Genomic DNA, 115,343 nt, shown 5'->3' with positions numbered 1-115,343 from the left:
ACCATTCCCGGTTCTAATAATCAATACTATAAGATTCGGTTTGATACATCGCAATATTATCCCATTGATGAGGATAACAAATGGGTATTATTAGGCCGGGCACAGTTAGGTTATGGTAATGGTTTTGGTGGAAAAGAATTACCATTTTATGAAAACTTTTATGCTGGAGGTGCTGGTACGGTACGTGGTTTTCGTTCTAATAATATCGGCCCTAAAGCAATTTATCTTGAAAAAGATAAAACAACTGGGGAAATCAACCCAAAATCGGGTAGTCCCTCAACGGATGCAGTTGGCGGCAATGCAATGGCAACAGCGTCCTTGGAGTTAATTACGCCAACCCCGTTTATTGATGAAAAGTATGCTAATTCGATCAGAACTTCTTTCTTTATTGATGCGGGTACTGTTTGGGATTCGAATTGGAGTAACACCCCCGCAAGCTGGAGAGCAGGAATGCCTGACTATGGTAAGGCATCCAATATTCGAGTTTCGACAGGGATTGCATTACAATGGATGTCACCACTTGGTCCGCTGGTCTTTTCTTATGCCAAGCCAATAAAAGATTATGAAGGTGACAAATCTGAAGAGTTTCAGTTTAATATTGGTAGGACGTGGTAAAACGTCAATTCAATTCATCGATTCGCTTGTGGTCAGATCATAAGAGATAAGGAGTTTAGTGTGAAAAAATTGTTGTGTGCAGCAGGTTTAGGTTTGATTTTATCTGTATCTGCCAGTGCTTATGCAGAGAAAGTTGCCGTTATTAACGTCGGTGAAGTTTTTCAGAACATAGCAACCAGTAAAGCGGTAACTAAGCAACTTGAAAAAGAGTTCAAAGGACGCGCTAATGAGTTGCAAAATATGGAAAAAGATTTACAGGCTCGGGCAGAAAAATTGCAAAAAAGCGCCGCTAAGCCTAATGAAAAAGATCTTCAAGCGTTTGAGGCTAAGCGGAAAGATTTTCTTCAAAAAGCACAGCAATTTGAACAAGATAACCAACGTCGTCAGCAAGAAGAGCGCAATAAAATATTGCAAACGATAAAGACCGCAACTAAAGCGGTTGCAGAAAAAGAGCGTTACGACGTGGTTGTTGACGTAAATGCGGTTCTCTATCCGGAAAACAGTTCTAGCCTGAAAAATATTACCGATCTGGTTATTAAGAAGGTTAAATAATAGATGGTTTCTATTCGATTAGCTGATTTAGCCCAGCAATTGGACGCGCAGCTACATGGTGATGGTAATATTACCATTACCGCTATTGCGCCTATGCATTTAGCGAAGGAAGGGCAAATTACTTTTTTATCGGATAGCCGTTACCTAACGCAATTGGCAAAATGCAAAGCTGCTGCTGTGGTATTAAAGCAAGAGGATCTAGCCGAGAGTAAAATAGCCGCATTAGTGGTTAAAGATCCTTATCTTGCCTATGCTCGATTAGCTCAAATTTTGGATACCACGCCAAAACCTGCACAAAATATCCATCCTTCAGCGGTTATTGCGGAAGATGTTAAGCTCGGCGAAGATGTTGCCATTGGCGCTAATGCCGTTATTGAGTCAGGGGCGACATTAGGTAATCAGGTTATTATTGGCGCAGGTTGCTTTATTGGTAAAAATGTCAAGATCAGTCAGTCTACGCGTTTATGGGCAAATGTTTCTGTCTATCATAGTGTCGAGATAGGTGAACAGTGTCTTATCCAATCTGGAACAGTTATTGGTTCAGATGGTTTTGGCTATGCAAATGAAAAAGGCCAATGGATAAAAATACCTCAATTAGGTACAGTTATTATTGGAAATAATGTTGAAATTGGTGCTTGTACCACCATTGACCGCGGTGCACTAGAGAATACAATAATTGGTAATGGGGTTATCATTGATAACCAATGTCAGATTGCTCACAATGTGATTATCGGTGATCATAGTGCTATTGCTGGTGGTGTTATTATGGCCGGTAGCCTGAAAATAGGCCAATATTGTATGATTGGTGGTGCCAGCGTGATTAATGGACATATGGAAATTTGTGATAAAGTTACTATAACCGGAATGGGAATGGTAATGCGTCCAATTAGTGAGCCGGGAATTTACTCTTCTGGCATCCCATTACAGCCAAATAAGGTTTGGCGAAAAACAGCCGCTTTAGTCATGAATATTAATGAAATGGCCAAGCGTATGAAGGCACTAGAACGTAAGGTATTTAGTAAAGATAACTAAATACTGCTGTGTAGATTTGTTAATTGCGGCCTGCAGATTACCTTATTGAGGGTTAAAGCAGGCCGCATTATTAATATATAATTTTTTAAATTTAAACAAGAAGAGTCTTTTCTATGAGTGATAAACATACTCTGGATATAGAAGAAATTTTAGGTTTGTTACCCCATCGCTATCCTTTTTTGTTAGTTGATCGTGTATTGGATTTTGAAGAAGGTAAATTTTTACGAGCAGTAAAAAATGTCTCTTTCAATGAACCTTTCTTTCAAGGTCATTTTCCGGGTAAACCAATATTTCCGGGGGTATTAATTCTTGAGGCAATGGCTCAGGCGGCTGGTATTTTAGCTTTCAAGAGTGTGGGAAAATTAGAGCCTGGCGAACTTTATTATTTTGCTGGTATTGACGAAGCAAGATTTAAACATCCGGTGCAACCTGGTGATCAGATGATTTTTGAGGTAACGTTTGTTAAAACTAAGCGTGGTTTGACGCGTTTTAAAGGTATTGCAAAAGTGGATGAAAAAGTTGTTTGTGAAGCGACAATGATGTGTGCTCGCAGCCAAGAAGCATAAAAATGAGGGCTGATATGATTAATAAAACAGCGATTATTCATCCCTCTTCTATTATTAAAGAGGGCGCGATTATCGGTGCAAATGTCCACATAGGCCCGTTTTGCTATATTGGTTCTCAGGTTGAAATTGGTGCAGATACCACACTGAAATCTCATGTGGTTGTCAATGGCAATACCAAAATTGGTTGTAATAACCAGATATTTCAGTTTGTCACGATAGGTGAAATTAATCAGGATCTAAAATACCAAGGAGAACCAACTCGAGTTGAGATTGGTGATCGCAATCGTATTAGGGAGAGTTGTACCATTCACCGTGGAACCCTACAAGGCGGAGGTTTAACCAAAATAGGTCATGATAATCTATTGATGGTAAATACCCATATAGCCCATGATTGTTTGCTAGGCAATTATTGTATAATTGCTAATAACGGTACGCTTGGTGGACATGTTAAACTAGATGATTATGCCATCATTGGTGGTATGAGTGCGGTGCATCAATTTTGCCAAATTGGTGCTCATGTTATGGTTGGTGGCTGCTCTGGTGTTGCCCAAGATGTTCCGCCTTATGTCATTGCGCAAGGTAATCATGCGACTCCTTATGGTGTGAATATTGAAGGTTTAAAACGTCGAGGCTTTGATAAAGAATCACTACATGCGATTAGGAATGCGTATAAAATCCTTTACCGATGTGGTAAAACGCTAGATGAGGCCAGACAAGAATTGGTCGTTCTAGGTGAAAAAAATCAACAGGTAAAAATACTGAGTGATTTTTTAGAAAATTCAGCGCAATCTAACCGCGGGATTATTCGTTAACAAGCAACCTGAATAGGAGAAATCTTTGGCGAATAGTCATCAAGTTGCAATTCAACAACGACCTTTGACTATTGGTCTCGTTGCAGGAGAAACATCAGGCGACATACTTGGTGCAGGTCTTATTCGTGCGCTAAAACAGCAAGTCCCTAATGCGCGTTTTGTTGGTGTCGCAGGCCCATTAATGCAAGCTGAGGGCTGTGAAGCCTGGTATGAAATGGAAGAGCTTGCTGTGATGGGGATTGTTGAAGTTTTGGGTCGACTAGCGCGATTATTAAAAATTCGAGCTGACCTAACTAAACGTTTCGCTAAATTGCGACCAGATGTATTTGTTGGCATAGATGCGCCTGACTTTAATATTACCCTTGAGCGAAAATTAAAGCAAACGGGGGTCAAAACCATTCATTACGTCAGTCCTTCTGTTTGGGCGTGGAGACAAGATCGTGTTTTCAAGATAGGGGAGGCGACCGACCTGGTGCTTGCTTTGTTACCCTTCGAAAAAAGGTTTTATGACCGTTACAACATTCCCTGCCGTTTTATCGGCCATACGATGGCTGATATCATACCGCTACAGCCTGATAAACAGGCTGCCAGAGCACAACTAAATATAGCCCATGATGCTAAGTGTTTGGCCATTTTGCCGGGTAGCCGTCGGGCTGAAGTTGAAATGTTAAGTGCAGACTTTTTGCACGCAGCCCAAATTTTGCTAAAAGACTTTCCTCATTTGCAAATCTTAGTTCCTATCGTCAATCAACAGCGCCGGCAGCAGTTTGAAGCGATTTATCGTGAGATTTCGCCAACCTTACCACTGAAAATTTTAGATGGCCAAGCGCGGATAGCTATGATCGCAGCCGATGTAACTTTATTAGCTTCGGGAACAGCTTCATTAGAATGTATGTTAGCAAAATGTCCGATGGTAGTTGGATATCGAATGAAATCAGTGACTTATTGGCTAGCTAAACGTTTGGTTAAAACCCCTTTTATTTCATTGCCTAATTTATTGGCGGGCGAAGAATTGGTTAAAGAATATATTCAGCAAGATTGTCAACCAGAACAATTGGCTGGCTCACTTAAGTCTTTACTAATCGACGAAAAAAAGGTTGAGCAGCTAAAACAAACCTTCTTGCAACTACATGAAAGTATCCGTTGTCATGCTGATCAACAAGCGGCGGAGGCTGTCTTGGAGCTAAGTATAAAATGAATAATTTTATTTATCCTAAAGCAAAATTTATTGCGGGTGTTGATGAGGTTGGTCGAGGACCTTTAGTTGGAGCAGTAGTGACAGCCGCCGTGATTTTAGATCCCAAACAGCCAATAATAGGATTGGCGGATTCAAAAAAATTAACCGAAAAGCGGCGTAATGTACTTTATATTGAAATTCAAAACAAAGCATTGTGTTGGAGCATTGGGCGTGCAGAGCCTGAAGAGATTGATAAAATCAACATATTGCAGGCAACTTTTTTAGCCATGCGCAGGGCAGTGGCGGCACTTACCACTATGCCTGATTTTGTTTTGGTCGATGGCAATAAGAGCCCAGGCTTTGCTGTACCTTCTCAGGCGATTATTAAAGGTGATAGTTTGGTGCAGGAAATTAGTGCCGCGTCAATATTAGCGAAAGTGACCCGAGATAGGGAAATGCGCGAGTTAGATATCCTTTATCCAGAATATGGTTTTGCTCAACATAAAGGCTACCCAACGGCATTTCATTTAGAAAAACTTGCTCAGCATGGTGCAACACAGTTTCATCGCAAAAGTTTTGCGCCTGTTCGCCGAGTACTGAGTTGCAAAGAGTATAGCTAAGAAAATGGCCGAACCACGTTTTATACACTTACGCGTACATAGTGACTATTCCATTATTGATGGATTAGCAAAAATTAATCCACTCGTTAATCGAGTGGCAGAATTAGGTATGCCTGCATTGGCAATAACCGATTTTACCAATCTTTATGGTTTAATAAAATTTTATGGTGCGGCACATTCTGCCGGAGTTAAGCCAATTATTGGTGCAGATTTTTATCTAGAGAGTGAATTACTCGGCGATGAAGTTGCCCATTTGACTATCCTGGCTAGGGATAATAAAGGTTACCATAATCTAACCCTGCTTATTTCCGCAGCCTATCAAAAAGGCTATGGCGTGATCGGACCAACTATCAAACGAGACTGGCTAGTAACCCATAAAGAGGGACTATTATTACTCTCTGGTGGCTGCATGGGAGATGTGGGTAAATTTTTGTTGCGCGGAAATCAGCAACTAGTTGAACAATGTTTGGATTTTTATCAAACCCATTTCCCAGATAACTATTATCTAGAAATTGCCAGAACTGGACGGCCTGATGAAGAGAGTTATTTACATGCCGCTGTCCAATTGGCTGCACAAAAAGGTGTGCCAGTCGTTGCCACGAATAATGTACGCTTTATTAATAGCGATGATTTTGCTGCCCATGAAATACGGGTCGCGATCCATGATGGTTTTACACTCGCTGATCCGAAAAAACCAAAAAATTATAGTCCTCAGCAATATCTACGCAGTGAACAGGAAATGGTTGAGTTATTTGCCGACATTCCTGAGGCGTTGGAAAATAGTGTCGAAATTGCTAAGCGCTGTAATGTAATGATGCGTTTAGGCGAATATTTTTTGCCGCAATTCCCGACCGGCGATATGGTAACAGAAGATTTCCTGATCAAATGTGCAAAAGCCGGGTTAGAAGAGCGTTTACAATTTCTTTATCCCGACGAGAAGGAGAGAGCTGAGCGACGGATTGAATATGATCAACGTTTAGATATCGAGTTACGAGTGATTAATCAGATGGGATTTCCTGGTTATTTTCTGATCGTAATGGAATTTATTCAATGGTCAAAAGATAACGCTATTCCGGTAGGCCCGGGACGAGGATCAGGCGCAGGCTCATTAGTCGCTTATGCATTAAAAATTACGGACTTGGATCCACTTCAATTTGATCTGCTATTTGAGCGTTTTCTTAATCCTGATCGTGTTTCCATGCCTGACTTTGATGTTGATTTTTGTATGGAAAAGCGCGATCAGGTCATTGAACATGTGGCGCAAATGTATGGTCGTGATGCTGTCTCGCAAATTATTACTTTTGGTACCATGGCCGCAAAAGCGGTTATTCGAGATGTTGGTCGGGTACTGGGGCATCCGTATGGATTTGTTGATCGTATCGCCAAATTAGTTCCGCCGGATCCCGGTATGACGCTTGAAAAAGCATTCGTTGTAGAACCACAATTGCAAGAAATTTATGATGCTGATGAAGAAGTTAAAGCATTAATAGACATGGCGCGCAAACTTGAAGGTGTGACACGTAATGCAGGTAAACATGCGGGTGGCGTAGTTATTGCGCCTACCAAAATAACAGATTTTTCCCCCCTTTATTGTGATCCTGAAGGACAAAATCCGCTTACCCAATTTGATAAAAATGATGTTGAATATGCCGGGCTGGTAAAATTTGATTTTCTTGGTCTAAGGACTTTAACAATTATTAGTTGGGCGTTAGATATGATTAATCAACGCCGGGCAAAACAAAATTTAGCGCCCATCGATATCGCGACCATCCCTCTCGATGATCAAAAATGTTTTGAACTATTACAACGGGCCGAAACGACAGCGGTATTCCAACTAGAATCTCGGGGTATGAAAGACTTGATTAAGCGATTACGCCCTGATTGCTTTGAAGATATGATTGCTCTGGTTGCACTTTTTCGTCCCGGCCCATTACAGTCAGGGATGGTGGATAATTTTATTGATCGTAAGCATGGACGAGAAGCCATCTCTTATCCTGATGTTGAATGGCAGCATGAATCATTACAACCGGTTTTAGAGCCTACCTACGGTATCATTCTTTATCAAGAACAAGTTATGCAGATTGCTCAGGTGCTTGCTGGTTATACGCTAGGGGGAGCAGATATGCTCCGTCGGGCGATGGGTAAGAAAAAGCCTGAAGAAATGGCACAACAGCGCTCAGTTTTTGAGGCAGGGGCGGTTAAAAATGGTATTGACGGTGAGTTAGGCATGAAAATCTTTGACCTGGTAGAAAAATTTGCCGGTTACGGATTTAATAAATCACATTCTGCTGCTTATGCCTTAGTTTCATACCAGACCCTTTGGTTAAAAACACATTATCCGGCTGAGTTTATGGCAGCAGTGATGACAGCGGATATGGATAATACCGAGAAAGTAGTTGGTTTAGTTGATGAATGTTGGCGTATGGAGTTGAAAGTATTGCCACCGGATATCAACAGTGGATTATATCATTTTCATGTCAATGATAGCGGTGAAATTGTTTATGGCATTGGCGCCATAAAAGGTGTTGGTGAAGGCCCAATAGAAGCTATTATTGAATCACGTCAAAAAGGTGGTTATTTTAAAGAAATTTTTGATCTTTGTGCACGGGTTGATACTAAAAAGCTTAATCGTCGCGTGATGGAAAAATTGATTATGTCCGGTGCTTTTGATCATTTAGGTCCGCACCGTGCTGCATTAATGTCTTCATTAGAAGATGCCTTAAAAGCGGCAGATCAACACGCTAAAGCTGAAGCAATTGGACAAACTGATATGTTTGGCGTATTAGCTGAAGCGCCTGAGCAGGTTGAACAATCTTATGCTAGTGTAGCTAAATGGCCTGAACAGCTTATATTAGAAGGTGAACGCGAAACATTGGGTCTCTATTTAACGGGACATCCTATTACCGCTTATTTGTCTGAAATTGAACGTTATACTAGTGGATTAAGATTAAAGGATGTGAATCCAACGCCTCGAGGACAGATGTCAACGGTGGTTGGTTTAGCGCTGACCGCTAAAGTAGTAACCACTAAGCGTGGCAACAGAATAGGTATATGTACTTTGGATGATCGCTCTGGACGCTTGGATATAATGTTATTTTCAGATGCGTTAGAAAAGTATCAGCATCTACTTGAGAAAGATAAAATATTAATTGCCACAGGTCAGGTCAGCTTTGATGATTTCAATGGTGGTAATAAAATGTCTGTTCGTGAACTGATGGATCTTAGTGAAGCTCGTGAGAAATATGCTAGAGGTATTGCTATTTCATTGACAGATAGACAAATTGATGACCAATTATTAAACCGTCTTCGTAGCACATTGGAACCTTATCGTTCAGGAACAATACCGGTTCATCTTTATTATCAGAAGAAAGACGCTCGCGCTAAATTAAAATTAGGCGTCACTTGGCGGGTTACTCCGACCGATAATCTTTTGACTGAGCTGCGAACTCTGCTAGGTAATCAGCAGGTAGAATTAGAATTTGACTAAATAGGAATATTATGAGCCTTAATTTTCTGGATTTTGAACAGCCGATTGCGGAGTTGGAAGCAAAAATAGACTCGTTAACGGCAGTAAATCGTCAGGATACCAAGCTAGATATTGACCTAGATGAAGAGGTCGCTAGACTTCGCGAAAAGAGTTTAGAGTTAACACGCAAAATTTTTTCTGACTTAGGTGCTTGGCAAATAGCACAACTTGCTCGTCACCCGATGCGACCTTACACTCTGGATTATGCTGGACGTATATTCACGCATTTCCAAGAGCTAGCGGGTGATCGTGCTTATGCTGATGATAAAGCCATTGTTGGTGGATTGGCTCGATTGGATGGGCGTCCAGTAATGATTATTGGTCATCAGAAAGGACGTGAAACTAAAGAAAAAATTCGGCGTAATTTTGGCATGCCAGCACCGGAAGGATACCGTAAGGCTTTACGATTAATGGAAATTGCTGAGCGTTTTAAGTTACCGATTATTACCTTTATCGATACACCGGGAGCTTATCCAGGAGTTGGAGCGGAAGAGCGCGGTCAGTCCGAAGCGATTGCCCGTAATTTACGTGAAATGTCCCGGCTCTCTGTTCCTATTATCTGTACGGTAATTGGTGAGGGCGGCTCTGGAGGGGCATTAGCGATTGGCGTTGGTGATAAAGTCAATATGCTGCAGTACAGTACTTATTCTGTCATTTCACCCGAGGGTTGTGCTTCTATTCTTTGGAAAAGTGCGGATAAAGCCCCATTAGCTGCAGAAGCGATGGGGATCACTGCTTCACGTTTAAAATCACTTAATCTGATTGACAACATTGTTGAAGAGCCGTTGGGTGGCGCGCATCGTAATTATGAACAAATTGCGCATAATCTTAAACAGCGTATTTTAAATGATTTGAGTGATATCGATGTATTTAGTCCTGAAGAGTTGAGAAACCGCCGTTATCAACGTTTAATGGAATGTGGTTATTGCTAATTTTACGCTAGCTAAGGTATAAAAATGGAAATAACTATCAATGGTTATTTCCATTTTTTAATATTTAAAATTTTTTCATCTTTGATCATCATCAGATATCATGATTAAAAAATTTATCCCTCAATTTATTTTTTAAATAAATTTTACTTAATACAATAAATTATATTAACACTAGTAATATAATAAGTAGAAAATAGAGCAATAAATAATTACGACAGAGGTAGTTATAATAATTATGAATGTTGATGAGGCTGCATTACTGAACCAAATTATAAAAACCATCGGCTCAACACGCCGAATATTGGTAGGCTTCAGTGGTGGACTAGATTCAACAGTTTTATTACATGCCTTAGTGTCATTACGTCAAACCACAGTGCCAAACCTTAATATCCGTGCGGTTTATATTCATCATGGACTTAATGATAAAGCTGATGATTGGGCTATCCATTGCCAGAAAGTTTGTTTCGACTGGCAGGTAGAGTTTTCTTCACAGCATGTTTATATCGACCCAACTAAAAAAGGGATAGAAGCAGCGGCGCGGGATGCACGATATCAAGTGTTTCGTGAAATACTATTACCTGAAGAAATTATTGTTACTGCCCAACATTTAGATGATCAAGCAGAAACTTTTTTATTAGCATTAAAACGGGGCAGTGGGCCAGCAGGTTTATCTGCGATGCCAATTTCTATTCCGTTTGCTGATACCAATTTAATTAGACCACTATTATCATTCAGCCGTCAGCAATTGGTTGTTTATGCTGAAAAAAAATCGCTTTCTTGGATAGAAGATGATAGTAATCAAGATCAGCGCTATGATCGTAATTTTTTACGTTTAGCTATAATGCCGCATTTTAACCGGCGTTGGCCGCATTTTTCACAAGCAGTGGCCAGAAGCGCCAGTTTGTGTGCAGAACAAGAAGCTTTACTCAATGAATTACTACAAGATTATTTATCTCAGCTAGTAACGGCAGAAGGAGCCTTGCAGTTTGATACTTTAGCAAGTTATTCTGAAATGAAACGTAACGCAATATTACGTCGCTGGTTGAGTTTACATCGAATTTTGATGCCTTCTCGTGTTCAATTAAAACAAATTTGGCAAGACGTGATCTGTGCGCGTCCAGATGCAGAGCCGCAATTTATATTAGCTAACAACAATGTTATTCGACGTTTTAAACAACAGCTTTGGTTGCTGCCACAATTTAACGATCTCACTAAAATTTGTTTAGCGTGGCAGCTGCCTGCCGCGGTTAAATTGCCTGATAACTTAGGTACGCTAATAGTCACAGATAAGGGAACCGGATTCCGGGCGCCGTTACCAAATGAGCAGGTTACTATTCGATTTGGATTAAAAGGAAATATTAAAATTATTGGTCGTCAGCACGCCAGACGGAGTAAAAAGCTTTGGCAGGAGTTAGGTGTAGCGCCTTGGTTAAGGGAAAGAACGCCTTTAATTTATTATAATGATGAACTTATTGCAGCCGTTGGTGTATTTATTACTCAATCAGGACAATCTATTCAAGGACAGTCTGAATTGAAAATAAAATGGATAACGGATAAAAAATCCTTACTTTTCAAGTAAGGGGTATTATTGTGCAAGTATAATCAAGATTTCTTTTATGAACCAGAATGATCAATAACGATGTCGCCAATTTCCGGATGACTAAAACTAACAATATGATCTAATCGCAGTTGTTTTTTTTCACTAGCAACATCAACAACCAGATATTCAACCTGTTTTTTTAACAGCAAATCAATTGCTTTGCCTTCAATAATTTCTCCATTATCCAGTTTTATGGTTAACTGAAGACTATGCTGACAAGCGAGTTCTAAATAATCATAGTCATCGCAGTTAATTGGTTTGTATTCAGTATCTTTAGACATAATCCCTCACCACTATTGTTAAGTGGCGGTTATTGCCGCCTTTGAATATTTGTAATTATAAGCATTTACTGATTAAAGCGCATAATAGCACCATACTTTTTTTCAACCGAAGAGAGAAAAATTAGCATGACGCTTGCTAATATTTATTGTACGTAATGAAAATCAATAAATGGTTTTAAATATTGTGTAACTAGGTAAAATGATTTGGCGAAAATAACCAAATGTTATTGTAATAGATCTATTTTATAGAATGGATTTTGGAGCGGATAATGAAGCGAAAAGTATTGAATATATTGCTCACAATGAGTGCGATGATCCTTGCTGGCTGTCAGCATAAATTACCACAATCACAAAGCCAAACAATGGATAAAATTTATACTGGCGTACTCCCTTGTGCAGATTGTTCAGGTATTGAAACAACAGTTCTTTTCAATCCGAATGGTAAATTTATTGAGCAATTAACCTATTTGGGTAAGGAAGAACAAAAAAATACTTTTTTTACTACAGGAAATTGGACTAAAAAAGGCACTAAATTCTTTTTGATTGATTCTGATGAGCAAAAAACCTATTTTCAACCTAGCGTTGATGGTAAAAAAATAGAATATCTCGATCAGGAAGGAAATCGAATAGAAAGTAATTTAAATTATACCTTAGAGCAAGTAAAGCCAGATAAAAAGAGCGGGGAATATAGTTATATCGCTGACGCGGCATTATTTAAAGAGTGTAAAAGCGGACGTACTTACAGTGTGAGTAATATCGATTTAGAAAAAGGATATCTGGCAACCGGTATTGAAGCGGGTAAACCTGTTTATGTTGAAGGCTATTACACCATCCGCCCATCAATGGAAGATGGATTGTTTGATGCAACCTTGATCCAGACCGGCGAGATTAAATTTGATAAACTGCGTACTTGTCACTCTCACTAATTATCAGATATATCAAATGCCCAGCTATTTTTAGCAGGGCATTTTGCATAAATAAAGCTGATTAGTTAAGTTTTGTTTTTAGAAAATCAACTATCTCAGCAAGATCAATAAATTCTTTCTCATTATCTCGCCGCTGTTTATATTCAACCTTGTTGTCATCTAAATTACGATCACCGATCACGATGGTATGAGGTATTCCAATAAGCTCCATATCGGCAAACATCACACCAGGCCGTTCTTTACGATCATCAAAAATGACATCAATACCATTGGCTTGCAAATCACAGTAAAGTTTTTCAGCAACTTCTTTAACGCGATAGGATTTATGCATATTCATAGGCAAAATAGCAACTTGGAAAGGTGCGATCGCATCAGACCAAATAATTCCTTTATCATCATGGCTCTGTTCAATTGCTGCTGCTACAATCCGAGTGACACCGATACCATAACATCCCATCGTTACCGTTTGATTATGGCCATCTTCATTTTGAACGCTGGCCTTCATTGCTTCAGAATATTTGGTTCCTAGTTGAAAAATGTGGCCAACTTCAATTCCACGTTTAATTTGAACAGTTCCTTTACCATCGGGACTAGGATCGCCATCGACTACATTGCGTAGATCATAAACGTCGGGTAAAGGTAGATCCCGTTGCCAATTGATACCAAAATAGTGTTTATGATCAATATTGGCGCCGGCACTAAAATCACTCATCACGGCAACGCTGCGGTCGATAATTGCTGGTATTGACAAGTTAACCGGGCCTAATGAACCGGGACCTGCATGCAGGATTGCACGTATTTCTTCTTCTGTTGCGAATTTCAGTGGACTTGCAACCAGAGGATGTTTTTCTGCTTTGATCTCATTTAATTCATGATCACCACGGATCAATAAGGCAACAAGCTGATGACCACTCTCTTTTGCTGCACTGACAATTAGGGTTTTAACTGTTTTTTCAATAGGTAAATTATGTTGATTAACTAGCTCGGCAATAGTTTTGGCGTCAGGGGTATCGATAAGACGCATATCTTCAGCCGGTGCAGCACGTTCTTCCGTAAGACAAATTGCCTCTGCCAGCTCAATATTAGCGGCATAATCTGAAGCGGTAGAAAAAACAATATTATCTTCACCACTATCAGCTAATACCTGAAATTCATGCGAAGCATTGCCACCAATAGAGCCAGTATCTGCTTGTACTGCCCTAAAATTGAAGCCAATACGGGTAAAGATTGTACTATATGCCTTGTACATTGCATCGTAAGTTTGTTGCAGAGAGTTTTGATCGGTATGAAAAGAATAAGCGTCTTTCATAATAAACTCACGGGAGCGCATCACACCAAAACGTGGCCTTACTTCATCACGAAATTTTGTTTGGATTTGGTAAAGGTTTAACGGCAGCTGCTTATAAGAAGTCACTTCATTACGAATAAGATCGGTAATTACCTCTTCATGAGTCGGGCCCAACACAAAAGGTCGTTCACCACGATCAACAAAACGAAGTAACTCTGGGCCATATTGCTCCCAACGCCCACTTTCTTGCCATAAATCTGCTGGTTGAACTATCGGCATGGAAATCTCAATTGCACCCGTGCGATTCATTTCTTCACGAATAATGTTCTCAACTTTGCGCAGCACACGAACACCGGTTGGTAGCCAGTCATATAGCCCTGAAGCAAGTTTACGGATCATACCTGCGCGAAGCATCAGCTTATGACTGATCACTTCTGCGTCGGCGGGAGTCTCTTTTAAAGTAGAGAGAAGATATTGGCTTGTACGCATTATTAGCTTCCATCAACAACGAATTACTTCCAGTTGGTATTAACCAACCATTAAAACAAAATTATCCTCTAGTCTACCAGCGAGTTGCTAATGTCTAAAGAGATAACTTAATTTTTTAGCGTATCTATAGCGAGAACGGCAGTGATATTTGCTGAAACCTGCCATCTAACATTAAAATCAAGTAAATGGGCAGCGTAGATTTTTTCGTCAGCTTCGCTTTTTTTATAAGCTGGACGTGGATCTTGCGCTAAAACTTGGCGAATAAAACGCTCAAGGAAAGGATAGCGGGTTTGTTGCTCAATCAACTGTTTTTGGGCAGTAGCTGAAAAAACCACTTTCATTTCACTGGCCGGTGCAGCTTGGGCAAATCCAGCAACTGCTTTTGGTAAAGATTCCGCAAACGGCAGATAGGGTTTTATATCAATCACAGGGGTGCCATCAACTAAATCCAGACTACCTAAAGCTAAATCTACTTCGTTATCACGGATAATTAAATTTTTCAATTTTATTAATGATATACCTATTGGATTAGGACGAAATGGAGAACGAGTGGCGAAAACACCCATTTTGGTATTACCGCCTAAACGGGGAGGCCTTACTAATGGACGCCAACCTTCAGTCATGGTTTGATGAAAAATGAAAATAAGCCAAATATGACTAAATTGTTCTAATCCACGAACAGCATCAGGATGATTATAAGGCGGAAATAGGCGCAAATAACCCTGTCCATCATCAATTAAGCCTGGTTGTCTCGGGATGGCAAATTTTTCTTTATAAGGTGATTCTATCACCCCAATCACGTTAAATTGAAAATTATCCATTAATAATATTCAGCGCAGAGCCTTCACAAATAGCAGTTTGATAACAATCTGGTGTACTAATTATTTCACAACGGTGCAATAACACGCTATTCGCGCCGAGAGAAGAGGCGTTTTTCAGCATGTTTTTTTTCGCTACGGGAATACTTACACTTGGATCTTGTCGATTAGGTTGGCATGAAATACCGGAAACAATGCCCAGATCCTTAAATGGTTTACCCAGTAATGCTTCTGTTTTATCAATAATTTTTACCACAGAGCGCTTTTGTGGTGATTTTTTTTTGATAATATTTGGGGGATTTTTTAGCGAGTTATCTGGTTTATTATATTCAGCTGGAGAAAGTACATTACAGCCTGAGATACAGAGTGTAAGACAACAGAGTAATAGGCGCATATAAATTCCTTATTAAAGAAATCAAATAGAACTACAAATCAGCTTTAGCCATAATAATAGAAACAATTGACTGCATAAAATTTATAATAAAACCAGCGAATATAATCCGCTGGTTTTATTATAATGTCATTTTTTTTGAAAAAGCGATCACCAGCCTGGAATAGCACCACCGTCAAAAATTTTATTGGCTGCTTCAGCTACTTCTTCGGATTGATAGGCTTTAACAAACTTTTTCACATTTTCATTATCTTTATTATCTTCACGACTCACAATGAGATTTACATATGGTGAATTTTTGTCCTCAACGAACAATCCATCTTTTGCGGGCGTTAATTTAGGTTCGGCGCTACTAGCCCAAGTGGAATTAATAATCGCTAGTGCAATTTTCGGATCATCTAAACTACGGGGTAATTGCGGTGCTTCAAGTTCAATAAAGTTTAGCTTTTTTGGATTTTCGGTGATATCCAATATAGTGGGTTGTAAACCGGCACTGGCATTTACTTTGATTAGCCCTTGTTTTTGTAGCAACAATAGTGAACGTCCTAAATTGGTAGGATCATTCGGGATCGCGATTTGGGCTCCATCAGGTAGTTGTTCAACAGATTTAATTTTTTTAGAATAAGCCGCAATAGGATAAATAAAGGTGTTTCCAACAGCGACTAATTTATAATTGCGATCTTTAATTTGTTGCTCTAAATAAGGTTTATGTTGAAATACATTAAGATCAATATCGCCTTTGTCCAGGGATTCATTTGGCAATACAAAATCATTAAAGGTAACTAATTCAACATCTAACTGATATTTTTCTTTGGCAACTTTTTGTGCGACTTCAGCCACTGCTAACTCTTTCCCCATAATGACACCCACTTTGATGTGATTAGGTTTTTCTGTTTTTTCACCACAGCCACTAAAAACTAATATGCTTAATAGCGCTGCAATAGCGGTGATGGTTTTTATTTTGATAGACATAATTACCTCTATAAGACTAAATCTTAGTGCTTTTAAGCAATAATTTTATTTACGGGTTTTTTTCATTACGTGATTACCAACAAATTGAATAGCAAAAACCAAAATAATCAGTAAAGCAAGAACCGTATTCATAACAGTTGGGTTATAGGTATAATAGCCGTATTGCATAGCAATCTGACCCAGTCCACCAGAACCCACTGCGCCGCCCATTGCAGAGTAACCTACTAACATAATTAAAGTAATGGTCGCTGCATTGACTAAACCGGGTAAAGATTCAGGTAACAGAATTTTACCAATGATTTGTAGCGGCGGCGTTGCACCCATTGAACGAGCAGCTTCAATTAAGCCATTAGGGATCTCTAACAGCGTATTTTCAACCATACGGGCAATGAAAGGTGCTGCACCAATAGTTAACGGAACGATCGCGGCCTGAATACCGATAGATGTGCCGACAATTAATTTAGTTAATGGAATAATCCAAACCAATAAAATAATAAATGGAATGGAACGAAACACATTAACCAATGCAGACACTATTCGATAAAGGGTAAGATTTTCCATAACTTGCCCGGGGCGGGTCACATAAAGTAATATGCCAATAGGAAGCCCTAATAAAAACCCCAAAAATCCCGACACAAAAGTCATGATAAGTGTATCTAACGCACCATTTAGTAGCAGAATGATCATTTTTTCAGACATAACCTAAGATCTCCACTTTTACATGGTGCTCTTCTAAAAAAGTAATTGATTTTTCAATACCTTCGTCAAGACCATGAAATTCAGCAAGCATAAAACCAAATTTAACACCACCGGCGTAATCTATTTGTGAGCTCAATATATTGATGTCGATATTAAATTTTCTAACAACCATTGAAATTAATGGTGCATCTACTGACTTACCGGTAAATTCCAATTTCAATAATGGCGATAAATCTGGCGCTGGCACCATCTGCAAACGCGTTTGATAATCTTCTGGAATATCTAATACGAATGTTGATTTAATAAAATTTTGCGCAATTGGTGTCTTAGGATGAGAAAATACCTCACTAACGCTATCTTGTTCTATTAAACGCCCTTCACTGATAATCGCGACTTGATCGCATATACGTTTTACAACATCCATCTCGTGAGTAATAAGCAAGATGGTTAAACCTAAACGTCGATTAATATCTTTTAATAGCTCAAGAATAGAACGGGTTGTTGCTGGATCTAATGCACTTGTCGCTTCATCACATAATAATATTTTAGGCGAATTGGCTAAAGCACGAGCTATAGCAACGCGTTGCTTCTGTCCTCCAGATAGACTGGCTGGATAGGCATCCTTTTTATTTGCTAAACCGACTAGCTTTAATAACTCTGTTACGCGTTGATGGATCTCGGCTTTTGGCGTGTTATCTAGTTCTAGAGGTAAGGCAATATTATCGAAAACATTGCGTGATGAAAGTAGATTGAAATGTTGGAAAATCATGCCGATAGTACGACGCGTTAAGATTAATTGTTTTTCAGAAAGATCTGTCAACGCTTGCCCATCAATCAATACTTCACCTGTCGTTGGGCGTTCAAGCATATTGACACAACGAATTAGCGTACTTTTTCCGGCACCGGAAGCACCGATAACTCCATAAATTTGGCCTTGAGGGACATGCAGATTAATATTGGTTAATGCGTGAATTGCATGTGCTCCTTGGTGAAAAATTTTATTAATGTTAGAAAGTCTTATCATTATTGTGATCTACTAAATAATGGAAATAGAGTGGTAAGAAAATTCGACTATATTTAACACGGATGTTAAGGTGTCTAGACGTCTAAGTCAACAAAAATATAAATACGACTCTTGTTCTTATTTAGCTGCTTTTCATATAATGAACAAAGTTAAATTTAATGGAGTAATGTGGTGAGTCAAAGTATTCCGGCAATTTTCCTCGATCGTGATGGTACTATTAACCTCGATCATGGTTATGTTTATGAAATAGATAATTTTCAGTTTATCGAAGGCGCAATTGAAGCAATGCTTGAATTAAAAAAAATGGGCTATGCATTGATTCTTGTTACTAATCAATCAGGTATTGCAAGAGGATTCTTCACAGAAGCACAATTTCTTGAACTGACAGAATGGATGGATTGGTCTCTTATTGATCGTGGCGTTGAGCTTGATGGTATTTATTATTGTCCTCATCATCCTGATGCAATTGAACAAAAATATAAACAAATATGCGATTGCCGTAAGCCGAAAGCTGGTATGCTATTGGCAGCGCGAAAACAACTTAATATTAATATGAAGGCCTCTTACATGGTGGGCGATAAGCTTTCTGATATGCAAGCCGGTAAAGAAGCACATATTGGTACTAATGTATTGGTAACTACAGGAAAATCTGTCACTGAAGATGATAAAAAGTCTGCTGATTGGATTATAAATAGCTTGGTAGATTTACCTAATAAGATAAAAAATCGGCAATAAAAAAATAACAACATTGTTCATAAATAAAGCAAATTTATTTTTTTCAAAAAAGTACTTGTACAAAGCTAAAATCAATCTATAATGCCCTCCCGTTAACGCAATTTACTCATCAATTGATGAATAAAAGCGAAAAGGAAAATTAAGGTGAAAAGCGTAATATACGCCACCTCGCGGCCTAGGTCGCACGCTCTTTAACAATTAATCAGACAATCTGTGTGGGCACTCGCAAGACATCATCAAAAAATATTTGATTTTAAAGTCTTGAAGAGTGACAAAACAGTTAATTCATATATGAACTAATATGCAGTAACGTTATTTTGAACGGCAGCGGCGAAGGTGGTCAAACACCGGCAAAGCGGGTTGAACAAAAGGGCGTTACGGTCAGTAAAACATTCTTTGAGCATCAAGCTTTTAATTGAAGAGTTTGATCATGGCTCAGATTGAACGCTGGCGGCAGGCCTAACACATGCAAGTCGAGCGGCAGCGGAAGGAAGCTTGCTTTCTTGCCGGCGAGCGGCGGACGGGTGAGTAAGGTATGGGGATCTGGCCGAAGGCGGGGGATAACCACTGGAAACGGTGGCTAATACCGCATAATCTCTAAGGAGCAAAGTGGGGGACCGTTCAGGCCTCACACCTTCGGATGAACCCATATGAGATTAGCTAGTAGGTGGGGTAATGGCTCACCTAGGCGACGATCTCTAGCTGGTCTGAGAGGATGATCAGCCACACTGGGACTGAGACACGGCCCAGACTCCTACGGGAGGCAGCAGTGGGGAATATTGCACAATGGGCGCAAGCCTGATGCAGCCATGCCGCGTGTATGAAGAAGGCCTTCGGGTTGTAAAGTACTTTCAGTCGTGAGGAAGGTGTTAAGGTTAATAACCTTAGCAATTGACGTTAGCGACAGAAGAAGCACCGGCTAACTCCGTGCCAGCAGCCGCGGTAATACGGAGGGTGCGAGCGTTAATCGGAATTACTGGGCGTAAAGGGCACGCAGGCGGTTAATTAAGTTGGATGTGAAATCCCCGGGCTTAACCTGGGAATGGCATTCAAGACTGGTTAACTAGAGTCTTGTAGAGGGGGGTAGAATTCCATGTGTAGCGGTGAAATGCGTAGAGATGTGGAGGAATACCGGTGGCGAAGGCGGCCCCCTGGACAAAGACTGACGCTCATGTGCGAAAGCGTGGGGAGCAAACAGGATTAGATACTGTAATGGTCAACAAATTCTGTAGAAGATCTAAGCGGCATTCTTTAGTTCATGATATTTTTGATGTGGCGTTAAATAACCAATCGTTGAATGGCGTCGATAATAATTATAAAACTGAATGTAATTTTCAACTTCATAGACAACAGATTGATGATTCATAAACGATAAATGGTTAAGCTTTTCTGTCTTTAAACTCCTAAAAAATCTTTCCATCACGGCATTATCGAGGCAATTACCTCGCCGACTCATGCTTTGAGTTATTTTCCGTTCAAAGAGGTGCACCCTAAACTCCTCCGATGAATATTGGCAACCTTGATCTGAATGGAACATCAAACTTGTCGTATCCGGTAATTGCCGTTCAATGGCGTTATCTAAGGCTTCTTTCACTAATTTCGTATCCGGTTTTGTTGATAAGGCATAACCAATAACTTCTTTGGTGGCTAAATCTAACACGCAAGCTAAATAGCTCCACCCATAGTGATATCTAATATACGTGATATCACCGACATAATAGTGATTATGCTGTTGAGGGGAAAATTGTCGTTTAAGCAAATTAGGGGCATATCGATGTTCGTTACCCGATGAGGGATAGTAATGCTTTTTCGTTGGTCTAATTGCAACTAATTGATTTAATTTCATGATGTTTGATATTTTATAAGTGCCAATCTGGCACCTAAACCCTTTAACTCAGCTTGGATACGTCTTTTGCCATAAGTTTGGCCCGATGTATAAAAAATACGTTTGATTTCGCCACACAGCCTTTCATTTTCAACTGTCGGTATTTTCGTTTCATAATAAAAACTACTACTGCTTACTTCAAAAGATGGCATAACTCAGTGACCGTAAAATTGGGGTACATAATTTTCATTTGCTTCACGATTTTGAGTTTTGATTGTCGAGGATGAAGTAAGCCGCGGCTTTTTTAATATGTCATTATCCCTCTGAGCACGCTTAAGTTTTGCTTCTAATTCTTGTATGCGCTGTTGCTCGGGCGTTAACGCTTTTGATTTTACAGGCGTATTCCCATTCAACTCGGCAAGATATTGTTGCTTCCAGCGCGATACGGCAGATTTACCCGCACCGGATATTTTTTCAACTTGGATATTGCTATATCCACCTTCAACCATGAGTTTTGCATATTCCAGTTTTTGCTTTGCGCTAAAGGTCACTTTTACTTTTCGTGGCATGTTTATACCTATAAGATTTTGCTTAATTATAAGCTATAAATCTCTACAGTTTTATTAGACCACTACAGTGTAGGATAGGTGGGAGGCTTTGAAGTGTGGACGCCAGTCTGCATGGAGCCAACGTTGAAATACCACCCTTTAATGTTTGATGTTCTAACTTGGGCCCGTAATCCGGGCTGAGGACAGTGTCTGGTGGGTAGTTTGACTGGGGCGGTCTCCTCCCAAAGTGTAACGGAGGAGCACGAAGGTTGGCTAATCACGGTCGGACATCGTGAGGTTAGTGCAAAGGCATAAGCCAGCTTGACTGCGAGCGTGACGGCGCGAGCAGGTACGAAAGTAGGTCTTAGTGATCCGGTGGTTCTGAATGGAAGGGCCATCGCTCAACGGATAAAAGGTACTCCGGGGATAACAGGCTGATACCGCCCAAGAGTTCATATCGACGGCGGTGTTTGGCACCTCGATGTCGGCTCATCACATCCTGGGGCTGAAGTAGGTCCCAAGGGTATGGCTGTTCGCCATTTAAAGTGGTACGCGAGCTGGGTTTAGAACGTCGTGAGACAGTTCGGTCCCTATCTGTCGTGGGCGAAGGAAGATTGAGGGGGGCTGCTCCTAGTACGAGAGGACCGGAGTGGACGCACCACTGGTGTACAGGTTGTCATGCCAATGGCATCGCCTGGTAGCTAAGTGCGGAAGAGATAACCGCTGAAAGCATCTAAGCGGGAAACTTGCCTCAAGATGAGTCTTCCCTGACAGTAATGTCCTATAAGGGGTGTTCGAGACGAGGACGTAGATAGGCTGGGTGTGTAAGCGTAGCGATACGTTGAGCTAACCAGTACTAATGACCCGAGAGGCTTAACCTGACAACACCGAAGGTGTTTTTGGAGAGAGAATTTTAGCTTGTTTTGAGATTGAATCTGGTCGAATTTTGCTGAAGGCCGAGGTGTGTTTGCTACTGAGGTAGGTGAGCAGCCTGTAAGGCAGCGAAATGAGACGGGATAAATAGAAAAGAATTTGTCTGGCGGTAATAGCGCGGTGGTCCCACCTGACCCCATGCCGAACTCAGAAGTGAAATGCCGTAGCGCCGATGGTAGTGTGGGGTCTCCCCATGTGAGAGTAGGGAGCTGCCAGACTTTAATTTAATACTAATGGGAAAGACCATTAGTGAAATGAATCTGCGATAGAACAGTTTGGTTAGTGGTTATTTATCTATACTTTTAATTATTAATATGATGGATAAGCTGCTTAAACGTTCGTTAAAATATAAATAGCAAAGAATTTGCTTAGTAGCTATAGCGCGGTAGCTCCACCTGATCCCATGCCGAACTCAGAAGTGAAATGCCGTAGTGCCGATGGTAGTGTGGGGTCTCCCCATGTGAGAGTAGGGAACTGCTAAGCTTAAAATATTAAGGCCACCTAATTAAGGTGGCTTTTCTGTATATGTAAATAATAAATCTAACTTAATGAATAATATATTTTATAGTTGAATTGTATCTATTTTATCGACGAGCTTTATTAATATTTTTGACATTTATTATAGGTAATTGACTAATCTAACTAGAAATATTAATCGAATCCTTTTCTTCTAGTAGTTTTTCAACAACACTAGGATCCGCTAACGTTGATGTATCACCAAGATTATTTATATCACCAGTGGCAATTTTTCTTAGAATACGTCGCATAATTTTACCTGAGCGTGTTTTTGGTAATGCATCAGTCCAGTGAAGAATATCTGGTGTTGCTATTGGTCCAATTTCTTTACGCACCCAATTGCGTACTTCATTATAAAGTTCTGCTGAAGGTTCTTCACCATGATTTAATGTAATGTAGGCATAAATAGCTTGTCCTTTAATATTATGTGGGACACCAACGACGGCAGCCTCAGCAATTTTAGGGAACGCTACAAGTGCAGATTCGATTTCGGCTGTACCTAAACGATGACCAGAAATATTTAAAACGTCGTCAACACGACCGGTTATCCAGTAATAACCATCTTCATCACGGCGAGCACCATCTCCACTGAAATACATACCTTTAAATAGTGAAAAATAAGTTTGCTCAAAGCGTTCATGATCACCATAAATGGTTCTAGCTTGCCCTGGCCATGAATCCATGATGACAAGATTGCCTTCAGCAATACCCTCAAGTAAATTACCTAAATTATCAATAAGCGCGGGCTTAACACCAAAAAAAGGTAGTGTTGCCGATCCCGGTTTAAGTTCAGTTGCTCCCGGTAAGGGAAGAAGCATAAAACCACCGGTTTCTGTTTGCCACCAAGTATCAATAATAGGGCAATGACTATTGCCTATTTTTTTGTAGTACCATTCCCAAGCTTCCGGATTAATAGGCTCACCGACAGAGCCTAAAATCCTTAAAGAATTACGCTGAGTTGCTTCAATAGCTTTATCTCCTTCTGCCATCAAAGCACGAATTGCGGTTGGTGCGGTATAAAGAATATTTACTTTATGCTTATCAACTATTTGACCCATGCGATTTATACTTGGATAGTTAGGTACACCTTCAAACATTAGCGTGGTGGCTCCATTGGATAGTGGGCCATAAATTAAGTAACTATGGCCTGTTACCCAGCCTATATCAGCAGTGCACCAATAAATTTCTTTTGCCTGGTAGTCAAATGCGTATTTGAAAGTGATAGAAACATAAACTAAATAGCCACCAGTGGTGTGTAAGACGCCTTTGGGTTTGCCTGTTGAACCAGATGTATATAGAATGAATAAAGGATCTTCCGCATTCATTTCTTCAGCGGGACAGTCAGCGTTGAGGCCTTTAATAACTTCATGCCACCAATGATCACGTTTTTCCTGCCAATCGATTTGATTACCTGTTCGTCTAAAAACAATAACATTATTAATACTTTCAATTGCTGGATGTTTTAACGCTTCATCAACATTTTTTTTCAGTGGTATAGTACGATTTGCTCTTAACCCTTCATCTGAGGTAATGATCAGTTTAGCTTTACTGTCAATAATGCGACCTGCAATAGCTTCTGGTGAAAAACCAGCAAAGATAACAGAGTGAATAGCTCCAATGCGGGTACATGCTAACATGGCGATGGCTGATTCAGGTATCATCGGCATATAAATAGCAACAACATCCCCTTTTTTGATGCCTAATTTTTTTAATGCATTGGCAAATAGGCAGACATCATGATGAAGTTGGCGGTAAGTTATATGATAAGACTGTGATGGATCATCGCCTTCCCAAATGATTGCAGTTTGATCACCGCGTAATTGTAAATGGCGATCTAGACAGTTAGCACTTAAATTTAAGGTACCATCTTCAAACCATTGGATGTTAATGTGCCCTGGATCAAATGAAGTGTTTTTTACTTTGGTATAGGGTTTTATCCAGTCAACAATTTGACCTTTTTCTCGCCAAAAAGCGTCATAATCTTCAAGTGATAATTGATAATCTTGTTGGTACTGTTTTTTATTAATTAAGGCATGTGCGGCAATTTCAGTAGGAATGGGGTACTTGAACGTTGATATCATATTTTTCTTCTCCTCATTTGTGTTAATCATATGTCAAAGAGCAGTTAACTAAACCTATGAAAAAGAATTTGTTTTTTTTTTGTGTAAGTGATCACGTAAATGATGGTGTTTTATTTTAGATTTGTTGTTTATTTATTAATTATTCTATTTGAATTGTTTTAATTGATGGTTTTTATGAAAAAATTTTATTTTAATCTAATGAGCTAATATGTCGATTTTTTTTATAGAGAAATAAAAACCTTAAAAAATATATTGTTTATAATTGTTTTCATTATTATGGTAATCCTTGTAAAATAAGGATTGATTGAAACATTTATTTTATATTTAAGTAACAGGAGTTAATGCGGATGAGCTATACATTACCTTCCCTGCCTTATGAATATGGGGCACTAGAGCCACATTTCGATGAAAGGACAATGAAGATCCATCATACCAAACATCACCAAACATATGTCAATAATACTAATGATGCGTTAAAAGATTTTCCTGAGCTTGCTAAACTTGATATAGATGATTTAATTCAAAATTTAGATAAGGTGCCTGCCGATAAGCGTACTTTTTTACGCAATAATGCAGGTGGGCATGCCAATCATAGTATGTTTTGGAACGGTTTGGAAACAGGTACTGAAGTAAAGGGTGAGTTAAAATCTGCGATTGAACGTGATTTTGTTAGCGTTGAGAATTTTAAAGAAATCTTTGAAAAAGCAGCAGCCACTCGTTTTGGTTCCGGCTGGGCGTGGTTAGTATTGAAATCGGATGGAAAGCTGGCGGTTGTTTCGACAGCTAATCAAGATAACCCATTAATGGGGGAATCTATTTCTGGTGTTTCCGGTTATCCTATTTTAGGGCTTGATGTTTGGGAACATGCTTATTATCTTAAATATGAAAATCGTCGCCCTGAATATATTAAAGCCTTTTGGTCAGTTGTTAATTGGGATGAAGCGGCAAAACGTTTTGCAGAAAAAGTAAAATAGCATTGACTTTATCTGTTTGTTTATTATCAATGTTAGTGGTGCCAGATTATTTACTGGCCTACTAATATTTTTTAATGACCAATTAAAATTATAGTAATGAAAAAATTTTAACTCTAATTAATTATATAAACAAATAAAAGAAACTTTTTGTTTCGCTAAATGGTATTTTGTTATCTATATCATTCAATAAATATATTAATAAAATAAAGATTGATATTTGTTTTAACTATTTATTTTTATTAATTTTTAAATTTATTCTTAATGTCAATCTCCCTCGAGTTTTAGGAGGGAGAAGAGCATTATTTTTTTATAGGACTAATAAAACCTATCGCGTCATAAACTTTACTAAGGGTTACTTGAGCGCGAGCCTCTGCTTTGCTAGCACCTTCAGACATAATGTCATTCAATAGTTTTTCGTTATTACGAAATTCATCAAAACGGCTTTGAATATTTATTAGCATATCTGAAACAGCTTCAGCAACGGTGTTTTTAAGATCGCCATACATTTTTCCGGTAAATTGTTTTTCTATCTCAGAGGTAGATGTACCTGTTACACCAGAAAGGATATCTATCAGATTAGAAATACCCGGTTTGTTTTCTGTATCATAATAAATTTGCGGTGGCTCGTCAGAATCAGTAAGGGCACGTTTTATTTTTTTAGCCGCTGATTTAGGGTTTTCTAATAAAGTTATTACATTATTGCGGTTATCATCTGATTTTGACATCTTTTTTTGTGGTTCTTGTAGAGACATAACCCGCGCTCCTTTTTCAGGAATAAAGGGATCGGGTACAGTAAATATTTCACCATAGAGCGAATTAAAACGTTGAGCAATATCGCGGCTTAATTCTAAATGTTGTTTTTGATCAATACCAACCGGGACTTGGTTTGTTTGGTAAAGTAAAATATCGGCAGCCATTAATACTGGATAATCAAATAATCCAGCATTAATATTTTCAGCATGACGGGTTGATTTGTCTTTAAATTGTGTCATGCGGCTTAATTCACCAAAATAGGTATAACAGTTAAGTGCCCAACTAAGTTGAGTATGTTGCGGAACATGGGATTGAACAAAAATAATACTTTTTTTAGTATCAATACCACAAGCTAGGTATAAGGCTAATGTATCAAGCGTACGTTTTCTTAATTCTTTGGGGTCTTGACGAACTGTAATGGCATGTTGATCAACAATACAATAAATACAGTCATAATTATCTTGCATGTGAACCCATTGGCGTAATGCGCCAATATAGTTGCCGATGGTTAATTCCCCAGACGGTTGAGCCCCACTGAATACAATAGGCTTTTTGTCGGTATTAGTTGAATTTATAGGGGGTGTATTCATGTTATGATCCCAGAGTTGTCAAAGGTGGTAGTCCTAACGCAGGAAGTAGATCGGCAAAGTTATCTAATACATAATCTGGTTTACTTAATGCGATAGATTCACCATAGTTATATCCGTAAGTTAAACCCACACAAGGACAATCTGCAGCTTTAGCGGCTAAGATATCATTATGAGAATCACCGACAAATAATAATTGATCTTTATGTAGGCCAAATTTTCCCATTGTAAGATACAGTGGAGCCGGATGGGGTTTTTTCTCTTTTACGTCATCGCCCCCTAATATTAAAGAAAAATAACAATCAATGGTTAATTTTTTTAATAAAGGGTCAATAAATGGCGTAGGTTTATTGGTGACGATTGCCATTGGTAAAGGTTGTTTGGCTATTTCTGCTAATGTTTCTTTTACTCCAGGAAAAAGCTGACTACCAGTTATTACTGTAGTTGCATAAATTTTATCAAATAATTGGCGTGTATTATTTTTGATTTCTGGTGTGATTTTAACATTTGCCCAAGTTAATGCGCGTTCTATCATAATATCGACGCCATTACCAACCCAGGTGGAAACAAGTTCTTTGCCTGCAGCGGGTAATTGCTGAATGATTAAAGCATGATCTAAAGCATCAGCTAATCCGCCTGCACTGTCGACTAATGTACCATCCAAATCAAATGCAATAACTTTAATCTTGGTTAATTTTTTAAATGCCATTAAATTGCCTCAGCTAACTTTTTACGCATAGCATCAATGACAGTTTTGTAATCTGGTTGATTAAAAATTGCAGAACCTGCGACAAAGGTGTCAGCACCTGCATTTGCAACATTAATAATATTATTAACATTGATCCCGCCATCAACTTCTAGGCGAATATTATAACCGTTTTCATCGATCATTTTACGAACTTGACGCAATTTATTTAGGGTTTGAGGAATAAAAGATTGTCCACCAAAACCAGGATTTACCGACATGATTAGGATCATATCCAATTTATCTATCACGTAATCTAAATAGTTTAATGGTGTAGCTGGATTAAAAGCTAAACCAGCTTTACAACCGTTATCTTTAATTAATTGTAATGTGCGATCAATATGCTCACTTGCTTCAGCGTGAAAGGTAATATAGGTTGCACCAGCTTTAGCAAAGTCAGGAATCAGTCGATCTACTGGTTTTACCATCAAATGCACATCAATGGGTGCCTTAATACCATAATCTCGCAATGCTTTACATACCATTGGGCCAAAAGTTAAATTTGGAACATAATGGTTATCCATTACGTCAAAATGGATAATATCAGCTCCAGCTTTAATGACTTTCCCAGTATCTTCACCTAAACATGCAAAATTTGCGGATAAAATAGAGGGGGCAATCAGAAAATCTTTCATTATTGTCTCCGATTTGTTTTTTTACCTTTTGCGTTTTTTTTATAAGTTGGATTATAAAATGCCAAAAGTTCATCGACTTTTCTACGAGCAAGGCTATTACGACTAATTGTTCTACGTACTTTAACAACATTTAGCTTGGCGTGATGATACCATTCTCTAGTCGCTGGTGTATCATGATTTGATATTAATACGGGTATTCCGCGAGTTGATGATAAGTGATAAGCAATTTGAGCCAGATTGTATTGTTCTTTGTTGCCAAAACTATTTGTATGATATGCGGTAAAATTAGCTGTATCAGAAAGAGGTGTATAGGGTGGATCACAGTAAACAACAGCACTTTTGTTTACTGATAGTAATGTTTCTTGATAGGTTTGGCAGACAAAAATAGCTTTTTGTGCTTTTTCTGCAAACCAATAGAGTTCATCTTCAGGAAAATAAGGTTTTTTATAGCGCCCAAATGGAACGTTAAATTCCCCTTTTGAGTTGTAACGACAAAGACCATTGTAGCAATGACGATTAAGATATAAAAATAGTTCACTACGACGTCTAGGATTATTACATAAGTTGAATTCAGTACGTAAACGGTAGTATTGCTCAGGCGTATTAAACTCGTTGTTAAAAAGCTGACGTGAATGCTGCACAAATGTATCAGTATGATATTTTACAGTATTATATAAATTGATAAGATCATTATTAATGTCAGCTAGGATGTAAGCATTATAGTTGGTATTCAAAAATACTGAACCTGCCCCTACAAATGGCTCTACCAGACAATCACCTTCTGGTAGATATTTTTTAATTTCTTCTACCAGAAGATATTTACCGCCAGCCCATTTTAAAAAAGCGCGTTTTTTCTTCATGCCGCCATATTTTATCTAAATGTTCCAGAGTTTTTGATATATCTCTGTTTAGGACAGCATATTTGCGCCTAATGATTCTTTATTTTTGATCTTGCTTAACTTGCTGAAATTTTCTAACCCAGGGTTTTTTTTCCTGAACAGAAGCGGGCAAAGTTGAAATTGCGTTTTTTGCTTCACTGACTGAGCGGTAATTACCGTGGATAAGAACATACCATGGTTGTTCATTGCGTATGGTCTTATAGATTTTATAATTAGTTAAGCGATTGTTTTTAGCAAATGCTTCTAGTGAGTTAGAACGGCTGGCACTACTTAACTGTAGTGTGTAATTACTTGCTGGTGCCGATAATAAATCTCCACTTTGATTTGTATGTGTTCTAACTATAGGTTTTGTTTTTGTTTCAGGATTAGTTTTAATTGGTTCAACGATTTTAGGTGGTGTAGTAGCGGGAAGTTTTGTTGATGATGGCGTTGATGTTGGATTTTCAACGAGTTGTTGCTTTGCATTAGGTAATGTTTGTCCCTGGCGTAAAGCATCAACAACGTCACCAGGGATTTCAATACGTTTACCTTGCCCTTGGTTGGCTGGAGGTAAGGAACTTTCAGTCGGTGTATCACTAATTGAAGGCATGGTTACGTTTTGTGGTTGGCTTTGTTCTTGGGATAAAGGGGACTCATTTGATAGTGATGTTGATTTAGAAATATCAATGTTACGTTCATTTATTGTTGTAGAGGTATTTTGTTTCTCATGATCTGTTGGCGCTTTAAGTGCTGAGCTAATCGCGATAATGAGTAATAATAGAACCAAAACAGCGATACCAATCATGACATGTTGCCGAGAAGCTAGATGGTGTTTAGATCCTTGCTGACGTGAACGTAATACAGGCCTGTCTGAAGTGTCTGGCCGGAAGTTACTCTGATCTTGAGGATCTCTTTCTGGTTTAAACTCGTCCATTTCCCCTCCCTTTAAGGTGAATGACCTCATATCATGGATAAAGATGATTTTTTGTACAATTTGATTCTAAAATACGGATATTTATTATAGTGTCACTATGGCTATCTTGCTATCTCAATCACGGTTTAATCTGTATGTAGGCATTGTTTAATTGCTTTTAAAACAATCTCATGGCTTATATTAGTATATAATTCTGCGTTGCCAATAGATTTGGGTAGCACCAGATTGAGTTGATTATTAACTACTTTTTTATCTCTCATCATGTGAGGTAAATAGGCTTCAGCAGCCATTTTTGCTGGTCCCTTAATAGGGAGATTTGCTTGCCTCAGTAAGTTTAAAATGCGTTGAGTATCATTATTATCAAATTGGCCAATTAACTCTGCGGTTTTTGCAGCCATCACGATACCTGCAGCAACTGCCTCACCGTGTAGCCAACAACCATAGTTTAATTCAGTTTCAATGGCATGACCAAAGGTATGTCCTAAGTTCAATAAGGCACGTTGTCCATTGGTTTCTTTTTCATCTATAGCAATGATTTTTGCTTTTAATTCACAACAATGTCGTATGCAATAACTTATTGTTTTTTCATCTAATTCAAATAGTTTATTAATGTTTTTTTCTAACCAACAAAAAAAATCATAATCTAGAATAATGCCATATTTAATAATTTCAGCTAAGCCTGAAGAAAACTGACGTACTGGTAATGTTTTTAGACTATCTAAATCAATAATAACTGATATTGGCTGATAGAAAGCACCAATCATGTTTTTACCTAATGGATGATTGACTGCTGTTTTTCCTCCAACAGATGAGTCAATTTGAGATAAAAGCGAGGTTGGTGCTTGGATAAAACGAACGCCTCTTTGGTAGCAGGCGGCAGCAAATCCTGTCAAGTCACCAATAACACCGCCCCCAAGGGCAATAAGGGTGGTGCTTCGAGGATGATTTTTTTCCAATAAAGCAGTGAAGACAGTATCAAGAGTAGCTAATGATTTGTACTGTTCTCCGTCAGGTAGAATGATCTCATCAACTTTGACGCCCATTTTTGTAAGAGTAGATTTTACTCTTGCGGAATAAATGGAATGTAGCGTTTTGTTCGTTACAATCATTACGTATTCGCCACTTTTAAGCGGCAAAAAAGCATCAGGCGAGTTAAGTAAACCAAAAGCGATACTAATAGGGTAACTCCGTTCACCGAGTGTAACTGTCAATTTTTCCATATTGATTTTACCTTTATGGCATGGTCAATCAGTCATTCATATTGATTTATTGAAATTAAGTATTTTCTAATAATCCAATGATTTGGTTAGCAACTACTTTTGCACTTTGATCGTCGGTATGAATAGTAATGTCTGCGATTTCTTCATAAAGTGGATTACGTTCATGAGCGAGTTTTTCTAAAACTTCACGAGCAGGCTGATCTACTTGCAATAAAGGTCTTTTTTTATCGCGTTGAGTTCGTGCCATTTGTTTTTCAATCGTAGTTTCAAGATAAACGACTACCCCGCGAGCAGAAAGACGGTTGCGTGTTTCTTTTGATTTTACCGATCCCCCCCCTGTTGCTAGAACAATGCCTTGTTTTTCTGTAAGCTCATTGATAATTTTTTCTTCACGTTCCCGAAAACCTTCTTCGCCTTCCAAATCAAATACCCAACTCACATCAGCACCAGTACGTCGTTCAATTTCTTGATCGGAATCAAAAAACTCCATACTAAGTTGCTGCGCTAGCTGGCGACCAATAGTACTTTTTCCGGCGCCCATAGGCCCAACCAGAAAGATATTGCGTTTCTCTGCCATGTTTTTGGTATTACTAAGATTATTCGTTAATGATAACCCGCCCCGCCAATCAAATTAGCAACGGGACCTATAATTGAAACCTCATGAGTATTGACATCTTTTCTTGCATATAAAAGCAAAAAAATCCCAAATACATTCAGTTTTTTCTGAATTATATCGGAAGGGCCTGTTTTTGGAACATAACTGATAGCAGTATTTCTTCACAGGTTTAAAATCCCGAATGTCTCGTAATACGTAATATACAGTATTACGAAGCTCAAGTATTCGTCTTTAAGTTTGTTTGCGCACTAAGTTTAACATCAATCAATTTGAAAACCACGTCGATATCTATACGGAAAATGTATTATTTGCTGCCAATTATGAATGATATTAAATTGGATATAAAAATTATCGCAATAGATTAGCTAAAAATGCAACTCTAATCGTACATATAAAGGTTTTATTATCGAGTGTGCGCACAACAATATTTATTTCGCTAAATAGCTAACCTTGTAAGCTAAATCTTTCTTATCGTCAAATTTATAATCCACTATTCACAATAATCGGATGATTTTTGCTCTCTTGGGTGCTGTTTAGGATGAAGTTATATTATAAAAAATAATTATTAGTTACTATGTTTTGTTAAATATTAATTAATTGTGGTGTTATAAATATGATTAATTCTCTATGGTAAGTTTGTTTTCCATCTTTGGTGAATAAATGACCAAAAAAAGGAATGTCTGCCAGGTAGGGAATTTTTTGTTGTTGACTGTTTTTTTTCTGCTGAAAAATCCCACCTAAAATAAGTGTTTCTCCATGATTAATAGTAACTTGGGTTGATATTTCTTGTTTATTAATTGCAATATGTTGGTAAGTATTTGCTAGCAGAGTGGTATTGGGACTATTTTGACTGATTTTTAGCGATAGACGAACTTTACCTCCTCGTAAAATAGTAGGAGTAACTTCCATTCCTAAAATTGCTTCTTTAAATTTTATCTGGCTTTTTTTATTATTTTGAATGACATAAGGGATTTCTGTGCCTTGTTTAATGCTGGCAGATTGATTATGAGAGGCCATTAATCTGGGGCTGGCAATGATAGATAGCTGATTTTCTTGTTCTAGAGCACTTAATTCCAGTGACAATAAGTGACTTTTAATTTTAGCAATATTAAATGCGATATGTGGAATTGAAGACGGTGCTGGTTGATGAATATTAAGTCGATTGATTCCTACTTGATTGATTTTATCTGTACTAAGTTCCCAAAATATACCCAGCTCATACAAAGCTTCTCGACTTGTATTGATAATATAGGCTGTGATTTGGACTTGTTGTTGAGGTATATCAATTTTTTTTAGCCACGATTGAAGACGCTCAATATGTCTCTGTGTATCCTCAAAAATTAAGTTATTGGTCTGTTTATCGGCAAAAACTTTTCCTTTTTTTGAGAGTAAAGGCGGATTATTTTGTGAAAGTTGAGATGCTAGTAATTCCGCTTCGACATATTGGAGGGGATAACTTAGATAATGTATATCACTCTTTTCTTCAGCTATCGATATTGTGGGGGTAACATTGTTTTCAATGATTTCCTCTGTTTTTGGTGGTGTAAATGGCTCTCTGGCGGCTATAACATTAACGCTAAATAATGTTATTAATAAGACAATTGATATTAAAGTAAGTAAATTCATTATGTTAGGCTTTTTGTCATGGATGAAAGAATGAATTCGCAATGTAAATTATTTTTTTTGGGTGTTATTTTTAGCTGATGAATAAGTAGTAGTGGATGTGTTTTTTGTAAGTTTTCGATAAAAGCTATTAATTGATAGTAGCTTGCTAAAATTGTGAAATAGTAATCTACGCGATTATTTTGATTTTGTTGTTGCCAGTAGATAAGTTTTTCACCTGAAGTAGGTGGCGGAAATTTAAATTGCTCAAAAGCATGGGTGGTAGTCTGCATTGAAGTTAGTAAGTCTGTTATTTGTTGTTTCCTTTGGTTTATCAAGGTATTTAATTTGTTTTTTGTTATATTTTGTATGAGTTGGGTTTTTAATGTGTTGATATGTTGTCTGCTGTTTTTCCGCTGTTGATTCAATTCATTAATGATTAAAGAATTTTTTGACCAATAAAAAATAAAGAAAAAGAGAAAAATCAAAAAAAGTGTTAACCATTGTGGGATAAGTTGTTTCCATAATGGTCTATAAAACCATTCATATATTTTATTTTTTATCATATTGTTCCTCCGAAAATAGCCACTTTGCATTTAATATGGTTTTTTGAATATTCTGAGAGGTCAGTTGTATTGTTTGTAATTGAATTTGAGTTACTATCTTTTGCTCGGTTAATTGGCGCATGAACTGTAAAATTTCATGATAATCATGGCTATTTGCTTTAATTACCAAATTATCTATTTGGCTTGAAAGTGCCTCTAACCAACTGCCTGTTGGCAAAATGTGCGGAATTTGTTGTAGTAAATAAAGTTGGCGTTTGTTGTGGTTAGCGGTTTGAATTAACGTATTAAGTTGTTGCGTTAATTGTTTAAGTTGTTGTCGCTGTTGTTCAATGTTAGCAAGCTGTTGTTCAATAGCTGCAATTTCTATTTTTTCTTTATCAAGTAAATATTGTTGATGAAGGTATTGCTGTTTATGTCTATCAAATATAAAAAAAAGAATTAATATCAAACTTGAAATTTGGATAAAAAAGAGAGATAACCAAACATAATAACGTTGTTTAAGGCGTTTTTTCTGCCATGGCAAAAAATTAACTTGATACATCATCTTTCTCCCTCACGAAGTGCTAAACCTGCGGCGATCGCAAAATTATGAAAATCTTTTGGTAACTTGATAGGGTAATATCGAAAAGAATCTAACAGAGACCATGTGGAGAAATGATGATGCTTTATATCGTTACCGAGGTAAAAAATAGTATTAGGTTGTTGTTGAGTTTCTTTAGGTAGTAATAGTATCAATTTTTCTATAGAGTCTACTTCAGTTATCTCAACAGGTTGGTAGTGTATTGATTGATATAAAGGGCCTGCACATATCCACTCTTGTTGTCGCCGATAAATAAGCCAGGTGTTATCAGGAATAGCAGCTTTATGTGCTAAGTAACGAAGAGCATTAGGAGATATATCGATAACCGAAAGTGAAAAACCTACCTCATGTAATAATTCAGACCAAAAAGCAATATCACTACGTCTGGTAGCACAAAGGTAAATTTGCTTTTGATAAATACGATAATCCAAAACAAGCTCACGAATGTCGATAGGAAATAGCGTTTCAGCTTTGCTGTGGACGAACCACCCAAGTTCTGGTTCTGTTAGTGTGATTTTTTCAGGTAAAAGGAAGTGAGATTTTAGGATTTGTAATGATGATAAAGAGAATCTTGTATCACAATTGTTAGGTAGTTTTTTGTACCATTGTTGCAGGATATTTTTTAGCGTGGTTATACGAATATTTTGGGTTTCAGTATCTTGGGTTTTAGTGATTGGTAAAGAATGTTGCCAACATTCGCGAAGTTGCCAGCCATGTCTGTGTCGAGTAGCAGCCACAAGTTGAATTTTATTATGATGTATATCAAGGCCAATCTGCCATTTTTGTAAAAACATAGACGATTTCCCTATTGTTAATGTATAAAATTCCATATTCAAGGTAATTTCAAACATTTATACTAAATATTCGATGTTTATAAACCACCCAATAAATTGTAAATGGGAATTTCAGGTGAAGATCGTAAAGTTTTTTCTTTTTTTTATAGTTTGCTGTCTATTTTTGGGGGCAGGATCTATTTTTGGTTTGTACAAATATGTCGAATCAGAATTACCTGATGTAGCAACATTAAAAGATGTTCGATTGCAAGTACCTATGCAGGTGTTAAGTGCAGAAGGTGAGTTGATCGCACAATTTGGAGAGAAACGGCGTCTTCCATTGCCATTAAAACAAGTTCCCCCGCTAATGATAAAAGCTTTTGTTGCGACGGAAGATAGTCGATATTATGAACATCATGGTGTTGATCCTATAGGAATTTTTCGAGCTGTATCGGTGATGGCTGCTTCCGGTCATGCTTCGCAAGGGGCAAGTACAATAACGCAGCAGTTAGCAAGAAATTTTTTCTTAAGTCGAGAAAAAACATTGATGCGTAAAGTTAAAGAGGTATTTTTAGCTATCCGGATTGAGCAATTGTTGTCAAAAGATGAAATTCTGGAACTTTATTTAAATAAAATTTATTTAGGAAATCGCGCTTACGGGGTGTAGGCGCAGCGGCTTATGTCTATTTTGGTAAGTCTGTAAATGAATTAAGTTTAAGTGAAATTGCTATGATTGCAGGTTTACCAAAAGCACCTTCTACTTTTAACCCCCTTTACTCCCATGAACGAGCGATAAATCGTCGAAATACCGTACTATTGCGTATGTTAGAAGAGGGCTATATTACTCAACAGCAATATAATGAAGCAAAGCGTGAAAACATTATTGCTAGTTATCACGCGCCAAAAATTTCGTTTTCAGCTCCCTATCTGGCAGAAATGGTTAGGCAAGAGCTCTATAACCGTTATGGTGAGGATGCTTATACAAATGGTTATAAAGTTTATACCACAATCATCGGTAAAGATCAGATAGCAGCAGTTAATGCTTTGCGTAATAACCTAATTAATTATGATATTCGTCATGGTTATCGAGGAGCAGAAAAAATTCTTTGGACTCAGCTACAAACACCTTGGACTCATGAACAAATTATTGAACAGCTGAAAAAAATATCTACTTATGGGCCATTAATTCCCGCAGTGGTTATTGCGACAAATAAAAATAAAGCTGAAGTGATAATGCCGAATGGTGTTTCTGCTGAGTTGGCAATGAATGGTGTTTCTTGGGCACGTAAGTATATTTCTGATGAGCGTCAAGGCATAGCACCTAAAACGGTTAACGAAGTTGTTAAAGTGGGAGAATTAATTCGTATACGACAGGTTGAAGATAGCTGGTGGTTAGCTCAAATACCAGAAGCAAATTCAGCTTTTATTGCTCTTAATCCATTAGATGGCGCTATTGTCTCATTGGTTGGCGGGTTTGATTTTGAATTAAGTAAATTTAATCGAGTAACCCAATCGTTACGTCAAGTTGGCTCCAATATTAAACCTTTTCTTTATACCGCCGCATTAGATAAAGGATTAACGTTAGCTTCATTATTAAATGATATGCCAATTACTCGTTGGGATGCTGGAGCGGATTCAGATTGGCGACCTAAAAATTCTCCCGCCAAATATGCTGGTCCAATCAGTTTGCGTCAGGGATTAGGCCAATCTAAAAATGTTGTGATGGTACGCGCAATGCGCGCAATGCGCGCGATGGGTGTTGATTATGCGGCGGATTATCTAAAACGTTTTGGTTTTCCTGAAGAAAATGTTAATCGAACTGAGTCATTGGCATTAGGTGCTCCGTCATTTACGCCGCTGCAAATAGTTCGAGGTTATGCCGTTATGTCTAATGGTGGTTACCTTATCGAACCTTATTTCATTAGTCGCGTTGAAGGGCTACAAGGTGAAGTTGTGTTTGAAGCTAAAGCTAAAATTGCTTGTCCAAAATGTAACGATATACCTGTTATTTATGATGATGTGCCAAAAATTAAAGAAATAAATGCAGAATCTATTGAGGATATAGTTAAATCTACAACGCCAATGACGAATCTTAAACCTAGTGTAGATATTAATAGTGAAATTCCAATAACGGTTGAACAAAAAAAATATGCTCCTCTGTAATGGTCAACAAATTCTGTAGAAGATCTAAGCGGCATTCTTTAGTTCATGATATTTTTGATGTGGCGTTAAATAACCAATCGTTGAATGGCGTCGATAATAATTATAAAACTGAATGTAATTTTCAACTTCATAGACAACAGATTGATGATTCATAAACGATAAATGGTTAAGCTTTTCTGTCTTTAAACTCCTAAAAAATCTTTCCATCACGGCATTATCGAGGCAATTACCTCGCCGACTCATGCTTTGAGTTATTTTCCGTTCAAAGAGGTGCGCCCTAAACTCCTCCGATGAATATTGGCAACCTTGATCTGAATGGAACATCAAACTTGTCGTATCCGGTAATTGCCGTTCAATGGCGTTATCTAAGGCTTCTTTCACTAATTTCGTATCCGGTTTTGTTGATAAGGCATAACCAATAACTTCTTTGGTGGCTAAATCTAACACGCAAGCTAAATAGCTCCACCCATAGTGATATCTAATATACGTGATATCACCGACATAATAGTGATTATGCTGTTGAGGGGAAAATTGTCGTTTAAGCAAATTAGGGGCATATCGATGTTCGTTACCCGATGAGGGATAGTAATGCTTTTTCGTTGGTCTAATTGCAACTAATTGATTTAATTTCATGATGTTTGATATTTTATAAGTGCCAATCTGGCACCTAAACCCTTTAACTCAGCTTGGATACGTCTTTTGCCATAAGTTTGGCCCGATGTATAAAAAATACGTTTGATTTCGCCACACAGCCTTTCATTTTCAACTGTCGGTATTTTCGTTTCATAATAAAAACTACTACTGCTTACTTCAAAAAGATGGCATAACTCAGTGACCGTAAAATTGGGGTACATAATTTTCATTTGCTTCACGATTTTGAGTTTTGATTGTCGAGGATGAAGTAAGCCGCGGCTTTTTTAATATGTCATTATCCCTCTGAGCACGCTTAAGTTTTGCTTCTAATTCTTGTATGCGCTGTTGCTCGGGCGTTAACGCTTTTGATTTTACAGGCGTATTCCCATTCAACTCGGCAAGATATTGTTGCTTCCAGCGCGATACGGCAGATTTACCCGCACCGGATATTTTTTCAACTTGGATATTGCTATATCCACCTTCAACCATGAGTTTTGCATATTCCAGTTTTTGCTTTGCGCTAAAGGTCACTTTTACTTTTCGTGGCATGTTTATACCTATAAGATTTTGCTTAATTATAAGCTATAAATCTCTACAGTTTTATTAGACCACTACAGTTTAGGGCGTACTATTACAGGTGGTGAAGCGGGAGCAAAAAGTGCCCAACCTATCTGGAATGATTTTATGAAAGTTGTTCTCGATGGAGTTCGTGAGAATGACATAGAACCTCCTGATGGAATTATTTCTATTACTATTGATAGCAAAACAGGTAAATTAGCAACGAATAATTCAGTAAGTAAAAATTTGGAATATTTTATTGAAGGAACTGAACCTAAAACAGCGGCTATTCGAGAAGTAGGTACAATTGTTATTTCTGAAGATGGAAATAGCCAAGAACTCTTTTGAACAGTAAAATATTCTTTAATTTTTGTCATTGAAATTAGGGTTATTAAATAGACCCTATTTCATTTAACAATATTAGGACTTAATTAAAATTAGCAAATGTTTTTGAGATAACGTTGAGCATAAAATAGGGCGCTAATATTTCTTGCTTCGTTAAAGTCTTTAACATCAAGAAGTTGCATCATATTTTCGATTGGCCAACGAATTTGTTCTAATGGCTCTGGTTCATCACCTTCCAGTTTTTCTTCATAGAGATTTTGTGCAATGAATATATTCATTTTGTTGGAAAAATAGGCGGGTGATATTGTTAGTTTTGCTAGTAATTCAATATGTTTTGCGCCATAACCAATTTCTTCTTTTAATTCTCTTATAGCAGCTTGTATGGCAGTTTCTCCTTTATCAATAGCTCCTTTAGGAAAACCTAGTTCATACTCTTCAATACCAACAGCATATTCACGAATTAAAATTAATTCGTCATTAATAATAGGAACGATCAGTACGGCTTCATTTATTGTTGGCTGCATTCGTTCATAAAGACGCTTAACACCATTACTAAATTCAAGATCAACAGATTGGATACGAAAAAGTCTAGATTCAGCAATATTTTTTATATTCAAAATTTTGGGTTTTTTGATTTGTTTCATATACTGTGTCCCGGACAAAATTTGTTGAATAGATTATAACTTTTTATATTAAGAGCGAAGATAATCTTTTGATTTTTTGCTGAAATCAATTGTCATTCAATCTATCTTTTTAGTGATAATATATCAATAAATTTAGCCAGAGGTGATTATTATAATAAGAGAGTTTTAGTAATATTTTTATTATATTACTTATTAATTGAACGACTATGTTGTTAAAATAAATAATGACAAATCGTAACTCATTGTTATTAATATTAAAAACATAAAACTAGAATAGGAATTACCTTATTTAGAGCTATTGAAAGGGTTGTTATTCTGCACAGGCATTATTCGTTACATCGGGGAAGAAATGAGCTTACCTTTTGTTATATTGGTTATTTTAATTATTTGCTTGTTTATATTAATTTTCTTTTTGTTTATGAAAGAAAAAAAAGGTAATGGTATAAATAGATTACCTTTCTTAATACAAGCTAATTATCGTAAAATTACGTCTGATGAATATCAGATAATTTGTGACTATCTTAAATATACCAATTCTGAACAAATCTTAATAAAGACAAAAGAGGCTACAATAAGAAAATTATTTGATTTTCCTAAAAGAAATGCCTGGGTTTCTACTGGCTGTAATGCAATAACACGCTTCTCTTTAATCAACGATCAAGATAATTTATGGCGCTATTTTATTGATTCTAAAGAAGTTCATTTACCCCGACAATTAGAACCTTACTTAACAACTCAAAATGTTATGGATGTTGTTGATACGGATACCTTACCGCTTGTTATCTCAGTAAATAATCATTTCTTGGGTGATTTTAAGCAAAATTTTAAAGAGTTTCATTTAACTAAAGAAATAACATTTCCACCAGTTAATGCCATTATTCAAGAGAGTGGTCAGCAGTTAGTAAAGTTTATTAAAGTCAGAAAAGAGACATTGGAAGAGTATAAACTTAATCGATCATTTAGTTTATGGGGCGGTGGTGTTATTTGTGTTGGGCTAATTGTTTGTGCACTTTCGTTATTCGCTATTACTATTTTTTTTCCTTGGTTAATGTTGTTTGGCGGGCTAACTTTTATTATTGGAGTTTATCTTCTTTATCGGCCATATATTTTTCGTAAGAGATATCAACAGGATATTCGTTGTGTGGTAGGTAAGCCTAAACGATGGGGTTTATTTGGCGAGTTTGATAAAGGTAAAAAACATAATATTTCATTGGCTGGAATTGATCTTATTTATCCATCTCATTGGGAGCCATTTCTGGAATATGAGATTGATCAGGCTATTAATATTGATATGTATGCAAACGGTTACGTTGTTCGTCAAGGACGTTATTTATCTTTACATGAAGAGGCTCGTCGTTATCCATATAAAAGATATGGCAAAAATTTAATGTTGGTGATAACCAGTTTTTTCCTTATGTTATTACTTCATTTCTATGAACCAGTTCATTTACCCGCGAGATTAATTTTTCATTGGCTTAATGGAGAAAATTATCTACAGACAACAAATTATGCCGAATTGGAAGTGATGCCGTTACAGATTGGTGACTATATTGCAGTTAAAGGTGTGGGTATGTGCTATGTACCTATTGATTTTATAGAAAAAGGAAATAGGTTTGATTTTCTTCCTTTTGATTGTTCCGGTATTTACTGGAATAATATAAACCCATCTCCTATACCTGAATCTGATATAGTTGAAAAAGTCTTTTCTCTTTCAACAACAGTTAAACAGCAGCTTTATTTTAATAATTTGGATCGTAAAGTTAATCAGCAGCTTCGACGTGAGATTATGAAATCTGGTATGAATTTACTTGATAATTTCGCTGATATCATCTTAAAAACAAATTCATTATGCCCACTTAATAATGAGTGTTTTCGTTTAAAGAGCGCGTTAGTTAATTTAAGTGATACCTATGAATGGTCGGTACTTGTTACCAGAGCTAAAAATGGAAAATTAGCGGGTACCAATGTGATATTGCGGCCAGGTGGGGCAGAAACTTTGGAAAAACTGGTTAATGAAACGACATCTTTTTATATTAATAGAGAAATAGAAAAAGCAGCGGCGTTATTGAATACACCACCGACCAGAGGTGTATTACTTATCAGTGATGAAGGAAAACCGTTTGTAGATTTAGTTTCATTCCACTCTCCTGTTGTTGATTCTTATTCTCCATTACAAAAATGGCAAGAGCTGCAAAAATTGTCAGATATTTTAATGCATACTCCTTTTGAAGCAGAAGGTATTATTACTAAATTATTTGTCGATGCAAAAGGTACGCGTCATATTATTTTACATAGTAAACCTAGTTCTATGTTACTTTTACGCTATATTAGTGCTTTTCTATTAAACTTGGTTTTAATGGCAACTTTTATATTAAATCTTATTCTGGTTATTACACGTAAGCGTATAAATAAGTGGCGATTAAAAAGTATTCGGCAATATTATGAGCATTGTTTCAATATTGTCTCTTCCACTGACCAGCAAAAAAATATTTAACCTAATGAAAAGAGTATGAAAACACAGTCAGATATGGATTTGATTATTCGTTTAGATAAATGGTTATGGGCTGCACGTTTTTATAAAACTCGAGCAATTGCTCGTAAAATGATTGAGGGTGGCAAAGTTCACTATAATGGGCAGCGAAGTAAACCAAGTAAAGTCGTTGAAAAGCATGCCATTATAAAATTAAGACAAGGAAATGATGAGTTAACTATAGAAATATTGGCCATTAGCGATCAGCGACGGGGCGCATCAGAAGCAAGAGCGTTATATTGTGAAACACAAGACAGTATTGTTAATAGGGAAAGATTGGCTTTAGCGCGTAAAACTAATTCATTAACCATGCCAAACCCAGAACGTCGTCCTGATAAGAAAGAACGACGTAACCTGATTAAATTTAAGCATACAAATTTAAATGAGTCATTTTGATGACAACTTTAGCAATGAGAGAAAATATGTCTAAACATGACCAGTTACACCGTTTTTTGTTTCAGGATGATGCTGTTCGTGGTGAGCTAGTTTCAGTCAATGAAACTTATAAAAAGATACTCGATCAACACGATTATCCGTCAGCAGTTAGTCTATTATTGGGTGAATTGTTAGTTGCCACTAGTTTATTAACAGCAACTTTAAAATTTGAAGGTGATATTACCATACAAATTCAGGGAGATGGCCCGGTAAAAATGTTGGTAATAAACGGAAATAATCACCAACAAATGAGAGGTGTTGCTCGTATTAAAGGTTCAGTTACTGCTCAATCATCATTAAAACAGATGGTTGGCCAAGGTTATATGGTGATCACAATTACACCAATAAATGGTGAGCGTTATCAAGGTGTTGTTGCATTGGAAGGTAATACAATAGCGGAATGTTTGGATGATTATTTTAAACAATCAGAACAGTTGCAGACACGTTTATTCATTCATTCAGGTGAAATAAATGGTGAGCCTGCTGCTGGTGGAATATTATTGCAGGTATTGCCCTCTTCTGGTATTGAAAGTCAGCATCAATTTGATCATCTGGTGCAATTAACCGCTACGATTAAGGGCGAGGAACTATTTACTTTAGAGCCAAAGGAAATTCTTCATCGTCTTTATCATGAAGAAGATGTGACATTATATGATCCACAGCTAGTCGCCTTTCATTGCAATTGTTCAAAAAAGCGTTGTGAAAACATTTTGCTATCTCTTTCTGATGAAGATATTGAGCATATATTGCATGAACGTGGTGAAATTGATATTGAATGTGAATTTTGTGGGGCTGTCTATCTGTTTAATAAACAAGATATAGAGGAATTGAAGCGAATTAAAAAACAGCAAATTCATTGAGTCGGTATTGCTTATTTTATACCGTAATAAAGGATATAAATACATTTTTTTACTGTAGCGTTGATTGTGCTCTAGATCGCATTTTTAGTTCAGAAAATAGTTTAGATGAAATTTATTGATTTTTATCGCTGTTAATTTCGAGTAAAAATTTATGATATGTCCTAATTAAGGTTAATATTCATTTAGGAGCATAAATTAATGAGTGCAAAAAAAAAGATTACTCCAGAAGAGATGGCTAGATATGGTATTCATCAAGTAACTGAAATCGTTTATAACCCAGGATATGAACAACTATTTGCAGAAGAAACAAAACCTTCTTTAAAAGGCTATGAACGTGGGATTGAAACCAACTTAGGCGCAGTAGCGGTTGATACCGGTATTTTTACTGGTAGATCACCAAAGGATAAGTATATCGTTCGTGATAACGTTTCTAAGGATACTGTTTGGTGGGCGGATCAAGGTAAAGGAAAAAATGATAACAAACCGATGACCGAAGCGGTTTGGCAATCATTAAAAGATTTGGTGACTAACCAATTGTCAGGTAAGCGTTTATTTATCATTGACGCTTTTTGCGGTGCAAATGCAGATACCCGTTTAAAAGTGCGTTTTATTACCGAAGTTGCCTGGCAGGCACATTTTGTCAAAAATATGTTTATTCGACCTACTGAACAAGAATTGATTGATTTTCAACCAGATTTTGTTGTAATGAATGGCGCAAAATGTACTAATCCCAACTGGCAGGCTCAAGGCTTAAACTCAGAAAATTTTGTGGCGTTTAATTTGACTGAGCGTATGCAACTGATTGGCGGTACTTGGTATGGCGGTGAAATGAAGAAAGGATTGTTTTCGATCATGAATTATTTGCTGCCATTAAAAGGAATTGCGTCAATGCATTGCTCCGCTAATGTTGGTGAAAAAGGTGATGTGGCTATCTTCTTTGGTTTGTCTGGCACAGGAAAAACAACTCTTTCGACCGATCCTAAACGTAAATTAATTGGTGATGATGAACACGGATGGGATGATGATGGTGTGTTTAATTTTGAAGGTGGTTGTTATGCTAAGACCATACATTTGTCTGAAGCGGCAGAGCCTGATATTTATCATGCGATCAAACGCGATGCACTATTAGAAAATGTCACTGTTTTGACTGATGGCTCTGTTGATTTTAATGATGGAACCAAAACAGAAAATACCCGCGTTTCTTATCCTATTTATCATATTAATAATATTGTTAAACCGATTTCAAAAGCAGGCCATGCGACAAAAGTTATTTTTTTGACAGCTGATGCATTTGGTGTTTTGCCGCCGGTATCTTGTTTGACGCCTGAACAAACTGAGTACCACTTTTTGTCGGGTTTTACCGCTAAATTAGCGGGCACTGAGCGCGGTATAACTGAACCAACGCCAACTTTTTCAGCCTGTTTTGGCGCGGCTTTTCTGACATTACATCCTACTCAATATGCTGAAGTATTAGGTAAGCGAATGAAAGCGGCTGGTGCAAAAGCATATCTGGTTAATACCGGTTGGAATGGAACGGCTAAACGTATTTCGATTAAAGATACTCGTGCAATTATCGATGCGATCTTAAATGGGGATATAGATAAAGCAGAAACCATAAATTTACCGATTTTTAATTTAGCTGTACCTACCAATTTGCCAGGAGTTGATAACAATATTCTGGATCCTCGTCATACTTATACAGATAACAATCAATGGGAAGTTAAAGCTAAAGATTTGGCTAAGCGATTTATTAATAATTTTGAAAAATATACTGATACCCCAGTTGGGGCGGCACTTGTGAAAGCTGGCCCTGAGCTGTAATTTTCAATAAGAGTTGTCAATAGTAAAATAAAAAGTGCATAGAATATAATAAAAGCTATGCACTTTTTATTTAGTTGTGAATATTCATGAACTGAAAAGGAACGGCAAAATTTTGCTTAAATTTTCTCTATCGTTTTGCGGTTCTGTTAGTTAGAGCGGATAGGATATAAGTCAGGAAGTGAGGTCTATTAAAACATTTTGTTAAAAATTGATAAAAGTTAAAAAAGTGCCAGCGCTAGGCTGGCATAAGTAAACACTGGAAGCAATGTGAGCAATGTCGTCCTTTCATATGATCCCAGAAAGGTTCATCTGAAAGTATTTTAATGATAATGGTTATCACTATCATTTGTAAAGTGATTTTTTTAATATAAATGTAAAAAAATCATTCATTGTGATAATATATTGATAATTATAATATATTTATATGATAGTTAATTCACAATTTAAAAACAATTGGTTTTATCGTTGATAGCAAATGGCTAGATCACTTTAGCTGACAATATTAAGAATTTAACTATAACGAGATAGTTATGATTTTGTCAGGTGTTGAGCACACGCCCAAGCTGAACTCCATGCCCATTGAAAGTTATATCCGCCTAACCAACCAGTAACATCAACCACTTCACCAATAAAGTAGAGTCCGGCTACTTTTTCTGATTCCATCGTTTTTGAGGAAATACTATTTGTATCAACGCCTCCAAGAGTGACTTCTGCGGTACGATAACCTTCTGTGCTATTTGGTTGTATCTGCCAGTTGTGTAGCATTTCCGCAATCGTATTTATCTGTTTCATATTAAGCTGTTTTAACGAGTTATCTGGGATTTTTTTTAATACTTGTAATGTCTCGATAAGTCGTTTAGGTAGATATTTTGTTAATAAGTTTTTTAACGATAGATTAGGATGAATGGTTTGTTCATGGATTAAACAATCGATCAGATTAATATTGGGAAATAAATTAATACTTATATGCTCCCCAGGTTGCCAGTAACTTGAGATTTGCAAAATAGCTGGGCCTGATAATCCTCTATGGGTAAACAGAAGATTTTCTTGGAATGTCATGGCATTTTGTGAACTGATTTTTACTGGAATAGCAATGCCAGAAAGTGTGTGTAAAACGTCAAGCAGCTCCTTATGTAATGTGAAAGGCACTAAAGCTGCTCGCGTCGGTTGGATGGTATGGCCAAATTGCTCAGCTATACGATAACCAAAAGGAGTTGCCCCCAACTTAGGCATTGAAAGGCCACCGCTAGCAATAATTAGTGCGTTTGAACTAATAATTTTTTCATTAACATACACTAAAAATTTATTATCTATTTTTTTTATCTGAGTGATTTCGCTTTGCAAGCGTAAACTAACGCCAGCTACTTTACATTCAGTTAATAGTAAATCGACAATATCTTGTGCGTTATTGTCACAAAAAAGTTGACCTAATGTTTTTTCATGATAAGGAATATGATGTTTTTGTACTAACTCAATAAAATCCCATTGGGTAAAGCGAGCCAGTGCTGACTTACAAAAATGGGGATTAGTAGATATATAAGCATTAGGATCAATATAAAGATTGGTGAAGTTGCATCGTCCGCCACCAGACATTAAAATTTTTCTACCCGCTTTTTTGCCATTATCCAATATCAGTACTTTTAACCCTTTTTGGCCTGCATTGGCTGCACAAAATAGACCGGCCGCTCCTGCACCTATAATGATTACGTCAAATTTTTCCACAAAATTTCTCTTTTATCTGAAAAGATATTTATTAATAATACAAATAGCGCGTTTTTTATTAAATAGCGTAAAATATTTATTACGATTTAAATTTGTGTGGACAAATGTTAGTAAGCACTATAAATCTACATATTTTTTATTTTATTAACTTAATGAAAGTAAAGAATATTTTTGTTTTATTTGTTTTTTTTGTCAATTAAAGTCAAAAAAGATGTAGATTTTGCTTCCACCGCTAACGTTTGTCACTGATAATGCATTGAGTTCATATTCAACAAATTGGCTTAAGGTTTATGCTACATTTATTTACTGGTTTGGATTTTTACACCGGTCTGTTATTAATACTAGCGCTATTATTTGTGCTATTTTACGAAGCAATTAATGGTTTCCATGATACCGCAAATGCAGTAGCAACGGTTATCTATACTCGAGCAATGCGAGCTCAATTTGCGGTTGTTATGGCTGGTGTTTTTAACTTTTTTGGCGTTATTTTAGGTGGCTTGAGTGTTGCTTATGCTATTGTGCATTTGTTGCCAACAGATCTTCTCTTGAATGTAAGTTCTGCTCATGGCCTGGCAATGGTTTTTTCCATGCTATTGGCGGCCATTATTTGGAATTTGGGTACCTGGTATTTGGGGTTACCGGCTTCTAGTTCACATACATTAATAGGTGCCATTATTGGTGTTGGTTTAACCAATTCATTAGTGACAGACTCCTCTATAGTGGATGCATTGAACATCCCAAAAGTTATTGAAATCTTTCTTTCCCTCATCCTTTCTCCTGCTATTGGTTTTGTTATAGCTGGATTGCTAATTTTCTTTTTACGCCGTTATTGGAGTGGTACGAAAAAACGTCGTCGTATTCATTTAACACCGGCTGAGCGAGAGAAGAAAGATGGTAAAAGAAAACCCCCTTTTTGGACACGTACTGCATTGATTTTATCTGCCGTTGGCGTCAGTTTTTCTCATGGTGCTAATGATGGTCAGAAGGGTATTGGTCTTATTATGCTAGTGTTAATTGGCGTGGCGCCTGCCGGGTTTGTGCTTAATATGAATGCCAGTGGTTATGATATAACTCGTACCCATGACGCGATAGTGCATCTACAACATTATTATGAAGAGCATCAGTCAGCGGTAAAACATATTGTTAATAAGTCACAACATGAGTCGGAATTGGAAATTTTAGATGAGAAATTCCATTGTGATAATTCACGTCCTATTACTGTGCTAAAACAGACATCACTGATGTTGACGGATATTCAAAGTTATTCAGCACTAAAACCTGAACAACGTAATCAAATGCGCCGATTATTAATGTGTTTATCTGATACAGCATTAGATGTAGCTAAACTACCAGAGACGTCCTCTTCGGATGCTCGTTTTCTGCGTAACTTGAGTAACGATTTGCTTAATACAGTGGAGTATGCGCCACTGTGGATTATTATTGCCGTTGCTTTGGCGCTTTCTGTCGGTACTATGATTGGTTGGCGACGTGTTGCTATAACGATTGGTGAAAAAATTGGTAAAAAAGGTATGACTTATGCGCAAGGTGTTTCTGCTCAAGTTACTGCGGCAGTTTCCATTGGTGTTGCAAGTTATACTGGTATGCCTGTATCAACAACACAAGTTTTATCTTCTGCGGTAGCCGGTACGATGGTTGTTGATGGTGGTGGTGTACAAGCTAAAACAATTAAAAATATATTACTGGCTTGGTTATTTACATTACCTATTTCTATTATACTTTCTGGTTTGTTTTATTGGATATCATTAAAATTTATATAGACATATCAGATAAACTATATATAACAAAAAATAGTGATGCTTAATTTGGACATCGCTATTTTTTTTCATTGAATAATATATTATCTATATCATTTAAATATTACTTGAGTCCATTAATATCACCAAATGTTCCATATTAAACTTATAAAAACAATAATACTTAATCCACTAATTAACATGAATTGTTTGCGAATACGTTCACAACGTAAAATGACTTCGGGATCGTGATGATTAGTGTATTGTTGAGTATTAATATAACGGATTAGTTTTATATGCTTAGTCCATTGGCCATGGGCGGTAAAGAATCCGTTGCCATCAACAGATTGATAGAGCAAGGGATCAGATTCCCGCAAAATAAAAAGTAATACTCGGATTGAAGAAAAATATCGCATCATATTTATGATGCAAAGTATACATAATGCCCAAAACCATACATGCATATTAAGATAATGACCTCAAAAAATACAGATTTAGCCACTGATATTGTTTTTAGCAAGTGCAAAAGAAGATATTTGCTTATCAGTTGCCGGTTTATTTTAATTGTAGAATAATCTAACAACTTCACAAAATGACCCATTGGGATTATTTTTATCAGTTTAATTTTTATGATGCATATTTTTTAACAAATAATTGATATCTTCAACACTATGATTTTTATGCTAAATTATGGAAAATTTAACTAATTTGGTCTATGCTAATTATTCTGAAGGTATCTATTTTTCATAATTTATGGGTAAAATTTTTATTAAACTATGTTTAAGATGATATTAAACTATCAGGTTTGACCGCTAAGTATTTATCATAAAAACAGGTGTTCTTTTTTAAGAGCTACGTTTGAAAGGAGCTAGATATGGCTTACAAACATATTCTTGTTACAGTTGATTTATCCCCAGAAAGTAAAGTTTTAGTCGATAAAGCTGTCTCCATGGCAAAACCTTATAATGCAAAAGTTTCTTTAATTCATGTTGATGTAAATTATTCTGATCTTTATACCGGCTTGATTGATGTAAATCTTGGTGATATGGAGCAGCGTATCACTAAGGAAACTCACCATGCATTGACCAAATTAGCCAAAGAAGCTGATTATAAGATTGAAAAAGAATTGAGTGGCCGAGGTGATCTTGGGCAGGTTTTGGTTGATGCAATCAAGGAATACAAGGTAGATTTAGTTGTTTGTGGTCATCATCAGGATTTCTGGAGTAAGTTAATGTCCTCGGCTCGCCAGCTGATTAATACTGTTCATGTTGATATGTTAATTGTGCCATTAAAAGATAGTGATTGATAATATTTATTGGTAAATCAATTTTTTCAATAAAAACCCTTGATTATTCAAGTGTTTTTTTATTAATTTTCGATAAATTAAATCGACTTATATTTTGCTAGAAAATGTGATTAAGACACAAAAAATCTCATTAAAAATAGAGATAAATTAGTGATATATTCAATAAGTAAATTCACACCTAGCAGGTCATTCTGCAAAAATAAATGTTAATAAGTATGAAAATATCTTAATTTATCTTTTAATCTAAGGAATTTTGTATGAAAGATGGTTTATCTTTAGAGACATTCCTAACACCAATCCAATCACGTTATGCTCATCAACCTGAATTCTTACAAGCTGTGCGTGAAGTTTTTACTTCCCTGGCGCCGTTTTTACGCGATAATCCTCAATATTGTGAACAGGCATTACTGCAAAGAATAGTAGAGCCTGAAAGGGTGATTCAGTTTCGTGTTTGTTGGGTAGATGATAAGGGAAATGTTCAAGTTAATCGAGCCTGGCGGGTACAATTTAATTCGGCAATTGGCCCTTTTAAAGGTGGAATGCGTTTTCATCCTTCAGTTAATTTATCAATTTTAAAATTTCTCGGCTTTGAACAAACTTTTAAAAATGCGTTAACCACTTTACCTATGGGTGGCGGTAAGGGTGGCTCAGATTTTGATCCTAAAGGAAAAAGCCAGGCAGAAGTTATGCGTTTTTGTCAGGCATTGATAACAGAGCTTTTCCGACATTTAGGTCCTTATACCGATGTTCCTGCTGGAGATATTGGCGTGGGTGGGCGTGAAGTCGGTTTTATGGCAGGTATGATGAAGAAGCTGTCTAACAACACTTCTTGTGTTTTTACCGGTAAAGGCTTGTCTTTTGGTGGTAGCTTAATTCGACCTGAAGCGACCGGCTATGGTTTGGTCTATTTTACTGATGCGATGTTAAAACATCATGGTTTAGCGTTTGAAGGAAAACGAGTATCCGTTTCTGGCTCAGGAAATGTTGCTCAGTATGCTATTGAGAAATGTATGTCTTTAGGCGCTAAGGTTGTTACCGCTTCCGATTCAAATGGAACCGTTGTTGATGAAGCAGGCTTTACAGCCGAAAAACTTAACCGATTGGAAGCAATTAAAAATCAATATGGTCGTGTTGAGTCATATGCAGAAGAGTTTGGTTTGACTTATCTTAAAGGAAAAAACCCTTGGTCGGTGCCAGTAGATATTGCCTTACCTTGCGCCACTCAAAATGAACTTGATATAGAAGATGCGAAAATTTTAATTAAAAATGGTGTTCAAGCGGTTGCTGAAGGTGCAAATATGCCGACAACAATTGAAGCTACTGAAGCGTTTATTGAGGCTGGTGTTCTGTTTGGACCGGGAAAAGCGGCCAATGCCGGAGGGGTTGCAACATCAGGTTTGGAAATGGCACAAAATGCGGCGCATTTGAGTTGGACAGCAGAAAAAGTGAATAGCCGCTTGAAACATATTATGTTAGATATTCACCAGAATTGTGTGAAATATGGTGGAGAAGATAAGCAGACTAATTATGTTAAAGGCGCTAATATTGCCGGTTTTGTTAAAGTCGCCGATGCGATGTTAGCACAAGGTATCCTGTAATAAATCAATAGCGATAGGGCAAATTAAAAACTAATTATATCGCTTAATGCTAGTAAAATTCTGAATATTATTTTGCTTATTGAACATCGCCTGCAACTATCCTTTTCAGGCGATGTTGTTAGCAAAAATTTGTCGATTATTATTTATCCTATCAGCTGACCTATAGTTATATTAATCTTCATTTAGACTCATATGCAGGCGATCAATTAAAGGTTTAAACAAGTAATTTAGTAGCGACCGTTCGCCAGTACGAATAAAAACTTCTACTGGCATTCCTGGTTTGATGGTTAACTGATTTAGGCGTTGACGATTTTCATCATTTACTTGAACCTGTAATAAATAATAGGGCTCGCCAGTCTGTTCATTAAGTAGCCTATCAGCAGAAATCATCGTCACGTTGCCTTCCACTTTAGGAGTCGTACTTTGATTAAATGCAGTAAATTGTAACTCTACCGGTAAACCTAATTTCACTTGATCAATCAAATGTACCGGAACCCGTGCATCAACCAATAGTGGTTGATCATCGGGAACAATCTCCATCATTTTTTGCCCGGCAGCGATTACGCCGCCTTCAGTAAAAATTGACATACCAATTATGGTGCCAGCAACCGGGGCACGTATTTGAGAATTATTCAGCATGAACTTTGCTTTAACGAGCTGACTGTTGGTATGATTAATCTTTGTTTGTGTGTCTGCTAGTTGGGCATGAACATCTTTTTGATATTCTTGTTGGAGTTTTTCGCTAAGCAGTTTTTGTTCTAATATTTGATGTTGGATGCGACTAATATCACCAAGTGTTTGCGCTAAATTACCATCGACTTCGGTATATTTATTTTCAGTTTCTAATAATGTATTGCGAGCAATATAGCCGTTTTTTTCTAATTCCCTTAATCCTTCTAATTGTTGCAATAACATAGTAAGTTGCGTTTTTTGGCTCTTTGCTTTTTGTTGTTGGGCATATAAAGTAGCGTTCAATCCGGTTATTTTTTCTTTAATACTGGCCAACTCTAATTGTAAAACTTGATATTGGTTTTCCAGCAATTGTTGATTTAATTGAATAAGTTCGCTTATATCATGTTTCTTCATTTCACCTTGCAAAGCGGGTGAGAAAATCAACCGTTTTTTGCCCTGCTGTTCAGCTAATAAGCGGGCTTCTCTTACTAACAGTTCGTGGTATTGTTTTAGTTTTATATTGTATTCTGCATGCACTTCAACGGTGTTGAGTGTTAAAAGAATTTGTCCTGCTTGTACTTTTTCACCATTATTAACGGATAGTTGTTCAATGATCCCGCCGTATTGATGTTGAATAGTTTTATGATTGCCTGCCACAATCACATTACCTGATACAGGAACCCCTTTATCTAAAGGAGCCAGTGCAGACCATAATAAAAAACCACCAAATCCAATAGTCACTAATGACCAGCCTAAGTATACAGCTCGTTTTTCATTACTGATTAATTTGTCTGTTAAGATAGGAGATGATTTGTGATATTTACCTTGTGCTGACATATTTTTTTCCATTAATTGCTATTATTTTTACAGACTGAAATATTGAAGGATCACGTTGTTAGTTGTGACGTTTTATGTTCATTTAATAATGTTTGTGGTGTTCCAAAACGTGGTGACATTCCGGCTTGTAAAATTAGCACATGCTCTACATATCTGAGCAGAAAAGGGCGATGGGTAATTATAATAAGGGTGCAATGTTGTTTTTTAAGTTCTTCAATCGCAAGGCACAGGGCTTTATCTCCTTCGCTATCAAGATTAGAGTTAGGTTCATCGAGAATAATTAAACGGGGAAGGCCATAAATAGCTCGCGCCAAAGCTATTCGCTGTTTTTGTCCGCCAGATAAGCCACGGCCATACTCGCCTAATTGAGTGTCATATCCATTAGGTAAAGTGAGAATTAAGTCATGCACTCGGGCAATTTTGGCGGCAGTAATTACTTTGTCTACGTCAATTTCAGCAAAACGAGCAATATTTTCTGCGATTGTACCATCGAATAATTGTATATCTTGCGGTAGATAACCAATATGAGGCCCTAAAATTTCTCTATCCATTTGGTGAATATTTGCACCATCCAACCGGATGTATCCTAAAGTAGGAGGAAGTGCGCCGACAAGTATCCGAGCTAATGTCGATTTCCCTGCACCAGATGCACCAATAATAGCCAATGTTTGGCCGGTAGAGAGTGAAAATTGGATATCAAATAACAGCGGTGGATATTCAGGATCAGGGCGGTAGAGAACATTTTCAACGCTTAATTCGCCAGTTGGCGCAGGTAAAGTCATTACTTGTTTACGGGGAAGATGCTGTTTGAATAACTGATCTAAGCGTAGATAAGCCTGTTTGGCATTATTATATTGTTTGCTAACAGCAATAAGTTGGTCGATCGGGCTGAGTACACGTCCCACCAGAATAGAACTGGCGATCATCATACCTGCGGTCAATTCATTATTAGTGACTAACCAGGCCCCCATGCCTAATACCAGAGATTGCAGCATCAAACGTGAGGTTTTTGACCATGCGCTGGTGGCTGAAGTTCTTTCGCTGGCTAAATTCTGTTGGGATAAAAAAGCGTGATGGTAGCTTAACCAGCCGCGACGTATATTACCTAACATGCCCATTGCCTCGATTACATCTGTATTACGCAAGTGGGTAGAGGCCTGATTAATAGCTTTGCGAGCCATTAGATTGGCTTGCGCTAGTGGTTTATGAGTATAACGTTGATTCAGCCAGGCAAGTAGGGAAATAAAAGTTGCGCCACCTAAGGCTAGATAGCCTAACCATGGATGGAGTAAAAACACCACACAGAGGAAAAAGAGAAACCAAGGCGCATCAAATAAAGCAAATAGAGCGTTCCCTGTTACGAATTGGCGTAGAGTTGTGAGATCACTTAACGCTTGGCTGGCTTGTGAATCATTATATTTTAAGCTTTGCTGATAAGCTGCATTGAATACCGATTGATTAACTGATAGGTCTAGGCCTGTGCTAATACGTATAACAATCAGATTACGCACCCATTCGAGTACGCCAATAAATAAATAAATGCAAATAACAAGTAGTGTCAACATTAATAACGTCATTTTATTATTTGACGCCAAGACACGATCATAAACTTGTAACATATAAATGGAGGGGGCTAGCATCAGTATATTAATGATAGCGGTAAATATGCCAATACTATAAAACGCTTTTTTATATGTTTTTATTTCATTAATTAATATATTGCTATTTTTAGTTTTTGAATTATCTGTCATGCTATTCCCATTTTTATTTTTATAAGATTCAATCCTAATATTCATTATGTAAATAATTAAAATATTGGAAAATGTTTTTCATTTTCCAATCCGGTTAAAATTAATATGACAATTTTAAAATTAGTAAACGACGTTGTTTTTATTAGATTATATTATCTATCCCTATGGATAAATAGCGTTTTCATAATCAATCGTTCCATTATCACTCCCTATATTTTGATTATTTTCAACCTGATAATCAGCATAGCCCATATCCGAATGTTGTCTATGATAAATATTATTTTCATTATGTTTATTATTGAATAATGGTTGATAGGAAGGGTTATGGCTGAAGGGCTTGTTCTTATAAAGAATGTCAGTAGTAATCTTATTGTCAGGGCTTTTATTAACTGACTGATGGTCATTTGTTGTTAAATGAATTTTTTTATAGTCGGTATATCCATGATTTGTATTGCCAATGTCACCATAACCTTGTTCGAACACTATTACCTCTTCAATAATATCAACTTGTGGAGAATAAGAGGCGAGAAAATCCTTGAAACTGTAGTTATAATCAATGGAAAAGAAAATATCACCTTGAAAATTATGGTGATCATTAGATAACATGCCAATGTCAGTGCCATTATAAAATATTTTTACTTTAGTAGAATATTTATAACTATCAGAAATTCTTACTATATCATTATTTTCATTTCTTGGAATTTGATAATCATTTGGATCGTATTTAAGTTGAAAAAGAGAACCCTCTGGATATTTGTCAAAGTTTATTAAGCCAATATTAAGATGGTTATTTGAGTGATCTTTTTTTTCGTAGCGGTGGGCAAAAATGGAATCGATAAGTCTATATTCATCGGGTATGTCAGTATATTCAGTACCCTCTTTGTCACAAACTGCAAGTTTATAGACGTCGTCTTTTTTTATTAATTTTAGATATGTTATTTCTTTTGGTAATTGATGACGAATATTTTTGCCATGATCATGAATAAATAACTCACTGCCATCAATAATATTATTATTTTGGTCGGTTATTTCTTCAGTAATATAAAATCCGGTGGTCTTGAAATTATAAATTACTTTATCATCTTTATAAATCACCGCTTCGTATACATCATCATCTATGCTTGAACTTCCTTTATTGTCTAATAATTCACCCTTTTTAATCGTGTACGGCGGTTGTTCTTGTGAAGTTGCATATTGGGCTAATGGGGAATCTTTATGATTGTATATTTTGGTACCGTTGAGTTGTGATGATGGCAGATCTTTTTGCTGAATATGATTGATACTGGGACTTAGTAACTCATTTTTATGTAAATGTGGCTGATCAAAATATGGGTCTTTAAGAACTTCTCTACCATCTATCAAAGAAGCTTTATATTGTTGCTCCTCTTTCTCAACAGCCAGATAAACCTTGCCACCATAGCTTGTATGCAGATTATGAAGCGCATTGGAAAAAACAAAGGATTTTTGCTGTTGGCCATCAATTTGTTTGAAGAAACCGGTTTCGCTAAGTAATTCGCTAACTTTTTCTTTTCCATCATATAAAGATAATGCACTGACCATACCCTTACCGAGTTTTTTTACATTGAAAATAGTACCCAAAGGTTTATTGGCCAAGTTCATATTATTTAGCGCATTAGGATTAATTTCTGTTAATTGAGTAATTATTTCATTTACTCTTTCTTCAGTTATTTTTCCCTCAAAAATTTTTTGATCGTATTTTGAGTTTATAATTTTGAGTTTATGTTGATATTCATAACTATCGGTAAAATATTTAGTGCCATCTTCATTGGTAAACACTAATTTAATTTCATTGTTATTATTTTCAATTAATTTTAAATAGTGATAATCACCGGTTATTTTAATATCGAAATAATCTCTAGATGCTGTATTATAGCAACGAATATAATTACCATAACCTGTGTATTCTACAGTAGCAAATTTACCAACAAATTCTTTTGTTTCTAAACTTTTTATATCAGCGATATAATAATTTACATTTTTAATTTCACCATCTATTATTTCTTTTTTGCTAGCAATAAATTCACCTTTAGTCACTTCTAAAGCATTTATTTTTCGCATGGCATTATCGCTATTATTTTCATTAAGCCAATTTTTAAAATTTTCATTTTCATTTTTAATTAGCTCTAAATATTTTTCTGGATTTTCATTATGTAAAAGTTTATCTAATAATTCAGGTTTTTTTGCTTTTAAATACATAGTAAGAGCAAGACCTACTTTATAAACCTTGGCATTTTCATGAAAGTCATTTTAATATTTTAATTTTAAGAACTCAGATATATTTTTTGATTTTATTTCATCTTCAGTTAGATCAATGCTATTTGCTTGGGCATTAAATTTATTATCGGAAAAATATTCAATATAATCAGCGATACCTTCTTTTAATATGGTAGGTAAGTGAGCTTCATTAGCTATATTTATATTAGTTAAATAATGGGTAAATTCATGTTTAAGATTAAAAACATTGCCCTGTTGATATACATATATGGTCGGTGGATTTCCTGAATAAAATTTACCACCTTCGGTTCCTAAACCTTTCTCTTTACCATAATGTTGGTAATCTTCGTTATTATCGAATATATATATTTCAAGTGGCTTTTCGCTTGATTTAATATTTTTTAAGTCAGCAAAAATTTTAAAATCATTTACCGCCTGTTGGATTTCTTCAATTATTTTATTTTGTTTTTTGGGGGAGGGATTTCTATAATTAAGAATAACTTTTATTTTTTCTGTTATGGTTATTTCTTGTTTTGAGGTTTTGGTGTTGAAATAATAATCAAATGTATCCTGTTGTTTTATTTTATGATCCACAAATTATCTCCAATATTATTAACAATATCCATTTAAACAATAACATTTGTTAAATTACATTTGTTTTAAGGTTATTGCAAGTTTATTTTAATGTTTATAATATGAATATTATTTTAAAAAAAATGGTATTTTTAGAACAATAAATAGGGGATATTTTTATAGAAGAGTTAATATTGATATAATATTTCGCTTTTTATCAACATTTTTGGTTATTTATTATTTTTATGAATATTTAACCGAGTGAATCAGTTGAAAATGAATAAATATCAAAACGATGATTTTTAGTTTTGATCGTCGCTTGTGGAGAAATTGCTGCTAGTGGGGATGCATAATTGGGTCGTTTCACCACAACTCGGCGTTTAGCTATTGTCATTGCCGGAATTAAAAGGCTGTCAGCATCGTCATCATTACCAACAAGCGATTGAAAAACGCGCATTTCTTTTTTTACTAAGGCACTCTTTTGTCGATGGGGATACATCGGATCGAGATAAACTACATCTGGTGCGGGTGACAGCGTTGTCAATGCATCGATGCTTGAAGCGTGTAGCAATGTCATTCTCTGTCTTAACCAGCCTCCTATTTCAGCGTCAGCGTAACCCCGTTGTAATCCGTCATCAAGAAGTGCCGCAACTATGGCATGACGTTCATACAGCTGGACTTCACAGCCTAGTGCAGCAAGAACAAAAGCATCTCTGCCAAGACCGGCAGTAGCATCAACAATCGTCGGTAAATAGGATTTTTTGATGCCAACTGCTTTGGCAATAGCTTCATTTCGACCACCACCAAATTTACGTCGGTGTTTCATTGCCCCTGAAACAAAATCAACATAAATGCCACCTAATTTAGGTTCGTCTAATTTTTTTAATTGTAAATACTGGGGTGTTAGCACTAATGCCATTAATGCAGCAGGCGTGTGTTTAAGTTGCCATTTGTCAGCAATCAGCGATAAGGCGCTTTGAGAAGCGCCAGGTTCACAAATTAATTGAATATCAATTGCCATTTATACATTAATACCATAACTTTGTAACATTGCATCCAGCTTAGGTTTTCGTCCGCGGAAACGTTCAAACAGTACCATCGGTTCCTCTGAACCACCACGACTTAAAATATTATCAAGAAATGATAACCCAGTACTGCGATTAAAAATACCTTCCTCGGTAAATCGTGAAAATGCATCGGCAGCTAAAACGTCGGCCCATAAATAACTATAGTAACCGGCACCATAACCACCGGCAAAAATATGGCTAAATGCATGAGGGAAACGGCCCCACTCGGGTGACGGCATTACAGCAACCTGTTGTTTAACCGATCGTAAGGTTGATAAAATTTGGCCGCCTTTTTGCGGAGAATACTCAGTATGTAAGCGAAAATCAAACAAACCGAATTCTAATTGACGAAGAATAAACATTGCGGCCTGATAATTTTTGGCTGCTAACATATTATCTAACATTGATTTTGGTAACGGTTCACCTGTTTCATAATGACCTGAAATGAAGGTAAGTGCTTCAGGTTGCCAACACCAATTTTCCATAAATTGACTGGGTAGTTCGACCGCATCCCACGGCACCCCATTAATACCAGCTACATCCGCTACATCAATTTGGGTTAACATATGGTGTAAACCATGGCCAAACTCATGAAATAAGGTAATAACTTCATCATGGGTAAACAGCGCGGGTTTATCACCAACAGGTTGGTTAAAATTACAGGTTAGGTAAGCCACAGGTTTTTGGTAGCTGCCATTGATATGCTTTAATCTGCCTGCACAATCATTCATCCAGGCACCGCCACGTTTATGTTCTCGGGCATAGAGATCTAAATAGAAGCTGCCGCATAAATCACCACGTTCATTATATAATTCGAAGAAACGTACATCGGGATGCCATATCTCCACATCATGACGCTCTTTTGCTGTCAAACCATAAATTCTATTAATGACTTCGAACAGACCGTTGATAACCCGTTGTTCTGGAAAGTAAGCACGTAATTGTTCATTATCAATTGAAAATTTATGCTGTTTTTGTTTTTCACTATAGTAACCCAGATCCCAGGGCTCAAGGTTCTCAATTCCGTAGTGATCCTTAGCAAACTGGGTCAATTCCGCAAGCTCTTTTTCACCTTGATGGTAGGCTCGTTGCGCAAGATCAGTAAGAAAATCCAGAACCTGTTTGGGTGATTCGGCCATTTTAGTGGCTAAAGATTTTTCAGCAAAATTATTAAAACCAAGTAATTGTGCTAATTCGTAACGTAAGGCTAAAATTTCATCCATAATGTCACTATTATCCCATTTACCAGCGTTTGGTCCCTGATCAGAAGCACGGGTATTATAGGCGTGATGCATTTCTTGGCGTAGTTGACGATTATCAGCATAAGTCATAATTGGCAGATAGCTTGGCATATCCAACGTGAATAACCAGCCTTCTTCTCCTTTAGATTTAGCTAATGCTTTTGCTGCTAAAAGAGCACTTTCCGGTATGCCAGTTAACTGATCACTATTTTTAATCAGTTTCGTCCAACCCATCGTTGCATCTAACACATTATTGCTAAACTTAGTTTTTAATTCGGCAATTCGAATAGCAATTTCACCATAACGTTTCTTTTTTTCTGCTGGTAAACCAATTCCGGATAATTCAAAATCACGTAACGTATTTTCAATTGATTTACGTTGTGCTTGATTGAGGGTATCAAATTCAGCACTATTTTTTAACGATTTATAAGCTTGGTAAAGACCGGTATGTTGTCCCATCCAGGTACTAAATTCTGATAGCATAGGTAAACAGGTATCATATACTTGTCGTAATTCGGTGCTATTTTTTACTGCATTGAGATGACCTACGGGTGACCAGGCTCGAGAGAGTTTGTTGTTAGCTTCTTCTAATGGTTGACATAAATTGTGCCAGTTAAAGGTGCTATTTTCTTTAACTATGGTCTCAATTGTCTGCCGATAGTTGTCTAATACGGTTTTTATCGCAGGGAGAACATCTTGCGGGGTAATGGTTGAAAAATGAGGTAACACAGATTTCGTTAGTAAAGGATTTGTCATAATAAAAACATCCTGTGATTAATTATACTACTTGATAGGTACAATTAAATATTAAATAAGAGATGTGATTAAGATATGGCTACAAACGGCTGAGTTCAATATGAAGACAAATATTTTATCTGTTTTTTTTACCAGAGTGTTTAAATAGCTAGGTTTAGAATTTCTGAAAATAAGATTATAATGATTGCCAATTTTTCCATGGAAGATCATCGTCCCCGGTGGGGTGGCTGGACTTCAAATCCAGATGGGGCCGCCAGCGGTCCTTGGCAGGTTCGACTCCTGTGGTCTTCCACCACTCTCAAACTATTAGTATCACCAAAAATCCCCAACTTTCTGATAAAGAGAATGCTATTTTTTATCTTGATATCGATTTTATCCAGATAGCCACTGCTACCATAAATTTTTCGTTTCTTAGTGGGCAATAAATCGAGGTCAATTTGTGCTTAAGTGTAAAACCTGATAATTAATAAATAATCAAGTAGTCAATTTTAATCCCTCTTTCCCGCTTCATCTGTTTTGGGTTACCTAACACTTAAATATTTACTAAACAAACCAACATCTCCCTAATGGGATTTTGATTAAGTTTAACCGCGATTTTATCTATCGGAAAATCAATGAAACTAAGCAAATAACACTTAATTATCTTAATATGACAGAACTATAACGATGTATTAACTCCGAATGGTTCAGGTAAGTTATTTCCGTTAACAATTTAATGTGGTGGTCAGTTTTAGTTGGTCATAAAACGCTAAATAAATTGGAAAATGTGAAACCCCGCACGAAAATAAACCAATAAAGAAGATAACGTATTAAAACCATTAGTTATGGTAGGTTAATGATATGTATGAATATTTTTAAAAATATTGACGACATCTGCTATTTTGTCCCAGGTTACTGATCGCGTTTGAAATGGGTAATAAAAATGAAAATTCTTAATTCTTAGAGGTTGTAACGCGACAACCTAAAAACCACTAATATCTAACACTTCCCTGCGCAAGCAAGGTTTGAAGGAGCTTGATATCGTCGGTTGACTGGGCAAATAAGAAAGAAGCGTTGAAATACCAGATTGTCTCGATTTGCTGACCATTACCGTACTTGTGACGCTATAAGTTCACTTAACTGAGCATATATCTGATTGATAGCAGTTTTTTGCTGCTGAGCAAAAGTAATAACCAGCTGCTGCTTACTATCAATAAAAATCTACTAAGGCAGTGGGATTACCCTTTCTCACAACATACAAGGAAAAATATACCATGAAACAATGGCTTGCGACTAAGTGGGAAAATGCATTTTATTTATCCGATAAATCATCTGATAACGCTGAAATTTCCAATACACTTTTTTCAATAAAATTAACAGGTGAACTTAATCGTGACATTTTTATGTTGGCTCTGTCCCATGCACTAAAGCAACCAAGTTTTCAGTGGACGTTTTTATGGCAAAACGAATTAAAAAAATGCCATGTTGAGGTACCGACACAAGGTGAATATTATGATTTTTCACAACACGATTCACCGCAGCAGTCTGGCCAAGATAATCTTAATGCCCTTTACCAACATCGATTGATCCCTGGTGTGACACCATTATTTAAATGGTGCTTATGCTATCTGGGTAAAAACGATCAGCGTATGGAGCATGTATTAAATCTTGTTATTCATCATCTAATTATTGACGGCACCTCATTTCGTCAGTTTATGTTTAATGTCCAGCGCTTTTATCAATTATTAATAGAGTCTCAACCATTACCGCAATGGGCATCGCCAGAATGTTATTTCATCAATCAACAGCCAGAAAACAATTTAACTCAATCAGAATTGGCGCTGGCGGAACAACGTGCACAAGATTTAATTGGGCAACCGTGTCAATTAATGCTACCTCGCAGTTCGTATAAGAATGAAAAGGTAGAAAGTAAAATGTTATCGTTACCTGAAACTCTTGTTAAAAGTATCCAGGTTTTAGCGGATAAGCATAATGCAACCCGGCATATTATTTTACAGGCAATATTTGTTGGCTTACTTCACCGTTTATCGGGTCAAAATGATATTTTCATGCTCTCGCCAGTGAGTATGCGCCCGATCTCTCGCGGCGAAGAAGGCGGATGTTGGGTCAACACTGTCATTTTAGGTCACCATTTTACCGCAGATTTGAGTTGGTCTAACTTATTTGAACAAATCATTTTGCAACGTAAACGCTGGAAAGCAGCAAAACATATCCCTTTGGCAAATATCATTAATGCGTTGCGTAAACAGAAAAAAGAACATTCATTAGAAAGGTTCAATCTGATGTTTGCTGAAACGGTGGCATTAAACCACAGCTATCGTTTCAGTGATGGCGTCACCGTCTGCGAAAATTATGAATTTATCGAAAGTAGTAATGACCTACAACTACTGTATTGCCAGGCAGAAAATGGTGAAATCCATTTACGTTTAAATATCGCGCCAACCATTAATCAGGATGGGCTATTTAACGCTTTTATGGTGCAATATCAAACAGCGTTAGAGACAGTGTTGGTAAATTCTGATCAGCGTATCATCGATTTACCGCTGCTTACACCGGCTATGATAGCGAAGATAGATCAACGTAATGCTACCGCCGTCGCTTGGCCTGACCATACTTTGGCACAACAATTCTATACTCATGTGTTAGAACAACCTGACCATATTGCGCTTATTGATGATGTGACCGGTCAACAGTGGAGTTATGGCCAACTTCACCAGATTGCAACCCATATCGCTAATCATTTAAATACCATGTTTACTGATCCGCGCCAAATGATTGTCATGTTGCATATTGAACCTCTGGCGCAGTTGGTGATTGCTATTTTGGCGGTACAGTATGCGGGAATGATTTATTACTGTATTGATCGTAGTGCACCTGAGGAGCGTAAAGCTGTGATGAAAGGGGTGGTACAGCCCGATTTACTGTTAGTCGATCAACCCCAAATGTTCGCTCTGGCATTACCGCAATTAGAGATATCACTTCTGCTGGAGGAGGCTCAAACGTCTTTGTTTGATGCCATATCTCCCTTGAGCCAGAGGCCAAAAGGGTCGGTCGAAGATCTGAGTCACCTAATTTTTACCTCCGGTACCACAGGCACCCCCAAAGGTGTGGCATTATCTCATCAGTCAGTGATGAGTACCTTATATCAGCCTCGACACCTGCCAGTCTCACAGCGTGTTCTCTATTCTGCGAATGAAACTTTTGATTGTGCAACGCTGCAGTTGTGGTCAGCTTGGATCCATGGTGCGACGGTCATTACCCCAGAAAGAAAAGCCATTGCTGATCCACAGCGAATGCAGAAGCTGATTGAGAATTATCAACCAGATAATATTTTCTTAGCGACGGGATTATTTGATAGCTACATGCAGTCTGTTAAGGCCGCGCTTTTTTCAACGGTTGATACGGTGATTTTTGGTGGTGATGTTGTTAACCCTACAGCGGTGCGTGCTGCCCAGCAGGCTGGGGTCAAAAATTTGTTTAATATCTATGGTCCGGCGGAAACGTGTGTTTACAGTTTTGCTTATGCGGTACGTAGCCAAATCAACGGCCCGGTTCCTCTTGGCTGGGTTTCCAACAACATGCAGGTCTATATTCTTGATTCGCAGCAGCAACATGTTCCTGATGGCGCCATTGGTGAACTCTATTTTGTCGGTCAGGGATTAGCGCGTGGTTACCATCATCGGCCAGATTTAGATGAGAACGCATTTGTTGAAATTACCCTTCCCGGTTCTAAGAAAGAAAAGGTTAGAGCTTATCGCAGTGGTGATTACGGTTTTTGGAGTGAAGAGGGATTGATTTTTGTCGGACGGCGTGATGATCAGGTCAAAATCAGGGGCTATCGTGTTGAATTAAAAGAGGTGCGCCTGGCATTGGAAGCTGTATCGGGTGTCATTCTTGGGGTGGTTATAGCGCCTGGAGAAGCCGGTCATCGGGAACTACATGGTTTTTATATTAGTAATAATTCGTTGGATAGCAGCCAAGTGCGTAAAGAGCTAGCTGATAAATTGCCAGAATATATGGTTCCACGTTATCTGCAGCAAATTGAAAAAATGCCACTGACGGTGAACGGTAAATTTGATTTGCGGGCGCTAGAGGCTATGCGGGTGATTGATCGGCCGCGCAATGACAAATTTATTGCGCCTCGTAATGATATTGAGATGAAGTTGTATACTCTTTTTTCGCAGCTTTTTCTTAACGTAACGATTGATATCCATAGCCACTTTTTTGAACTTGGTGGTTCATCGCTGGATGCATTAAGACTGGTAAATCTGGTTGAAAAAGAGATTGGCCAAATTCTTTCACTGACTGAATTAATTCGTTATCCAACTATTGAGCAATTAGCGGTTTTACTACGGACACGCACCAGAGGTAGCCAGCAGCAAAATGTGCGGGCAGACAATTTAATGACCTTTCGTGACGGCAAGCGCCATCTTATCTGTATACATCCTGGAGGCGGTACCGCTTATTGCTATCTAAAACTGGCTAATGCTCTCAATCGTGACCTCGGCATACATGGTATTCAGGCGCAAGGTTTAAAAGAGGGAGAATCATTTTTACCCAGTTTTGATGCTATGGCAGACCATTACCTGACTCAAATTGAACATCTGCTTAGTCAGCCTCATATACTATGCGGTTGGTCATTAGGGGGGCTGATGGCATTATTAATGGCGCGTAAGATTCAACAACGAGGTTTTCACCATAGCAAAATTATTATGTTTGATACTGGCTACCCTTATCCCGAAATGGTGCGCTGTATCCCACAAATGGGATTAGACGAATTTAAACAGAAATTATGTCGTTTTGATGGTATATTTCCAGATATTCGTGAAGAAGATATTGATCGTTATCACCGCTTATACAATCATCACCGTCTCTTACTTACTGGTATAACTGAGGTTCCCCATTTTTCTGGCCGTGCCTGGTTAATTCAGGTACGCGACAAAGAGTACACCTTTGATATTGAACGTGCCGCCGCAGCATGGCGTCAGGTTATTCCCCAATTAGTTGCGTTGCCTACCTCAGGTAATCATTGGTCGTTGATGGATCCACCTCACGTGCAAAAAGTGGCGACGATAGTGGAAAATATCATGGCTGAACATTGCCAGGAGATGGGTGAGGAAGTATGCATATGAACACCGAAAAACCGCAAAATTTACTTGCTGCTTTTCACTATTGGCTTCAAGCGGTGCCTGAAGCCAATGCTTGGGTCGATACACAGCAAAGCTTGAGCTACCGTGAACTGGAGGACAAGAGTAGCGTATTGGCGGCCAAATTGGCTGTTTTAGTTGGAAAACCTGGCGACATTATTGTTCTGCATTTGCAAAAAGGTGCCGATATGGCGATAGCCATATTGGCAGTAGTAAAGCTTGGAGCCAGTTATCTTTGCGTTGAACCCGATACACCTCAAGCCCGTTTAGAACAACTGTTGCAAGATGTAGCGCCGGCGCTGGTACTGACATCATCTGTCGTAAATTGTGCTTTACCGCAGACCACACGCTGTATTGATTACAGTCAGTTACCTGAAGCTAGTCCTATCTCTACATTTTGGGGATACCATTCAACACCGCAGACTTGTGCCTGCCTGTTTTATACCTCGGGCACCACCGGGAAACCGAAAGCAGTAGCAATTAGCCACCAAGGGATCTTGCATATGGCTTGGCAGCCAGATTATGTCACTATTGCCCCTGGCCAAGGGATAGGCTCGCTTTCTACTCCCGCTTTTGATGCTTTCAGTTTCGATTTTTGGGCAGCATTAACCAATGGGGCATATACGGTAATGATCACGCCGGATATGCTCTGTTATCAGGGAACAGACAGTAATTTTAAACCTGCTGCTCCAGTCGATGTGCTATTTATCACCTCCGCACTATTTCACTCCTTAGTCGTCGGTACCGCCCCTTTGCTGGCCTCGATAAGCTACTTATTAGTAGGGGGAGAAGCATTAAGACCGAAAGCGGTTCGCCAGTTTTACCGTCAGTTTATGCCAAATCCACCTCAGCTGATCCAGGTTTATGGACCTACGGAATGCAGCACTTTTGCTACTGCCTGGCCAGTTCCGCAGAATTTCATAGGTGACCGGCTACCGATCGGGCAAGGGATCGGACAAACTCAGTGCTGGGTTTTGACACCGGAAGGGGAACTTGTTAGCGAGGGAGAAAGTGGTGAGCTTTATCTTTCTGGTCCTGGCGTGGCACTAGGCTATTACGCAGATGAACAAACCACTCAGCAGAAGTTTGTCGACGGTCATTTTACTGCACCATCTGTTAGTTGTTATCGCACCGGTGACAAAGTACGCTGGAACAAGCAGGATCAATTGGAGTGGTTGGCACGGATTGATAATCAGGTAAAAGTTCGTGGTTTTCGTGTTGATATCAATGAGCTGGAACAGCATATTCTCTTGGCACCAGATGTTGAGGCGGCAGCGGTGCTGACGCGTGAAAATGAGGTTTCCATTGAGTTAATTGCGTTTGTCAGTGGTGATGTCGATCGACTGATAGATTTTCTTAAGTCACGAGTGCCCGGCTGGATGATCCCCCATCAAGTGCACAGGCTACCAGCTCTGCCTTTGACACCAAATGGCAAAATTGATCGCCAGGCATTATTTCAATCACTCGCTGTGCAAAATCGGTCACAAGAGTTACAACCTTTTAGTGAAAACGATGCTGAGGCGGCACTGCGATGTCTGTTGCGCCACGATAATTTCTACCCGCAACTTTCCTTAATGGAAAATGGCGGTGATTCGCTGACAGCTATGAGAATGTTATCAGCCTGGCAAGCGCCACAAGGTCAGGCGGCAGTGACAGCTGCTGAATTACTTTATACCAACCCCGTCAGTGCGGTATTAGCCAGGTTACAGCCAGTTGCTGCGCAAGCAACCATTGTGCTTGATAACGATATTAGTCATGTGGCTTCTAGTGAACAATTGCGCATGTGGTTTCTACAGCAGCGTGATCCCAGTCTTTATGCTTATGCGACGCCTTTTCAATTTGAATTTCAGGGTCAGATGGACGAGCAGAGTCTTGAGCAGGCACTACGGATATTGGTACAACGCCATGGTGCTTTCCGTACCTTGTTTGAGTTTGACATAAATTCGCAACAGCTAATGCAACGCGTTGTTCCGCATAGTGATTTTAGTCTTGAGCATCAACAAGTGAGCGATGTTGCTTGGTCCAACTGGGCTAAAGAGTGGTTCAGACAGCCTTTCGATATAGGTCAAAAGTGTGCTCTGCGTGCTTGTTTACTCACCATAGAGAGTGAACGGCGAGTGCTGTTGCTAAATATGCACCATGCACTGATTGATGGTGAGTCGATCAATATTTTACTACGTGAGCTGAGCCGCTGTTATGCGGCGCTACAGCATAACCAGCAACCAGGGTTTGTGCCACTAAATTACTCACTATTACACCATACAGCAGCATTAAATCTTTACTATCAGCAGGATAGTTATAAGCAGAGCCTAAATTTTTGGCGCGCAAGGCTGCCAGAGATACTGGCGATACGGCGACGCTATGGTTTAATTCCCGCTGCTGATATGGCTGGTGAGCGTCAGCAGCTGATGATCGACCAACAGACGACTCAGGCCATTAAAGTGCTGGCAAAAAAACAAGGGATGACGTTTGCCGGATTGCTGCTCAGTGTGTTGGGATGGAGTTGGGGACAATGGCAAAATCAGAGTGCTGTCACTATTGGTTTCCCTGACGCCGGTCGCTTTTTGCCAGGTAGTGAAAACATCATTGGTATGTTAGTTAATACGCTGGTATGGCATGAGCAGATATTGCCCGATGACACATTGGCTAGCTTCTTGGATCGTTCGGGAAAAGAGCTGAAAAATATTTTCCGTCATCACACGGTGAACTATGCAGACTTAACTGAACTTGCTTCAACTATGCAGGCGGCAGGACAAACGCTATTCGACCTAGTATTTGTTATGGAGAATACCGATTTTTGTTGCCTTGAATTGCCAGGCCTGAAGATGAAAAGCAGTGTACCAGACATCGGTAGCGCCAAATTTCCATTTTTGGTCTGTTTGACACCACAGGGGATGGCAACAGAAGTGATTCTGGAGTATCAGACGGCGTTGTTCAGTCGTGAGGAGGCTCATTTTTTTGCCAGCCAGTGGATCAGTCTGTTACAAAAGTTAACCTGCGAGCCAGCTGTTATGAACACACTTTCAACTCAGTTTCCCTCTTCCCCTGCATTCGTTCCCTCTGTTATTGCTAATCAGGGGCAGCAGCAGACGCTCCCTTTTGCTACGTTGCGAGCCTGGCTTGATCATCAAAGGAACCTGACCCCCGAAGCTTTGGCATTGGTTGATAATAACGGGATGACGCTAACCTATTCCGACTTAATGGAACAGGTAGCGCGCATGGAAATATTCCTTAGTAAACAGTGGAAATTGTCTTATGGCAGCGTGGTAGCGATCTACGCTCATGCTGACCGCCATGCAATTATTGCCATTTTAGCGATGGCCAATCGAGGCATTTGTTTTGTCGGTTTGGATGTGAACTACCCAGATAAACTAATTACACATATTTTAACCACGGCAGGAATCGATGCCGTGATGGTTGATCGCGCCAATGCAGCTTCGCCATTATTAACGGCTCAACCCGAGTTGCCGTTAATCCCGATTGACGGTTATCTGCAAGTGACTAATTGGCAGCCGTTGCCCCCAGATCAGGCTATTAATGCAGATACCTTGATGTATAAGGTATATACTTCTGGCTCCACCGGATTGCCTAAAGAATTGGCAGCACGCCACAGCCTAATGTTGAATATTATTCAGTGGCAAAATGGTATTGGGCTGGACAAACCGGCACGTACCTTACAGTTTACCTCTCTCTCCTTTGATATTTCTCATCAGGAGATCTGCACAACCTTATGTACCGGCGGTACATTGTTATTACCTCCACCGGATTTTCGTCGTGACCATCAGGCTTTACTGCGATTTATACAAACTGAGCGCGTTGAGCGCTTGTATATTCCCTATATTGTTTTGCAATCCTTAGCCGAGACTGCGCAAGCGTTGAAAATGGCGCCAGACTGTCTTTGTGAAATAGTCAGTGCTGGAGAGATGCTTTTTTGTACTGAGGCCATTAAGGATCTATTTCGCAAATCACCGGGTTCCCGGCTTATTAATATGTATGGTACTTCAGAAACTCACGTCGTCACTAGCTATACCTTGCAGGGTGAGCCCGATAACTGGCCAACAGCTGTACCGGTCGGTTATACGGCAGATAATTGTGGCGTGTATATCGTTGATGAAACCAACCAACTGCTGGCCGATCAACAACAAATCGGGCAGATTGCGATCACTGGAATGCACGTATGGCCCTGCTATCAAAATAATCCCAGCGCTAATCAGCAGAAATTCTGTCAGCTCTCACTGAACGGACAACATCAGTTAGCTTATCTGACCGGAGACATAGGTCATTATGATAACCAGGGGCGTCTTAATTACCTTGAGAGACGCGATTATCAAGTCAAAATTAATGGTTACCGAGTGGAATGCGGGCAGTTGGAAACACTGCTGCTAGAAAGCGGCTATTTCCATTCAGTGGCGGTGACGGCTCAGCAAGAGAAATTAGTAGCCTATTTGCGTCTTAAATCGGCAGAGACCCGAGTGTCAACGACGGAGTTATATCAGCGATTGCAGCAGTGGTTGCCAGCAGGTGCTTTAAAAATGGAATTCCGCGTGGTAGATGCACTTAGTACGACACCGAGCGGCAAAATCGACCGGGCTGGTTTAGCCGGGCTGGTTTAGCCGGGCTGTTATGGTATCCGCTGCCAGATGATAATCTTAGTGCTCAGCCGAATATCAAACGGCAAGCAATAAATCAGCGCTCAGTAGCAGACTGGCACTATTTATTAAGCCAGTTAATAGAGAAAGAGCTTGGTGGGAAGCCTAACAGTGGGCAGACCAAATTTTTTGCTATGGGCTTAACATCGCTACGACTGATAAAAATCCATGTAGCATTGATTCAGGCCGGCGCTAGTACTCTCAAACTTAATGATCTGTTTGAGCATGCGAGTATTGATGAGCTAAGCTCTTTTTTAGCCGGTGAATCTATGTCACCACCTTCAATCGTATCGACAGTAACTGAACAAGCCACATTAAACGAAACCTCAGCGGATCAAGAAGCCATTGCGGTGATTGGCATGGCAATCAATGTCAGTCAATGTGCTGATCTGGCAACGTTTTGGCGTGCTGTTATGGATTCTCGCGAGTTGGTGGAACGTGACAGATCTTCAATCATCACTAATAGCGAAGATAAAGAGCGTAAAGTGACAGTACGTTCATCCTTATCAGGTATTTTTGACTTCGATCCAAATTGGTTTGGTATTTCGCCCCAAGAGGCGAAACGTATGGATCCACAACAACGCCATTTGTTGATGAGTGTAGTACAGGCGTTAGAAAATGCTGGCTATAGTAGCAGGGAAGATTTGACGTCTGTTGGCATCGTAGCCAGTACAGGTGATGCCTTTTACCAACGCTGGTTAGAGCGTAGAAATTGTGAGGAAAATCACAATAGCGATCCTTTTTCCTTGGGTTTATCTTATCAAAAGGATTTTGTGGCGACTAAGGTGGCTTATTATCTTGGCTTGCGGGGCCCGGCGCTGACGGTACAAACGGGATGTTCAAGCTCTTTGGTGGCAGTGCATCAGGCATGCAATGCATTAAATATGGGTGATGCTGAAATGATGGTGGTGGCTGGTGTCAATATCGATCCTGATGCAGTACAGGGATATAAATGGGCGCCTGGCCATATCTTCTCTAAACAAGGTAGTACTAATCCGTTCAGTGATACGGCGGATGGCACGTTGGCGACTAATGCGTGTGGCGTAGTGATCCTCAAACCATTGGCGGCAGCTCGGCGCGATAATGACCGCATTTATGCCGTTATCAGCGGTAGTGCAATTAACAATGATGGTCGCGATAAAGCGGGATATACCGCGCCTTCTGTTGCTGGTCAGACAAAGGTGATTAATTTGGCACTCGCACGTGCCGGAATAGCTGCCGATCGAATTGGTTATGTTGAAGCTCACGGCACGGCAACACCGCTGGGTGATCCGATCGAAATTGCTGCACTTAGCCGGGCATTCTTATCGACAACGAGTAAAACGGGTTTCTGCCATATCGCCTCAGTAAAAAGTCAGCTCGGTCACGCTGGTCCAGCTGCTGGTATCTTAGGGCTGATCCGTGCTGCTTTGGCGCTCTATCATCAAGTACTGCCTGCTAACGTAGGCTATGAGCGCGCTAATCCATTGCTAGAAATAGATAAAACACCGTTCACTACTAGTGCCACCAGTCGCCAGTGGAATAGTGAAGAGCTACGCTATGCGGGTGTTAGTAGTTTTGGTATGGGTGGTACCAATGTGCACCTTATCTTACGTGAGCCACAGCAGCAGGAGCGCTGTACGCATTCAGTTAAGCAAACAGGGATCTGTCTGGCGCCATTATCTGCTTCTACGCCGCAGGCGTTGCAACGGCTTATTGTTCAATTGCTGAATGTCATGCGCACCTCTTCACTGGATTTATCTACCCTCTGCGCACGCTTATCACTGCATAAACCACAATCAATACGCTATCTTGGTATATGGAACGAACTTGGTAAAGCGCAGGCAGAAATGGAAAGTTGGTTAACCCAGGGACAAAATAGCCAGCAGATATTACGGCGGATTGATAGACTACAAAACAGCCAGCAGCTGTCGTCTACTCAGGCTCAGCAGTGTCGTGATTGGTTGCTGGATGAGGAAAGTAGTTGGCCAATCAGTCGGGTAGATAATCATCCCGCAAGCTGGCAGTTTTCTATTACCAACTTTGCCTGTGCACCTTTTATGTTACTTCCTACAGGAGTTCCTGCAAAGCTACCCACTAAACAATGGCGTTACACTCCTTGCTGGCAAGTGGCAGTACAGCCTAAGATGGCGGTTGCCGATCTCTGTCTGGTTATTGGCAGATTGCCCGATAATGTACAACTGACTGCTCGTCAGGTGCGGGTGTTATCAGTAGAAGAAAAATCCGATCAACTATTACAGCAGGCAGCAAACACGGCAGGTAATGTACAAATTCTGTGGGTTTCTTCTGTTGGCGAGAGTGCTGTTGAACTGTTGTTGAGTCTTACTTATGTCGTACAGGCTGCTAGCAAGTGGCTGCCGAATCGCACGCTAGAATTGGATCTGCTCACTGTGAGTGCATTGAGTACGGCAGTGGGGGAGGCTGTACTACCTGAACAGGCGATGTTAACCAGTGCACTGAATGTTATTATGCAGGAACACCCACAGATACATTGTGCCTTTCTTGATTGTTCTGCTGATAGTCCGACTGTGGCTATCGGATATGGCCTAAGTCAGCATGGCATGGTACATGCGTGGCGCAGGAAGGGATGGTTAAAGCTAAGCTATCAGCCGTTGGCAGAGCAACCACTGCATCAGTTATCTACGCTGCTGCCATCAGGTACTTATCTTGTATTAGGTGGCAGCGGTGGCATCGGTCAGGCATTGGTACAGGCCATTGCTGCCATTGCCCCACATAGCCAATTTGTTCTTGTTTCACGCTGTGTAAATAAAGAGCCTGTCGTTTTGCATTTGGCTGGTCAGTGTGAGTACGAATCGCTGAGTTGCGACATCACCAACATCGCCGAGGTACAATCACTAACGCACTTGTTACAAGAGCGTTATAGCCATATACAGGGGATTTTACACTGTGCCGGCGTGCCGGCCGGGGCGCTTATTGCGCGTCATCAGTGTGCTGAAGATTTTGTCGTTGTTGAGGAAAAAATTCGTAGCTGCGACGCGCTGGAAATTCTGCAAGCACTTGAGCCGCGTTGGATTATCTGTGCTTCCTCTATGTCGGCTATCCATGGTGGTGTTGGACAGCTTAGTTATGCTTGTGCTAACGGATATCTGGATGCATGGGTAGCAGCCAAAGCCGCCAATCAGCAAAACTGTTGCTATCGAACAATCAACTGGGATATCTGGCAGGATGGTGGTATGTCAGTGCAGGAGCTTCCTGCTGGACTGCGTCGTCATGATAATCTGCTGCATTTGAGTACCGGTATCACTCGTCGTGAAGGGGCTGAAATGCTCTATCAAACCATGAGTACACCGCAGACTCAGCAACTGGTATGTACAACCGGTTTTACTGAATCCCGCTGGTTTTATCAACAGCACATACCATCCCGTCCATCTATGGCTGCCAGCTCTGATCTAGCGGATAAATTTTCATTACCGTTGATTCGAAAACTGTACGCGGAACATCTTGGTATTGAAGAGAGTGACAATAATACTTCCTGGGAGAGTATGGGCGGTGACAGCATTCAGGCGCTGGATTGACTCGATGAATTGAATACCAAATCTCCCCGCCCATTTACACTTGCTGAATTTATGCAACTGGATACACCTGAGGCACTTTACCGTTTTATTACTGATGATACGGCTACCGCCAAACCATCGCAGCAGATCAGCAAGATGGCTGTGGCTCAGATGGTTTTACTTCACCCGATTGGCGGAGATCTCTTAGCCTACAGGGAAATGTTGAAGATGCTCGATAGTCGGGTCAGTGTTATTCAGATCCAGGATCCTATGTTAGATGGACAGGTGCTAGCAAAAGATACACTTGTTGAACGAGCTGCAGTTTACTGCCGCCAGGTATTGCCGCAGCTGAAAGACGACTGTCCTCTGATAGTTGTGGGATGGTCATTTGGTGCACTGCTGGCCTATCAAATGGTGGCTATGTCAGAATTACAGAGCAAAAAACCGGTTTTAATCATGATAGATCCGCCTGCTGCGTACTCATGGCAAACGCCACCAACGGATGACTCCCAGTTGCATGGGTTTGCCAAGGAACTAAATTACAAACTGCATGATATTACTCTGCCACAGGTGAAACTTTTGATGATGGGTAAAGCTAGCGAAGGGTTGGATTTGCCACCTTTTACCCGGAATTATGTAGCTAATCTGTTACAAGCTTTCCGACGTAATCTCACTTGCTTGCGTAGTTTCATTCCAGGTTGCCCACCGCCAGTAATGACCCATCTGCTTTATGCGAGTCAAAGCCAGCAGGCGATGCAGTTCTGGCGTCAGCAACTTAAAACCGCCGAGTGTATTTGTATTGAAGGTAACCACTACTCAATTTTGAACAGCAACAACGGGAAAGAACTATTCAGTCAACTAAACCGAATTATCGCCATTGTAATCAACGCTAGAGCCGTGACTGTGTATTCGCCTAGCATCGAGCATGCGGTAACTTAACTTCCGAGGGATAGCCTTTCTTGGGAAACCAATCAGTGTTGACGGCAGAAGTGAAAACAAATCTCGGCAACACTGGTTTGCTATCTAAGCGGTTTGCTCTGCGCGGCAAATATAGCGCTGGATGCAGCCTTACAAATAGTACAGAGAAAAGAAAGGCTATCGGTTAAAAAAGAGTAATGCGAGCAGCATACACCAGCTGACCCGAAAAGAAATAGTGAAGCAACATAAAACTTTCGCTGGAGATAAAAAATGAATCATTTTTAACCTGCTATTGATAATAGCGGGATTAATTATTTTATGGCGTTTTATTTTGTTGGTTATTAGCGATGGTTTGTTAAATGTTCACTTCAATCACGACAGGCTCAATGCCGCCTTTTATTCGATCTTTTGAGGTGGGGACGATTACCTCTTTACCTGGTCTGCGTTACTGCTTGATCAATTTTGATATTCGCTGTTATCAGGACGCATTGTTTACCTATTTTGCTATTCCTTTTCCGCAAACGTTGAGTTCAGCGGTTGTTAAACGTCGAGCGGAATATATTGCAGTACGATATGCGGCTAAAATACTGCTACGAACTGCAGGATGTAATAACACACCCGGTATTGGGCAGGATCGTGCGCCAGCTTGGCCATCAGGATGGTGTGGTAGCCTGTCCCATACCGATGGACATGCTATCGCACTAGTATCGCCACAGGAAGCCGATCTGATACCGGGTGTCGATATCGAGACATTCTCTTCGTTAACAATCAGGGAGACCGCAAATCTTTTTTCTTCGTTGGATGAACAAGCACTGCTGGCAGATAGTGGTATTGATTATGAAATAGCATTATTAGTTACGTTTTCTGCTAAAGAAAGTTTATTCAAGGCGCTTTACCCTGAGGTCAGATATTTTTTTGGTTTTGAAGCAGCCAGGGTTTGTAAAATAGACATTTTACATCAACGAATTACGTTGGAATTGACACAAACACTTACCCAGAATCGTAAAAAAGGTAGCCAGATAGCAGGTTATTATGTAATGCGGGACAACCAAGTTATTACTTTATTTGCGTGAAATATAATTGTTTTATCTCCAGATAATAGTGCTTAATTTAGCTGTAAATAGCAGAAATTTTTTAGCTGGCTCTAACTGAGAGGAAAACTTGATTAAGACAGAACAGCAGATGGACAAAATAATATTATGAAAATTTATTTGTCAGTATTGATGGGACTTTATTATTTCTAAATCAAATAATAGAGAATCATAAATGTGGAATAAAAAATCTGCATTAATAAATTTATTCATATAAATCTATCAACTAATTAATCTGTGTAATATTTTATCAATAGCAATAAAGAGTTTTTGTTTGTGTTGTGACATTTTAGTTGAAAATAATACCGATAAGGCAAATTCTTATCATTGCCAGTCACACACCAGATGCGTTTTATAGCAATTTATTACGAGGATAGGATGATACTATGTTTTTCAAACATCGAATAAAATCTGTTGGGTTGATATTGTTTATTACTGCCGTCTGTAGTAATGCAAATGCTTATACAATTAATGACACTGAGCTTGCTAACATTGTTAAGCAAGAAGAAAAAAAACTAAATTCTCGTATTGGTGTTGCTGTTATTGATACAGCTAATAAGGTCACGGTAAGTTATCGAGGTAATGAAAGATTTCCTCTAAATAGCACCTTTAAAGCGTTACTATGTGGCATGTTGTTAAACCAAGTGGATAACGGAAAAATAGTATTGACGGAAAGTGTCCAGTTTGAGAAAGGACAACTGGTTGCTCACTCTCCCGTGACAGAAAAATTTATCGCTCCTTTATCGATGAATTGGAAACAATTATGTGCTGCAGCGATTAGTTACAGTGATAATACGGCAGCTAATCTGATTGAGAAAAAGGTGGGAGGGCCGACAAGCTTTACCCGTTTCTTACGTAGTATAGGTGATCGGGTTACCCGACTCGATCGATTTGAACCTGAATTAAATAGCGCTATACCGGGTGATAAGCGTGATACTACAACTCCTGTGGCTATTAGCCAAACATTACAAAAATTGGTGCTTGGTGATGTGTTGCAGCCTTCATCACGTCAGCAATTAAGGCAGTGGATGGAAGATGACAAAGTTGCGAATGCGTTATTGCGTTCTGTTCTGCCGGCACAGTGGAAAATTGCCGATAAAACGGGTACAGGAGATCATGGCTCCAGATCGATTATTAGTCTTGTTTGGCCAGAAAAACGTCAACCGCTAATCGTCTCTGTCTACATTACACAAACAAAAGCAACCTTAGCGCAAAGTAATGAAGCCATTGCTCGCATTGGTAAAGCAATATTTTCCGCAACAGATAAGAAAAATCAGTAATATTATCTATAATGCCTTGTACCAGCAAGGTATTTTAGTTATCGATTTGATTAAAAAAACTTACACTTTACAGTTAATTTTAGCTATTTTTTAGCCAGCCAAGGTGATTTTGTACTCCAAAAAATGATGTCGGCACCGAGATAATTTTCAGCAAATTGTACAAACTCAGCTTTACTAAATGGCTTACCAGTCTTTGTATTTATATAGGTTAAGGTTGGCTCCTGCACAGCCATAGCAACAAGTGTTAATTTATTTTTGTATTTATTAAAGAATGGGTATGAATTTTTCATTTGTGCCTTACGGTTGGGTACAATGTCCGGCCCACCGAGACCAATGTTATTAACACTGGCGAACTTGAATAATCGACTCATATAATTTTTGTCATTGTTCCATTCGCACGGCCAGAAATTTACATATTGTACTACATGTGATTTGGTAAACACTTTTCGTGCAAAGGCGAGATTTGCTATTTCACTGGCGAAGTAATTATCACAGCTAAATCCCTTAGGCGGGGTTTTCTCATCCAAATCAATGGCGGTTTCAGGTAAGTTTATTCCATATACCTGGCCATCAAAACGTTTAGCAAGTGCAGCCAATAAAGCTTGATAACGGTGACGTACAGCAGGATCCCATTGCCGTGCTACCCAACCAGAGCCAACGATGTCCCCCTCACCTGGATTGTCAAATTGCGGTGACAGCCCACCGTTATAAACCGGTTCATTCAACAGATAATCAGGAACATATCGGGCGTTCGGTTCGAAAAATCGATCTTGGATCTGGATAAATAATTTTTTGTTTGCTTGCTTGGTATGCGCCAGATCCTTTTCAATCTTCGAGAAATCGTATTTGTCCTTCTCGGGTTCGAGCATACGCCAATTGTAAACAATTTGTACGCCGTGAATGTCGCTACGCGCTAAGATAGCTGATACCGATTCGAAATCACCTGCACTGGTATAAATATAGTTTTTTGGCTCTTTAGCCAAGGTTGATAGTGGCGTTGCGATAGTTAGGCTAACGGCTATGATGATGAGTTTTTTTCTCATTAGTTTTTTGATGATAGTAAACATGATATCCACACGTTCATTACTTGTAAGTCAAAATTTAGCATAAAAGAATACCTGACGCGCTATGTTTTTAATTCGCGGCAACACGCCTTAATTTAATAGGCAGCAGTAAGATAATTTTACCAGTATTAGATGAAAGAAAATCCTGATTGTTACTGAACAAAGAGCAATTAATATTGCTATGAAAATTTATTGTGAGGTATTTAGAGGTTGGGTGAATATAACCATATTAAATGATTAATGTTTATTATTGATTTTGGTGATCCTTACTAAAACATAATCGCCATGGTTAACCTGATAAGGTAGCAGAGGGGTAATTGTTGTAATCAACATTGTCGTCACTATTAAATCATTAGTATAACTAATAAATACAAACGACAAATTTTTATTAAGTACAAAAGATATGCTAATTCTTTTTTACTATTGGTGAGTGAAAAATAATCCCTTTTTATTTAATTAATTATAAAAAATATTTTCTTATAAAAATATAGAATATTATTTTTATTTTATATATTAAAAATATAATTTTTTTCAGAATAAAAAACTAACTATTCATTTATGGAGTGTATATTTCTTTACACTATTAATAGATTTTTGATAGGGTAATTTTACAATTTTACTTACTTCTATAGGATGGAGTAGTTACATGATTGCTCGTTTTTTACTCAATCGGAGGCAAGTAGCTTTACGCTGGTAAATTAAAGTAGGGTTAATGGAAAGCATAGCAAGAATATTTTTGTTTTAGCGTCCGGGAGTGATTTTGTGAGAGTTTTTTGCTGTTTTCTCATCGTAATGAAAACTTGTTTATTGATATTTGAACTTAAATTTTTATTATATTTTTTCTTGATAAATAAATTATTAAATAATGTCATCCAGATTAATTATTTTGAAAATTTATTTTATCTAAATGTTTTTCTTTTAGATGATAAACAAAATTATCAGATTAATATTGCTATTGGGTAATATCGATGAATGCTTTTTACACTGATTAATGATGAATAACCCATTTCTGCCTAATAAATTTTTGCACTGTGGTGCAGTGATATGGCTTTTTATTTGTTTGTTGTTAATAGCATTATTAGCATTGCTACCTAATATACGATTTAGTGACAATATTTTAACATGGTTACCACAAAAAAAATTAAACGATTTCACTGCCTCGCTTGATAATGATTTTATGCAGCCGTTCGAGCGACATTTAATGTGGTTGATAAGTCCAGGCAAACAGCCAGATCCATCTGTTGCAGAACATTGGTTAGCATCGCTGCGTCTTGAACCCGGTATTAGTTATGTTAAAGGCCCAATTGATATTCAACGGCGGAAACAATTAGAAGAAAGCGTTCTTTCTGATTGTCGTGAAGGTGAACAGCTTGCTGGAGAGCTAGTATTAAAAAATCATAATAATGCGCATGCTCAGTGGATAATTTCTCAAATTTATGACGTTTTTTCTGATAATAATAAAAATTCTATTATTGATCCCCCAATACTTATGCCTAATACGTGGCAAAAGTTAGCACAAAATACTAGTCAATTATGTCTACAAGATGGCTGGATTACAATACAAGATTATCACGGGCAATATTGGTATCTGATTTATGGAGAGCTGATAGATTCATCTCTTAGTATGCATAAGATTGATCAGTTAGTAACAAATTTAGAAGCCCAAGCGAAACAATTTACGGTTGATTACCCACAGGTACAGATTTTATCACGTGGTACTATGCTGTATAGTGATTATAAGAACCAGCAGATAGAACAGGATATTTTTATTTTTGGCACTATTGCCGTACTAGGTATGGGGTCACTAATATTGATTGTTTTTCGTTCTCTTCAATCATTATTACTTTGTTTTTTATCAGTTGGTATTGGTGCGCTAGTTGCTAGTATTACTACGTTATTCGTTTTTGGTGAATTATATTTGATTACGTTAGTAATGAATATAAGCATTATAGGACTATCTGTAAACTATCCCCTTTACTATCTTACAGAACGGATGCTTTATGGCCATAAAATAGATCTTTGGCAAAGTCTTAAAAAAATACAAGCGACATTATTATTGGTACTTATTACTACTATAACTGCTTATATTATTATGATGTTTACGCCATTTCCTGAAATTTGCCAAATAGTATTTTTTTCTGCAGCAAGTTTTATTGGTTCATATTTAACGGTTGTTTTTTGGTTTCCATGGTTAAGTAGTGGCATACCAATAAGAACAATACCCGCTAAGACTTTCATGTTGCTCTGGTTTAGAGCTTGGCAACGATACAAAATGTTACGTATTGGATTACCACTTTTGGTTGGTGCGGTGTCATTAAGTGGGTTGGCAATGTTTAAAATTAAGGATGATGCATCTTCGCTTCAGGTATTGCCTTCAGTAATTTTATCTCAGGAAGTTATCATAAGTTTAACCAGTAACAATAATGATCAAAAATGGTTTGTAATTTATGGTGATAATTCTAAAGAAACATTTAAGCGTCTTAAAGCTTTTGTTATGAAACTTAATATAGCGAAAAAACGTGGTTGGTTGACAAATTATCATCTTATTCCGTTTGACTCAGAACAAAATCAATATCCCGATACGGCCTTTATTCGAGATCTTACTATAATAGAAGACCAAGCCAGTCATTATACAGTTAATGTGTTAGAAAAATTAAAGATGACTGTAATGTTAAATCAAATTGAGCAAAATACTGAAAATTCAGTCAGTAACAGTTGGCGTTTGATATGGAGAACTTTAGCGGATGGTAAAAATGGTATTTTGATTCCGGTAGATGGTGTCAAAAATAGTGTTGCACTTTCAGCCTTAGCTGAAGCGCTTCCGGGAGTAGTATGGATAGATAGTAAAGCAGTATTTAGTGAAGTATTTACACTATATTGTATGATTATTGCGGGATTGCTATTCGCGGCACTTGGAGTGATTGCTGCCTGTATGATAGCTAAATTGGGTCTATGTCATGGGATGATTAGTTTATTACCTTCAATATTGTCATTAATCAGTAGCCTTGCCATGCTTGCATTTACTGGGCATTGTCTAAATATTTTTTCGTTATTAGCTTTGGTTTTAGTACTGGGTATTGGTGTTAATTATACATTTTTTTTGAGTAACACTAATAATGAACCACTTAGCTCTTTATTTACTATTACGCTAGCTATGGTAACAACACTTTTGACGTTAAGTGTACTAATTTTTAGTAATAGCTTAATAATTAGTAGTTTTGGTATTGTTTTATGCAGTGGGATTTTTGTTGCATATATGTTATCACCAATGGTGATGTTTAAATGTAAAGAAAAAAATCACTACAAAATTTAGTATTTAATTTTTTTGAATATTATTTTTTATTTATCATATTGTTATGTCCTATATTTAGTCGCATTTAGAGACTGTTGACACCATAAATTTTTAATTCCAACCTAATTTACTATTAACTAAAACCGCGGTAATGTTAAATTTTTGTTGACATAAATCTTTTTGCTAAGTAGATTTCGAATGCCATACTAGTTATCGCATCGTTTCAGGAATTAAATTCATTTTATTCCGTTGAGAAATGTTTTTATAGTATTGATACTTCGCGGTATAAATAAAAGATAAATATCGCGTATTACTTAGAAAGTATAATTATTTTATTACATTAGTGTTTATTAACCGCCATGAAGTAGCCATTAATTTATTTATTTCTAAAATGGAGCAAAATATAGCATTTATCGGTGTATACAGTGAAAGTTCTAAAAATTATTTAGTGTAGGATAATTGTTTGTTACAAGATATTAAATCACATGTTTTCATAAAATTTTAGGGGATAAATAATGAAATATAAACAAATGACCCGTCAGGAAGCTGTGAAAAGATGTTATGAGCTGACACCACAACTTCGTGAATATGATGAATTTATGTATTTAAGTGTTCGCTGGCTTCCTTATACTATGTTTTTTCACCAAAAGAATTATCGATCGGCCGTGATTAATACCGATGAAATGGGCTTCCGAATGAGTAAATCATTTTCGGGTTGGGTTTCTCCTGCTAATTTTCCAACCGATGAATTAGTTAACATTGTTATTGGTGGTTCGACAGCTATGGGAACTGGTGCTACTTCGGATGCATATACAATTTCTTCTATACTTTCTAAGTTGACTGGAGAAATATGGCTTAATTTTGGTGGTAGTGGATATAATTGTGTGCAAGAAGCAATTCTTTTTATGCTGAATCAGCATAGGTTTAAAAAAATAAAAAATATTATTATATTAAGTGGCCTTAGCACTCTGACCTTTGAGGGGCTATCTGACGATTTTACCACAGAATATGGTAAATATTATTATTCTTACGAATTAGTTCATTATATGAATAAATATAATGAAGATTTAGCGTATAGAATAAATTTTAATCCACCATGTAATAATAGTGCTGTAAAAAAATTTATCCCAAAGCTTGCGGAAAGATTAAATAATTGGCTTGATGATCTTGCACAAAACCCAATGGAAAAGGTATTTACTGATACATATGTAGATATTAAAAAGCGTCTCAATCGAGCAGTTAAAATGACTGTTGAATCAGCGGTTCAGATAAAGCAGTTAGCTAAAAAGCATGATGCCAAAGTTTATTATATCCTACAGCCACTTTCTCGATGGAGTAAAGAGCGGTTTCATAAAGATGAAGAAGAGATGTTTTACACAATGAACGCATGTGCGAATAAGTTTTGGCAATTATTTGATCATTTGTGTGCCTTAGACTTACATAAAAAGTATTCTTCACAGCTTGAAGCGGGTTGTCAAAAAGATAATATACCATACTATGATATGAATTTTTTGATGAGACTATCACCTAAACTTCACGATAATATTTATGTTGATCACCTGCATTTTAATAATTTAGGATATGGAGAAATGGGGAGATTAATTTATGAAAAAATTCTTAATTAAGTGATGAAAAATTTTAACAATATTTATGTTATTCATTTTTGAGATTGAAAATAGTTAATTAAGTCTATTTTAACAATTAATATGCTTATATAATTTTCACTGTTATTGTTTCTTAGTCAAATCTCATCTTTTTGTCGATTGAATTTATTTACCGATATATTCTGTCGCATTGATGTGGATCTTTCGAATGAACCAATAGTTAACTGAAAATTGGTTATTATGTTAGTTCAAAATAATCTAGCAATAAATAGATGTAAAAATTAATTCCATTAGTATTATTGGTTTCATTTCCACCTAATGGCTATTTTATTACTATAAATAACAAATTTTTGCTGATCAAAATGCCTCACCTACTTGAAAATAAAAGCCGGTGCTATTGCGACCAATACCAAAATCTAATCGAATATTCATTCGTGGTTTAAATTCAAATCGGTAGCCTACACCAATAGTCGGTAACCAATGATTCGAGCCTAGTTTTGATGGTGAATCACTAAGTGTGCCTGCCCCAATCCAACCAACGATCCCATGGCGCCAATCCAACTTTCGGCGATACTCTAATTGGGTAGTAAAAACATTATTATCACGATAACGGCCTTCATAATAACCTCTCATTTGATTTCCATTACCCAACAAAGAAAGATGATCCCAAGGAACTGAACCTGAAGTAAAACGAGCATAATTATCAACGGCTAAAACACTATTTTCTGATAATGCGTAGTAGACAGAGTATTGTAATTGTGTGCTTTGAAAGCGATTATCGCTAGCTAGCTCTGGTGAAAAATAACTTCAAGGGCTTGACCATGCCGGGCATTAGGTAAGAAATCGCGTGAATCGTAATTGAAGTGGGCACTGATGCCAGAACTACGTATAGAGCTACCACCAACTGATTTGGCAAAATAATTTTTGCCACGATCATCTAAATCACTAGCATTGAGTAAAGAAAGATCCCAACCTAGCCCTATATAAGTGTTATCAATTATGCGATAAAGTACTCTTGGTCTAATAGCAAATTCTTGGGATTTATATTCCACTTTATTGTAATCATTTTTACCGGCAGAATAACCTTTTCCCCAATAATAGGTGGGAACATTATTTACAGTACCGGAAATAAATAAACGCCATTGTTCCGCAGATAAGAAATTATAATTATTAAAATTTAGCCCGAAAGCGCCAGTCGCTGAAGCAAATCCACTTAGACTCAATGATGAGGGTTGACTAATTTTATCATTTTTATCAATACGATATAAACCTACTAATGCGACACCAACGCCAGCGCTCATTTCTGGTGTATAAAAAGGACCTGGCAATAATCCCCAGTCGATAGTTTTAGTTTCATCAAAACGGTCTGCTCCCCCCAATTTTTCGAGCCCGCGATCTATATTTTGTCGTTCGGGAAAAATATTGGCGTAGGCCACCGTGGATACAATAAGTAAATTGATTAATATTAATCTTATGATGTTGCGATAAAAATTCATTAAAAATACAGCCCCCCTGGTAAATAAAAGTCATTACGGCTATTATTGGAGCCGATTTTAGAAAACATATTACAATTAGGTACTAATCCTAGCCTTACACTTATCGTTGTAATTTGATTTATTTACTAGATTTTATGCAATTTTGTAGTTAGTTTCTGAGCTTTTAATGTGGTATTTTTATATTGTGTCACTAAAGTTCAAAAAACATAATAATGACAATGATATAGAGATTTTATAAAATTATCAAATTTGGGATTAATTTATACTTGTAAAAGTATACTTATTAATAAGAAATAAAGAGTAACGTTTTAGATTATACTTGATGTTAAAAATTTGGTTAGTACTATTGTAAAAAATAAATTTTTACTTACTAAGTGAATTTTGTTTTTATGTTATAGTTGATGTGTATTTGAATATTTATTAGTAGATGTTTTCATTATAGAAAATGTTTACTAGATTAAAATAAACTATTTTATTTTTGTGAAATAATTTAAATACATTAATTAAGGAATTAAATAGATTAAAAAAGATATTTAACTCCTAATATAGCTTGTGTATCGCTATATTCTTTATTACCTAGCTGTTGAGAAAAATTTCCCCATAGATTCAAATTATTATTAATTTTTGCTTCTATACCCAATTTTAATTCAAATATATGACGGCTACCATCAATGCTAATTGGTGTAGTATCCATCATAGCACCATATTTTTTACTATTATGGAGCCAATTGGTTTCAATAAAAGGTTCAAATTTCCGATTTTTGTCTTTATCCGTGATACTCTTTCCTTTAAGATAAACCCGAATACCAAGCCGAGTTTGAATATTATCCTGCCCATAACTAGCTATTTTGGTACCATTTTTATCTATGTGTGTTTTGGCTTTTACTCCCATCCAGGTTATTTGAGCTTGAGGTTGTATATAGAATTTATTCAATAAATTATTTTGGGAAAGGTATTGGTAAATTTTAAATGTATAACCAGATTCAGCTGAAATGGTTGCACCGCGAGATTTATATTTTTCATTATGCTGGAAATCACCATGGGTTTCATTATCAAACCAGTTATATAGAGCCCATGAATCTACGTATAACCCAGTTTGATCTGACTGATTTGAATACCAAGTGCCATATAATCCTGCACTATAACCAACTGTTCTACCAATTGAGCCACTACCAGTAATGTTTGAGACAGTATCACTGCGGTGATTGGCGTATCCTACCATTCCACCTAAATGATAGCGGTTACATTCATTTGCTGACCACTGTGCTAAATCACCACCAATTTGAATTACAGAACGATTTGCCTGACTTCTTAGTTGATCATCACCCATTCTGGCGCGGTTTCTTCCAATAACGCCACGTATCCACATAGAGGTAACTTTATGTTCCATTGTTAGCGCATCTGTATAACGTGTTTCACCCAGACGATCATGTAATGTCATATGAAATAGTGTATTAGCGGCTTGAATATTTTTGATATAGCTTCCAAATTCAGGTCAATAAATAGGAGTTGTTGATTCTATTTCATTTTCAGTTGGATTGAATTGATGTGGTGACTTTTCTCTTGTTTTAATTAAAACGTTTGTGAGGTACCAATTTTTATTTGAAGTAGCTTTTGTGTGCCCGCCTCTTTGTAAAGTATAATCATATGCTCCAGCTACAGCGCGGTTGGCTAATTTAAATTCTCCTGATGAATTACCATTAACTTGTATTAATTCAATACCATTAACTGTTGATTCGCCTTTTCCATTAATATTATTAATTATTATTCCTGCTGTTCCTGAAGTATTACCTTTTATAATTAATTTATCTGTGGGTGATAAGTCATTATTTAAGGTAGTATTCATAACAAATTTACCATTTTTTGATGTTAAATTTTTATCAATATCTAATGTCAAAAAATTTTTTGCTGTCGGGGGAGCGAAATTTAGCTGGCTATTATCTGAATTTAAATTTGATATGTTAGAGACTTTGGTCAAATTCCATTGTGAATTATTATTCATTGTTATATTAGTTGTTGCTGTATTTTCTTTTAATGCACCACCAGAAACTTGAGTACCATTAATTAATGTTAACTGTAATTCTGAATTACCTTTTGCATTTATAAGGTTTATATCTTGATTTGTATTTTCCTGCTTAACATTGTTTAGAATAACATTACTTATATTACCTTCATTCTCCCCCATGATATCAACAACTGCATTTTTTGCATTAATAGTTGATTTGCTTATATTAATATAACTTGAACCATCTAAAGAAATTAAATTTCCATTTTTAGCACTTAACTTACTATTTCCAATGAAAATATTCGTTCCATTAATGATTGTATTTTAAATATTAACTCTTATTACTATATTTATTATTATAAACTGGAATGGATAAAATATAATTTTTATTTTTATTTTTATTTTTATTTAAAAAATGATATTTTTTTGGTGTTATAAAATAATTAAATTGGATTTATTAAAAATTAATAAATTTATATTTTTAAAATATATTATGATAAATTTTCTCATAATGAAGATTGAATAATTATATTTGATAGTAAGAAGTCATTTTTCTTGGATTCTTACCAGAAGAATTTTGTTTAGTTTCTATCTAACAATAGAATTTTTAATTATTAAATCTAAAAATTAGTTTTCTCTAACATAGAAAAAAGCCCTCCATAAAAGAGGGCAACAAAGACAGGGATGGTGTCTATGGCAAGGAAAAACTTCAATGATTACTTGCTACTTATTACTAGGCTTGTTACGAAATATTTAATATCTTGCTTGAGATAGCTGTTTTTGATGTTGCTTCTCCAGTATTATTTTTTGCTCGTGTGTTAATAATTTGTAAAATTGGTTATATATGCGAGCTATTTCAACTTGTTGTTCAACAATGTCTTGTGCCAGTTTTTCTGCTGTTACGCGAAAAGCAACATCATCAAAAATATCTGCTATCATCAAATTATGTAAAATTTCACGTTCTTGTCGCGAAACTCTATTTTTAAAGCTTTGTTGTCGTTGTGAAGCCATCAAGTCACGCATTTGCTGGCGTTGTCTTTCGCTTAATGTAATACCTTTCATTAAGGGGATAAATATATCATAGGGATTGCATAGTCTATCTCTTGTTATGTTACGCTTAGAAATATGGCTATCATATTTTACAGCCTGTATTTTTTCGGCAGATTGTGATGTTGCTATACTAACATCTGCTGCTTCGGCTAAAGCCGCTGTTGAGCCAACAATAAATAGCGATGATGTAAAAGTTATCATTGCCCAGTGACGCATTAATAATTTACTCCCGCCCTCTTTGAATAAAAATGTTAATATTATACTAACTATATCCGTGTGGTTGAAAACTAGCGTCAGAGCGTGCAAAAGAACGTAAAGTCATGGCATCGCGGCGATTCTTGTCGTATTTTGCTCTTGGAGGATATGACTAATGCATAAAATCTTACTTGTTGATGATGACCGCGAACTGACTTCGCTGTTAAAAGAATTACTTGAAATGGAAGGCTTTAGTGTGATTATCGCCTATGATGGCGAGCAAGCATTAACGCTTCTCGATTCAACAATTGATCTATTGTTACTTGATATCATGATGCCCAAGAAAAATGGTATTGATACATTAAAAGAGATACGTAGACAATATCAAATTCCGGTGATTATGTTAACTGCTCGTGGCAGTGATTTGGATCGTGTTCTTGGTTTGGAATTAGGTGCAGATGATTATTTACCTAAACCATTTAATGATCGTGAATTAGTTGCACGTATACGAGCCTTACTGAGACGTTCAAATTGGAGTGAGCAAAGTCAGGATAATCTTAATTCGTCAATTTGTCAGGTAGATGGTTTACAGTTAAACCCAGGACGACAAGAAGCGAGTTTTAATGGCAAGGTGCTCGATCTTACTGGAACAGAATTTACTTTACTTTATTTATTAGCACAACATCTTGGTCAGGTTGTTTCTCGTGAACATCTTAGCCAAGAGGTTTTAGGGAAACGTTTAACCCCGTTCGATCGTGCTATTGACATGCATATCTCAAATTTGCGGCGTAAATTACCTGAGCGGACAGATGGATTGCCTTGGTTTAAAACCTTACGTGGACGAGGGTATTTGATGGTTTCAGCAACATGATAAATAGTTTGACAGCCAGGATATTTGCCATTTTTTGGTTTACGCTGGCTTTAGTATTGATGTTGGTATTGATGGTACCAAAGCTTGATTCAAGGCAAATTACACCGCTGTTGGAAAGCGAGTACCGTCAAGGTCTTATGTTAGAACAGCACATAGAAGCTGAATTAGCTGGCGACCCAATTAATGATCTTATGTGGTGGCGCCGGCTTTCTAACGCCATTCAAAAGTGGGCTCCGCCAGATCAGCATCTTATCATGGTAACCAGTGAAGGACGGGTTATTGGCGCTATGCCCAATGAAATGCAGGTAATTCGTAATTTTATTGGGCAATCAGATAATGCTGATCAGCCGAAAAAGAAAAAATATGGTCGAGTCGAAATGTTAGGGCCATTTTCTATTCGTGATGGGGAAGATCATTACCAACTTTATTTGGTTCGTCCAGCCAGTAGTCCACAATCTGATTTTATTAGCTTGCTTTTTGATAGGCCTTTTTTGTTGTTAGTTGCAACAATGCTAATTAGTGCTCCCTTGTTATTATGGTTAGCATGGAGTTTAGCAAAACCTGCCAGAAAATTGAAAATGGCAGCAGATGATGTTGCTAATGGTAATTTACGTCAACACCCTGAATTGGAATCTGGTCCGCAGGAGTTTTTGGCGGTAGGAAACAGCTTTAATCAGATGATTAGTGCGCTAGAAGGAATGGTTAGTGCGCAACAACGGATGATTTCTGATATTTCCCATGAGTTACGCACCCCGTTAACACGTCTTCAATTAGCCACCGCATTATTACGCCGCCGACATGGGGAGAGCAAAGAATTAGAACGGATTGAAACTGAAACATTGCGCCTTGATGGTATGATTAATGATTTGTTGGTACTGTCTCATAGCCAACATAAGAATGAAATATTGAGACAAAATATTAAAGTTACCGATCTTTGGAATGATATTTTGGACAATGCTACGTTTGAAGCTGAACAGATGAATAAAACACTTAATGTAACGGCTTCTCCTGGTACTTGGACAATTTATTGTAACCCTCCTGCATTGGGTAGCGCGTTAGAAAATATTGTTCGTAATGCCTTACGGTATTCCCATAATCGTATTGAAGTTGCATTTAAAGAAGAAAATCAAGGTATTTTGATCACGGTAGATGATGATGGCCCAGGTGTATCAAAGGAAGATCGGGAAAAAATCTTTCGTCCCTTCTATCGAACTGATGAAGCGAGAGATAGGCAATCAGGCGGCACAGGTTTAGGGCTAGCTATTGTCGAAACAGCGGTTTTTCACCATAAAGGGTGGGTAAAAGCTTCTGATAGCCCATTAGGCGGACTAAGATTGCAATTATGGTTACCGCTTCATGGACGTTAATTGCTTTAAGTAAAAAGTTTTGTCATTACATTAATTGATGTTTTCAACGATATTGGCTTTATAACTACTTAGAATTATATTGATATGCTTAACAACTAAAAGTTATGTTTTTTATGAAAATTAGGCTTCTTATAGTAGACTACTACCAACCTTTATTTTGTCTAAAATATATAAAAGATTAAGAAAGTAGAAGGATATTTATGCTAACAATCCTCGGTGGCTCCGGTTTTATTGGTACCCGTCTTGTTAATCAATTAAAAGCACAATAAATTGAGTTTAAAATCGTTGATATTAATAAAAGCCAGGCACATCCAGACAACTGGCTATTTAGTGATGCCACTAAAGTAGAAACTTTATTGGAGCCATTAAAAGACACTTCCATTATTATTAATCTAGCGGCGCAACATCAGGATAATATGCATCCTATCAGTCATCTATTATGAAGTTAATGTGGATGGCGCGAAAAATGTTTGTCAGGTTGCTGAGCAGCTAGATAGTAAACATATTATTTTTACTTCTTCGGTGGCGGTTTACGGTTTTGTTGAGCAGGAAACTGGTGAAGATGGTAAATTTCAGCCTTTTAATGATTATGGTAAATCGAAGTTGGCGGCGGAAGGTGTCTATGATGACTGGCATGCTAAAGATAGCCAACGGACATTAGTGACTATTCGACCGACAGTAGTTTTCGGTGAGGGTAATCGCGGTAATGTTTATAACCTTTTTGGACAAATTGCTGCCTGGCAGTTTTTGATGATTGGTTCTGGCAATAATCAGAAATCGATGGCGTATGTGGAAAATGTTGCTGCCTTTTTATATTTTGTTACTAAATTAAAAGCTTGCCGTCATATCTTTAATTATGTTGATAAACCTGATTTCACCATGGATCAGTTAACCGAAATTATTTGTCTGGCATTGCAAAAACAGAAATCCAGTCTCCGTATTCCTTATTCGTTGGGCCTTTTGGCGGGTTATTGTTTTGATTTGCTCGCTAAAATAACGGGTAAAAATTTTCCTATAAGCAGTATTCGGGTTAAAAAATTCTGTGCTCGCACTCAATTTAAATCTAATAACATCGCTGATACGGGATTTGAACCGCCGGTAACCTTGGCAAAGGGGATAGAAAATACCGTTCAGTTTGAGTTTAAAAAATCATTAGATTAATAAAAAATTCTGTTTGCTTAATTGGGCACAATTGAAAGCGTTAACAGTGACAATGATTGTGTTAGAATACAGTACTTATTGTTGAGGGCTGTATGTTAAACATCGTTTTATTTGAACCTGAAATTCCACCGAATACTGGTAATATTATTCGTCTATGCGCGAATACCGGCTGTCAGTTACATCTCATTGAACCATTGGGTTTTACCTGGGACGATAAACGGTTACGGCGGGCAGGGTTAGATTATCATGAGTTTGCCGATATTCAGCGTCATCATGATTATTTTGCTTTTCTAACTAGTATTGCTTTGTCCAACGCGCATTGTCAGACAGCATCTGCTAACCGTTTATTTGCTTTGACAACCAAAGGAACGCCAAGCCATAGCAGCGTAACGTATCGGCCGGGGGATTATTTAATGTTTGGGCCGGAGACCCGCGGTTTACCTGCATATGTTCTTGATGAATTACCAATCAGTCAAAAGATCCGTATCCCAATGTTAGCAGATAGCCGCAGTATGAATTTGTCCAATTCTGTTGCAGTGGTGGTATTTGAAGCATGGCGCCAGTTGGATTACTCCGGTGCACTGTTGCGTGAGTAATTTTATTCACCACCGGTTGATGGCATGGTTAGATACCCTCACCAAAACCATGGATTGAGTTGCTAAAGTTTTGATCCATATCTAGTGAAGGTTTTTTGCTGTTCGGTGTTCCCACTTTGCGCGCTGGTACTCCTGCCACGGTAGTATGAGGTGGTACATGGTGTAGCACTACTGAACCCGCGCCAATTTTAGCGCCCTTGCCAATTTCTATATTGCCTAAAATTTTTGCTCCCGCCCCGATCATCACCCCTTCACGAACTTTAGGATGACGATCTCCACCTGTTTTGCCGGTTCCACCAAGGGTGACTGATTGCAGTATCGAAACGTCATTTTCAACTACCGCTGTTTCGCCTATAACGATACCTGTTGCGTGATCAAGCATAATACCGTAACCAATACTAGCCGCGGGATGGATATCAACCCCAAAAGAGACAGATATTTGGCTTTGCAGATAAGTTGCTAATGTCGTGCGATCCACTTTCCATAACCAGTGGCCGATACGATAAGCCTGTAAAGCATGAAAGCCCTTTAAATATAATAACGGGATTGAATATTTGTCGACTGCCGGATCACGTTGCACGATGGCTTTTAGATCACAAGCGGCATAAGCGATCATTTGTTTATCATTTTTATAAGAATCTTGAATAATCTCTCGAACGGCAATCGCTGGCATAATCGGGGTAGCTAACTTGTTTGCTAGGATATAACTTAACGCATTACCAAGATTATCATGTTTAAGTAATGTCGCATGAAAAAAGCTGGCTAATATTGGTTCACGGTTGGCTAAAATTTCACCCTCTTGCTTTATTATCGTCCAAATTTCCTCAAGTTGCTGTCGAGACATATTCACACTCTACTATTTTTAATGATCAAGAAGCACGTGTATCATTAGTTTCGTCTTTGGTTGCGCGGCTAAGTAATGTATTTGCCGCTTCGAGTACATTTTTATTACCGTACAGAACCTGATAGATTTGCTCGGTAATTGGCATATCTACACCAACACGTTGCGCTAATGCACGGACTTCTTTGGTATTTAAGTAACCTTCAACCACCTGACCAATCTGCTTTTCAGCTTCTTTAGTCTGCATGCCTTGGCCGAGCAACATGCCAAAGCGACGATTACGCGATTGGTTGTCGGTACAAGTCAAAACCAAATCACCTAAACCAGCCATTCCCATAAATGTAGAGGATTGAGCACCCATAGCGATGCCTAAGCGGCTGATTTCAGCTAATCCTCGGGTGATCAACGCTGTGCGAGCATTGGCGCCAAATCCGATACCATCGGACATGCCGGCACCAATCGCAATGACATTTTTGACCGCACCACCTAACTGCACACCGATCATATCTGGATTTTTATAAACTCGAAAACTCTTACCGCAATGGAAAAGTTGTTGTAGCTCTTCACTAAATTCTGCATTAGAAGCGGCTACCGCAATAGCAGTTGGTAAGCCGGCAGCCAGTTCTTTGGCAAAAGTTGGGCCGGAAAGAACAGCTAGCTGAATTTTATCTCCGAACGTTTCGCGGGCAACGTCTTGTAACAGGCGTCCAGTCCCGTGTTCGAGCCCTTTTGTTGCCCAAATAATGCGTGAGTGTTGCGTTAAGTAAGGTTGGATATTTTGCAAAACTTGATTAAATGCATGGCTTGGAACGACGATCAATATATTGTGGCTTGCGGTTATTGCCGTCTTCAGGGAAACTTCAGGTAACAAATTGTCTGGGAATGGAACGTCGGGTAAAAATGCTTGGTTGCAGCGCTCTTGTTGTAATTTTTTAATGTGCTGAGGATCATGTCCCCAAAGCAAAACGTGGTGGCCATTACGGGCAAGTGTAATGGCTAATGCGGTGCCATAAGAGCCGGCACCGATAACTGTCATCGAAACAGTGTTCATTAAGCTTCCTGATGATCTGCTGAATTTTCAGTTTCGGCAGTATGCTGTTGTTGTAGATAGTTCATAAACAATGCATCAAAGTTAACAGGCGCTAAGTTTAGTTGAGGAAAAGTTCCACGGCTAACTAAATTGGTAATACATTCACGCGCATAGGGAAATAAAATATTTGGGCAATAAGCGCCTAAACAATGAGCCATTTGGCTTTCTTCGATACCATCAATAGAGAAAATGCCGGCTTGTTGCACTTCGCACAGGAAAGCGGTTTCTTCAGCGACGCTGGCGGTAACCGTGACCCGTAAGATAACTTCATAAACATGTTCAGCTAATTCACTAGACGAGGTGTCTAAATCTAATTTGACTTCTGGTTGCCACTCTTGCTGAAAAATATTGGGGGCACTTGGTGTTTCAAATGAGATATCTTTAGTATAAATTCGTTGGATCTGGAATACCATCTCTTCATGACTTTGTTCTGACATAATGTTAATTACCTTTTAAATTTCCTTATGATATTGAATTGGATAAACATAATTGCTGATGTGTCCGATGAATTACTTTTTGCCGCGGGCTAGAGGTAAATTTTCGCTAGACCAGCCGGTAATTCCTTCTTTTAGAATAAAGACACGTTCAAAACCATATTGCACCAGTTGTTCAGCTGGTTTAGATGCTTCCATGCCATTTGCTGAGACAACAATAATGGGTTTTTGCTTATGTTTTTCCAATTCTCCGATATTATTGTCTTTAATCTCTGATGGCGTCAGGTTAATTGAATCAATAATGTGTCCTTTACGAAAATCGTCACGGGAACGTAAATCAATACTGATCGCTTCTTCTTTATTAATCAATTGTATCGCTTGGGCACGGGTGATATTTTTTGTTTTAGCGAACAAACCCTTAAAGGTTAAGATAATTACAGCGATCAGCAAAGCGATCCAGGCCAGACTGAGTATTGGATGTCGGCTAATAAATTGCATGATTTCTTGCATCATGTGGGGTAATTACTCCCGTAGTTAGTAATAGATAGATCTAGATTGCAAAGTATACCTTTGTCGCTGCGCAATTACAGCCAATTTGCAAAAATGACTAGGTTTTTTTGCAAATTAGTGTTCATACCGGCGATATTTGCCAGCGATATCAGTTAATTGATACCACTTAAAAAGTAGCTGAATGAAAGTAATATTAATAATAACCTATAGTTATTTTATAATTTGTTGTATAAATGAAGAAATTAAGTTTTTTCAGTATTATCCTAAAAGAAGCAGAAATGTTTACTAATTATATTAATTGTCAATAATTTTAAGTGATATTGTTTCAGGATGCTGAACTAAGATGAACAATACCAGCCGATATGGTTTAATCCTAATCCTTTTGGCTCTACTAAAGAGAGTAGTGGTTAAGTCGTTACTCTGTGTCTCGCTATTTCTTATCTGGCCATTGATTACCACAGCCAATCCCATCAGTGACAATAAAGTAAAACTGAAAGATCTGTTATCAAATATTGCAGAAAAAGAGAAAAGTGTTAAACAGCAGCAAGCTGAAAGAAATCATTTACTTGATCAATTGAAAAATCAGGAAAAAAATATTGCTGCTGCTGGACGAGCATTACATGAAACACGGAAAAAACTTTCGCAGTTAGCAAAAGAACTAACGCAATTAAATGAAAATATTAGCCGTTTACAACAGCAAAAACAGCTCCATGAAACATTATTAGCTAAGCAGCTCGATGCCGCGTTTCGATTAGGCCAGCAAAAAGGGATTGAATTGTTATTTAAAGGTGAACAAGGACAACGAGAAGAGCGTATTTTAGCCTATTATAGCTACTTAAATGCAGCCAGAGAGCAAACGATTATTAAATTGCAGCAAACAACGACCTTACTTGCTGAGCAGAAACAACAAAAGCAGCAAACGCAATTGGCACAGAAAAAAAACTTAGCCAAACAAGATCAAGAAAAGAAAACGCTAGATTCGGCGCAGGATGCTAGAAAGAAAACTCTGATATCGTTGGAATCGACTTTAAAAGCGGAGCAAAAAAGTTTGGCGGTGATGAAACGTAACGAAACACTGTTGCGTAGTAAAATCGCTAGAGCTGAACGAGAGGCAAAAGTTAGAGCGGAAAGGGAAGCGAAAGAGGCGGCACGTATACGAGCAAAACAACGACAGGCACAGCAAAAAGGAACCACTTATCGTCCAACTGAAGATGAGCGGGCTCTGATGGCGCGTACTGGCGGTTTAGGCCGTCCTGTTGGTCAGGCTCTGTGGCCGGTTCATGGCCAGATCCTTCATCACTATGGTGACAGTATTTCCGATGAATTACGCTGGAAGGGTATGGTAATCAATGCCGCTGAAGGAACAGAGGTTAAAGCCATTTCTGCCGGCCGTGTTTTACTGGCTGATTGGCTACAAGGCTATGGTTTGGTGGTGGTTATTGATCATGGTCAGGGAGATATGAGTTTATATGGTTATAACCAGAGTGCATTGGTGAATGTTGGTCAACAGGTTCGTTCGGGTCAGCCTGTTGCGTTAGTGGGTAGTAGTGGTGGACAGCAACGTTCCTCACTCTATTTTGAGATCCGTCGTCAAGGTAAAACCGTTAATCCACAGCCTTGGTTAGGGAGATAACAGTGCAAAAGCGGATGGTTTTGATAATCATGCTTCTATTGTTACTTGTGAGTGGACAAGTCAATGCTGGCAAATTAGCCATTGTGATTGATGATATTGGTTATCGTAAAACGGAAGACAATCAGGTATTAGCTTTGCCGGTGGCACTTTCGATTGCCATTTTACCAGACTCCCCTTATGGCAGAGAAATGGCCGAAAAAGCTTATCAACAAGGGCGAGAAATTTTAATTCACATGCCGATGAAGCCGATTAGCCATCAACCACTGGAAAAAAATACCTTAACGCCTGAGATGAGTGCCAGTGAAATAGAGCAGCATATCGCTGCTGCGATTAAGCGAGTGCCTCACGCCAAAGGTATGAATAATCATATGGGCAGTGCGATGACGGCTGATTTAGCGGCTATGATAAATGTTATGCGCGTGCTTTCGCATTATGATCTCTATTTTCTCGATAGTGTGACGATAGCAAACACTAGGGTCAATGAAGCGGCTAAAGTTTTTACGTTGCCAACCTTACGTCGCAACGTTTTTTTAGATGATATAAAAGCAGAAGTACAAATTCGTAAACAGTTTGCCCATGCCATTTCATTTGCCCGTAAGCATGGTAGCAGTATTGTTATTGGTCACCCTTATCCTGCTACCATTGATGTGTTACAACAAACATTATTTAAGTTACCTGATGATATTGAACTAGTGGCGGTTAGTACTCTACTTAACAATAACATAAAAGATAAATTGGCAAGTCAAACGGTTAGACAAAATCCAGAGAAAGTTCCGGTGCGACCCTTGGCATTGCCGAAAGTTGTCAGCGGTTACTGCGAAATATCACCAGTCACAAAAGCATTATCGGGTATTGATTTAATGATATATTTTGTCGATGCGATGTATCGTGATCCTGACTTAAAAAAACTATTTACTGAACAGAGAAAGCCACTGTTTGGCAAAATGTTTCACCATATTAATATGATAACAACTGACCACTAAGTCATATTACTATATTCGAATGAAAAAACTTGTCATAATACTTTTTTTTCATCTCTTTAATAAATAAGTAAAAATTGTATTTATACGCTTTTTGAGACAAAAACTATGCCGGTACAAATAAATGCTAAACCGATTATTCTAATAAAATTTACATTTTCTTTTAAAAAGAAATATCCTATGCAAGCAGTTATAATATAGCCAATTGAGAGTAGTGGGTATGCAAGACTTACTTCAACTTTTGCAAGAACTGCCATCCACAAACCGATGCTTAATACATAGCATAATAATGCAGATACGAACCAGTAGTTTAATGCTAAAGATAGCGAAAAGTTAAAAAATCCAAGGAAATTTGTTGGAATAGCATTTATTGTTAGCATTGTTTTTTTCAAAAAAATTTGAGCTAAAGCGTTAAGACAAACACTTGTTAATGCTATTGTAAATATGAATATATTCATAGTTAATTTTTCTTCTGTAGAGTCTATTCCTTTTGGAAATAGATTTTATTTATAGGCATTTTATAGTGGATGTTTTTTATTATTTAAACAATTATATAGTAGTTTTTGTGGTTCCTCATTATATTTCATGAGATATTGTTTTCTACTAAAAGAGTAACCTCCAGCTGTTACAGGGGTGTTGAAGATTGTTTTAATCGCATATTCATTAATATTACTACCGAATTCTTTTAAGATTTCAGCTGATAGACTCCTTGGACCATTTGGTTCGAACAAAATCCATGCTTTTGCTAATTTTTCACAAGATGTATTTCTTAATATAAGAGAAGCAAATATATTACTTCCTGCATATCCACCTATCAGCCAAGGTTGACCAATACTTTTTGCCTTTAAAAGATAAATAATTGTAGGAGATTGTCCTGTTAAATCAATAATATAATCTCCTTCCTTTAAGCCTGATTTTTTCGCTTGATATTCAGCTGTTTTAATGTATTCACAGACATTACTTCCTAGTTTTAAAATATTATTATTTATTAAATTACATGTATAATTATTAGTTTTTATAGCTGGTTGCCTATAAGGGCGTTCAGATATATATTGATTTAACAGCATAAAGGTAATTAATTGAGTAAAAAAAGAAAAAAATAACATTAAATTATTTTTATCTTTTTCAACTGAATTTAATATAAGGATACTTGCTAATATCCAAAAGTATGAATATAAAGATTGAGTTTGCCAATAATTACCATCTGTTCCTATAGTACAAACATAAGGCATTGATAGCATAATTATAACTAAAGATAAATTTTCCCAATTAATATTAATCTTGTTAAAATAGAGTAAAATAATACTAATAATACAGCTAATAGGGGTAAATATAAGAATTAATCTATCTGAAAAAATATTTATATAATTATTTGGAGATAAAATACAAAATAATAATATAGAAAGCCCAGTTATAAAAAAAATATAGAGTATATATTTATGTAACAAATTTTTTATTAATAAATAAAAAAATATAACCTCAAATATAATTATGAAAAAAATATAATTAATATTTAATGGGGGAAAAGTATCAAATCTAAATAGGTTAGCAAAAGTATGACCATTAGCCAGAGAAAATTGTAGCTTAATACTTTCTATTATACGATCAGAAAATGAGATTATTGAACCATCTATTAAATAACACGATAATAAAAGTAATATTATTGCAGTGCATATGGATATAACTGTATGAAGAGTAAATAATTTTTTAATAAAAAATAGATAAACGACAAAAATAATAGCAAGTAACATTGCGGAGCTCGGTTTTCCCATAAAGCATAACCAACCGCCGACTCCTATAAAAATTGCACCAATGATTTTTTCATATCGATTATCACTTTCTATTTTTACTATTTTTAATAGACCAATAAGAGATAGGATTACACTTTGAAATGTTAATATATTATAATTAGGAGTTAAAATGCCAATGGAAAAAAATAAAAGAGAAGTACAAGCAATAGCAATATTTAACACGAAGGGCTTTTCGTTCACTATATTGATTTTTTTTATTAAGAAAAAGGCCAATGAAAATGTTAGTAGTACGTTAAAAATTCTTAGTAAAACAATATTTTCATTAAAGAGTACATAGAAAGGATGATAAATAAATCCAAATAAAGTAATTGGTAAATTAAATGTATATTCATATGGGTAAGCTATATAATTTAAATAAGCACCTTCATCAGAAAAATCAAGTCCATATTTAGCATAATGTAAAAACCAAAAAATCGTTAGCACAGAAAAAAATAAATTGATAAAAATCAGTATATTATTATTTTTATTTATGAAGTTAGGTTTCACACCTATCATTCTATTTCTCCGTGTTATTTTAGAAAAAACATAGTTAAAAAAGATAGCCATTTTTTCTATCATTTTATATGTATTTATACTTCTATTCTTGTTTGTGTTGCTTATTTGTATAGTCTACATTGCTTATAGATTATGAAGTATATTTGATTATTATTACATTTGGTACATTAAAATTTTCTAATTTTTGTTAATTAATTCATAATGATAGCATCAAAAATTTTTGAAAATAAATGATAATGCCAATTGAGACTATATCACGAAAAGTGAAATTGGAAAAGAATCACTCATAAATAGGGTAAGTAATGGCTATCCTATTCTATATAACAATAGAATAAGAGATTATTTGTTACTGAAAGAATCAGTCTTTACTAAGGAATTAAATAATAATAAGAGAGAACATGGTGCAAGTATGTTTATTGCTTTTAAATGTGTCGTAATAAGTTACTGTGGTTAACGTGGGATAAATGTTATTATCACCTAATATAAGCAACAATGATCTCGATTGAGTAGAGGTAAATCCAATGATCATAGTCACGGGTGGGGCTGGTTTTATTGGCAGCAACATTGTTAAAGCACTGAATGATATAGGGCGTAGCGACATTCTGGTGGTCGATAATCTTAAAAATGGCGCTAAATTTGTTAATTTAGTCGATTTAGATATTGCAGATTATATCGACAAAGAAGATTTTATTGCCAGTATAATGGCTGGTGATAATATTGGTGAAGTTGACGCAGTTTTTCATGAAGGCGCTTGTTCATCTACCACTGAGTGGAATGGTCAGTATATGATGAATAATAACTATGAATATTCGAAAGAGTTACTTCATTACTGTATTGAACGAGATATTGCGTTTTTGTATGCTTCTTCGGCTGCAACTTATGGTGGGCGCAGTGATCATTTTATTGAAGAGCGGCAATATGAAAAACCATTAAATGTATATGGTTATTCCAAGTTTTTATTTGATCAATATGTTCGTGGGCTTTTACCACAAATTACTTCACAAGTTTGTGGCTTCCGTTATTTTAATGTTTATGGTCCGCGTGAGGGGCATAAGGGGAGCATGGCCAGTGTCGCTTTCCATTTAAATAGCCAAATCAATCAAGGGCAAAGGCCAAAACTTTTTGCCGGTAGTGAAAAATTCAAACGTGATTTTATTCATGTCAGTGATGTTGCTGCGGTTAATTTATGGTGTTGGCAAAATAAAATCTCCGGCATATTTAACTGCGGTACCGGTAAGGCGGACTCTTTTCAGGCGGTAGCTGATGCGGTAATCGCTTTTTATCAGGAAAAAAAACTGGCAGTGGAATATATTGCCTTTCCTGATAAATTGAAAGGTTGTTATCAGGCATTTACCGAAGCAGATCTCACCAAATTACGTGCTACGGGTTACGATAAACCGTTCAAAACTGTGGCGGAAGGGGTTGCTGACTATATGCAATGGTTAAATTGCAATGATTAAATGGAAATAGTATGAAGATACTGGTAGTTGGCCCGTCATGGGTGGGCGATATGATGATGTCGCAGAGTCTTTACCGTACTTTGAAGACCCTACACCCAGACGCAGAAATTGATGTTATGGCACCTGATTGGTGTCGGCCACTATTAAACAAAATGCCTGAAGTCAGGCAGGCCATATCGATGCCTTTGGGCCATGGTCGTTTAGCTATCAGTGTACGTCGCCAGCTTGGTATTCATTTACGTACTCAGAGTTATGATCAAGCCTATATTTTACCCAACTCTTTTAAATCTGCGCTGGTGCCTTTTTTTGCCAAAATACCAATACGGACAGGATGGCGCGGTGAGATGCGTTATTGGTTGCTGAATGATATTCGCCTATTAGATAAAGCCGCTTTTCCACAAATGGTTCAGCGTTATGTGGCTTTAGCTTATCAAAAAGGCACTGTTAACAACGCCGATGAGATCCCCAAGCCTATTTTATGGCCGCAACTTGCGGTGACAGAAACAGAGATTGTCCAGAGTAAACGCATTTTTCATATTCCAGAACAGTTACCGATTATCGGTTTTTGTCCAGGTGCAGAATTTGGCCCAGCTAAACGCTGGCCAGCTTATCATTATGCTGAGTTGGCGCAATTATTATTTGCTGCCCATGGTTATCAAATTTTAATCTTTGGCTCGCAAAAAGATAGTCGTATCGGTGAAGATATTCGACAGTCACTTTCTGCAGATTGTCGGCAGCATTGTTTTAATTTGGCAGGTAAAACAACCCTTGAGCAGGCAGTTAATCTACTGGCATCTTGTCGAGCTGTGGTGACCAATGATTCCGGGTTAATGCATATTGCGGCAGCATTAAATCGGCCTTTGGTAGCACTTTATGGGCCAAGTAGTCCTGATTTTACGCCACCATTGTCAAATCGAGTAGAAATTATCCGTTTAATATCCGGTTATCATAAGGTGAGGAAAGGTAGCGCAGAAAGTGGCTATCATCAAAGTTTGATTGATATAAAACCCGAATGCGTGTTCACCGCATTAACTCAGTTATTGGCGGAGAGCCAATAGCCATGAAAGTGTTGATTGTTAAAACCTCATCGATGGGTGATGTATTGCATACTTTACCTGCACTGACTGATGCAGTTATGCGCTATCCTGATATTCAGTTTGATTGGGTTGTTGAAGAAAATTTTGTCGAAATTCCACGCTGGCATCATGCTGTTAAGCGAGTTATTCCGGTAGCTATTCGACGCTGGCGAAAAAGCTGGTTGGCAAAATCTGTCAGGCAGCAAAGAGCCGTTTTTCGTGCCCAATTGCAACAGCAAGAATATGATGCTGTGATCGATGCACAAGGATTATTGAAAAGTGCTTTTTTGATCACACGGTTAGCTAGTGGTGTAAGTCATGGTTATGATTGGAAAAGTGCTCGCGAGCCTATAGCAAGCCTATTTTATGATTGTCGCTATAGTGTCAATAAACAGCTGCATGCGGTTGAACGTATCCGACAATTATTTGCTGATAGTTTACATTATAGTAAACCGACTATTGTCGGTGATTATGGTATTGCAGCCTATTTTTCGCCCTCGGCTTTGGCAAAAGAAAACGATCCTTATATTATTTTTTTCCATGCCACCACACGTGATGAGAAACATTGGCCTGAGTCCCATTGGCGACAATTGATCACCGCTGTAGCAGCTAAAGGCTTAACAGTTAAATTACCGTGGGGAACCAATCTGGAACATCAACGTGCCCTGAGGCTGGCTGCTGGTTTTAAGCATGTTGAGGTATTGCCTAAACTGTCATTAGACAAATTAGCTCAACAAATTGTCGCAGCCAAAGCAGTCGTCTCTGTTGATACAGGATTAAGCCATTTAACCGCTGCACTGAGCAAACCGAATATTACCCTCTATGGCCCTACCGATCCGGGATTAATTGGCGGTTATGGTGAAGCACAACAAGCAATTGTTTCAGCTGATGGCAATATGGCGACAATTAAACCGCATGAAATCTACCAACGATTAGTTTTAATAATAGACAATAAATAGTGAAAATTTTTATCTATCTATTTGTTGACAGATAAGGCACAACCGAGCAAGGCAATTTACTCAGTTAAACTTAAGTTAGCTTTAGTAAAACTGTCAGGTTGATACAAATATAGGTATCAATTTTGTGACAATGAAAATTTTTTTCCTATTTCATTGTCACTCTATTTTTAATGATAATTTTTTTCTGGCGCAATAAATCCCAAGCACATTGATTGCGGATCAGCGTTTGGTTCTGATTGGTAAATAATGGCTTCTTTTTTAATGGTAAATTGTGGCCAATGTTTTGACATCCGAGTAAAATTTTCTTGGCTGCAATCTTTACCTTTTCGACCTAATAATAAAGCACCATGTTTTTTAATTGTTTCTGCCGTAATATCGCGATAATAAACATTCGGTGGCTGATCTTCACTGCTATCCCAAGGCTGGATAGTGTGTGGCCTATCAGAAGCATAGATAATAAACCATTGATAAAGGTTATCTTCGCCACCAACATATTTTAATGGTTGACCATATTTTTGCCGCCAGCGCTGTTGTCCTTCTGCCGTGAGTGCTTTAATACCGATCATTTTCTGGCCAGCGCCACGGATATTATAATTTAATACCAGGCAGTAACCTAAAAAGATCAGGCCGCCAATGATAATTAAACCAAAAAATGTCTTTCGTAGTGATTTCTTGGGCGAAATGGAGATAGAGCCAATAAATAATGGCGCCGCAATCATCATAAATGGTTGTAACCATTCGGTCATCCGCCCTCCATCATGAAACAAAAACCAACCAAAAATTACGGCCAAGGGAAGGAGTAAAATAAAATTAACTAATTGATTGGGTTGCTCTTTAGGCCAGCCTATTTTACCACCTAATAGATAGAGAATTATGGTAGCAATAACTAACGGGTAGAAAACAGATAATGTTGAGCTGACCACATGCAGGTTAAAGCCTTGTTCGATCTGTGAATCAACCCATTTAAAGGCAGAAAAATCATTTTCTAATAGCCAGAACAAATTAGGCAAGATCAATGCAAACCAAAGTGCAATTGCAATATAAAAAAGGGGTTGTTGATAACTTTTGCGCACCTTAGGCACGAAAAGGGTTAATAAAAAAACAGTGCCAACCAGGGCCAATGTTGAATACTTCCCCATGGTTGCCAAGCCAGATACCAGTGCAAAAGCAAGCCACCATTTAGGATGATCATAAACAGCACGCAGGAAGAAGAGTAGCACCCAGGGCCATAGAGTGACCAAAATATAGTTATCATTATAAGGAATGATATCAAAATTAATGATGCCTGATAAATTTAGTATCAATAATGCAAACCAAGCCAATTCAATTTTGTGACTGAGGCGGTAAGCCAGTTGCCATACCCCTATCATACCAATGGCTATACCAACAAAGTGAATAAAATACCAATAAAAACTGTAGGAGAGGTTTAAGTAGATGGCGGGCCACATAACGGCACCAACAAACCAAGGGTTTTTGGGGGAGCCCCATTCACCGTTCATTCCCCAGTTAACTGCTTCAACAGCATCGTAAGGTACGGTTGGATCTAAAAAATAACTTCCACAAATCCATAAAATTGCATAAATCGATACCCACAGATAGAGCAATATTTTTGAATTTGAGCTAGATAAAGGCATATTATTTTTCATCGTTAGTTATAAAATTGGAGGGTAAGGATCCCATTTATTTGAATTAAACTAGTAACACTATAATGAAGAAAAGACAAAATATGTAGTATTTGTTAAGTTATATTGTTTAGTGAATTATCATAAGTGCTATTTCGCTATGGGTTTTAGCGATATTCAATAATATTCGTATTTAGTGGGTTACTGGTGGCAGGTAGGGTTCCAGTAGCTTTAGTAATTTTTGCAATGCCCCTTGATTCTCATGTAAAACTTCTGCTGCTTGACGACCATGGTATAGACGATAATCTTCATCTTTAAGCAAATGGGAAACAGTAACGGTTAAGGATTTACTATCATTAACTGTAATAAGACCATCGGCTTGTTTTAGTTTGGTACAAATATCTTTGAAATTGAAAGTATAAGGCCCCATTAAAACAGGCAGGGCATGTGCGGCTGCTTCTAAAGGATTATGCCCGCCTTTTTCAACTAAACTGCCGCCGACAAAGGCCAGATCAGCAATACCATAGAGTAGCATCAGTTCACCCATGGTATCACCAATAATAACTTGAGTATCCGTATTTGGAACGCGATTTTCACTACGGCAAATATAGCGTAGTTTAGCTTTTTGGGTTAACGCTTTTGCTAGTGCAAAGCGTTCCGGGTGGCGAGGAACAAGGATCAGCAATAAGTCGGGAAATTGTTTTAATAGTTTAGTATGAGCCTGTAAAATAATTGACTCTTCTCCTTCATGGGTACTGGTAGCAATCCAAACCGGGCGGTGCGGAGCCCATTGTCGACGTAATGTTATGGCTTTTACAGCCAATTCAGGGGTGACAGAAATATCAAACTTTAGACTACCTGTAACATTCAATTTTTTTCTTGCTAAACCCAATTTAATAAAACGTTCGCCATCTTCTTGGTTTTGTGCTGCGATTAAGGTAATTTTTTGCAATAACTTTTTGATAAAATAACCTAATTTTTGATAACGTGCCGCTGATCGTTCAGACAGACGGGCGTTAGCAATAACTAATGGGATTTTACGTTGTCTTAATTGAATAATAAGATTTGGCCAAAGTTCTGTTTCCATAATTATGGTTAATTTAGGATCCGCATGATTAAGGAAACGGCGTACAGATCCTGCCAAATCGTAGGGTAAATAGACATGTTGAACATCATCACCAAATGCAGATAAAACACGCTCCGAACCCGTTGGGGTCATGGTAGTAACGGTAATTGGTAGTGTTGGATAGTGATGGCGCAATGCTCTAACTAACGGAACCGCGGCTAAGGTTTCGCCTACTGAAACAGAATGTAATAATATACCGCCGGGAATTACCTTACCATTACAAAAACCATATCGTTCACCCCAACGTTTGCGATAAGCGGGAGATTTGTGACTACGCCACAATAAACGTAACCAAATAATAGGTTGAATAAGGTAAATAAGTATTTGATATAGACGTAATAACATTCTATCACATTGACTGGTTGAGATTAGCACTATAGTAGCATATTGCACATAAGAAAGTGCAATGAATATCTATTTAAATAGCGTTTTTATTCATCATTAAAGATAAAATTTTTTAATATTTTGTCCGTTAATTAAAATTAAACTAGTGATTAACTAAAAATATGATAGTAATTATCATTTATTTTCAAAAGATAATAAATTGTAGCTATTCTTATCAATGATAGAGATTTATTTTGTCAACATAATTGTTCAATATGCTTAAACAATACGATAATATGTGTTCAGTTGTTCGTTATTAGTGAAAATAACTTTATGAAAAAAAAAGCAATTTACCCTGGTACTTTTGATCCTATAACTTACGGCCACTTGGATATTATAGAGCGCGCTGCCTTAATATTTGAACAGCTAATATTGGCTATTGCTGATAGTTCGCGTAAAAATCCGATGTTTACCCTCGATGAACGTATTTTGTTTGCTAAAGAACAGACAAAACATTTAACTAACGTTGAAGTAATCGGGTTTTGTGGGCTCACGGTAAATTTTGCGCAAAAACACCAGGCTAATATTTTGATTAGAGGTGTGCGAACCGTGTCAGATTTTGAATATGAATGTCAGTTGGCTAATATGAATAGTCATCTAATGGCTGATCTAGAAACCATCTTTTTATTACCTTCTCCGAAGTTGTCGTTTGTTTCTTCTTCTTTGATTAAAGATGTTGCCCGCCATGGCGGTGATATTTCATCTTTTATACCAGAACCAATAGCTAAAGCAATGTTGCAAAAAATTGAACAATAAAAACGAGTTATACTTCAGTTTATTTTTGGCAACTATGACAGAAAAAAGTACTGCGTTGGCCTAGTTTTATTGATTCAATCAGTTGACCGCAATGGGTACAAGCTTGATCTTTTTTACCATAAACAAACAGTTGTTGAGCAAAATAACCCGGTTTGCCATCTGACTGTAAAAAATCTTTCAATGTTGTTCCACCCTGTTCTATTGAACGTTGAAGAACTTGTTTAATTTGAATAACTAAATTGCTGATCTCTTTTTTTGTTAATGAATGTGCAGCTCTGGTTGGCAGAATTTTGGCAGCAAATAGTGCCTCATTAGCATAAATATTGCCTACACCGACGACGACTTTATTATCCATTAACCAAGGTTTGATGGCGGTTTTTTTATTTTTTGCTCGTTGATAAAGATAATCGGCGCTAAAATCGATAGAAAGCGGTTCCGGCCCTAGATGGGAAAGTACAGAGCAATTAGCCAGGTCATTAGTCCATAACCAGGCACCAAAACGTCTGGGATCGGTATAACGCAATATTTTGCCATCGGCTAGAATCAAGTCGATATGATCGTGTTTTTCGGCTAATTGTTGCTTGGTTAAGATGCGTATACTACCTGACATACCCAAGTGAATGATTATCCAACCATGCTGGAGCTGAATGAGTAAATATTTAGCGCGCCGTTTAACACTGATCACTGATTCATTGGCGATATGTACAATTTCTGTCGCTACCGGCCAGCGTAATTTACTATTGCGTACTATGCTATATTGTATTTTATTACCAACCAAGTAGGGTTCAATTCCACGTCGGCTGGTTTCAACTTCAGGTAGTTCTGGCATAGATCCCTTAATTATGTAACTAGTCGTTAATGTTAATATATACTACTGTATCTTGTGTTGGTTAGTCGATAGAATAGAATGCATTAATATGTTATCAGGAGTGCAAATGAAGAAGGTTATCTCTATAATTAATAAACGATTTAATTACCAATCTTATTGGAATTTAGGGATAGTCTTTTTTTTTATTGCTATTTATTTTCTTGATGGTGTTACTCGTTATAAACATGCCTTAGCTGGATTAATTTATCTTACTGCGATTGTCTATTTAATTAAAGATAGAAAGCGTGTTTTCAGTATATTTAAGAATAATTTATTTTTATCCTTAGTGTTTTTTGTTTTGGCAATGCTTTGTTCATTAATTATCTCTAAAGATGTTAGCATTTCATTAAAAGCTATTAATAAAGGTGTTGTAGAAAAGTTATTTTTTACTGCAATAGCTATTGCGATAGTACTCTATCTAGAAAAGAAAGAGCACATAACTAAGCTATTAATTTTCTCTTTAATTTTTTCTATTTTACCGTTAGCCATTAAGGAAATTTTGCAATATATTGATGAATATCATCAAGGTATCATGCCTTTATCAGCATTTGAACATCGATATATTTCTGATTGGTTAATATTTATTGCACCCGCTTTGTTTGCTTTGTGGTTATATAAAGGTGTAAAAAATAAGATCTTATTTTTCTTTCTTTCGGTTATTTTTCTCGCAATAACAATCGGTACATTACAGCGAGGTACATGGTTATCTATTGCAGTAATATTTATTATCTGGTGTGTAGTAAAAAAAGAAATTAAATTGCCGGTTATTGCTGTTATTGCTGTTATTGCTGTTATTGCTTGTAGTATCTTATTGTCAGGTTTAGCAGCAGTTAATCAAGGGCAGTTTGATAACTTATTTTACAAATTAGAACAGACTAATAGTAGTCATCGATATGGTAATGGTACTCAGGATTCAGCATTAGATTTGATTAAAGAGAATCCAATAACCGGTTATGGCTATGGCGAACAGTTATTTTATAAAATTTATAATGAAAGGGTAATTGATTATCCTGACTGGGTTTTTAAACAATCGATTGGGCCTCATAATACAGTTTTGTCAATTTGGTTTGCCGCTGGAATATTTGGACTAATTGCTACCCTCTATCTTTTTGTTTCAATTTTTATCTATTTATTTAATGGATATCGTAATAATACGGTAAAAGATGGTTTTTTGATCCTGATGTTGATATTTATCGGTGATATGATCGTTAGAGGTTTGTTTGAAACTGTAAATGTTTCAAATATGGCTATCATAATAGGAATAGCATTAGCACTGAATAGCGATAAAAAATTGATTAATTAGCTAAGTGAAAGCACCTATCTGTAAGGTGCTTTAAAATTATTTTTTTAGTAATTTATATTTAATTAAACATAACAAACCATGCACATATTTATGTTGTAAAAATAGATGCTTATATTTTTCTTGTAGTTCCGTTCTCTTTTCTGCGATTTTTAATGGCTGATCTTTCCACGGTGAGTGAATATATGAGTTGAAAAAAAATTGACTGGCCGGATAATTAATACCCCAAGTATGCCAGGGTTTTGTGACGCCAGTATAGTGGATAAGAATGGTGCTATCAGTTATGGTATTTTTGTATTTGGATAAATCGTGGTAAGCCAATTCATTTTTCAACGTATATATACAGTTATAATCACGAGATAAATAGACGTTTTGCGTCTGAAATAATATATTTAGTGCATCTTGATCAAGGTATTTTAATTTACCAAAATTTGTTTTCCCGCGTACCAGTTCTAATGATTTTTTGGATAAATCATTTTCAATCCATTTCTTTAAATTCACATAGATTACGCCGGCATTAAAATATTTGCCATTTAAATCGGTTAACTTTAGTCGAGTCGCACTTGATTGCTGCATGTTGTCGACATCGAGTACCACGGCGGCAAAAGAATTCGCTAAGTTTAGCTGAAATAGTTCTTTTAGATTGCCTTTGCAAATAACATCAGCATCTAAATATAAAATAGAGTTTATGTTTGTACTTAAATATTCAAAAGCGATTAATCTAAAATAGGTGGCATAAGACCAGAAATCTGAGGTTGATAGTTGTTTTAATTCTTCAGCATCTAACAGATAGATAATTATATTAGAATTATACTTTGTTATCATTTTTTGGAAACGTTGTATATATTCGTCATCAATATAATCAGTAAATAGGTGAAAATTGAAATCTGTATCAATATTATTTATTAATACGGAATTTATTGATATCGCTGCACCAAGTAGGAAATTTTTATCAACGCCATAAGCAATGTTAAAATTTTTATTCTTTTCAAGAAGATTTTTTTTCCCCGCAATATTAAAACTTTGTTTTATAAAATGCTTCATGATAAACATAGCCCTTTAACTCTTTTAAAGAGAATTTTAAATTTTGCTAAATAATAGTGAGTATAATTCTTTAAACCTTCATGGTATTTTCTTTGTTTGAATTTATGTTTAGCGCAATACCTTAAAAGGTGTACGCTTTCTGCTTTTAATAGCGGTTTATTTTGCCAGGGGGAAGCATTTTTTGCTTTTATGAATGGTTGGGAAAAAGGTGATATTGCCCACTCATGCCATGGCTTGGTCGGGCCAATATAGTGAATAAAAATAGTATCAATAGCAAACGCAGCATGTTTAACGCTTTTCAGACCATAATTTATACTATATTGAGTATTATATTTTTTGGTTAGATAGATTATTTTATTTGCTAGCAGAATATTTAAAACATCTTGGTCTAAAAACGAGAATTTATTTTTTAACGCATTATTTTTAAGTAATCTCATTGCCTGCGTTGAAATATCCTCTTCTGCCCAGCGATTAAGATTAATGAATAAAAATCCAGCATTAAAATATCCTTGCGAGATATTTTCTACTTCTAATTCGAATGCTCTTTTTTGCCACCATTTTTCATCTTTTTCTGTCACAACTGCAGCAATTTCATTATTATTGAAGTGAATGTTTTGTAATCTATCTAAACTATTATTACATATGATATCTGCATCTAAGTATAAAATTTTATCTAATTTATTTGAAAAATAGTCAGCAATGATGAATCTAAAGTAGGTGGCATAGGACCAGTTTTTAGTACTAGGTAATGATTTTAAGCTCTGATCGTCAACCAAATAAATATTTATTTCAATTTTATATTGTTGCGCAAGAGTATCGAACAAGGTTTCTTGCTCATGATCAAAATAATCGGTAAATATATGGAAACAATGATTATTATTAATATTATGCAGTGCAATTGATGTTATCGAAATTCCGCAACCATATAAAAAATTTTTGTCTACCCCATAGGCAATATGGAATTTAGGTTGGCAATTAGCATGCAAATTTGGCGTTAAGCAGAGTTTTTGCGTAATAACTTTATGCTTGTCAAAATACATGTACTATACCTATTGCCTAAAATTTTTTATAAAACAAAACGGTTAGAGTTATAATCCTCTCCTAACGGTTCTTTCTTTTATTCTTTCTGCTTTAATATTAGCGCTCGATATCAATTTTTGTTCATTGTTGAGAATATTTTTTAAATTATCAGAAAAATAAATCTGCATAAAACGAAAAATATCTCGTTGGGTTAAACCAATATTCAGTGATGAAAAATATAATCCAATCAAATCCTTATCTTTCCAACGTTTTGGTACATACTGACGTATTTGGGCACGATGCAAGTCAATGATTGAAATCTTTAATTTTTTGTCATCGCCGTCAAAGGGCAAATGTAATAAAAAATGGCAAATATAGCAATCGCGATGATTGACACCACATGCATGCATTTTACGTACTATTTCAGCCATTCGACAAATTAATATTTTTTTAGTACTAAATTGGGGAGCTGAATTTTTCCAATTTGCGCAGTACTCTTCTAAGCTAATGGTTGGAATCAGCGCTTCGGTAATAATAAATGACTTACGGCGTAAAGGATTAATTCCTTTTTGACCGAAAGCTTTACCATGCATAGTGTCAATGCCTGCCTCAGTTAGACGATGGATTGCTTTCCACTCTCTATCCGCACCTAATACTGGTAAGCGTAAAGAAAATAGATTTTTTAGTACTTCTTTTAACGTAGTACCATAATGAATTTTGAGAAAATAACTTTTTTCATTGAGCATAAAGCATAATGTTTTGCGTGTCTCTAATTGACGAAAAATTTTACCATCTAGTTTTTCTATTTCTATAAAGGGATCTTTGCCTTGCCATAAGTTTTTAAAAGGTTGTTTAAGTTCAAGCATGCTGGCATCCCAAAATAATATCTGCAGCTTTTTCAGGCAAACTGTATAAATCTTGAGTATCAGCAAAGTGGCGTGCAGATTCTGACCATTGTTTTAATAGAGATTTATTAGTTAAACTTGTTGTTAAAGCATTATTAAGATTTTTTTGTTTATAAGGCTCATCTATTACTATGCCACAATCTGCATGTTTGATATAGAACGCATAGCCACATATATCTGTTGTAATTACTGGTAAACCCGCTGCAATGGCTTCGATTAATACTATGCCAGCAGCTTCTTGATAGGCAGGATGGATTAACATATCAGCAGCAGCCATCAATTCTGCTATATCATTACGCCCCTGAAAAAATAAAACTTGTTTATCTATCCCCAAATTTTTTGCTAGCCGTTGATAACGGGTAGGTGAGTCTTGTCCTACTACCATTAACATAGTCTTATTTTTTATTTTGTCAGGCAGGGAAGCTATTGATTTGAGTGTTCTGTCTACGCCTTTACGTTTAAAATCTGAACCGACTTGTAATAAAAGAAATTGGTCTTCAGAGATAGCATTTTTTTTACGATAAATTGGTTTTGCGTCAATAATTTGTTGGTCATATTTTCTACTAAGGTCAATGCCCGGTGGTAACAGATAAAAACGTGCGTCAGGTGTTTTGTAATGTTTTTTGAAATCATTAATTTGATGTTGGGTAAGCATTAATAATTTGGTGTGACTGTCTGCATCAAAAACCGCTTTTTCATAAGCAATATAATGTTTGTATCGTTTGGTTAGTTTATAAAAAAAACCTTTTTCTTTTTCAACTTTTTCTGCATAACAAACATCTGCTGCATAATAAATATCTAATCCTGGCATCTTATTAAAACCGACAATAATATCAGCCGGGTGCTGGGTTAAATGTGTTTTGACCTGATGATGAAATGCTTCATTACGCCCATTATTTGTATGTGCTTTAACTGGGATTATAATAACGTTAATATCAGCAGGAATTTGACCATCCCATACCATTGTGTAAACACGTATTTGATGCCCTCGTTTTTGGCAAGCAGAGAGAATCTGAATGAAATCTCTTTGTAGTCCACCAAAAGGGAAATATTTGTATAAACAAAATGCAATTTCCATCGGATTATATCTCTATCTCAGATTTTATGGTTTGTATATCCATTGGTAACATTTTTTTTGTAGCGGTAATAACATCTTTAACTGGAATTATTGATAGATACTTTTTATTACGATCACGTTCGTGTCGTTCTGGCATTTTTTCATAATTACCAGCCCAAATTTGAATAACGTTTTTACTCCATGGTTTCCAATATTGATGATCTGTCGCACCGAACAAGCAAATAATAGGGGTTTCTAATGCTGCTGCAATATGCATTGGTGCTGAATCTACACCGATGAATAAGGCGGCATGGCTAATTAGAGCACCTAATTCTGGAAATGTTGTTTTTCCTGCAAATTCGGTAATGGGTGATTGACGACATTGTTGTGCAATATTAGCCACACAGCTGAGATCATCTTTACTGGGACCTGATGTTAGTATCACCTGGTATGCTCTAGATTGTAGATTATCAATCACCTCAGCAAATTTTTCATCATCCCAGCACTTAAATTTTTGTCTGGCTGTTGGTTGGATAACAACATAACTACTATGTACCCCTAGAGATATTAATCGGTGATTAATTTTTTCCCAATCAGTTGGTTGGTAAGTCATTGTTGTACTGGAATACAAAGTATTAAGTTGAAGTGGTTTTAATATAGAGAGATTTTGTTCAACAACATGTTTTCCAGTTGGTTTAACCATATGTGTAAAACTTTTAGACCAATAGTTTGTATTTCTATGGTTAAATTGGTGAGAAATTTTTATCTTGGCAGGGATACATCTTACCAAAAAAGGTACAATCCATTGATCAGCTAAATTTATAATTAAATCATAATGATTTTTTCGTAATTTATTGATTAATAAAATAAAATTAACTAATTTGGCTATTGTGTTATTTTTTTTGTTTTTAATGCCATAAAGTGCATGAATTTCTCTATTTTCAGACAAGATTGGTATTGTATCTTGATAGAGAAGAATATCAATTTTAGCGGCTGGATAATTTTTTTTGAGCGTGCTAACGACAGGTGTTGTCAGCAACATATCTCCATGAAATCGCATTTTAATGATCAGAATTTTTTTAAATTGTTTATCCACTTGCTGCAGTCACTCTTGAATTGTTTGTTTATAAGTTTATCTGATTTTTGACCAATGTTATCATTATAAATTCAACAAATTTAAGATAGTTAATTTATTAGAATAATCTAAATGGTTACCTATTTGAGCATTAAAAATAACTTTTATTTTAAAAAATTTCAGCAGATTTGAAAAAATAATAAAAATTTGAATTTATATAAAGTAAAGAATTTTTAATATCATCAATTATCTTAACAATAAAATTACTGATTTG

85 protein-coding genes, 1 tRNA gene, 2 rRNA genes, 6 pseudogenes and 2 other annotated features (1 of these 96 running past the window's edge) are annotated in these 115,343 nt (G+C 37.2%); of the genes and pseudogenes, 44 read left to right on the top strand and 50 right to left on the bottom strand.

The features are described 5' to 3' along the window. The 10 genes from bamA to tilS all read left to right on the top strand — a co-directional run. Window positions 1–615, top strand: partial view of an outer membrane protein assembly factor BamA gene (gene bamA / locus WH390_RS09380; RefSeq protein ID WP_406850568.1) — the 3' end only. Its footprint begins 1,794 nt before the window's first position; the window shows 615 of its 2,409 coding nt (coding positions 1,795–2,409); its start codon lies off the left edge, out of view; it ends in the stop codon at window positions 613–615. Between the two features lie 60 nt (window positions 616–675). After that, a complete protein-coding gene (locus tag WH390_RS09375; protein ID WP_032115730.1) occupies window positions 676–1,167 on the top strand; it encodes an OmpH family outer membrane protein in 492 nt (163 codons plus the stop codon). A gap of 3 nt (window positions 1,168–1,170) precedes the next feature. Continuing rightward, entirely contained in the window at window positions 1,171–2,199 is a 1,029-nt protein-coding gene (gene lpxD, locus WH390_RS09370; RefSeq protein WP_032115731.1) for a UDP-3-O-(3-hydroxymyristoyl)glucosamine N-acyltransferase, read from the top strand. Window positions 2,200–2,312: 113 nt separating this feature from the next. After that, window positions 2,313–2,765, top strand: coding sequence for a 3-hydroxyacyl-ACP dehydratase FabZ (gene fabZ, locus WH390_RS09365; protein ID WP_032115732.1), 453 nt, complete (start codon window positions 2,313–2,315; stop codon window positions 2,763–2,765). Window positions 2,766–2,779: 14 nt separating this feature from the next. Then, on the top strand, window positions 2,780–3,577 hold the full coding sequence (gene lpxA, locus WH390_RS09360; RefSeq protein ID WP_032115844.1) for an acyl-ACP--UDP-N-acetylglucosamine O-acyltransferase: 798 nt from the start codon (window positions 2,780–2,782) through the stop codon (window positions 3,575–3,577). A gap of 49 nt (window positions 3,578–3,626) precedes the next feature. Next, the gene (gene lpxB / locus WH390_RS09355) at window positions 3,627–4,775 is read left to right on the top strand and encodes a lipid-A-disaccharide synthase (RefSeq protein ID WP_032115845.1); all 1,149 of its coding nucleotides are present in this window, start codon (window positions 3,627–3,629) and stop codon (window positions 4,773–4,775) included. Continuing rightward, window positions 4,772–5,374, top strand: coding sequence for a ribonuclease HII (gene rnhB, locus WH390_RS09350; RefSeq protein WP_032115733.1), 603 nt, complete (start codon window positions 4,772–4,774; stop codon window positions 5,372–5,374). The genes lpxB and rnhB overlap by 4 nt, the downstream gene beginning before the upstream one ends. A gap of 4 nt (window positions 5,375–5,378) precedes the next feature. Further along, complete coding sequence (dnaE, locus tag WH390_RS09345) at window positions 5,379–8,861, top strand: DNA polymerase III subunit alpha (RefSeq protein ID WP_406850567.1); 3,483 nt, start codon at window positions 5,379–5,381, stop codon at window positions 8,859–8,861. An 11-nt stretch (window positions 8,862–8,872) separates the two neighbouring features. After that, a complete protein-coding gene (gene accA / locus WH390_RS09340; protein ID WP_310509607.1) occupies window positions 8,873–9,832 on the top strand; it encodes an acetyl-CoA carboxylase carboxyl transferase subunit alpha in 960 nt (319 codons plus the stop codon). 235 nt (window positions 9,833–10,067) lie between these two features. After that, window positions 10,068–11,411 carry a tRNA lysidine(34) synthetase TilS gene (gene tilS, locus WH390_RS09335; RefSeq protein ID WP_032115736.1) on the top strand — a complete coding sequence of 448 codons (1,344 nt, stop codon included), beginning with the start codon at window positions 10,068–10,070 and terminating at the stop codon, window positions 11,409–11,411. 35 nt (window positions 11,412–11,446) lie between these two features. Here the strand turns inward: tilS and rof are convergent, their stop codons facing one another. Continuing rightward, window positions 11,447–11,713: a Rho-binding antiterminator gene (gene rof / locus WH390_RS09330; protein ID WP_032115737.1), complete on the bottom strand. Its 267-nt coding sequence runs from the start codon at window positions 11,711–11,713 to the stop codon at window positions 11,447–11,449. Window positions 11,714–11,982: 269 nt separating this feature from the next. Between rof and WH390_RS09325 the strand changes: the two genes are divergently transcribed. Continuing rightward, window positions 11,983–12,639: a copper resistance protein NlpE N-terminal domain-containing protein gene (locus WH390_RS09325; protein ID WP_032115738.1), complete on the top strand. Its 657-nt coding sequence runs from the start codon at window positions 11,983–11,985 to the stop codon at window positions 12,637–12,639. Window positions 12,640–12,700: 61 nt separating this feature from the next. Here WH390_RS09325 and proS read toward each other — a convergent pair whose 3' ends face one another. The 6 genes from proS to metN all read right to left on the bottom strand — a co-directional run bounded on the left by proS (window position 12,701) and on the right by metN (window position 18,320). Then, window positions 12,701–14,416: a proline--tRNA ligase gene (proS, locus tag WH390_RS09320; protein WP_032115739.1), complete on the bottom strand. Its 1,716-nt coding sequence runs from the start codon at window positions 14,414–14,416 to the stop codon at window positions 12,701–12,703. Window positions 14,417–14,523: 107 nt separating this feature from the next. Beyond that, complete coding sequence (gene tsaA / locus WH390_RS09315; RefSeq protein WP_032115740.1) at window positions 14,524–15,237, bottom strand: tRNA (N6-threonylcarbamoyladenosine(37)-N6)-methyltransferase TrmO; 714 nt, start codon at window positions 15,235–15,237, stop codon at window positions 14,524–14,526. Beyond that, window positions 15,230–15,628 (bottom strand): Rcs stress response system protein RcsF, encoded by a 399-nt coding sequence (gene rcsF, locus WH390_RS09310; RefSeq protein WP_032115741.1) that lies wholly within the window; start codon window positions 15,626–15,628, stop codon window positions 15,230–15,232. Before rcsF ends, tsaA begins: the two co-directional genes overlap by 8 nt. Before the next feature lie 147 nt (window positions 15,629–15,775). Then, a complete protein-coding gene (locus WH390_RS09305) occupies window positions 15,776–16,597 on the bottom strand; it encodes a MetQ/NlpA family lipoprotein (protein ID WP_406850566.1) in 822 nt (273 codons plus the stop codon). 45 nt (window positions 16,598–16,642) lie between these two features. After that, window positions 16,643–17,296, bottom strand: coding sequence for a methionine ABC transporter permease MetI (gene metI / locus WH390_RS09300; protein ID WP_032115743.1), 654 nt, complete (start codon window positions 17,294–17,296; stop codon window positions 16,643–16,645). Further along, on the bottom strand, window positions 17,289–18,320 hold the full coding sequence (gene metN / locus WH390_RS09295; protein ID WP_032115744.1) for a methionine ABC transporter ATP-binding protein MetN: 1,032 nt from the start codon (window positions 18,318–18,320) through the stop codon (window positions 17,289–17,291). Before metN ends, metI begins: the two co-directional genes overlap by 8 nt. A 171-nt stretch (window positions 18,321–18,491) precedes the next feature. Here metN and gmhB point away from each other — a divergent pair, with 171 nt between their 5' ends. After that, complete coding sequence (gene gmhB / locus WH390_RS09290) at window positions 18,492–19,055, top strand: D-glycero-beta-D-manno-heptose 1,7-bisphosphate 7-phosphatase (protein WP_032115745.1); 564 nt, start codon at window positions 18,492–18,494, stop codon at window positions 19,053–19,055. A gap of 412 nt (window positions 19,056–19,467) precedes the next feature. Further along, window positions 19,468–20,322: a sequence feature (16S ribosomal RNA rRNA prediction is too short), on the top strand. A 60-nt stretch (window positions 20,323–20,382) separates the two neighbouring features. Here the strand turns inward: gmhB and WH390_RS09285 are convergent. The 3 genes and pseudogenes from WH390_RS09285 to WH390_RS09275 form a co-directional block, all read right to left on the bottom strand. Then, a pseudogene (locus WH390_RS09285) lies at window positions 20,383–20,901 on the bottom strand (IS3 family transposase); the annotation flags it as partial. Further along, on the bottom strand, window positions 20,898–21,092 hold the full coding sequence (locus tag WH390_RS09280) for a hypothetical protein (RefSeq protein ID WP_406850565.1): 195 nt from the start codon (window positions 21,090–21,092) through the stop codon (window positions 20,898–20,900). The gene WH390_RS09280 and the pseudogene WH390_RS09285, both read right to left, overlap by 4 nt. Before the next feature lie 3 nt (window positions 21,093–21,095). Next, entirely contained in the window at window positions 21,096–21,449 is a 354-nt protein-coding gene (locus tag WH390_RS09275; protein WP_406850564.1) for a transposase, read from the bottom strand. Between the two features lie 5 nt (window positions 21,450–21,454). After that, window positions 21,455–22,296, top strand: a sequence feature (23S ribosomal RNA rRNA prediction is too short). Window positions 22,297–22,463: 167 nt separating this feature from the next. Between WH390_RS09275 and rrf (WH390_RS09270) the strand changes: the two genes are divergently transcribed. Next, window positions 22,464–22,579: ribosomal RNA gene (gene rrf, locus WH390_RS09270) — 5S ribosomal RNA — on the top strand. A 149-nt stretch (window positions 22,580–22,728) separates the two neighbouring features. Next, window positions 22,729–22,844: ribosomal RNA gene (gene rrf / locus WH390_RS09265) — 5S ribosomal RNA — on the top strand. A gap of 155 nt (window positions 22,845–22,999) precedes the next feature. Here rrf (WH390_RS09265) and acs read toward each other — a convergent pair. Continuing rightward, window positions 23,000–24,958: an acetate--CoA ligase gene (gene acs, locus WH390_RS09260; protein WP_032115747.1), complete on the bottom strand. Its 1,959-nt coding sequence runs from the start codon at window positions 24,956–24,958 to the stop codon at window positions 23,000–23,002. Between the two features lie 347 nt (window positions 24,959–25,305). On the opposite strand from acs, the gene sodA reads away from it, so the two are divergent. Then, window positions 25,306–25,932 carry a superoxide dismutase [Mn] gene (gene sodA / locus WH390_RS09255; protein ID WP_032115748.1) on the top strand — a complete coding sequence of 209 codons (627 nt, stop codon included), beginning with the start codon at window positions 25,306–25,308 and terminating at the stop codon, window positions 25,930–25,932. A gap of 299 nt (window positions 25,933–26,231) precedes the next feature. Here the strand turns inward: sodA and trpS are convergent, their stop codons facing one another. The 11 genes from trpS to pilM all read right to left on the bottom strand — a co-directional run bounded on the left by trpS (window position 26,232) and on the right by pilM (window position 35,842). Further along, window positions 26,232–27,275, bottom strand: coding sequence for a tryptophan--tRNA ligase (gene trpS, locus WH390_RS09250; RefSeq protein WP_032115749.1), 1,044 nt, complete (start codon window positions 27,273–27,275; stop codon window positions 26,232–26,234). A gap of 1 nt (window position 27,276) precedes the next feature. Further along, the gene (locus tag WH390_RS09245) at window positions 27,277–27,981 is read right to left on the bottom strand and encodes a phosphoglycolate phosphatase (RefSeq protein ID WP_032115750.1); all 705 of its coding nucleotides are present in this window, start codon (window positions 27,979–27,981) and stop codon (window positions 27,277–27,279) included. Continuing rightward, complete coding sequence (gene rpe / locus WH390_RS09240) at window positions 27,981–28,652, bottom strand: ribulose-phosphate 3-epimerase (RefSeq protein ID WP_032115751.1); 672 nt, start codon at window positions 28,650–28,652, stop codon at window positions 27,981–27,983. The genes WH390_RS09245 and rpe overlap by 1 nt, the downstream gene beginning before the upstream one ends. Then, window positions 28,652–29,512 (bottom strand): adenine-specific DNA-methyltransferase, encoded by an 861-nt coding sequence (gene dam / locus WH390_RS09235; RefSeq protein WP_032115752.1) that lies wholly within the window; start codon window positions 29,510–29,512, stop codon window positions 28,652–28,654. The genes rpe and dam overlap by 1 nt, the downstream gene beginning before the upstream one ends. A 79-nt stretch (window positions 29,513–29,591) precedes the next feature. Then, a complete protein-coding gene (locus WH390_RS09230) occupies window positions 29,592–30,464 on the bottom strand; it encodes an SPOR domain-containing protein (protein WP_032115753.1) in 873 nt (290 codons plus the stop codon). Between the two features lie 125 nt (window positions 30,465–30,589). Next, window positions 30,590–31,684, bottom strand: coding sequence for a 3-dehydroquinate synthase (gene aroB, locus WH390_RS09225; RefSeq protein WP_032115754.1), 1,095 nt, complete (start codon window positions 31,682–31,684; stop codon window positions 30,590–30,592). 55 nt (window positions 31,685–31,739) lie between these two features. Continuing rightward, entirely contained in the window at window positions 31,740–32,261 is a 522-nt protein-coding gene (gene aroK, locus WH390_RS09220; RefSeq protein WP_026823190.1) for a shikimate kinase AroK, read from the bottom strand. Between the two features lie 621 nt (window positions 32,262–32,882). Further along, the gene (locus tag WH390_RS09215; protein WP_032115755.1) at window positions 32,883–33,926 is read right to left on the bottom strand and encodes a secretin N-terminal domain-containing protein; all 1,044 of its coding nucleotides are present in this window, start codon (window positions 33,924–33,926) and stop codon (window positions 32,883–32,885) included. Continuing rightward, window positions 33,926–34,468, bottom strand: a complete 543-nt coding sequence (locus tag WH390_RS09210; RefSeq protein WP_032115756.1) for a hypothetical protein — start codon at window positions 34,466–34,468, stop codon at window positions 33,926–33,928. The genes WH390_RS09215 and WH390_RS09210 overlap by 1 nt, the downstream gene beginning before the upstream one ends. Then, window positions 34,455–35,009 carry a PilN domain-containing protein gene (locus WH390_RS09205; RefSeq protein WP_032115757.1) on the bottom strand — a complete coding sequence of 185 codons (555 nt, stop codon included), beginning with the start codon at window positions 35,007–35,009 and terminating at the stop codon, window positions 34,455–34,457. The genes WH390_RS09210 and WH390_RS09205 overlap by 14 nt, the downstream gene beginning before the upstream one ends. Beyond that, window positions 35,009–35,842, bottom strand: coding sequence for a pilus assembly protein PilM (gene pilM, locus WH390_RS09200; RefSeq protein ID WP_032115758.1), 834 nt, complete (start codon window positions 35,840–35,842; stop codon window positions 35,009–35,011). The genes WH390_RS09205 and pilM overlap by 1 nt, the downstream gene beginning before the upstream one ends. Window positions 35,843–35,957: 115 nt before the next feature. Here pilM and WH390_RS09195 point away from each other — a divergent pair. Next, window positions 35,958–37,978: pseudogene (locus tag WH390_RS09195) on the top strand (transglycosylase domain-containing protein); the annotation flags it as partial. Between the two features lie 30 nt (window positions 37,979–38,008). On the opposite strand, the pseudogene WH390_RS09190 reads toward WH390_RS09195, so the two are convergent. Then, window positions 38,009–39,166 (bottom strand): annotated as a pseudogene (locus tag WH390_RS09190) (IS3 family transposase). A gap of 135 nt (window positions 39,167–39,301) precedes the next feature. On the opposite strand from WH390_RS09190, the gene WH390_RS09185 reads away from it, so the two are divergent. Further along, window positions 39,302–39,523 (top strand): hypothetical protein, encoded by a 222-nt coding sequence (locus tag WH390_RS09185; protein ID WP_032115759.1) that lies wholly within the window; start codon window positions 39,302–39,304, stop codon window positions 39,521–39,523. 89 nt (window positions 39,524–39,612) lie between these two features. Here WH390_RS09185 and nudE read toward each other — a convergent pair whose 3' ends face one another. Next, the gene (nudE, locus tag WH390_RS09180; RefSeq protein WP_032115760.1) at window positions 39,613–40,164 is read right to left on the bottom strand and encodes an ADP compounds hydrolase NudE; all 552 of its coding nucleotides are present in this window, start codon (window positions 40,162–40,164) and stop codon (window positions 39,613–39,615) included. Between the two features lie 349 nt (window positions 40,165–40,513). Here nudE and WH390_RS09175 point away from each other — a divergent pair, with 349 nt between their 5' ends. The 4 genes from WH390_RS09175 (at window position 40,514) to pckA (ending at window position 45,810) form a co-directional block, all read left to right on the top strand. Next, entirely contained in the window at window positions 40,514–42,658 is a 2,145-nt protein-coding gene (locus WH390_RS09175) for an IgaA/UmoB family intracellular growth attenuator (protein WP_032115761.1), read from the top strand. A 15-nt stretch (window positions 42,659–42,673) separates the two neighbouring features. Further along, on the top strand, window positions 42,674–43,090 hold the full coding sequence (gene hslR / locus WH390_RS09170; RefSeq protein ID WP_406850563.1) for a ribosome-associated heat shock protein Hsp15: 417 nt from the start codon (window positions 42,674–42,676) through the stop codon (window positions 43,088–43,090). A gap of 26 nt (window positions 43,091–43,116) precedes the next feature. Then, window positions 43,117–43,989 (top strand): Hsp33 family molecular chaperone HslO, encoded by an 873-nt coding sequence (gene hslO / locus WH390_RS09165; RefSeq protein ID WP_032115846.1) that lies wholly within the window; start codon window positions 43,117–43,119, stop codon window positions 43,987–43,989. 198 nt (window positions 43,990–44,187) lie between these two features. Continuing rightward, the gene (pckA, locus tag WH390_RS09160; protein ID WP_032115763.1) at window positions 44,188–45,810 is read left to right on the top strand and encodes a phosphoenolpyruvate carboxykinase (ATP); all 1,623 of its coding nucleotides are present in this window, start codon (window positions 44,188–44,190) and stop codon (window positions 45,808–45,810) included. A gap of 528 nt (window positions 45,811–46,338) precedes the next feature. Here the strand turns inward: pckA and WH390_RS09155 are convergent. Continuing rightward, complete coding sequence (locus WH390_RS09155) at window positions 46,339–47,532, bottom strand: NAD(P)/FAD-dependent oxidoreductase (protein WP_032115764.1); 1,194 nt, start codon at window positions 47,530–47,532, stop codon at window positions 46,339–46,341. Between the two features lie 290 nt (window positions 47,533–47,822). Between WH390_RS09155 and pitA the strand changes: the two genes are divergently transcribed. Next, window positions 47,823–49,310 (top strand): inorganic phosphate transporter PitA, encoded by a 1,488-nt coding sequence (gene pitA / locus WH390_RS09150; RefSeq protein ID WP_032115765.1) that lies wholly within the window; start codon window positions 47,823–47,825, stop codon window positions 49,308–49,310. A gap of 119 nt (window positions 49,311–49,429) precedes the next feature. Here pitA and uspB read toward each other — a convergent pair whose 3' ends face one another. Next, on the bottom strand, window positions 49,430–49,750 hold the full coding sequence (uspB, locus tag WH390_RS09145; protein ID WP_032115766.1) for a universal stress protein UspB: 321 nt from the start codon (window positions 49,748–49,750) through the stop codon (window positions 49,430–49,432). A gap of 410 nt (window positions 49,751–50,160) precedes the next feature. Here uspB and uspA point away from each other — a divergent pair, with 410 nt between their 5' ends. Together uspA and gdhA are read left to right on the top strand one after the other, a co-directional pair. After that, window positions 50,161–50,592, top strand: a complete 432-nt coding sequence (gene uspA, locus WH390_RS09140) for a universal stress protein UspA (RefSeq protein WP_032115767.1) — start codon at window positions 50,161–50,163, stop codon at window positions 50,590–50,592. A gap of 257 nt (window positions 50,593–50,849) precedes the next feature. Beyond that, window positions 50,850–52,190, top strand: a complete 1,341-nt coding sequence (gene gdhA / locus WH390_RS09135; RefSeq protein WP_032115768.1) for an NADP-specific glutamate dehydrogenase — start codon at window positions 50,850–50,852, stop codon at window positions 52,188–52,190. A 171-nt stretch (window positions 52,191–52,361) separates the two neighbouring features. On the opposite strand, the gene WH390_RS09130 is transcribed toward gdhA, so the two are convergent. The 6 genes from WH390_RS09130 to prlC all read right to left on the bottom strand — a co-directional run bounded on the left by WH390_RS09130 (window position 52,362) and on the right by prlC (window position 61,322). Beyond that, window positions 52,362–53,699, bottom strand: a complete 1,338-nt coding sequence (locus tag WH390_RS09130; RefSeq protein WP_406850562.1) for an HlyD family type I secretion periplasmic adaptor subunit — start codon at window positions 53,697–53,699, stop codon at window positions 52,362–52,364. A gap of 50 nt (window positions 53,700–53,749) precedes the next feature. Beyond that, a complete protein-coding gene (locus WH390_RS09125) occupies window positions 53,750–55,450 on the bottom strand; it encodes a type I secretion system permease/ATPase (protein WP_052044904.1) in 1,701 nt (566 codons plus the stop codon). 162 nt (window positions 55,451–55,612) lie between these two features. Beyond that, window positions 55,613–57,667 (bottom strand): hypothetical protein, encoded by a 2,055-nt coding sequence (locus tag WH390_RS09120; protein WP_052044905.1) that lies wholly within the window; start codon window positions 57,665–57,667, stop codon window positions 55,613–55,615. A gap of 51 nt (window positions 57,668–57,718) precedes the next feature. Next, on the bottom strand, window positions 57,719–58,279 hold the full coding sequence (locus WH390_RS09115) for a collagenase (RefSeq protein WP_052044906.1): 561 nt from the start codon (window positions 58,277–58,279) through the stop codon (window positions 57,719–57,721). A 232-nt stretch (window positions 58,280–58,511) separates the two neighbouring features. Beyond that, entirely contained in the window at window positions 58,512–59,279 is a 768-nt protein-coding gene (gene rsmJ, locus WH390_RS09110; protein WP_032115770.1) for a 16S rRNA (guanine(1516)-N(2))-methyltransferase RsmJ, read from the bottom strand. Continuing rightward, complete coding sequence (prlC, locus tag WH390_RS09105) at window positions 59,280–61,322, bottom strand: oligopeptidase A (protein WP_032115771.1); 2,043 nt, start codon at window positions 61,320–61,322, stop codon at window positions 59,280–59,282. A 200-nt stretch (window positions 61,323–61,522) separates the two neighbouring features. Here prlC and WH390_RS09100 point away from each other — a divergent pair. The 7 genes from WH390_RS09100 to bla all read left to right on the top strand — a co-directional run bounded on the left by WH390_RS09100 (window position 61,523) and on the right by bla (window position 77,922). Beyond that, window positions 61,523–61,617 (top strand) — tRNA-Sec (locus WH390_RS09100). Between the two features lie 958 nt (window positions 61,618–62,575). Further along, window positions 62,576–66,454, top strand: coding sequence for a non-ribosomal peptide synthetase (locus WH390_RS09095; protein WP_032115772.1), 3,879 nt, complete (start codon window positions 62,576–62,578; stop codon window positions 66,452–66,454). Next, window positions 66,451–71,082, top strand: coding sequence for an amino acid adenylation domain-containing protein (locus WH390_RS09090; RefSeq protein WP_032115773.1), 4,632 nt, complete (start codon window positions 66,451–66,453; stop codon window positions 71,080–71,082). The genes WH390_RS09095 and WH390_RS09090 overlap by 4 nt, the downstream gene beginning before the upstream one ends. Before the next feature lie 5 nt (window positions 71,083–71,087). Beyond that, window positions 71,088–74,654: a beta-ketoacyl synthase N-terminal-like domain-containing protein gene (locus tag WH390_RS09085; RefSeq protein ID WP_406850726.1), complete on the top strand. Its 3,567-nt coding sequence runs from the start codon at window positions 71,088–71,090 to the stop codon at window positions 74,652–74,654. Window positions 74,655–74,705: 51 nt separating this feature from the next. Continuing rightward, the gene (locus WH390_RS09080; RefSeq protein WP_032115775.1) at window positions 74,706–75,572 is read left to right on the top strand and encodes a thioesterase domain-containing protein; all 867 of its coding nucleotides are present in this window, start codon (window positions 74,706–74,708) and stop codon (window positions 75,570–75,572) included. Window positions 75,573–75,910: 338 nt separating this feature from the next. Continuing rightward, entirely contained in the window at window positions 75,911–76,624 is a 714-nt protein-coding gene (locus WH390_RS09075) for a 4'-phosphopantetheinyl transferase (protein WP_032115776.1), read from the top strand. 404 nt (window positions 76,625–77,028) lie between these two features. Beyond that, on the top strand, window positions 77,029–77,922 hold the full coding sequence (gene bla, locus WH390_RS09070; protein ID WP_032115777.1) for a class A beta-lactamase: 894 nt from the start codon (window positions 77,029–77,031) through the stop codon (window positions 77,920–77,922). An 83-nt stretch (window positions 77,923–78,005) separates the two neighbouring features. On the opposite strand, the gene WH390_RS09065 is transcribed toward bla, so the two are convergent. Next, a complete protein-coding gene (locus WH390_RS09065) occupies window positions 78,006–78,965 on the bottom strand; it encodes a hypothetical protein (RefSeq protein ID WP_032115848.1) in 960 nt (319 codons plus the stop codon). Between the two features lie 1,015 nt (window positions 78,966–79,980). On the opposite strand from WH390_RS09065, the gene WH390_RS09060 reads away from it, so the two are divergent. Continuing rightward, window positions 79,981–82,299, top strand: coding sequence for an MMPL family transporter (locus tag WH390_RS09060; RefSeq protein ID WP_148305576.1), 2,319 nt, complete (start codon window positions 79,981–79,983; stop codon window positions 82,297–82,299). 494 nt (window positions 82,300–82,793) lie between these two features. Then, complete coding sequence (locus tag WH390_RS09055; protein ID WP_406850561.1) at window positions 82,794–83,903, top strand: SGNH/GDSL hydrolase family protein; 1,110 nt, start codon at window positions 82,794–82,796, stop codon at window positions 83,901–83,903. 336 nt (window positions 83,904–84,239) lie between these two features. Here WH390_RS09055 and WH390_RS09050 read toward each other — a convergent pair. The 3 genes and pseudogenes from WH390_RS09050 to WH390_RS09040 form a co-directional block, all read right to left on the bottom strand. After that, window positions 84,240–85,378 (bottom strand): annotated as a pseudogene (locus WH390_RS09050) (hypothetical protein). A gap of 520 nt (window positions 85,379–85,898) precedes the next feature. After that, window positions 85,899–87,380 (bottom strand): annotated as a pseudogene (locus tag WH390_RS09045) (autotransporter outer membrane beta-barrel domain-containing protein). Between the two features lie 756 nt (window positions 87,381–88,136). Beyond that, window positions 88,137–88,649 carry a Spy/CpxP family protein refolding chaperone gene (locus tag WH390_RS09040; protein WP_032115779.1) on the bottom strand — a complete coding sequence of 171 codons (513 nt, stop codon included), beginning with the start codon at window positions 88,647–88,649 and terminating at the stop codon, window positions 88,137–88,139. 154 nt (window positions 88,650–88,803) lie between these two features. On the opposite strand from WH390_RS09040, the gene cpxR reads away from it, so the two are divergent. From cpxR to trmL, 4 genes and pseudogenes are all read left to right on the top strand, one after another. Then, entirely contained in the window at window positions 88,804–89,499 is a 696-nt protein-coding gene (cpxR, locus tag WH390_RS09035) for an envelope stress response regulator transcription factor CpxR (protein ID WP_032115780.1), read from the top strand. Next, on the top strand, window positions 89,496–90,866 hold the full coding sequence (gene cpxA / locus WH390_RS09030) for an envelope stress sensor histidine kinase CpxA (RefSeq protein ID WP_032115781.1): 1,371 nt from the start codon (window positions 89,496–89,498) through the stop codon (window positions 90,864–90,866). Before cpxR ends, cpxA begins: the two co-directional genes overlap by 4 nt. A gap of 200 nt (window positions 90,867–91,066) precedes the next feature. Continuing rightward, window positions 91,067–92,027, top strand: a pseudogene (locus WH390_RS09025) (NAD-dependent epimerase/dehydratase family protein). Window positions 92,028–92,119: 92 nt separating this feature from the next. After that, complete coding sequence (gene trmL, locus WH390_RS09020; RefSeq protein WP_032115782.1) at window positions 92,120–92,623, top strand: tRNA (uridine(34)/cytosine(34)/5-carboxymethylaminomethyluridine(34)-2'-O)-methyltransferase TrmL; 504 nt, start codon at window positions 92,120–92,122, stop codon at window positions 92,621–92,623. A gap of 28 nt (window positions 92,624–92,651) precedes the next feature. Here trmL and cysE read toward each other — a convergent pair whose 3' ends face one another. The 4 genes from cysE to WH390_RS09000 form a co-directional block, all read right to left on the bottom strand. Further along, window positions 92,652–93,467, bottom strand: a complete 816-nt coding sequence (cysE, locus tag WH390_RS09015) for a serine O-acetyltransferase (protein WP_032115783.1) — start codon at window positions 93,465–93,467, stop codon at window positions 92,652–92,654. Between the two features lie 25 nt (window positions 93,468–93,492). Next, the gene (gene gpsA / locus WH390_RS09010) at window positions 93,493–94,515 is read right to left on the bottom strand and encodes an NAD(P)H-dependent glycerol-3-phosphate dehydrogenase (protein WP_032115784.1); all 1,023 of its coding nucleotides are present in this window, start codon (window positions 94,513–94,515) and stop codon (window positions 93,493–93,495) included. After that, the gene (gene secB / locus WH390_RS09005) at window positions 94,515–94,991 is read right to left on the bottom strand and encodes a protein-export chaperone SecB (RefSeq protein WP_032115785.1); all 477 of its coding nucleotides are present in this window, start codon (window positions 94,989–94,991) and stop codon (window positions 94,515–94,517) included. Before secB ends, gpsA begins: the two co-directional genes overlap by 1 nt. A 72-nt stretch (window positions 94,992–95,063) precedes the next feature. Further along, on the bottom strand, window positions 95,064–95,501 hold the full coding sequence (locus tag WH390_RS09000; protein WP_032115786.1) for a rhodanese-like domain-containing protein: 438 nt from the start codon (window positions 95,499–95,501) through the stop codon (window positions 95,064–95,066). A gap of 340 nt (window positions 95,502–95,841) precedes the next feature. Here WH390_RS09000 and envC point away from each other — a divergent pair, with 340 nt between their 5' ends. Continuing rightward, window positions 95,842–97,131, top strand: a complete 1,290-nt coding sequence (gene envC / locus WH390_RS08995; RefSeq protein WP_032115787.1) for a murein hydrolase activator EnvC — start codon at window positions 95,842–95,844, stop codon at window positions 97,129–97,131. A 2-nt stretch (window positions 97,132–97,133) separates the two neighbouring features. After that, on the top strand, window positions 97,134–98,114 hold the full coding sequence (locus WH390_RS08990; RefSeq protein WP_406850560.1) for a divergent polysaccharide deacetylase family protein: 981 nt from the start codon (window positions 97,134–97,136) through the stop codon (window positions 98,112–98,114). A gap of 80 nt (window positions 98,115–98,194) precedes the next feature. Here the strand turns inward: WH390_RS08990 and WH390_RS08985 are convergent, their stop codons facing one another. Both WH390_RS08985 and WH390_RS08980 read right to left on the bottom strand, forming a co-directional pair. Next, window positions 98,195–98,569: an SMR family transporter gene (locus WH390_RS08985; protein ID WP_032115788.1), complete on the bottom strand. Its 375-nt coding sequence runs from the start codon at window positions 98,567–98,569 to the stop codon at window positions 98,195–98,197. A 60-nt stretch (window positions 98,570–98,629) separates the two neighbouring features. Beyond that, the gene (locus tag WH390_RS08980; protein WP_032115789.1) at window positions 98,630–100,417 is read right to left on the bottom strand and encodes a hypothetical protein; all 1,788 of its coding nucleotides are present in this window, start codon (window positions 100,415–100,417) and stop codon (window positions 98,630–98,632) included. A 521-nt stretch (window positions 100,418–100,938) separates the two neighbouring features. Between WH390_RS08980 and rfaD the strand changes: the two genes are divergently transcribed. From rfaD to rfaC, 3 genes are read left to right on the top strand one after another with little or no spacing between them, the layout of a single operon-like run. Further along, on the top strand, window positions 100,939–101,877 hold the full coding sequence (gene rfaD / locus WH390_RS08975; RefSeq protein WP_032115790.1) for an ADP-glyceromanno-heptose 6-epimerase: 939 nt from the start codon (window positions 100,939–100,941) through the stop codon (window positions 101,875–101,877). An 11-nt stretch (window positions 101,878–101,888) separates the two neighbouring features. Next, window positions 101,889–102,935, top strand: coding sequence for an ADP-heptose--LPS heptosyltransferase RfaF (gene rfaF, locus WH390_RS08970; RefSeq protein WP_032115791.1), 1,047 nt, complete (start codon window positions 101,889–101,891; stop codon window positions 102,933–102,935). Window positions 102,936–102,937: 2 nt separating this feature from the next. Continuing rightward, entirely contained in the window at window positions 102,938–103,912 is a 975-nt protein-coding gene (rfaC, locus tag WH390_RS08965) for a lipopolysaccharide heptosyltransferase RfaC (protein ID WP_032115792.1), read from the top strand. 167 nt (window positions 103,913–104,079) lie between these two features. On the opposite strand, the gene WH390_RS08960 is transcribed toward rfaC, so the two are convergent. Next, window positions 104,080–105,546, bottom strand: a complete 1,467-nt coding sequence (locus WH390_RS08960; protein WP_032115851.1) for a glycosyltransferase family 39 protein — start codon at window positions 105,544–105,546, stop codon at window positions 104,080–104,082. Window positions 105,547–105,727: 181 nt separating this feature from the next. Further along, a complete protein-coding gene (gene waaA / locus WH390_RS08955; protein ID WP_032115793.1) occupies window positions 105,728–107,005 on the bottom strand; it encodes a lipid IV(A) 3-deoxy-D-manno-octulosonic acid transferase in 1,278 nt (425 codons plus the stop codon). Between the two features lie 312 nt (window positions 107,006–107,317). Between waaA and coaD the strand changes: the two genes are divergently transcribed. Further along, entirely contained in the window at window positions 107,318–107,800 is a 483-nt protein-coding gene (gene coaD, locus WH390_RS08950; protein WP_032115794.1) for a pantetheine-phosphate adenylyltransferase, read from the top strand. Window positions 107,801–107,819: 19 nt separating this feature from the next. Here the strand turns inward: coaD and mutM are convergent, their stop codons facing one another. Next, window positions 107,820–108,629 (bottom strand): bifunctional DNA-formamidopyrimidine glycosylase/DNA-(apurinic or apyrimidinic site) lyase, encoded by an 810-nt coding sequence (gene mutM, locus WH390_RS08945; protein ID WP_032115795.1) that lies wholly within the window; start codon window positions 108,627–108,629, stop codon window positions 107,820–107,822. A 106-nt stretch (window positions 108,630–108,735) separates the two neighbouring features. Here mutM and rfaL point away from each other — a divergent pair, with 106 nt between their 5' ends. Further along, a complete protein-coding gene (gene rfaL / locus WH390_RS08940) occupies window positions 108,736–109,971 on the top strand; it encodes an O-antigen ligase RfaL (protein ID WP_032115796.1) in 1,236 nt (411 codons plus the stop codon). 36 nt (window positions 109,972–110,007) lie between these two features. Here rfaL and WH390_RS08935 read toward each other — a convergent pair whose 3' ends face one another. The 5 genes from WH390_RS08935 to rfaQ are packed head-to-tail and all read right to left on the bottom strand — an operon-like array spanning window position 110,008 to window position 115,090. Then, window positions 110,008–111,012, bottom strand: coding sequence for a glycosyltransferase (locus tag WH390_RS08935; RefSeq protein WP_032115852.1), 1,005 nt, complete (start codon window positions 111,010–111,012; stop codon window positions 110,008–110,010). After that, window positions 111,009–112,052 carry a lipopolysaccharide 3-alpha-galactosyltransferase gene (gene waaO / locus WH390_RS08930; RefSeq protein WP_032115797.1) on the bottom strand — a complete coding sequence of 348 codons (1,044 nt, stop codon included), beginning with the start codon at window positions 112,050–112,052 and terminating at the stop codon, window positions 111,009–111,011. Before waaO ends, WH390_RS08935 begins: the two co-directional genes overlap by 4 nt. 48 nt (window positions 112,053–112,100) lie before the next feature. Then, window positions 112,101–112,898, bottom strand: coding sequence for a lipopolysaccharide core heptose(I) kinase RfaP (gene rfaP, locus WH390_RS08925; protein WP_032115798.1), 798 nt, complete (start codon window positions 112,896–112,898; stop codon window positions 112,101–112,103). Continuing rightward, window positions 112,891–114,015, bottom strand: a complete 1,125-nt coding sequence (locus tag WH390_RS08920) for a glycosyltransferase family 4 protein (RefSeq protein ID WP_032115799.1) — start codon at window positions 114,013–114,015, stop codon at window positions 112,891–112,893. Before WH390_RS08920 ends, rfaP begins: the two co-directional genes overlap by 8 nt. 4 nt (window positions 114,016–114,019) lie before the next feature. Beyond that, the gene (gene rfaQ / locus WH390_RS08915) at window positions 114,020–115,090 is read right to left on the bottom strand and encodes a lipopolysaccharide core heptosyltransferase RfaQ (protein ID WP_032115800.1); all 1,071 of its coding nucleotides are present in this window, start codon (window positions 115,088–115,090) and stop codon (window positions 114,020–114,022) included. Window positions 115,091–115,343: the final 253 nt, after the last annotated feature.

The sequence above is a fragment of the Candidatus Arsenophonus nilaparvatae genome, from assembly GCF_045346035.1.
GTDB lineage: Bacteria > Pseudomonadota > Gammaproteobacteria > Enterobacterales > Enterobacteriaceae > Arsenophonus > Arsenophonus nilaparvatae.
The sequence above is the reverse complement of the archived record's forward strand: the minus strand, read 5'-3'. Positions and strand labels throughout refer to the sequence as shown.

Bases quoted from the DNA above. Each gene is read 5' to 3' on its own strand.
- lpxD (WP_032115731.1), top strand. From the start codon at position 1,171: ATGGTTTCTATTCGATTAGCTGATTTAGCCCAGCAATTGGACGCGCAG.
- fabZ (WP_032115732.1), top strand. From the start codon at position 2,313: ATGAGTGATAAACATACTCTGGATATAGAAGAAATTTTAGGTTTGTTA.
- lpxA (WP_032115844.1), top strand. From the start codon at position 2,780: ATGATTAATAAAACAGCGATTATTCATCCCTCTTCTATTATTAAAGAG.
- rnhB (WP_032115733.1), top strand. From the start codon at position 4,772: ATGAATAATTTTATTTATCCTAAAGCAAAATTTATTGCGGGTGTTGAT.
- dnaE (WP_406850567.1), top strand. From the start codon at position 5,379: ATGGCCGAACCACGTTTTATACACTTACGCGTACATAGTGACTATTCC.
- accA (WP_310509607.1), top strand. From the start codon at position 8,873: ATGAGCCTTAATTTTCTGGATTTTGAACAGCCGATTGCGGAGTTGGAA.
- tilS (WP_032115736.1), top strand. From the start codon at position 10,068: ATGAATGTTGATGAGGCTGCATTACTGAACCAAATTATAAAAACCATC.
- rof (WP_032115737.1), bottom strand. From the start codon at position 11,713: ATGTCTAAAGATACTGAATACAAACCAATTAACTGCGATGACTATGAT.
- WH390_RS09325 (WP_032115738.1), top strand. From the start codon at position 11,983: ATGAAGCGAAAAGTATTGAATATATTGCTCACAATGAGTGCGATGATC.
- proS (WP_032115739.1), bottom strand. From the start codon at position 14,416: ATGCGTACAAGCCAATATCTTCTCTCTACTTTAAAAGAGACTCCCGCC.
- tsaA (WP_032115740.1), bottom strand. From the start codon at position 15,237: ATGGATAATTTTCAATTTAACGTGATTGGGGTGATAGAATCACCTTAT.
- rcsF (WP_032115741.1), bottom strand. From the start codon at position 15,628: ATGCGCCTATTACTCTGTTGTCTTACACTCTGTATCTCAGGCTGTAAT.
- WH390_RS09305 (WP_406850566.1), bottom strand. From the start codon at position 16,597: ATGTCTATCAAAATAAAAACCATCACCGCTATTGCAGCGCTATTAAGC.
- metI (WP_032115743.1), bottom strand. From the start codon at position 17,296: ATGTCTGAAAAAATGATCATTCTGCTACTAAATGGTGCGTTAGATACA.
- metN (WP_032115744.1), bottom strand. From the start codon at position 18,320: ATGATAAGACTTTCTAACATTAATAAAATTTTTCACCAAGGAGCACAT.
- WH390_RS09280 (WP_406850565.1), bottom strand. From the start codon at position 21,092: ATGCCATCTTTTGAAGTAAGCAGTAGTAGTTTTTATTATGAAACGAAA.
- WH390_RS09275 (WP_406850564.1), bottom strand. From the start codon at position 21,449: ATGCCACGAAAAGTAAAAGTGACCTTTAGCGCAAAGCAAAAACTGGAA.
- acs (WP_032115747.1), bottom strand. From the start codon at position 24,958: ATGATATCAACGTTCAAGTACCCCATTCCTACTGAAATTGCCGCACAT.
- sodA (WP_032115748.1), top strand. From the start codon at position 25,306: ATGAGCTATACATTACCTTCCCTGCCTTATGAATATGGGGCACTAGAG.
- trpS (WP_032115749.1), bottom strand. From the start codon at position 27,275: ATGAATACACCCCCTATAAATTCAACTAATACCGACAAAAAGCCTATT.
- WH390_RS09245 (WP_032115750.1), bottom strand. From the start codon at position 27,981: ATGGCATTTAAAAAATTAACCAAGATTAAAGTTATTGCATTTGATTTG.
- rpe (WP_032115751.1), bottom strand. From the start codon at position 28,652: ATGAAAGATTTTCTGATTGCCCCCTCTATTTTATCCGCAAATTTTGCA.
- dam (WP_032115752.1), bottom strand. From the start codon at position 29,512: ATGAAGAAAAAACGCGCTTTTTTAAAATGGGCTGGCGGTAAATATCTT.
- WH390_RS09230 (WP_032115753.1), bottom strand. From the start codon at position 30,464: ATGGACGAGTTTAAACCAGAAAGAGATCCTCAAGATCAGAGTAACTTC.
- aroB (WP_032115754.1), bottom strand. From the start codon at position 31,684: ATGGAAAAATTGACAGTTACACTCGGTGAACGGAGTTACCCTATTAGT.
- aroK (WP_026823190.1), bottom strand. From the start codon at position 32,261: ATGGCAGAGAAACGCAATATCTTTCTGGTTGGGCCTATGGGCGCCGGA.
- WH390_RS09215 (WP_032115755.1), bottom strand. From the start codon at position 33,926: ATGAATTTACTTACTTTAATATCAATTGTCTTATTAATAACATTATTT.
- WH390_RS09210 (WP_032115756.1), bottom strand. From the start codon at position 34,468: ATGATAAAAAATAAAATATATGAATGGTTTTATAGACCATTATGGAAA.
- WH390_RS09205 (WP_032115757.1), bottom strand. From the start codon at position 35,009: ATGTATCAAGTTAATTTTTTGCCATGGCAGAAAAAACGCCTTAAACAA.
- pilM (WP_032115758.1), bottom strand. From the start codon at position 35,842: ATGTTTTTACAAAAATGGCAGATTGGCCTTGATATACATCATAATAAA.
- WH390_RS09185 (WP_032115759.1), top strand. From the start codon at position 39,302: ATGAAAGTTGTTCTCGATGGAGTTCGTGAGAATGACATAGAACCTCCT.
- nudE (WP_032115760.1), bottom strand. From the start codon at position 40,164: ATGAAACAAATCAAAAAACCCAAAATTTTGAATATAAAAAATATTGCT.
- WH390_RS09175 (WP_032115761.1), top strand. From the start codon at position 40,514: ATGAGCTTACCTTTTGTTATATTGGTTATTTTAATTATTTGCTTGTTT.
- hslR (WP_406850563.1), top strand. From the start codon at position 42,674: ATGAAAACACAGTCAGATATGGATTTGATTATTCGTTTAGATAAATGG.
- hslO (WP_032115846.1), top strand. From the start codon at position 43,117: ATGTCTAAACATGACCAGTTACACCGTTTTTTGTTTCAGGATGATGCT.
- pckA (WP_032115763.1), top strand. From the start codon at position 44,188: ATGAGTGCAAAAAAAAAGATTACTCCAGAAGAGATGGCTAGATATGGT.
- pitA (WP_032115765.1), top strand. From the start codon at position 47,823: ATGCTACATTTATTTACTGGTTTGGATTTTTACACCGGTCTGTTATTA.
- uspB (WP_032115766.1), bottom strand. From the start codon at position 49,750: ATGCATGTATGGTTTTGGGCATTATGTATACTTTGCATCATAAATATG.
- uspA (WP_032115767.1), top strand. From the start codon at position 50,161: ATGGCTTACAAACATATTCTTGTTACAGTTGATTTATCCCCAGAAAGT.
- gdhA (WP_032115768.1), top strand. From the start codon at position 50,850: ATGAAAGATGGTTTATCTTTAGAGACATTCCTAACACCAATCCAATCA.
- WH390_RS09130 (WP_406850562.1), bottom strand. From the start codon at position 53,699: ATGTCAGCACAAGGTAAATATCACAAATCATCTCCTATCTTAACAGAC.
- WH390_RS09125 (WP_052044904.1), bottom strand. From the start codon at position 55,450: ATGACAGATAATTCAAAAACTAAAAATAGCAATATATTAATTAATGAA.
- WH390_RS09120 (WP_052044905.1), bottom strand. From the start codon at position 57,667: ATGTATTTAAAAGCAAAAAAACCTGAATTATTAGATAAACTTTTACAT.
- rsmJ (WP_032115770.1), bottom strand. From the start codon at position 59,279: ATGGCAATTGATATTCAATTAATTTGTGAACCTGGCGCTTCTCAAAGC.
- prlC (WP_032115771.1), bottom strand. From the start codon at position 61,322: ATGACAAATCCTTTACTAACGAAATCTGTGTTACCTCATTTTTCAACC.
- WH390_RS09095 (WP_032115772.1), top strand. From the start codon at position 62,576: ATGAAACAATGGCTTGCGACTAAGTGGGAAAATGCATTTTATTTATCC.
- WH390_RS09090 (WP_032115773.1), top strand. From the start codon at position 66,451: ATGAACACCGAAAAACCGCAAAATTTACTTGCTGCTTTTCACTATTGG.
- WH390_RS09080 (WP_032115775.1), top strand. From the start codon at position 74,706: ATGCAACTGGATACACCTGAGGCACTTTACCGTTTTATTACTGATGAT.
- WH390_RS09075 (WP_032115776.1), top strand. From the start codon at position 75,911: ATGTTCACTTCAATCACGACAGGCTCAATGCCGCCTTTTATTCGATCT.
- bla (WP_032115777.1), top strand. From the start codon at position 77,029: ATGTTTTTCAAACATCGAATAAAATCTGTTGGGTTGATATTGTTTATT.
- WH390_RS09065 (WP_032115848.1), bottom strand. From the start codon at position 78,965: ATGAGAAAAAAACTCATCATCATAGCCGTTAGCCTAACTATCGCAACG.
- WH390_RS09060 (WP_148305576.1), top strand. From the start codon at position 79,981: ATGAATAACCCATTTCTGCCTAATAAATTTTTGCACTGTGGTGCAGTG.
- WH390_RS09055 (WP_406850561.1), top strand. From the start codon at position 82,794: ATGAAATATAAACAAATGACCCGTCAGGAAGCTGTGAAAAGATGTTAT.
- WH390_RS09040 (WP_032115779.1), bottom strand. From the start codon at position 88,649: ATGCGTCACTGGGCAATGATAACTTTTACATCATCGCTATTTATTGTT.
- cpxR (WP_032115780.1), top strand. From the start codon at position 88,804: ATGCATAAAATCTTACTTGTTGATGATGACCGCGAACTGACTTCGCTG.
- cpxA (WP_032115781.1), top strand. From the start codon at position 89,496: ATGATAAATAGTTTGACAGCCAGGATATTTGCCATTTTTTGGTTTACG.
- trmL (WP_032115782.1), top strand. From the start codon at position 92,120: ATGTTAAACATCGTTTTATTTGAACCTGAAATTCCACCGAATACTGGT.
- cysE (WP_032115783.1), bottom strand. From the start codon at position 93,467: ATGTCTCGACAGCAACTTGAGGAAATTTGGACGATAATAAAGCAAGAG.
- gpsA (WP_032115784.1), bottom strand. From the start codon at position 94,515: ATGAACACTGTTTCGATGACAGTTATCGGTGCCGGCTCTTATGGCACC.
- secB (WP_032115785.1), bottom strand. From the start codon at position 94,991: ATGTCAGAACAAAGTCATGAAGAGATGGTATTCCAGATCCAACGAATT.
- WH390_RS09000 (WP_032115786.1), bottom strand. From the start codon at position 95,501: ATGATGCAAGAAATCATGCAATTTATTAGCCGACATCCAATACTCAGT.
- envC (WP_032115787.1), top strand. From the start codon at position 95,842: ATGAACAATACCAGCCGATATGGTTTAATCCTAATCCTTTTGGCTCTA.
- WH390_RS08985 (WP_032115788.1), bottom strand. From the start codon at position 98,569: ATGAATATATTCATATTTACAATAGCATTAACAAGTGTTTGTCTTAAC.
- WH390_RS08980 (WP_032115789.1), bottom strand. From the start codon at position 100,417: ATGATAGGTGTGAAACCTAACTTCATAAATAAAAATAATAATATACTG.
- rfaD (WP_032115790.1), top strand. From the start codon at position 100,939: ATGATCATAGTCACGGGTGGGGCTGGTTTTATTGGCAGCAACATTGTT.
- rfaF (WP_032115791.1), top strand. From the start codon at position 101,889: ATGAAGATACTGGTAGTTGGCCCGTCATGGGTGGGCGATATGATGATG.
- rfaC (WP_032115792.1), top strand. From the start codon at position 102,938: ATGAAAGTGTTGATTGTTAAAACCTCATCGATGGGTGATGTATTGCAT.
- WH390_RS08960 (WP_032115851.1), bottom strand. From the start codon at position 105,546: ATGCCTTTATCTAGCTCAAATTCAAAAATATTGCTCTATCTGTGGGTA.
- waaA (WP_032115793.1), bottom strand. From the start codon at position 107,005: ATGTTATTACGTCTATATCAAATACTTATTTACCTTATTCAACCTATT.
- coaD (WP_032115794.1), top strand. From the start codon at position 107,318: ATGAAAAAAAAAGCAATTTACCCTGGTACTTTTGATCCTATAACTTAC.
- mutM (WP_032115795.1), bottom strand. From the start codon at position 108,629: ATGCCAGAACTACCTGAAGTTGAAACCAGCCGACGTGGAATTGAACCC.
- rfaL (WP_032115796.1), top strand. From the start codon at position 108,736: ATGAAGAAGGTTATCTCTATAATTAATAAACGATTTAATTACCAATCT.
- WH390_RS08935 (WP_032115852.1), bottom strand. From the start codon at position 111,012: ATGAAGCATTTTATAAAACAAAGTTTTAATATTGCGGGGAAAAAAAAT.
- waaO (WP_032115797.1), bottom strand. From the start codon at position 112,052: ATGTATTTTGACAAGCATAAAGTTATTACGCAAAAACTCTGCTTAACG.
- rfaP (WP_032115798.1), bottom strand. From the start codon at position 112,898: ATGCTTGAACTTAAACAACCTTTTAAAAACTTATGGCAAGGCAAAGAT.
- WH390_RS08920 (WP_032115799.1), bottom strand. From the start codon at position 114,015: ATGGAAATTGCATTTTGTTTATACAAATATTTCCCTTTTGGTGGACTA.